Source organism: Virgibacillus sp. 7505 (assembly GCF_002272135.1).
GTDB lineage: Bacteria > Bacillota > Bacilli > Bacillales > Amphibacillaceae > Terribacillus.
Genome location: NZ_NPBF01000028.1, coordinates 115,343 through 227,944, shown reverse-complemented (window position 1 = coordinate 227,944; position 112,602 = coordinate 115,343). Strand labels below are relative to the sequence as shown.

128 protein-coding genes, 1 pseudogene and 4 riboswitches (1 of these 133 running past the window's edge) are annotated in these 112,602 nt (G+C 44.9%); of the genes and pseudogenes, 36 read left to right on the top strand and 93 right to left on the bottom strand.

Annotation, left to right across the window (positions count from 1 at the left end; translation table 11 throughout):
• Window positions 1-165: 165 nt before the first annotated feature.
• Entirely contained in the window at window positions 166-642 is a 477-nt protein-coding gene (locus CHH91_RS14035) for a SprT family protein (RefSeq protein WP_095224074.1), read from the bottom strand.
• Between the two features lie 88 nt (window positions 643-730).
• Here CHH91_RS14035 and cmpA point away from each other — a divergent pair, with 88 nt between their 5' ends.
• Window positions 731-853, top strand: coding sequence for a cortex morphogenetic protein CmpA (gene cmpA / locus CHH91_RS14030; RefSeq protein ID WP_095224073.1), 123 nt, complete (start codon window positions 731-733; stop codon window positions 851-853).
• Window positions 854-897: 44 nt separating this feature from the next.
• On the opposite strand, the gene CHH91_RS14025 is transcribed toward cmpA, so the two are convergent.
• The 15 genes from CHH91_RS14025 to acpS form a co-directional block, all read right to left on the bottom strand.
• Entirely contained in the window at window positions 898-3,060 is a 2,163-nt protein-coding gene (locus tag CHH91_RS14025; protein WP_095224072.1) for a Tex family protein, read from the bottom strand.
• Window positions 3,061-3,149: 89 nt separating this feature from the next.
• A complete protein-coding gene (locus CHH91_RS14020) occupies window positions 3,150-3,746 on the bottom strand; it encodes a SpoIIE family protein phosphatase (RefSeq protein WP_286160787.1) in 597 nt (198 codons plus the stop codon).
• Window positions 3,739-4,530, bottom strand: coding sequence for an RNA polymerase sigma factor SigB (gene sigB / locus CHH91_RS14015; protein WP_095224070.1), 792 nt, complete (start codon window positions 4,528-4,530; stop codon window positions 3,739-3,741). The genes CHH91_RS14020 and sigB overlap by 8 nt, the downstream gene beginning before the upstream one ends.
• Window positions 4,502-4,978 (bottom strand): anti-sigma B factor RsbW, encoded by a 477-nt coding sequence (gene rsbW / locus CHH91_RS14010; protein WP_038558151.1) that lies wholly within the window; start codon window positions 4,976-4,978, stop codon window positions 4,502-4,504. Before rsbW ends, sigB begins: the two co-directional genes overlap by 29 nt.
• A gap of 2 nt (window positions 4,979-4,980) precedes the next feature.
• Entirely contained in the window at window positions 4,981-5,310 is a 330-nt protein-coding gene (locus CHH91_RS14005) for an STAS domain-containing protein (RefSeq protein WP_095224069.1), read from the bottom strand.
• 56 nt (window positions 5,311-5,366) lie between these two features.
• Window positions 5,367-6,377 carry a PP2C family protein-serine/threonine phosphatase gene (locus tag CHH91_RS14000; protein ID WP_095224068.1) on the bottom strand — a complete coding sequence of 337 codons (1,011 nt, stop codon included), beginning with the start codon at window positions 6,375-6,377 and terminating at the stop codon, window positions 5,367-5,369.
• 16 nt (window positions 6,378-6,393) lie between these two features.
• Window positions 6,394-6,795: an anti-sigma regulatory factor gene (locus CHH91_RS13995; RefSeq protein WP_038558144.1), complete on the bottom strand. Its 402-nt coding sequence runs from the start codon at window positions 6,793-6,795 to the stop codon at window positions 6,394-6,396.
• A gap of 2 nt (window positions 6,796-6,797) precedes the next feature.
• On the bottom strand, window positions 6,798-7,154 hold the full coding sequence (locus tag CHH91_RS13990) for an STAS domain-containing protein (RefSeq protein ID WP_038558142.1): 357 nt from the start codon (window positions 7,152-7,154) through the stop codon (window positions 6,798-6,800).
• Window positions 7,151-8,023: an RsbT co-antagonist protein RsbRA gene (locus CHH91_RS13985; RefSeq protein ID WP_095224067.1), complete on the bottom strand. Its 873-nt coding sequence runs from the start codon at window positions 8,021-8,023 to the stop codon at window positions 7,151-7,153. Before CHH91_RS13985 ends, CHH91_RS13990 begins: the two co-directional genes overlap by 4 nt.
• 210 nt (window positions 8,024-8,233) lie before the next feature.
• A complete protein-coding gene (locus CHH91_RS13980) occupies window positions 8,234-8,584 on the bottom strand; it encodes a type II toxin-antitoxin system PemK/MazF family toxin (protein ID WP_038558138.1) in 351 nt (116 codons plus the stop codon).
• 4 nt (window positions 8,585-8,588) lie between these two features.
• Complete coding sequence (locus CHH91_RS13975) at window positions 8,589-8,864, bottom strand: hypothetical protein (RefSeq protein ID WP_038558136.1); 276 nt, start codon at window positions 8,862-8,864, stop codon at window positions 8,589-8,591.
• A gap of 156 nt (window positions 8,865-9,020) precedes the next feature.
• The gene (gene alr / locus CHH91_RS13970) at window positions 9,021-10,193 is read right to left on the bottom strand and encodes an alanine racemase (RefSeq protein WP_095224066.1); all 1,173 of its coding nucleotides are present in this window, start codon (window positions 10,191-10,193) and stop codon (window positions 9,021-9,023) included.
• Between the two features lie 86 nt (window positions 10,194-10,279).
• Complete coding sequence (locus CHH91_RS13965; RefSeq protein WP_095224065.1) at window positions 10,280-11,296, bottom strand: LolA family protein; 1,017 nt, start codon at window positions 11,294-11,296, stop codon at window positions 10,280-10,282.
• 50 nt (window positions 11,297-11,346) lie between these two features.
• Entirely contained in the window at window positions 11,347-12,858 is a 1,512-nt protein-coding gene (locus CHH91_RS13960; RefSeq protein WP_095224064.1) for an NAD(P)H-hydrate dehydratase, read from the bottom strand.
• A gap of 61 nt (window positions 12,859-12,919) precedes the next feature.
• The gene (gene acpS, locus CHH91_RS13955; RefSeq protein WP_095224063.1) at window positions 12,920-13,285 is read right to left on the bottom strand and encodes a holo-ACP synthase; all 366 of its coding nucleotides are present in this window, start codon (window positions 13,283-13,285) and stop codon (window positions 12,920-12,922) included.
• Between the two features lie 155 nt (window positions 13,286-13,440).
• Between acpS and CHH91_RS13950 the strand changes: the two genes are divergently transcribed.
• On the top strand, window positions 13,441-14,211 hold the full coding sequence (locus CHH91_RS13950; protein ID WP_095224062.1) for a rhomboid family intramembrane serine protease: 771 nt from the start codon (window positions 13,441-13,443) through the stop codon (window positions 14,209-14,211).
• Between the two features lie 26 nt (window positions 14,212-14,237).
• On the opposite strand, the gene CHH91_RS13945 is transcribed toward CHH91_RS13950, so the two are convergent.
• The 7 genes from CHH91_RS13945 to CHH91_RS13920 form a co-directional block, all read right to left on the bottom strand.
• Window positions 14,238-15,680 (bottom strand): PH domain-containing protein, encoded by a 1,443-nt coding sequence (locus CHH91_RS13945; RefSeq protein WP_095224061.1) that lies wholly within the window; start codon window positions 15,678-15,680, stop codon window positions 14,238-14,240.
• Window positions 15,673-16,152 (bottom strand): PH domain-containing protein, encoded by a 480-nt coding sequence (locus CHH91_RS13940; protein ID WP_095224060.1) that lies wholly within the window; start codon window positions 16,150-16,152, stop codon window positions 15,673-15,675. The genes CHH91_RS13945 and CHH91_RS13940 overlap by 8 nt, the downstream gene beginning before the upstream one ends.
• Window positions 16,133-16,255, bottom strand: a complete 123-nt coding sequence (locus tag CHH91_RS21260; protein WP_286160786.1) for a hypothetical protein — start codon at window positions 16,253-16,255, stop codon at window positions 16,133-16,135. Before CHH91_RS21260 ends, CHH91_RS13940 begins: the two co-directional genes overlap by 20 nt.
• A 34-nt stretch (window positions 16,256-16,289) precedes the next feature.
• A complete protein-coding gene (gene cshA, locus CHH91_RS13935) occupies window positions 16,290-17,792 on the bottom strand; it encodes a degradosome RNA helicase CshA (protein WP_095224059.1) in 1,503 nt (500 codons plus the stop codon).
• A gap of 328 nt (window positions 17,793-18,120) precedes the next feature.
• Window positions 18,121-18,813: an alpha/beta hydrolase gene (locus tag CHH91_RS13930; RefSeq protein ID WP_095224058.1), complete on the bottom strand. Its 693-nt coding sequence runs from the start codon at window positions 18,811-18,813 to the stop codon at window positions 18,121-18,123.
• A gap of 26 nt (window positions 18,814-18,839) precedes the next feature.
• Entirely contained in the window at window positions 18,840-19,364 is a 525-nt protein-coding gene (locus CHH91_RS13925) for a YppG family protein (protein ID WP_095224057.1), read from the bottom strand.
• Window positions 19,365-19,473: 109 nt separating this feature from the next.
• The gene (locus CHH91_RS13920; RefSeq protein WP_176465798.1) at window positions 19,474-19,749 is read right to left on the bottom strand and encodes a glutaredoxin family protein; all 276 of its coding nucleotides are present in this window, start codon (window positions 19,747-19,749) and stop codon (window positions 19,474-19,476) included.
• 189 nt (window positions 19,750-19,938) lie between these two features.
• Here CHH91_RS13920 and CHH91_RS13915 point away from each other — a divergent pair, with 189 nt between their 5' ends.
• A complete protein-coding gene (locus CHH91_RS13915) occupies window positions 19,939-20,826 on the top strand; it encodes an SDR family oxidoreductase (protein ID WP_286160785.1) in 888 nt (295 codons plus the stop codon).
• A gap of 30 nt (window positions 20,827-20,856) precedes the next feature.
• On the opposite strand, the gene abc-f is transcribed toward CHH91_RS13915, so the two are convergent.
• The 6 genes from abc-f to CHH91_RS13890 all read right to left on the bottom strand — a co-directional run bounded on the left by abc-f (window position 20,857) and on the right by CHH91_RS13890 (window position 26,787).
• Entirely contained in the window at window positions 20,857-22,479 is a 1,623-nt protein-coding gene (abc-f, locus tag CHH91_RS13910) for a ribosomal protection-like ABC-F family protein (RefSeq protein WP_176465797.1), read from the bottom strand.
• A gap of 162 nt (window positions 22,480-22,641) precedes the next feature.
• A complete protein-coding gene (locus CHH91_RS21480; protein ID WP_353615327.1) occupies window positions 22,642-22,749 on the bottom strand; it encodes an RAxF-45 family protein in 108 nt (35 codons plus the stop codon).
• 63 nt (window positions 22,750-22,812) lie between these two features.
• On the bottom strand, window positions 22,813-23,706 hold the full coding sequence (locus CHH91_RS13905) for a YegS/Rv2252/BmrU family lipid kinase (protein WP_095224054.1): 894 nt from the start codon (window positions 23,704-23,706) through the stop codon (window positions 22,813-22,815).
• A gap of 87 nt (window positions 23,707-23,793) precedes the next feature.
• A complete protein-coding gene (locus CHH91_RS13900; RefSeq protein ID WP_095224053.1) occupies window positions 23,794-25,134 on the bottom strand; it encodes an Nramp family divalent metal transporter in 1,341 nt (446 codons plus the stop codon).
• Window positions 25,135-25,261: 127 nt separating this feature from the next.
• Entirely contained in the window at window positions 25,262-25,582 is a 321-nt protein-coding gene (locus CHH91_RS13895) for a thioredoxin family protein (RefSeq protein WP_095224052.1), read from the bottom strand.
• Window positions 25,583-25,647: 65 nt separating this feature from the next.
• Entirely contained in the window at window positions 25,648-26,787 is a 1,140-nt protein-coding gene (locus CHH91_RS13890; protein ID WP_095224051.1) for a CapA family protein, read from the bottom strand.
• A gap of 133 nt (window positions 26,788-26,920) precedes the next feature.
• Between CHH91_RS13890 and CHH91_RS13885 the strand changes: the two genes are divergently transcribed.
• Entirely contained in the window at window positions 26,921-27,385 is a 465-nt protein-coding gene (locus CHH91_RS13885; RefSeq protein WP_095224050.1) for a cupin domain-containing protein, read from the top strand.
• Here the strand turns inward: CHH91_RS13885 and argS are convergent, their stop codons facing one another.
• Window positions 27,386-29,068, bottom strand: coding sequence for an arginine--tRNA ligase (gene argS / locus CHH91_RS13880; protein WP_176465796.1), 1,683 nt, complete (start codon window positions 29,066-29,068; stop codon window positions 27,386-27,388).
• A 365-nt stretch (window positions 29,069-29,433) separates the two neighbouring features.
• Here argS and CHH91_RS13875 point away from each other — a divergent pair, with 365 nt between their 5' ends.
• The 6 genes from CHH91_RS13875 to CHH91_RS13850 all read left to right on the top strand — a co-directional run bounded on the left by CHH91_RS13875 (window position 29,434) and on the right by CHH91_RS13850 (window position 35,739).
• Window positions 29,434-29,568: a YfhE family protein gene (locus CHH91_RS13875; RefSeq protein ID WP_095224049.1), complete on the top strand. Its 135-nt coding sequence runs from the start codon at window positions 29,434-29,436 to the stop codon at window positions 29,566-29,568.
• Between the two features lie 107 nt (window positions 29,569-29,675).
• A complete protein-coding gene (locus tag CHH91_RS13870) occupies window positions 29,676-30,374 on the top strand; it encodes an ABC transporter ATP-binding protein (protein WP_095224048.1) in 699 nt (232 codons plus the stop codon).
• Window positions 30,371-31,687, top strand: coding sequence for an ABC transporter permease (locus CHH91_RS13865; protein ID WP_095224047.1), 1,317 nt, complete (start codon window positions 30,371-30,373; stop codon window positions 31,685-31,687). Before CHH91_RS13870 ends, CHH91_RS13865 begins: the two co-directional genes overlap by 4 nt.
• A gap of 46 nt (window positions 31,688-31,733) precedes the next feature.
• Window positions 31,734-32,735 carry a LacI family DNA-binding transcriptional regulator gene (locus tag CHH91_RS13860; protein WP_353615326.1) on the top strand — a complete coding sequence of 334 codons (1,002 nt, stop codon included), beginning with the start codon at window positions 31,734-31,736 and terminating at the stop codon, window positions 32,733-32,735.
• 118 nt (window positions 32,736-32,853) lie between these two features.
• Window positions 32,854-34,320: a glycoside hydrolase family 32 protein gene (locus CHH91_RS13855; protein ID WP_095224046.1), complete on the top strand. Its 1,467-nt coding sequence runs from the start codon at window positions 32,854-32,856 to the stop codon at window positions 34,318-34,320.
• A 27-nt stretch (window positions 34,321-34,347) separates the two neighbouring features.
• Window positions 34,348-35,739, top strand: coding sequence for a sucrose-specific PTS transporter subunit IIBC (locus CHH91_RS13850; protein WP_095224045.1), 1,392 nt, complete (start codon window positions 34,348-34,350; stop codon window positions 35,737-35,739).
• A gap of 68 nt (window positions 35,740-35,807) precedes the next feature.
• Here CHH91_RS13850 and CHH91_RS13845 read toward each other — a convergent pair whose 3' ends face one another.
• The 4 genes from CHH91_RS13845 to CHH91_RS13830 form a co-directional block, all read right to left on the bottom strand.
• Window positions 35,808-36,113, bottom strand: coding sequence for a YkvA family protein (locus CHH91_RS13845; protein WP_095224044.1), 306 nt, complete (start codon window positions 36,111-36,113; stop codon window positions 35,808-35,810).
• Between the two features lie 107 nt (window positions 36,114-36,220).
• Complete coding sequence (gene typA, locus CHH91_RS13840; RefSeq protein WP_095224043.1) at window positions 36,221-38,047, bottom strand: translational GTPase TypA; 1,827 nt, start codon at window positions 38,045-38,047, stop codon at window positions 36,221-36,223.
• Between the two features lie 100 nt (window positions 38,048-38,147).
• Window positions 38,148-39,464, bottom strand: coding sequence for a sensor histidine kinase (locus CHH91_RS13835; RefSeq protein ID WP_095224042.1), 1,317 nt, complete (start codon window positions 39,462-39,464; stop codon window positions 38,148-38,150).
• The gene (locus CHH91_RS13830; RefSeq protein WP_095224041.1) at window positions 39,461-40,153 is read right to left on the bottom strand and encodes a response regulator transcription factor; all 693 of its coding nucleotides are present in this window, start codon (window positions 40,151-40,153) and stop codon (window positions 39,461-39,463) included. The genes CHH91_RS13835 and CHH91_RS13830 overlap by 4 nt, the downstream gene beginning before the upstream one ends.
• 179 nt (window positions 40,154-40,332) lie before the next feature.
• On the opposite strand from CHH91_RS13830, the gene CHH91_RS13825 reads away from it, so the two are divergent.
• The 4 genes from CHH91_RS13825 (at window position 40,333) to CHH91_RS13815 (ending at window position 43,940) form a co-directional block, all read left to right on the top strand.
• The gene (locus tag CHH91_RS13825; RefSeq protein WP_095224040.1) at window positions 40,333-41,721 is read left to right on the top strand and encodes a S1C family serine protease; all 1,389 of its coding nucleotides are present in this window, start codon (window positions 40,333-40,335) and stop codon (window positions 41,719-41,721) included.
• Between the two features lie 181 nt (window positions 41,722-41,902).
• A complete protein-coding gene (locus CHH91_RS13820; RefSeq protein WP_095224039.1) occupies window positions 41,903-42,349 on the top strand; it encodes an NUDIX hydrolase in 447 nt (148 codons plus the stop codon).
• Between the two features lie 40 nt (window positions 42,350-42,389).
• Window positions 42,390-42,707, top strand: coding sequence for a hypothetical protein (locus tag CHH91_RS21475; protein ID WP_353615325.1), 318 nt, complete (start codon window positions 42,390-42,392; stop codon window positions 42,705-42,707).
• A gap of 42 nt (window positions 42,708-42,749) precedes the next feature.
• Complete coding sequence (locus CHH91_RS13815; RefSeq protein WP_353615324.1) at window positions 42,750-43,940, top strand: glycosyltransferase; 1,191 nt, start codon at window positions 42,750-42,752, stop codon at window positions 43,938-43,940.
• Here CHH91_RS13815 and CHH91_RS13810 read toward each other — a convergent pair.
• Window positions 43,906-44,574, bottom strand: coding sequence for a class I SAM-dependent methyltransferase (locus CHH91_RS13810; RefSeq protein WP_095224038.1), 669 nt, complete (start codon window positions 44,572-44,574; stop codon window positions 43,906-43,908). The genes CHH91_RS13815 and CHH91_RS13810 overlap by 35 nt on opposite strands.
• A gap of 115 nt (window positions 44,575-44,689) precedes the next feature.
• Window positions 44,690-45,403: a TraR/DksA C4-type zinc finger protein gene (locus tag CHH91_RS13805; protein WP_095224037.1), complete on the bottom strand. Its 714-nt coding sequence runs from the start codon at window positions 45,401-45,403 to the stop codon at window positions 44,690-44,692.
• Between the two features lie 106 nt (window positions 45,404-45,509).
• Here CHH91_RS13805 and CHH91_RS13800 point away from each other — a divergent pair, with 106 nt between their 5' ends.
• Window positions 45,510-46,175, top strand: a complete 666-nt coding sequence (locus CHH91_RS13800; protein WP_095224036.1) for a Type 1 glutamine amidotransferase-like domain-containing protein — start codon at window positions 45,510-45,512, stop codon at window positions 46,173-46,175.
• Window positions 46,176-46,193: 18 nt separating this feature from the next.
• On the opposite strand, the gene CHH91_RS13795 is transcribed toward CHH91_RS13800, so the two are convergent.
• The gene (locus CHH91_RS13795; RefSeq protein ID WP_483372405.1) at window positions 46,194-48,401 is read right to left on the bottom strand and encodes a ribonucleoside-diphosphate reductase subunit alpha; all 2,208 of its coding nucleotides are present in this window, start codon (window positions 48,399-48,401) and stop codon (window positions 46,194-46,196) included.
• A gap of 489 nt (window positions 48,402-48,890) precedes the next feature.
• Here CHH91_RS13795 and CHH91_RS13790 point away from each other — a divergent pair, with 489 nt between their 5' ends.
• Window positions 48,891-49,769, top strand: a complete 879-nt coding sequence (locus CHH91_RS13790) for an NAD(P)-dependent oxidoreductase (RefSeq protein WP_095224034.1) — start codon at window positions 48,891-48,893, stop codon at window positions 49,767-49,769.
• Window positions 49,770-49,795: 26 nt separating this feature from the next.
• Here CHH91_RS13790 and CHH91_RS13785 read toward each other — a convergent pair whose 3' ends face one another.
• The 4 genes from CHH91_RS13785 to CHH91_RS13770 form a co-directional block, all read right to left on the bottom strand.
• Entirely contained in the window at window positions 49,796-50,698 is a 903-nt protein-coding gene (locus CHH91_RS13785) for an AEC family transporter (protein WP_095224033.1), read from the bottom strand.
• 19 nt (window positions 50,699-50,717) lie between these two features.
• Window positions 50,718-51,293, bottom strand: coding sequence for a xanthine phosphoribosyltransferase (locus CHH91_RS13780; protein ID WP_095224032.1), 576 nt, complete (start codon window positions 51,291-51,293; stop codon window positions 50,718-50,720).
• On the bottom strand, window positions 51,294-51,599 hold the full coding sequence (locus CHH91_RS13775) for a hypothetical protein (RefSeq protein WP_095224031.1): 306 nt from the start codon (window positions 51,597-51,599) through the stop codon (window positions 51,294-51,296).
• Between the two features lie 81 nt (window positions 51,600-51,680).
• Complete coding sequence (locus CHH91_RS13770; RefSeq protein ID WP_038558067.1) at window positions 51,681-51,878, bottom strand: cold shock domain-containing protein; 198 nt, start codon at window positions 51,876-51,878, stop codon at window positions 51,681-51,683.
• A gap of 462 nt (window positions 51,879-52,340) precedes the next feature.
• On the opposite strand from CHH91_RS13770, the gene corA reads away from it, so the two are divergent.
• Both corA and trhO read left to right on the top strand, forming a co-directional pair.
• Window positions 52,341-53,309, top strand: a complete 969-nt coding sequence (corA, locus tag CHH91_RS13765; protein WP_095224030.1) for a magnesium/cobalt transporter CorA — start codon at window positions 52,341-52,343, stop codon at window positions 53,307-53,309.
• A 113-nt stretch (window positions 53,310-53,422) separates the two neighbouring features.
• Window positions 53,423-54,385 carry an oxygen-dependent tRNA uridine(34) hydroxylase TrhO gene (gene trhO / locus CHH91_RS13760; RefSeq protein ID WP_095224084.1) on the top strand — a complete coding sequence of 321 codons (963 nt, stop codon included), beginning with the start codon at window positions 53,423-53,425 and terminating at the stop codon, window positions 54,383-54,385.
• A gap of 25 nt (window positions 54,386-54,410) precedes the next feature.
• Here the strand turns inward: trhO and CHH91_RS13755 are convergent, their stop codons facing one another.
• The gene (locus tag CHH91_RS13755) at window positions 54,411-54,779 is read right to left on the bottom strand and encodes a VOC family protein (RefSeq protein ID WP_095224029.1); all 369 of its coding nucleotides are present in this window, start codon (window positions 54,777-54,779) and stop codon (window positions 54,411-54,413) included.
• Window positions 54,780-54,884: 105 nt separating this feature from the next.
• Here CHH91_RS13755 and CHH91_RS13750 point away from each other — a divergent pair, with 105 nt between their 5' ends.
• Window positions 54,885-55,373 (top strand): glutathione peroxidase, encoded by a 489-nt coding sequence (locus tag CHH91_RS13750; protein WP_095224028.1) that lies wholly within the window; start codon window positions 54,885-54,887, stop codon window positions 55,371-55,373.
• 59 nt (window positions 55,374-55,432) lie between these two features.
• On the opposite strand, the gene CHH91_RS13745 is transcribed toward CHH91_RS13750, so the two are convergent.
• The gene (locus CHH91_RS13745; RefSeq protein ID WP_095224027.1) at window positions 55,433-55,636 is read right to left on the bottom strand and encodes a hypothetical protein; all 204 of its coding nucleotides are present in this window, start codon (window positions 55,634-55,636) and stop codon (window positions 55,433-55,435) included.
• Window positions 55,637-55,809: 173 nt separating this feature from the next.
• On the opposite strand from CHH91_RS13745, the gene CHH91_RS13740 reads away from it, so the two are divergent.
• Window positions 55,810-56,580, top strand: a complete 771-nt coding sequence (locus CHH91_RS13740) for an SDR family NAD(P)-dependent oxidoreductase (RefSeq protein WP_095224026.1) — start codon at window positions 55,810-55,812, stop codon at window positions 56,578-56,580.
• Window positions 56,581-56,611: 31 nt separating this feature from the next.
• Here the strand turns inward: CHH91_RS13740 and CHH91_RS13735 are convergent, their stop codons facing one another.
• From CHH91_RS13735 to ribE, 7 genes are all read right to left on the bottom strand, one after another.
• Window positions 56,612-57,238 (bottom strand): hypothetical protein, encoded by a 627-nt coding sequence (locus CHH91_RS13735; RefSeq protein WP_095224025.1) that lies wholly within the window; start codon window positions 57,236-57,238, stop codon window positions 56,612-56,614.
• Complete coding sequence (locus CHH91_RS13730; protein ID WP_095224024.1) at window positions 57,235-57,684, bottom strand: permease prefix domain 1-containing protein; 450 nt, start codon at window positions 57,682-57,684, stop codon at window positions 57,235-57,237. The genes CHH91_RS13735 and CHH91_RS13730 overlap by 4 nt, the downstream gene beginning before the upstream one ends.
• Window positions 57,684-57,980 carry a PadR family transcriptional regulator gene (locus CHH91_RS13725; RefSeq protein ID WP_255212179.1) on the bottom strand — a complete coding sequence of 99 codons (297 nt, stop codon included), beginning with the start codon at window positions 57,978-57,980 and terminating at the stop codon, window positions 57,684-57,686. Before CHH91_RS13725 ends, CHH91_RS13730 begins: the two co-directional genes overlap by 1 nt.
• A 150-nt stretch (window positions 57,981-58,130) precedes the next feature.
• Complete coding sequence (locus CHH91_RS13720; RefSeq protein ID WP_095224023.1) at window positions 58,131-58,697, bottom strand: P-loop NTPase family protein; 567 nt, start codon at window positions 58,695-58,697, stop codon at window positions 58,131-58,133.
• Window positions 58,698-58,780: 83 nt separating this feature from the next.
• Entirely contained in the window at window positions 58,781-59,245 is a 465-nt protein-coding gene (ribH, locus tag CHH91_RS13715) for a 6,7-dimethyl-8-ribityllumazine synthase (protein WP_095224022.1), read from the bottom strand.
• A gap of 94 nt (window positions 59,246-59,339) precedes the next feature.
• Window positions 59,340-59,960, bottom strand: coding sequence for a 3,4-dihydroxy-2-butanone-4-phosphate synthase (ribB, locus tag CHH91_RS13710; RefSeq protein WP_095224021.1), 621 nt, complete (start codon window positions 59,958-59,960; stop codon window positions 59,340-59,342).
• An 11-nt stretch (window positions 59,961-59,971) separates the two neighbouring features.
• Complete coding sequence (ribE, locus tag CHH91_RS13705) at window positions 59,972-60,619, bottom strand: riboflavin synthase (RefSeq protein WP_095224020.1); 648 nt, start codon at window positions 60,617-60,619, stop codon at window positions 59,972-59,974.
• A gap of 335 nt (window positions 60,620-60,954) precedes the next feature.
• Window positions 60,955-61,095: riboswitch (FMN riboswitch) on the bottom strand.
• Window positions 61,096-61,250: 155 nt separating this feature from the next.
• Here ribE and CHH91_RS13700 point away from each other — a divergent pair.
• Window positions 61,251-61,871, top strand: coding sequence for an ArsR/SmtB family transcription factor (locus tag CHH91_RS13700; RefSeq protein WP_095224019.1), 621 nt, complete (start codon window positions 61,251-61,253; stop codon window positions 61,869-61,871).
• Window positions 61,872-61,873: 2 nt separating this feature from the next.
• Window positions 61,874-63,142 carry an MFS transporter gene (locus tag CHH91_RS13695; protein ID WP_095224018.1) on the top strand — a complete coding sequence of 423 codons (1,269 nt, stop codon included), beginning with the start codon at window positions 61,874-61,876 and terminating at the stop codon, window positions 63,140-63,142.
• On the opposite strand, the gene CHH91_RS13690 is transcribed toward CHH91_RS13695, so the two are convergent.
• From CHH91_RS13690 to ddlA, 10 genes are all read right to left on the bottom strand, one after another.
• Window positions 63,143-63,715, bottom strand: coding sequence for a VanZ family protein (locus tag CHH91_RS13690; protein WP_095224017.1), 573 nt, complete (start codon window positions 63,713-63,715; stop codon window positions 63,143-63,145).
• A gap of 149 nt (window positions 63,716-63,864) precedes the next feature.
• A complete protein-coding gene (gene argF / locus CHH91_RS13685) occupies window positions 63,865-64,815 on the bottom strand; it encodes an ornithine carbamoyltransferase (RefSeq protein WP_095224016.1) in 951 nt (316 codons plus the stop codon).
• Entirely contained in the window at window positions 64,812-68,015 is a 3,204-nt protein-coding gene (gene carB, locus CHH91_RS13680) for a carbamoyl-phosphate synthase (glutamine-hydrolyzing) large subunit (RefSeq protein ID WP_095224015.1), read from the bottom strand. Before carB ends, argF begins: the two co-directional genes overlap by 4 nt.
• Window positions 68,008-69,093 (bottom strand): carbamoyl phosphate synthase small subunit, encoded by a 1,086-nt coding sequence (locus tag CHH91_RS13675; RefSeq protein WP_095224014.1) that lies wholly within the window; start codon window positions 69,091-69,093, stop codon window positions 68,008-68,010. The genes carB and CHH91_RS13675 overlap by 8 nt, the downstream gene beginning before the upstream one ends.
• A gap of 89 nt (window positions 69,094-69,182) precedes the next feature.
• Window positions 69,183-70,598, bottom strand: coding sequence for an argininosuccinate lyase (gene argH / locus CHH91_RS13670; RefSeq protein WP_095224013.1), 1,416 nt, complete (start codon window positions 70,596-70,598; stop codon window positions 69,183-69,185).
• Window positions 70,595-71,854, bottom strand: a complete 1,260-nt coding sequence (locus tag CHH91_RS13665; protein ID WP_095224012.1) for an argininosuccinate synthase — start codon at window positions 71,852-71,854, stop codon at window positions 70,595-70,597. Before CHH91_RS13665 ends, argH begins: the two co-directional genes overlap by 4 nt.
• A gap of 188 nt (window positions 71,855-72,042) precedes the next feature.
• Window positions 72,043-72,774 carry a 7-carboxy-7-deazaguanine synthase QueE gene (gene queE, locus CHH91_RS13660; RefSeq protein ID WP_095224011.1) on the bottom strand — a complete coding sequence of 244 codons (732 nt, stop codon included), beginning with the start codon at window positions 72,772-72,774 and terminating at the stop codon, window positions 72,043-72,045.
• Window positions 72,764-73,201 carry a 6-carboxytetrahydropterin synthase QueD gene (queD, locus tag CHH91_RS13655; RefSeq protein WP_095224010.1) on the bottom strand — a complete coding sequence of 146 codons (438 nt, stop codon included), beginning with the start codon at window positions 73,199-73,201 and terminating at the stop codon, window positions 72,764-72,766. Before queD ends, queE begins: the two co-directional genes overlap by 11 nt.
• Window positions 73,198-73,857 (bottom strand): 7-cyano-7-deazaguanine synthase QueC, encoded by a 660-nt coding sequence (gene queC / locus CHH91_RS13650; RefSeq protein WP_095224009.1) that lies wholly within the window; start codon window positions 73,855-73,857, stop codon window positions 73,198-73,200. Before queC ends, queD begins: the two co-directional genes overlap by 4 nt.
• A gap of 105 nt (window positions 73,858-73,962) precedes the next feature.
• A riboswitch (PreQ1 riboswitch) is annotated at window positions 73,963-74,007 on the bottom strand.
• Between the two features lie 97 nt (window positions 74,008-74,104).
• Window positions 74,105-75,211, bottom strand: coding sequence for a D-alanine--D-alanine ligase (gene ddlA / locus CHH91_RS13645; protein WP_095224008.1), 1,107 nt, complete (start codon window positions 75,209-75,211; stop codon window positions 74,105-74,107).
• A 144-nt stretch (window positions 75,212-75,355) separates the two neighbouring features.
• Here ddlA and CHH91_RS13640 point away from each other — a divergent pair, with 144 nt between their 5' ends.
• Genes CHH91_RS13640 through CHH91_RS13630 form a run of 3 tightly spaced genes read left to right on the top strand, consistent with a single transcriptional unit; the run spans window position 75,356 to window position 77,640 of the window.
• Entirely contained in the window at window positions 75,356-75,811 is a 456-nt protein-coding gene (locus tag CHH91_RS13640; protein WP_483372404.1) for a DUF4385 domain-containing protein, read from the top strand.
• Window positions 75,812-75,869: 58 nt separating this feature from the next.
• Entirely contained in the window at window positions 75,870-76,496 is a 627-nt protein-coding gene (locus CHH91_RS13635) for a metal-dependent hydrolase (protein ID WP_095224006.1), read from the top strand.
• A 13-nt stretch (window positions 76,497-76,509) separates the two neighbouring features.
• Window positions 76,510-77,640 carry an MBL fold metallo-hydrolase gene (locus CHH91_RS13630; RefSeq protein WP_095224005.1) on the top strand — a complete coding sequence of 377 codons (1,131 nt, stop codon included), beginning with the start codon at window positions 76,510-76,512 and terminating at the stop codon, window positions 77,638-77,640.
• Between the two features lie 40 nt (window positions 77,641-77,680).
• Here the strand turns inward: CHH91_RS13630 and CHH91_RS13625 are convergent, their stop codons facing one another.
• Complete coding sequence (locus CHH91_RS13625) at window positions 77,681-78,859, bottom strand: pyridoxal phosphate-dependent aminotransferase (RefSeq protein ID WP_095224004.1); 1,179 nt, start codon at window positions 78,857-78,859, stop codon at window positions 77,681-77,683.
• 106 nt (window positions 78,860-78,965) lie between these two features.
• A riboswitch (SAM riboswitch) is annotated at window positions 78,966-79,068 on the top strand.
• A gap of 76 nt (window positions 79,069-79,144) precedes the next feature.
• Between CHH91_RS13625 and CHH91_RS13620 the strand changes: the two genes are divergently transcribed.
• From CHH91_RS13620 to CHH91_RS13610, 3 genes are all read left to right on the top strand, one after another.
• Window positions 79,145-80,239: an iron-containing alcohol dehydrogenase family protein gene (locus CHH91_RS13620; RefSeq protein ID WP_095224003.1), complete on the top strand. Its 1,095-nt coding sequence runs from the start codon at window positions 79,145-79,147 to the stop codon at window positions 80,237-80,239.
• A complete protein-coding gene (locus CHH91_RS13615; protein ID WP_095224002.1) occupies window positions 80,236-81,018 on the top strand; it encodes a carbon-nitrogen family hydrolase in 783 nt (260 codons plus the stop codon). The genes CHH91_RS13620 and CHH91_RS13615 overlap by 4 nt, the downstream gene beginning before the upstream one ends.
• Window positions 81,019-81,112: 94 nt before the next feature.
• Window positions 81,113-81,406 carry a DUF3817 domain-containing protein gene (locus tag CHH91_RS13610; protein ID WP_095224001.1) on the top strand — a complete coding sequence of 98 codons (294 nt, stop codon included), beginning with the start codon at window positions 81,113-81,115 and terminating at the stop codon, window positions 81,404-81,406.
• Window positions 81,407-81,435: 29 nt separating this feature from the next.
• On the opposite strand, the gene CHH91_RS13605 is transcribed toward CHH91_RS13610, so the two are convergent.
• The 4 genes and pseudogenes from CHH91_RS13605 to CHH91_RS13590 form a co-directional block, all read right to left on the bottom strand.
• Window positions 81,436-81,924 carry a DUF456 domain-containing protein gene (locus CHH91_RS13605; protein ID WP_286160784.1) on the bottom strand — a complete coding sequence of 163 codons (489 nt, stop codon included), beginning with the start codon at window positions 81,922-81,924 and terminating at the stop codon, window positions 81,436-81,438.
• Window positions 81,925-81,987: 63 nt separating this feature from the next.
• Window positions 81,988-83,064 (bottom strand): annotated as a pseudogene (locus CHH91_RS13600) (tetratricopeptide repeat-containing glycosyltransferase family 2 protein).
• A gap of 65 nt (window positions 83,065-83,129) precedes the next feature.
• On the bottom strand, window positions 83,130-83,492 hold the full coding sequence (locus CHH91_RS13595) for a DoxX family protein (RefSeq protein WP_095223999.1): 363 nt from the start codon (window positions 83,490-83,492) through the stop codon (window positions 83,130-83,132).
• 23 nt (window positions 83,493-83,515) lie between these two features.
• Window positions 83,516-84,025, bottom strand: coding sequence for an NUDIX hydrolase (locus tag CHH91_RS13590; protein WP_095223998.1), 510 nt, complete (start codon window positions 84,023-84,025; stop codon window positions 83,516-83,518).
• Window positions 84,026-84,099: 74 nt separating this feature from the next.
• Here CHH91_RS13590 and CHH91_RS13585 point away from each other — a divergent pair, with 74 nt between their 5' ends.
• Together CHH91_RS13585 and CHH91_RS13580 are read left to right on the top strand one after the other, a co-directional pair.
• Window positions 84,100-85,143 (top strand): ArsR/SmtB family transcription factor, encoded by a 1,044-nt coding sequence (locus CHH91_RS13585; protein WP_095223997.1) that lies wholly within the window; start codon window positions 84,100-84,102, stop codon window positions 85,141-85,143.
• 4 nt (window positions 85,144-85,147) lie between these two features.
• Entirely contained in the window at window positions 85,148-86,344 is a 1,197-nt protein-coding gene (locus tag CHH91_RS13580) for an MFS transporter (protein WP_176465794.1), read from the top strand.
• A 46-nt stretch (window positions 86,345-86,390) separates the two neighbouring features.
• Here the strand turns inward: CHH91_RS13580 and CHH91_RS13575 are convergent, their stop codons facing one another.
• The 4 genes from CHH91_RS13575 to thiE all read right to left on the bottom strand — a co-directional run bounded on the left by CHH91_RS13575 (window position 86,391) and on the right by thiE (window position 90,281).
• Entirely contained in the window at window positions 86,391-87,653 is a 1,263-nt protein-coding gene (locus tag CHH91_RS13575; protein ID WP_095223995.1) for a S8 family peptidase, read from the bottom strand.
• Window positions 87,654-87,896: 243 nt separating this feature from the next.
• Window positions 87,897-88,967, bottom strand: a complete 1,071-nt coding sequence (locus CHH91_RS13570) for a copper resistance D family protein (protein WP_095223994.1) — start codon at window positions 88,965-88,967, stop codon at window positions 87,897-87,899.
• A gap of 6 nt (window positions 88,968-88,973) precedes the next feature.
• Window positions 88,974-89,525 (bottom strand): copper resistance CopC family protein, encoded by a 552-nt coding sequence (locus CHH91_RS13565; protein ID WP_095223993.1) that lies wholly within the window; start codon window positions 89,523-89,525, stop codon window positions 88,974-88,976.
• Between the two features lie 117 nt (window positions 89,526-89,642).
• Window positions 89,643-90,281 carry a thiamine phosphate synthase gene (thiE, locus tag CHH91_RS13560; RefSeq protein WP_095223992.1) on the bottom strand — a complete coding sequence of 213 codons (639 nt, stop codon included), beginning with the start codon at window positions 90,279-90,281 and terminating at the stop codon, window positions 89,643-89,645.
• A 175-nt stretch (window positions 90,282-90,456) separates the two neighbouring features.
• On the opposite strand from thiE, the gene CHH91_RS13555 reads away from it, so the two are divergent.
• Window positions 90,457-90,780, top strand: a complete 324-nt coding sequence (locus CHH91_RS13555; RefSeq protein WP_176465793.1) for a YckD family protein — start codon at window positions 90,457-90,459, stop codon at window positions 90,778-90,780.
• Window positions 90,781-90,819: 39 nt separating this feature from the next.
• On the opposite strand, the gene thiM is transcribed toward CHH91_RS13555, so the two are convergent.
• The 10 genes from thiM to CHH91_RS13505 all read right to left on the bottom strand — a co-directional run bounded on the left by thiM (window position 90,820) and on the right by CHH91_RS13505 (window position 99,100).
• Complete coding sequence (gene thiM, locus CHH91_RS13550; protein WP_095223990.1) at window positions 90,820-91,617, bottom strand: hydroxyethylthiazole kinase; 798 nt, start codon at window positions 91,615-91,617, stop codon at window positions 90,820-90,822.
• The gene (gene thiD / locus CHH91_RS13545; protein WP_095223989.1) at window positions 91,604-92,440 is read right to left on the bottom strand and encodes a bifunctional hydroxymethylpyrimidine kinase/phosphomethylpyrimidine kinase; all 837 of its coding nucleotides are present in this window, start codon (window positions 92,438-92,440) and stop codon (window positions 91,604-91,606) included. Before thiD ends, thiM begins: the two co-directional genes overlap by 14 nt.
• Complete coding sequence (tenA, locus tag CHH91_RS13540; protein WP_095223988.1) at window positions 92,433-93,131, bottom strand: thiaminase II; 699 nt, start codon at window positions 93,129-93,131, stop codon at window positions 92,433-92,435. The genes thiD and tenA overlap by 8 nt, the downstream gene beginning before the upstream one ends.
• Before the next feature lie 115 nt (window positions 93,132-93,246).
• A riboswitch (TPP riboswitch) is annotated at window positions 93,247-93,347 on the bottom strand.
• Between the two features lie 60 nt (window positions 93,348-93,407).
• On the bottom strand, window positions 93,408-94,436 hold the full coding sequence (splB, locus tag CHH91_RS13535) for a spore photoproduct lyase (RefSeq protein WP_095223987.1): 1,029 nt from the start codon (window positions 94,434-94,436) through the stop codon (window positions 93,408-93,410).
• A complete protein-coding gene (locus CHH91_RS13530) occupies window positions 94,429-94,674 on the bottom strand; it encodes a transcriptional regulator SplA domain-containing protein (RefSeq protein WP_038557971.1) in 246 nt (81 codons plus the stop codon). Before CHH91_RS13530 ends, splB begins: the two co-directional genes overlap by 8 nt.
• A 188-nt stretch (window positions 94,675-94,862) precedes the next feature.
• Entirely contained in the window at window positions 94,863-96,575 is a 1,713-nt protein-coding gene (locus CHH91_RS13525) for a methyl-accepting chemotaxis protein (RefSeq protein WP_095223986.1), read from the bottom strand.
• Window positions 96,576-96,777: 202 nt separating this feature from the next.
• Window positions 96,778-97,809 (bottom strand): EAL domain-containing protein, encoded by a 1,032-nt coding sequence (locus CHH91_RS13520; RefSeq protein WP_286160783.1) that lies wholly within the window; start codon window positions 97,807-97,809, stop codon window positions 96,778-96,780.
• Entirely contained in the window at window positions 97,809-98,222 is a 414-nt protein-coding gene (locus CHH91_RS13515; protein ID WP_095223985.1) for a secondary thiamine-phosphate synthase enzyme YjbQ, read from the bottom strand. Before CHH91_RS13515 ends, CHH91_RS13520 begins: the two co-directional genes overlap by 1 nt.
• A gap of 131 nt (window positions 98,223-98,353) precedes the next feature.
• The gene (locus CHH91_RS13510) at window positions 98,354-98,818 is read right to left on the bottom strand and encodes a flavodoxin (protein WP_095224082.1); all 465 of its coding nucleotides are present in this window, start codon (window positions 98,816-98,818) and stop codon (window positions 98,354-98,356) included.
• Between the two features lie 78 nt (window positions 98,819-98,896).
• The gene (locus CHH91_RS13505; RefSeq protein WP_095223984.1) at window positions 98,897-99,100 is read right to left on the bottom strand and encodes a hypothetical protein; all 204 of its coding nucleotides are present in this window, start codon (window positions 99,098-99,100) and stop codon (window positions 98,897-98,899) included.
• A gap of 98 nt (window positions 99,101-99,198) precedes the next feature.
• On the opposite strand from CHH91_RS13505, the gene crcB reads away from it, so the two are divergent.
• Both crcB and CHH91_RS13495 read left to right on the top strand, forming a co-directional pair.
• Complete coding sequence (gene crcB, locus CHH91_RS13500) at window positions 99,199-99,591, top strand: fluoride efflux transporter CrcB (protein ID WP_217973738.1); 393 nt, start codon at window positions 99,199-99,201, stop codon at window positions 99,589-99,591.
• The gene (locus CHH91_RS13495) at window positions 99,588-99,932 is read left to right on the top strand and encodes a fluoride efflux transporter FluC (protein ID WP_095223983.1); all 345 of its coding nucleotides are present in this window, start codon (window positions 99,588-99,590) and stop codon (window positions 99,930-99,932) included. Before crcB ends, CHH91_RS13495 begins: the two co-directional genes overlap by 4 nt.
• Window positions 99,933-99,969: 37 nt before the next feature.
• Here the strand turns inward: CHH91_RS13495 and CHH91_RS13490 are convergent, their stop codons facing one another.
• The 7 genes from CHH91_RS13490 to CHH91_RS13460 form a co-directional block, all read right to left on the bottom strand.
• A complete protein-coding gene (locus CHH91_RS13490) occupies window positions 99,970-100,395 on the bottom strand; it encodes a DUF4064 domain-containing protein (RefSeq protein ID WP_176465792.1) in 426 nt (141 codons plus the stop codon).
• A gap of 23 nt (window positions 100,396-100,418) precedes the next feature.
• Window positions 100,419-100,829: a DUF4064 domain-containing protein gene (locus CHH91_RS13485; protein WP_095223981.1), complete on the bottom strand. Its 411-nt coding sequence runs from the start codon at window positions 100,827-100,829 to the stop codon at window positions 100,419-100,421.
• A 26-nt stretch (window positions 100,830-100,855) separates the two neighbouring features.
• The gene (locus CHH91_RS13480) at window positions 100,856-101,278 is read right to left on the bottom strand and encodes a DUF4064 domain-containing protein (protein WP_095223980.1); all 423 of its coding nucleotides are present in this window, start codon (window positions 101,276-101,278) and stop codon (window positions 100,856-100,858) included.
• A gap of 20 nt (window positions 101,279-101,298) precedes the next feature.
• Window positions 101,299-102,228, bottom strand: coding sequence for an ABC transporter permease (locus CHH91_RS13475; protein ID WP_286160782.1), 930 nt, complete (start codon window positions 102,226-102,228; stop codon window positions 101,299-101,301).
• Window positions 102,215-103,141, bottom strand: coding sequence for an ABC transporter ATP-binding protein (locus CHH91_RS13470; RefSeq protein WP_095223978.1), 927 nt, complete (start codon window positions 103,139-103,141; stop codon window positions 102,215-102,217). The genes CHH91_RS13475 and CHH91_RS13470 overlap by 14 nt, the downstream gene beginning before the upstream one ends.
• Window positions 103,142-103,267: 126 nt before the next feature.
• Entirely contained in the window at window positions 103,268-104,632 is a 1,365-nt protein-coding gene (locus CHH91_RS13465) for a processed acidic surface protein (protein WP_095223977.1), read from the bottom strand.
• A gap of 153 nt (window positions 104,633-104,785) precedes the next feature.
• Window positions 104,786-105,292: a GNAT family N-acetyltransferase gene (locus tag CHH91_RS13460; RefSeq protein ID WP_095223976.1), complete on the bottom strand. Its 507-nt coding sequence runs from the start codon at window positions 105,290-105,292 to the stop codon at window positions 104,786-104,788.
• A gap of 160 nt (window positions 105,293-105,452) precedes the next feature.
• On the opposite strand from CHH91_RS13460, the gene CHH91_RS13455 reads away from it, so the two are divergent.
• On the top strand, window positions 105,453-105,830 hold the full coding sequence (locus CHH91_RS13455; protein ID WP_095223975.1) for a hypothetical protein: 378 nt from the start codon (window positions 105,453-105,455) through the stop codon (window positions 105,828-105,830).
• Complete coding sequence (gene yidC, locus CHH91_RS13450; RefSeq protein WP_095223974.1) at window positions 105,779-106,561, top strand: membrane protein insertase YidC; 783 nt, start codon at window positions 105,779-105,781, stop codon at window positions 106,559-106,561. The genes CHH91_RS13455 and yidC overlap by 52 nt, the downstream gene beginning before the upstream one ends.
• A 45-nt stretch (window positions 106,562-106,606) precedes the next feature.
• Here yidC and CHH91_RS13445 read toward each other — a convergent pair whose 3' ends face one another.
• From CHH91_RS13445 to CHH91_RS13415, 7 genes are all read right to left on the bottom strand, one after another.
• Window positions 106,607-107,023, bottom strand: a complete 417-nt coding sequence (locus tag CHH91_RS13445) for an organic hydroperoxide resistance protein (protein WP_095223973.1) — start codon at window positions 107,021-107,023, stop codon at window positions 106,607-106,609.
• Window positions 107,024-107,122: 99 nt separating this feature from the next.
• On the bottom strand, window positions 107,123-108,067 hold the full coding sequence (locus CHH91_RS13440; RefSeq protein ID WP_095223972.1) for an ABC transporter permease: 945 nt from the start codon (window positions 108,065-108,067) through the stop codon (window positions 107,123-107,125).
• Window positions 108,060-108,980, bottom strand: a complete 921-nt coding sequence (locus CHH91_RS13435) for an ABC transporter ATP-binding protein (RefSeq protein WP_095224080.1) — start codon at window positions 108,978-108,980, stop codon at window positions 108,060-108,062. The genes CHH91_RS13440 and CHH91_RS13435 overlap by 8 nt, the downstream gene beginning before the upstream one ends.
• Before the next feature lie 43 nt (window positions 108,981-109,023).
• Window positions 109,024-109,713, bottom strand: coding sequence for an ABC transporter ATP-binding protein (locus CHH91_RS13430; RefSeq protein ID WP_095223971.1), 690 nt, complete (start codon window positions 109,711-109,713; stop codon window positions 109,024-109,026).
• Window positions 109,706-110,083, bottom strand: a complete 378-nt coding sequence (locus CHH91_RS13425) for a GntR family transcriptional regulator (RefSeq protein ID WP_095223970.1) — start codon at window positions 110,081-110,083, stop codon at window positions 109,706-109,708. Before CHH91_RS13425 ends, CHH91_RS13430 begins: the two co-directional genes overlap by 8 nt.
• Before the next feature lie 3 nt (window positions 110,084-110,086).
• Complete coding sequence (locus tag CHH91_RS13420) at window positions 110,087-110,872, bottom strand: hypothetical protein (RefSeq protein ID WP_095223969.1); 786 nt, start codon at window positions 110,870-110,872, stop codon at window positions 110,087-110,089.
• A 125-nt stretch (window positions 110,873-110,997) separates the two neighbouring features.
• Window positions 110,998-112,107: a glycerol dehydrogenase gene (locus tag CHH91_RS13415; RefSeq protein WP_095223968.1), complete on the bottom strand. Its 1,110-nt coding sequence runs from the start codon at window positions 112,105-112,107 to the stop codon at window positions 110,998-111,000.
• Window positions 112,108-112,262: 155 nt separating this feature from the next.
• Between CHH91_RS13415 and CHH91_RS13410 the strand changes: the two genes are divergently transcribed.
• A protein-coding gene (locus CHH91_RS13410) for an SDR family oxidoreductase (protein ID WP_095223967.1) crosses the window boundary here: on the top strand, window positions 112,263-112,602 show its beginning. 563 nt of this gene lie beyond the right edge of the window; the window shows 340 of its 903 coding nt (coding positions 1-340); its start codon is at window positions 112,263-112,265; its stop codon lies off the right edge, out of view.

Sequence of the window (112,602 nt, the reverse complement as noted above, 5' to 3'; positions counted from 1 at the left end):
TTTTAATCACTTTGTTAGCGACCTTATGTATCTTACAACATCTTTCGCTGTGTGTCAACCACTTTCGTGATTTTTTCTTGCACCGTTCGTCGACGGCTTAATAAATTTATCATGGATTACGGAACACGTCAACACTTTTCTTGAAAGTTTTTGTCCTTTCTTGTTTTATTTCTCCAGTAACTCAGTATTCTCTAGCTTTTTCAGCGTCCCTCCGCATTTACCGCAACCATATTTACGCGTATTCACTGTCTTTCTTCGCTTATACACATGCTTGCATTTCGTACATCTGTAATATAAAAGCTTCTTTTCCTTAACAGACGGAAGCATATTACAAAAGCGTGGTGACTTCGTCTGCCGCAGGAGTTCGCGGAATTCTGGATCCCTATGACCGTACCCCTTCCCTTCTATATGAAGATGGTAATGACATAGTTCGTGTTTGATAATTCCAATTGTCTCTTCCTGCCCAAGCTCCTGCAAATACTTCGGATTAATCTCGATTATCCGTTTACCCGGCAGGTACCTGCCTCCAGTCGTTCGCAGCCTATTGTTATACCTTGCTGTATCGACAAATGGCCGATTGAACCATGCGACGGAAATCTCTTCGACGATTTGCTGCAGATTATCCATTGTTATTTCTCTCATTAACGCAGGCACCTCCAGTTTCTGTTATGCATATGATACTGCAGACATTCATTTTTTCCGACATCCATAGGCTGCAGGAGGTAAAAGAATGCCTAATTGGTTGAAAAATCAACTTTCACAAGCTTTCCTCACTAAAAACGTAAACCAATTGAAGGTTTTGAATCAATGCTGGTTCTTTTATAAACGGAAACAGCAGTCCAACGGCGGCTAAAGCCCCTGTCCCACGAGGGGAGAGGGGCTTTTTCGCTGTTATTGTTACTTCACCATTGTAAGTGCAATTCGCTGTTTGTCAATATCTACTCTATCTACCCAAACAGTGACTACATCTCCTACCGATGCAATATCCATCGGATGCTTCACAAACTTATTAGACATTTTGGATATATGGACAAGTCCATCTTGCTTAACCCCTATGTCGACGAACACACCAAAATCAACGACATTTCGGACAGTTCCTTGCAGTTCCATCCCTTCTTTAAGATCTTCCATTGCCAATACATCCTGCTTCAATAATGGTTGATCAAAATCATCACGCGGATCTCTCCCTGGTTGATTAAGGGCTTGTACGATATCCCGGAGAGTAAGATCACCGATGCCCAATTCTGCAGCAATCACGGCTATATCAAGATCTGCAAGCTTCTCTCGCAGTTTATCAGTCCCTATATCCACTACATCCGCACCAAGCCGCTTCAGAAGCTGCTTGGTGGCAGCATAACTCTCTGGATGGATCGGCGTTCTATCAAGCGGCTCCTCGCCGTCCAGGACACGCAGAAATCCGATACTCTGTTCATATGTCTTGCTGCCGAGCCTAGGAATAGACTTAAGCTGCTTACGCGAAGAAAACTTACCAATCTCATTCCGCTGCTTCACGACATTCGCTGCCACCGTCTTACTAAATCCAGATACATACTGCAGCAAGGATTCAGAAGCTGTGTTTACATTGACACCTACTTGGTTTACCGCAGTCTCCACAACAAAACCTAGGGAATCATTCAATCTTTTTTGTCCCACATCATGCTGGTACTGTCCAACACCAATCGATTTTGGATCGATTTTGACTAGTTCTGCTAATGGATCCTGAACTCTGCGACCGATGGAAATAGCACTTCGTTCTTCTACTTGCAGTTCCGGAAATTCTTTTCTCGCTAATTCTGATGCAGAATACACACTTGCACCCGCCTCATTTACGATTATATAAGCGACGTTGCTTTCCGTCTGTTTTATTACATCTGCAATGAATTGTTCTGTTTCCCGTGATGCAGTTCCGTTACCAATTGCAATTAGTTCTACATCATACTTATTCAATAAAGCCTCAACGACTTTACCAGCTCCTTTGATATCATGACGCGGTGCAGTAGGATAGATGACATTTTTTTCGAGCAATTTTCCCGTCTCATCTATTACTGCCAGCTTACAGCCCGTGCGAAAAGCCGGATCCACACCTAATACAACCCGGCCCTTCAATGGCGGCTGAAGAAGAAGGTTTTTCAAGTTCTCCGAGAAGATTTTAATTGCTTGCTCTTCCGCTTTCTCTGACAGCATGGAGCGAATTTCCCGTTCGACGGATGGCTGGATGAGACGCTTATAGCTGTCCTCTATAACTGTCTGCAAGACAGATGCCACATCAGCAGCAGTTCTTTGCTTGATGACTTTCCGTTTAAGATAACCTAGAATGACATCTGCAGGAGGCTCAACAGTTACCCGCAGTATGCCTTCTTTCTCACCGCGGTTGACAGCTAATGTCCGATGGGACGCCATCTGACGAATTGGCTCCTGATACTCATAATACATTTCATATACGCCTTTTTCATCGTCTTCTGCCTTTTTTACTTTCGTTAACAGCATACCTTGCTTCTCTGTCTTTTCTCGGATATAGTCCCGGAAAGCAGCTTGCTCACTGATCCATTCGGCTACTATGTCACTTGCACCTTGCAGCACTTCTTCAACCGTCTGCAGTTCTTTCTCAGGGTCGATATACGCTTTGGCTTCTTTTTCAAGGTGCTGGATTGTTTGCTCATACAACCCCTTGGCTAGGGGCTCCAAGCCTTTTTCTTTAGCGATTGTAGCTTTTGTGCGCCGCTTTTGCTTATAGGGGCGATACAAGTCTTCGATACGCTGCAGCTGCATGGCTGCCAGAATATCACGCTTCAGTTCTTCTGTCAGTTTGCCTTGTTCTTCAATCAAGCGGATTACTTCTGTCTTCCGCTGATGGAGCTGCTGTGCATACTCCCATTTATCTTGAATCGCTTTGATTTCAACTTCATCAAGAGCGCCAGTCTGCTCTTTCCGGTAACGCGCAATAAACGGTACTGTATTGCCCTCTTCCAGCAAATAGATGACCTGCTTAATTGATGATTGCTTAATTGATGTTTCTTTTTCGACCCATTGGATGAGTCTGGCTTGAATGGTTGGTTCCAATTTTGTTCCTCCTGACTGCTTCTATATCCATTGTAGCAGAATTGGCGGACAGATAAAAAAAGGATCAGCACCTGAGTCAGGCACCGATCCTATTCCGTGTATTTCATAGCTATCATAGTAATATCATCTTTATGCGGCTTTTGTTTGGAAAGAGCGAACATATCCCGTATCTTGCGTACGTCCTTTTCTTTGAAAAGGTCTTGTGTAAGCTCGTTATCAGACACCCCATCAGAAAACATGACGAATATCATGTCATCCTGTAGAATCCCTCGGGAAATTTTATATTTCCGCGGATACCCTGCAAGAAAACCCTGGCTTGGTATACAGCGTTCCCTTTTGCCGCTCGTAATCGTCATGATTCCGATATTCCCAATGCTAGTGAAGGAATACGTACCTGCCCGATAATCCACCTTTAGGATACCGAGTACAACTCCGCGTTTCCCTACCAGCACTTCGTTTGATCTCCTGATCAATTCATCGATTCCGCTGTGTACATGGTCTTGAATCACATCTACTACAACCTGTGATGACTCTTTAGCAAATTCTCCGCTTCCAAGACCATCCGCCAGGACACAGATGAATTCATGTTCCGATTCGTGATAGAAATAACTATCTCCGCAATAATAGTTGCCCTTTTTAGGCTCCTGAAACGCCGACACATCCATATGGAGATAAGTATCACTCAAAGCTGTCAGCACCTTCAGCTTGTAAGGCTTCCCGTAATTTGCGCAGGGCTCTGCGCTGCAGACGCGATACATGCATCTGAGAAATACCGAGTCTTTCTCCTGTGTCTTTTTGACTCATATTCTCAAAATAAGTGCAGCGAAGAATTTCCTGCTCCCGCTCACTAAGAATCGGCAGCACCTTTTCCAGCAGCATTCTGCGGTCAATATCTTCGTAGCCATTATCCGTCGAACCTACCAAATCAAGGATCGCTACAGTACTGCCATCTGAATCAGCTTCAATCTTTCTGTCAACAGACAATGCCTTGTAGCTTTTGCCCATTTCCATTGTCTCTAAAATGTCCTCCTCGGACACTTCCAGAAAAGCAGCGATTTCCGCCACAGTCGGGGACTTCTGATTATCAGTAGTCAGCTCGTCGATTGCTTTACGAATTTTCGGACCCAGTTCTTTGATCCGCCGCGGCACATGGACACTCCATGTCTTATCACGAATAAAACGTTTGATTTCTCCGATGATGGTCGGAATAGCAAATGATTCGAATGACTTGCCGAATTCCGGATTATACCGACGGATCGCTGCAAGCAAGCCGAGCATTCCAACTTGAACCAAATCTTCATGGATGGAACTGTTCTTAGAGTATTTCCTCGCTATGGATGTGACAAGATCTTTGTATGTGAGTACGATTTTTTCTTGGATTTCTTCATCTGTGGGATACTTTTGCAGATGATCTATCCATTTATAAACCTCATCCTCACGGTTATTGTGTGGTTGAGATTTGGTCGTCATCTAGTCCCACCCCATTTTCATGAAGGTATTTCGTCATGAGGACGATCACTCCGGAATCGCTATTGATTTCCACTTTGTCCATCAACGCGTCAATCAGGAATAAACCGAAACCGCCCTCCCTCAGCTGTTCAATTGGTTCTGCAGCTTCATATGGTCCAATATTCCGTTTCACTTGATCCAAGTTGAAACTGCCGCCGTGATCTGCGACCATGACTTCGAGCCGATTTTCATAAACACCGAAACCAATTGTAACTTCGCCATCTTCATCTTTCTCATATGCATGGTTCACAGTGTTTGTTACCGCCTCGGAAATTGCAACCTTCAAATCCTCGATATCCTCGTAGGAAAAGCCCATCCGGTTTGCAACACCTGAGCTGGTCAGTCGAATTACCCCAACGTATTCTGGTTTAGCCGGTACTTTAATCTCGATAAAATCGAACGATTCCATAATTAATAGCCACCTTGTACTGTTTTGTCAACATCGATCACATCGATCAAACCTGTAATCTCGAACAAACGGTATACACGGTCCTGCAGCTGTACGAGCTTCAATTCACTGTTGTTTTCTTTTGTCGATTTCAACCCGCTAACGAATACGCCTAATCCGGTACTGTCCATATAATTAACATGCTCCAGATTAACCTCCACTTTACTGCCCTCTTTTTCGGTAAGGGATAAAAGTGTCTCTTTCAGTTTAGGAGCTGTATACGCATCTATTTCACCAGCTAATAAAACTACTGATTTTCCTTCTTTTTCTTGTACGTCAACAGTTAAGTTCATCATGTACCTCCTAAGGGCTAGTTACCATTCCTATGTAATACCCGTTTGTTCTTTTTTTAAACATCTTTTTTGATAATTATCAATGTAAAATCATCTCGCAGGTGAAAATCCTGGAGTCTTTCAAAATGCTTATACACGTTTTCCACCAACTCCTGCGCTGAAAGATGGGAAAAACTCTTGATAACCTCAAGCACTTCCTCACTCTCGATGAAGCGATCTCCTTGACGGCATTCCGTCACACCGTCGGTAAGCAGGATAACCATATCACCAGCATGGATCTCCCTTTCATACTGGCGGTACTGGGCCATATCTGTCACGCCAAGAACGACACCTTTTGCCCGAATCTCTTCAAAGGTATCGTCAGCAGCATGATAATAGAAGCCTGGCTCATGTCCCGCTGATGAATAGGATATTGTGCTGGCTGCCGGATTGAAAAGTGCATAAAACATTGTAATGAACATACTTGGATCGACATTCCGTTCCACTACCCGATTAAGGCTTTCCAGTATTTCACTCGGGTTTTTATGCTCAGACGGAAAGCTTTCCATTGCGTATTTGATCATCGACATGCATAATGCTGCCGGGATACCTTTGCCGATCACATCAGCCACCGTTATACCTACAGTACCATCTTCATGATGGATGAAGTGGTGATAGTCACCATTCATTTGATTTGCAGGTACACTGACAACTCCGATATCGAAACCTTCTACATCCGGCTTCACTGTTGACAGCAATGTATTTTGCATTCTGGCCGCTACGGAAATTTCCGATTTTATCTCCAGCTGTGTTTCACGAAGATCCTGGAATTCCTGCAATGCCAGCCCGTAAGAAATCATTACTTCCAACAGAAAGCTCATCGAGTGCTGAATGTTCTCCGGAAGATCAGGATAAATATCTTCCAGCGCATTGATATGCGTGTTGATGATCTCCTCCAGCGAGATATTATGCTGTATGGAGCGTTTACTTATCTGCTCTGCCTCGTATAAGGCAGACTCGTCTTGTGTATTGATGTATTGTTTGAGCAGTTCACGATAGTGTGACAGATCTAGCTTAAGCGCATCCACCTGGCATCAACCTCCTCTAACGAACCCATTTAACGACGCGGATTTCCGTTCCTTCGCCTGTCTTTGAAGTTATATCGAATTCATCCATCAAGCGTTTTACACCAGGAAGACCTGCGCCAAGACCTCCAGATGTGGAGAAACCATCTTCCATTACCTGACTGATATCTTTTATACCGGGACCTGTATCAATGGCAACAATGCAAATTCCGCGTGAACCGACGTTCTCCACCTCATCGAAGCAGATCTTACCGCTTCCTGCATACAGGTAGATATTGCGTGCAAGCTCTGATATAGCAGTTGCTATACGGGCCTGGTCAACAATCCCGAAGCCAAGCTTCTTCGAAAAGTCGCGGCCGAATTGTCTGGCACCGACAATGTCCCATTCTTTCTGTATATTTACACAGGTTCTGAAGTCCATTTTCACTCCTCCAGTTCCTGGCGCAATTTAATCAATCCTTGTTCTAGATCTAATGCCGTAGTTACCTCATTCAAATGAATGCCCAAATCAATTAGTGTTACTGCAACGGCTGGCTGAATGCCGGTCAGCACGACTTTTGCTCCCATCAAGTCTGACATCGTCACCACATCACCTAGTACCTTGGCGATAAAGGAATCGATAATGTCAACAGACGTCAGGTCGATAACTACCCCTGTTGCTCCGCTTTGATGAATTTTGTTGAGCAGGTCTTCCTGGAATTGAATGGCAGTCTGATCATCAAGATCAATCTGGATACTGATCAGCAAGTAATTATGCAGCTTCAATATTGGAATTCTCACGATTGTTCACTCCTATCAAGCGAATCGATCAGCTCTTCTATAGTCTGTTCTTCGCTGTTTGTTTGTACGATCATTTGATTCGTCATTTCAAGAGCCGTTGTAAATCCTTTGCGCAGAGAGCTTTTCGTCGGGAACTTACTAAGATCTATCCCAAGATTCACTATCGTCTGAGCTATCTCGGGTCTAATGCCAACAAGGATACAAGTAGAACCGATCAGTCTCACTGCTTCTGCCGCCTGGATGATGTGATGCGCAACCATCGTGTCCACAACTGGCACCCCGGTGATATCGATCAGCACAACCTCGGCATGGTGTTTGATTACTCCATCGAGTAAGTTCTCCATTATGAATTTTGCACGCTCGGTATCAATGGTACCGATAAGAGGCATGACCGTAATATTGTCCATAACCGGAATCAACGGTGCAGAAAGCTCTTGCAATGCGACACGCTGGAGTGAAACTGTATTTTCCCAGCTGCCGGAATACTCATTCACAAGCTGGTTGATCACTGGATTGACAAGCTCGTCCACATGACGCAGAACCTTTGGTACAGGTACATCCAATTCTTCATGTTCAATGAGAAACTCAATTGCGACACGCTTAAAAAGCTGCAGACCATCCGTTAGATAGCTGAGCGGCCAACCCAAGTTAATTACGCGTTCAGTAAAACTGTCCAGATCGGAAGTCAAACTCTCCTTTTCGACACTGCCGAAAATGATATTGACGAATTCCCGATTGGTGTTTTCGAAAAGATCCTGTGAAATTGTAGAATTTGCTACTTCCTTCTGCTTCTCTGCGACTTCCTCAAGCCACATATGAACCAGATCATTACTATTTCCAACCAGAATCTCCTTCAGATTTTTTGCCATCATGAAACCCCCGTATTGTAACGTTCACCTTGTCAAAGGCTGACTTGCTGCAGTCATATGTTCAAGGTCACTATTATCTACTCTTAATCTAACACCAATACGCCCGCCTTGCCAATAAGGCGACTTCTTCTTAGTATATACCAAATTCCAATAGGACTGAAATCAAAATAAAAAGCCCTCACGTTTATATACGCAAGGACTATTCCATATCTAGAACTCTGTAAGCCCTAGACTTATTTCAAGTGCTCGATTTATATTCTCCATCATTGGAGGGTCCAGCTGTGTGATTTTATCAGTCAGCCGCTGCTTGTCGATTGTTCGGATCTGTTCCAGAAGAATGACGGAATCCCGTTCAAATCCATACTTCTTGGCATCGATCTCCACGTGGGTCGGCAGCTTGGCTTTTTGGATTTGTGCCGTTATCGCTGCTATGATGACGGTCGGACTGAATCGGTTTCCGATATCATTCTGCAGGACCAATACCGGGCGCACGCCCCCCTGTTCTGATCCCACCACCGGGGACAGGTCGGCGAAATAGACTTCGCCTCTTTTAACGATCAAAGGCCTACACCCCGCTTACAAGGCGCTCTAACGTTACTTCTGCCTCCTCTTCAGCTTGAAAAGCTTCTGAAGCGATATTTAGATTGATACGTGCCATTTCCATGTACCCTTTTTGCATGGTCTCACGAATATTCTTTCTTTCCTGCACGTATGACTTAGCCGCTTGATAGAAGAAATGATCGAGACTATTGTTATTGTTCTGCATCAAACCATCCACCTCATTCAGGAGTTTCTTAGGCAGCTTTACAACGATTTCTTGTAAGCCTTCGGACACAACCATACACCTCCACCAATTCGCTCGGGTCGTTTCTGTAAAAATCCACTTTCATCATACCATCCGAGCCATGTGTTTGCAAAGGACCCTCCGGAACTTTTTGATAAAAAAAGCCTTTTTCAAACAAAAAGCTTGGGAGAAAGGCTGACTTTCTGCCGAAAATTATAAGCTTTCGCCAGGAGAAAGTGCATTGGCGATTTCGACAATCTGACCAGAGCGTTTATAGACGCGCGGCATTCGAGCGCCAATAAGGCAAGGAATCTCATAATTGATAGTGTCTACCCAGTCTGCCACTTCATCCATGCTGATAAAAGCATCCAGCTGTGAACCGATGAGAACAACTTCCGTACCGGTTGGATAGGCTTTATCAAGCTTCACCATGCATTGATCCATGCAGACCCTGCCTACAATCGGCATTCTCTTGCCATCTATAAGTACCTCGAATCCTTGCATTTTGCGGATCCATCCATCTGCATATCCGATAGGCATTGTCCCGATCCATTCCGGTTTATCTGTTTCATAGGTTGCGCCATAACTCACCGCTTCATGTGCTTCAAGCTGTTTGACGTGCACTAGTTTACTGTGCAGGGAAAACGCTTGACGGAGTGCTATCGGATGCTCTTCTTTGACGGTCTTTGACGGATAAAGTCCATACATGCCGATGCCGAAACGGACAAAATCCGACTCATCCGCAGCAAAACGCATGCTGGCTGCACTATTGTCTGTGTGGACGATGACTGGGTGGTGCCATTCCTCCCGCAGAGACTTGAATAACTCGTCAAATTTGCTTCGCTGTCCTTCAAAATACGCCAAATCAGACTCATCTGCTGTTGCAAAATGTGTATAGACACCTTCCAGGGTTAAAGACGGCGCATCAAGCATTGGCAATACAGAGTGAATTTCTTCCGCTGTCCGGAAGCCTAATCTCCCCATTCCCGTATCCAGCTTCATATGCAGCTGAAGGGGCTTGCGGAAGTGTTGGGCACGCACTGCCTCCAGCCAATCCTTACGGTAAAAGGTAAGCGAAATATCATGCTCTGCAGCAATTGCCGCATCCTCAGCACGAGTTGCTCCGAGCACAAGGATCGCCGCCTGTATGCCGGCTTTTCGCAAATGAATCGCCTCATCCAGAAAAGCGACCGCCAGTGCTGATGCTCCGGCGTTCAGCGCAGCCTGCGCGACTTGGGCATATCCATGTCCATATGCATTCGCTTTGACAACCGCATAAATCCCTTTGTCTTCTCCGATATGTGCTGCCAGTTGCTTTATATTATATTCAACATGATCGAGATTTATTTCCACCCAAGAATCCCGATAAAAATGGTCGACCTTCATTTTGTATTCATCTCCTACAATTTTTACCTCCGTCTATTATAGCAGGAAAACAAAAAAAGCAGACTGGGTTCGTCTGCTTCTGCTCATTATTTCATAGCCTGGCCATTGATGGATGCCGCTACTTCCTGGATTTCTTCCCGCGTCAATTCCTCACTGGCAAGCATATAATCGACGCCGTTGTTTGTCCATGTCAGACTGGAGGAGGTAATGGCTCCTACGGTGAAACCGAGGCTGATTGGTTCGCCGCTAGCCGGTATCGCTGCGGCTGCAGCAGTCTCGGATACATCCGCTTGTTCCTGAATCAATGTAAAACTCTTCTCGCCTTCATATGTCAGGATTACCCGTTCCTTCCCGTCAGCATTGACTTCCTTCTCCTCAGCAAGTGCAGCCCCCGCCGTCTCTGTCGGATATAACACAGTCAATCCTTGCTGTTCATCCGGTACTGCAGAAGCTGGTACCCCGGATAGAGATCCAGTCATATTGTTCTCTAGTTCAAAGTCCTTTTCACCGAACTTCGGATCAAGTTTGAATGCGGAGAAGGCTACTTCGACCATCGGCTTTTTATCTTTATCCAATACTTTTACCAGCTCAGGTGTATATGTTTTTTTGTTGAAATAGATTTCCTGGTAAGGCAGCGTTGTATTGTTCTGATATGTCGTTTTCGTCTGGAACACATAATGCTCTTCTGTAGATTCGAAGGTCGCAGTATTGTCCTTCAGAACATCCTGCACGAGCGATTGGAACAAATACGGCTGACTGCTGTTATAAGGCCACTCGCTCTGGAATTTGAAGCTCTTCTTCAAAGCAGGCGTGAGAACGAATACGCCATCTTTATTGCGCAGAATCACCTGACTGCCCTGCTCATCGGTATCATTTTTCAACAAGACCCGGTAATGGTCGTCTTTCTGATACCACACGTCAATACCGTAGGCTTGCTGTTCTTCTCCTGTGTTCAGCTTCATAGTGGCTTCGGCCTTGTAGCCTTGCAGCTCAGCTGATGTCTCTTCCAGCTTCTTTACTACATCTTCCTGAGAGGCTTCACTGCAGCCGGCTAATAAGAATAAAAAGGCAGCAAAGACAATCAAACCAGCAAATTTTTTCATGGTCACACTCCTTTGTCAGCTATAAAGCGAACAAAGAGAACATGCCCCCGTCAATCGGAAATGGTACGAAAAACCTTGGCCAGCCCCTTCATAAGATCAGTTGCCAATAAGTCCTGCTGGGAATGCGAATCTTCGACCAATACATCGGCTGCTTTTCCGTGGATGTAAACTCCGTTTGCAACTGCCTCCATCGGATCCTCGTGCTGCATGAGCATTGTAAGGAGGATACCGGAAAGTACATCTCCGCTTCCGCCCTTACTTAAACCAGGGTTGCCAGTCGTATTGACAACCTGACTGCCATCTGGGGCGGTGATGATGGTGTATGCCCCTTTCAGCACGAGATGTACCTGATGCATTATCGCAAATTTCCGAGCCAGCTCGAATGGTCTTTCCAGCAGTTCTGGCACTTTCATATCCAGCAGCATGGCCATTTCTCCAGGATGCGGCGTCAAAACTGTCGGAGCTTGTCTATTCCGAAGGATCTCCAGGTCGGATTTGATATGATAAAGACCATCAGCATCTAAAAGGACAGGAACTTCCGCTTCTTCAAGCACCCGTTTCGTCAAGGCAGCTGTTGCTTCGCTCCGTCCCATTCCCATGCCGACGACAATTGCATCATAAGGACTTACATCCAAGTCTTCCGTATCGGCTATCACGCCATTCTCCTCATTCAAAGAAGTGAATGTCGCTTCTGCCAAGTGGGATAATACAGATGGAATGACCTGGCGCAAGGTTCCGACAGTCAGAAGACCTGCTCCTGCCCTAAGAGAAGCCATGCTGGACATCGTAACTGATCCTGGCATTTCAATTCCTCCCCCGATGAGGAATCCTTTGCCATTTGTCCCTTTATGAGAAAAAGGCTGCCGGATCGGAAATGACCGCTTCACGTCCTTTTCAGTCCATGTTCTGGCACCGGCTTGTCTGCCTAGATAGGCAGCCGGCAGGCCGATGGATACTGTATCCCATTTTCCGTAGTAAGGTGCTGTTTTCTGGATGAAGGCGCTAGGTTTCGGCGCTTCGATGATGAAGGTATAATCGGCTTCGATCGCTTCTTCAAATTCCGAGGCATCATCCGCCGGTACACCGGAAGGCAAATCAATGGCATAAACACGTGCATCACTGTCATTGACAGCCTGTACGGTTTCCGTATAGGGGCTTCGCAGCTTGCCACGAACACCCAAGCCCAGCATCGCATCCACAATGATATCCGCTTTAGCCAATGCTGGCTGGAAAGCGTCTGCTTCCACATCCATCACTTCACCGCCAAGCCGGTCGTAAACCTGCTGATGCATCGCTGCATCGGCTGTCAGGTTGCGCCCTACTTGGACAGCAGCCACATCATATCCTTCATTCAGCAGCGTCCTGGCTACTACATATCCATCGCCGCCATTATTGCCGGAGCCACATAGGACTAATATTCTGTCCGTGGTTCCGATCAGCGGTTTCATCCTTTCAGCAATGGCACGGCCGGCAGATTCCATTAAGATGCTGCCGCTGATCCCTATTTCCTCCATTGCATAACGATCCACTTCGTACATTTCCTTTGCGGTGACAATATACACGCTGTTCCCTCCTACCCGCACTACAATTTATGAGACAGGCCCACATAATATGCAAACAAGTCTATTTATCCTGCGTAATGATCACTTGCGCAGCAGCATATGCATCCGAATGGGTAATCGACAGGAAAACCTGCTCCCCCTCTGCCTGGTCGCTGGCTTTGAGGACTGGCGCTCCTGCTTCATTCGGCATTATTTCAATATCATGAAGACCCAATTTGCCTAAACCGGTGCCTCTTGCTTTTGCGTAGGCTTCCTTTGCAGCAAATCGTCCAGCAGCAAATTCTACTTTCCGTTTATCTGAAGATAGTGAATGATAATGTGTTTGTTCTGATTTTGTCAGAATCCTAGTCAGGATCCTCTCGCTTTGCACAATCGCTTTTTCGATACGTGCCAATTCTGTAATATCTAATCCGATACCCTTAATCATGATCGCACAACCCACCTTCCAACTGAATTCTCTACCGAGTATTGTACCCTATATGTATAAAAGCAGGGGGGAAAGTTATAAGATGTTATGACAAGCAATTTTCATTGGATTACGCTATGCTGTTAGCTAAAAGAAGGTATGAAGGAGGGATTGGATTGTTCCGCAGAACTGAAAGCTTTAAAGAATATTTATATGCTTATCCTGTCATCAGCTTGATCGTAGCAGTTAATCTGCTGCTTTGGATTATAACAGGCCTGCTGCCAACTGAATTCGGAAGCAGCCTCTATCAATTAGGAGCAGGTGTGAATCTCTTCATCTCTGGCGGAGAATACTGGAGGCTCGTAACACCTATCTTCCTGCACGCACCCGGAAGCATCTCCCATGTGCTTTTCAACTGTTTCTCCCTGGTTATATTCGGACCAGCTCTCGAGCAAATGCTAGGGAAACTGAAGTTCATCCTGTTTTACTTGCTGACCGGAATTGTTGGAAATGCTGTGACTTATGTACTCGATCCTTACAGCTTTGTCAGTCATATAGGGGCTTCCGGTGCAATCTATGGATTGTTTGGAATTTACCTGTTTATGGTTTATTTCCGCAAGCATTTGATAGATCCCGGAAATGCGCAATTGATCGTCATCATCTTCCTTGTCGGTATCGTAATGTCATTGTTTTCCGCAAATATAAACCTCACAGCACATCTAGCTGGAGCTGTGGCAGGATTTGTACTAGCTCCACTCTTCCTTATAAAAGCAAAGCCTTTCTCCATTTATCGAAACAAACGTCCTCGCCAGCGTGATGACGATGCAGGCTTTGACGCCGACCGCTGGAAAAAACGTCCGTATGGGAAACGAACCAATAAGAAGGTTATCATGTGGATTGTTATCGTAGCTTTAGTGCTTATCGGTATCTACGATTATATGAATTGAACCGCACAAATGTTGTGCGGTTCTTTTTAACTGCGGAAGGAATACCAGTCAGAGGCATCCTTTGTATCCTTTTCCTCCAGATGCTTCACCTTGAATCTGCTTCCCATTGTCCCTCCTGATGCAACAGCAATCTTCAATGTACCAAGCTGTTTTTTTGATTGGAAGTAATGCTGCGATCCATAGAAAGCCTGTACCTTTTTACGATTCACATGGACAGTCACTCGTGTCAGCTCCCGGTACCGCATCGTAAGCATATCTGTCTCCCAGGACACACCAGCGTCCCGATGGCTTAGGATACCGAAGATAATGGTAAGTATGACGAGCAGAAGAGCCAGCAGCCCGTACCCGCCAAAGAAGTAGACTAGCACCCCGGTTGCTAGAACAGTAATGAGCGATGGGAGAAATAGATATCGAAGCAATGCACGCTTCGGCGGCTTCCTAAAGCTCGGCTCCACTACAAATTCAGGTAACAGCTCATTCAGAAAACTAGCGAGCTCAGATTTTTTCAGCAGCGGGAAAAGGACAGTGGAAAAACTATTTTTATCAGCATCACTTGCTCCACCTGCAATTTCTGCGCTCACCGCAAGTAATCCGAAAGGCTGGCGAAAGATATTTTCTTCTATTTTCAGTGCTTGAATTCGATGCAACGGTATGGTCATTTCCCTTTTTTCAAGCAGACCTCTTCGTATGGAAAGCTCATTCCCTTGCTTGGTTATGTCAAAGAAGCAATATTTTAATATCGTTCCGACCATGGCTACCATCCATGTCAACGCCAAGCTGCCGATGACAAAAATGATAGATAGAAGCAAGCTCTGCTGCGATAGCCAATCATAAGCAAAAGAATAGATATTTATATTAACTACCTCATCTGCTTGCTGTGTAATTGCAAAAAGGAACCCGAAAATGACACCCGTGCCGCCCGAGGTAGCAGCAGCGACTAGCAAGCGGCGGAAACTGAGCCGATAGCTGTTCCGCTCCTCTTGCATCGGTGCATCCTCCGTATTCTCCTGTAGTACGATATTCTCTTTCCTTTTTACAAACTGCTGTATCGCCGCAGCTTCCAACTGGGAAAGGGCCGGAATCATCCCTTCCGCCTCTTTTCCTCCACCTGCTGTCTGTACCTCCAGCTTGACCAGACTAAAAAGTCTGTGAAGGATATTTGCACTTGTATTCACGGAATGGATACGATGTCGGGATATATAACGCTTTTTCTTTATAAAAACCCCAGATTCAATTCGGAGTTCATCATCTTCCATCCGATATGTGAATCGGTACCAATATAAAAATCCAAACAGACCGCTTAGCAGTAAGATAACCCCGATAAGTGCGAAAGGACTCCACCAAAACAACTTGGTCATATCTCTCAGTAATGCGATAAATGCAATAGCAAGTGGAACAATGGCGTCTTTGATGAGCTTCAGCATCCGGAGGACGATACTGATTGGATGCATCCTTTTCGGTTCAGACATCTTCTTCCTCCACACGAGCAAGTATTCCGATACGATCACGCAGCTCCAAAGCTTCCTCCAAAGCCAAAGCTGGTATATTGTGTGTCGTTGCAGCTGTTGAGACAGATACCGTGGCCAAACCGAATTTCTTCAGCACCGGTCCTTGCTCGGTATCGACATGCTGCACCCGGATCATCGGCACAATCGTTTGCGTAACAATGAAGATGCCGCTTTGTATGTATATTTCCTGCTCAAACACTTCGTAACGCCACCTTCTCCATCGCAGTGCTGGAAGCAGCCAGATAAAGAAAATCAAGCCAGCGGCGATAATAGCCCAAGCAATATAAATGATAGCATCCGGAATGGACCAGGTATTCCAGAAAAACGTAAGAACCCCTGCTGCAATGACTGGCAGCAGCATATACAGGCTGGCATTGATGCGCCAAACCTTCTTTGCATTCACTGCAATTTTGTTACGTGGCTGTGACTTCATCTTCTTCCCCCTCTTCGGTTTTACCATACGTTTCGACTGGAAATTTGTTTCGTTTTTGAATGAAAAAAGAGCCTTGGAAATAATACTCCAAGACTCTTGCCATAAAAAAAGACACCCTTTCAGGTGTCTTTTTTTAATTAGTTATCGTTGTTGCGTTTGCCGCGGTAGCCGCCGCCTCCGCTGCCATTGCGTTTGCCTTGTCCTTGGTAGTTACGGCCACGCGAATTGCTGTTACGGCCATAGCCGCCACGTCGGTCGCCATTACCGCCACGGGAACCGCCGCCACGGTATTTCTTTTTGTCCTTGAAGTTGCCTTTTACGCTGATTGGAGCAATGGAAGTAATACGAACCGGTGTATTACGACGCTCTTTTGTCAGCATTTTCAAAGCAGCTGCAACAACTGTTTCAGCACCGAACTGGTTGATCAGCTCGTTTGCTTTTTCGTTGTATGCTTTTAGATCTTTATTTTCGATCGTACGCATCATTTTATCGATAGCGATCTGCTGCTGTCCTTGTGCAGCTTCGTCGTTAGTCGGAGCATCTTTGCGTGCAATTTTGCTCTTTGTTGTTTTTTCGATCAAATGCAGGTGAGAAATCTCTCTTGGCGTGATAAAGGAGACAGCTTGTCCAGCTTTACCAGCACGTCCTGTACGACCGATGCGGTGCACATAGCTTTCCGGATCCTGCGGGATATCGAAGTTATATACATGCGTTACGTTAGAGATATCAAGACCACGTGCAGCAACGTCAGTCGCCACCAAAATTTCTACACGGCCATTTTTAAATTTGTTCAACACGGACATACGCTTGCCTTGTGTAAGATCGCCATGAATACCTTCTGCGCGGAAACCGCGAGCCTGCAAGCCTTCTGTCACTTCATCAACACGTTTTTTCGTTCTGCCGAATATAATTGCCAATGTTGGCTCATCGATATCAAGCAAGTTGGAAAGTGTATCGAATTTCTGTCTTTCCTGAACTTCGATGTAAGTCTGATCGATGTTCGTTACAGTCATTTCTTTTGCTTTTACTTTAACTTCTGTAGGGTCTTTCATCAATCTCGTACCGATATCACGGATTTCTTTCGGCATTGTCGCACTGAATAGCAATGTTTGACGCTCTTCAGGGATAGAGGAAAGAATTTCGCGAATATCGTCGATGAAGCCCATGTTTAGCATTTCGTCAGCTTCATCCAATACAGCAGTGTGAACATTGCTGATATTGATCGTTTTGCGGCGGATATGGTCAAGCAGTCGGCCAGGTGTCGCAACGACGATATGCGGGCCTTCTTTTAGTGAACGGATCTGACGGTCCATATGCTGACCACCGTATACTGGAAGTGTACGGATTCCTTTGAATTGACCAAGACGGTGAAGCTCTTCTCCTACCTGGATAGCAAGCTCACGAGTCGGTGCAATAACCAAACCTTGGATTTGGCGTTTAGAGCGATCGATTTTGCTGATCATCGGGATACCGAAGGCAGCAGTTTTACCAGTACCAGTCTGCGCTTGACCTAGTACGTCTTTTCCTTCCAGGGCGAATGGAATTGTCTCGGCTTGGATCGGTGTAGCCTCTTCAAATCCCATTTTATCTAATGCTTTTAAAATTGGTTCCGAAATACCTAATGAACTAAATGTTGTCAATTTCTTATTACTCCTTTATATAAAAAAAGTCTCACTGATGAAGCACGGCAGTTATACACAATAAAAAAGCCTTCCTCCACGCTTGGGAAGAGGCCTTAAGCAAGCATTCATTGGATTTAATTATAGTAACACACTATTTATCCGAATTCTACCTATATCTATGATTACACGTACATATACGTGTAATATTTATCATTAAAGCCCTTCCAAATGTCTAACAGATCTTTGGAAATCGTTATATTATTTTCAAGCAGCAGTCCTACCGGCTTTCACAGCTTTGTTTCTATTTTCTCCTTTAGGATGGATCTTAAACACTCACCGGCAAATATTAAGCCTCAAGCAGAAATTCCTCCACTTGCGTACAGATTTGGTCGATATCCGGACCAAGGCATAGAAGATGTCTCGATTCGTCAAAGAGAACCATTTTCTGCTTCTGGGAGCCAAGATGTTTGTGCAAATAGTTTACAGTACGATGCGGCACCATGCTGTCTTGAATTCCCTGCACAATGAATACGGGACAGGAAACTGCAGGTAATGCTTTTTTTGTATAATCTACACATTTCTTGAATTCCCAGAATGCACGAAACGGAATTTTCCCTTTTTTCTCTTCCCGCAGTTTGGTCAAGTCGTCCAAAATATCGCCGCTCAGCTGCTTTTTCATGTTTTGCCAGGCCTCAATCGTCAGCAGCTTCCAGTTAAGGTATTTACCCGATGCTGATAACAGGACAAGCTTGTCAGCACCGTATTTGGCGGCTAAATGGGAAGCAATCATTCCGCCCATCGAAAATCCTATTACATAGACCTGGGTACATTCTTGTGCAAGACGCTCATATGCTTCCTCACAAGCCTTGATCCATTCTCTATGACCGACTCCGCGGAGGGACAGCTCATCTGCCTTCCCATGACCAGGCAGAGCGACCATTTCCACTTTCCATTCCGTATGATTCATTAAATGCTCAGTTAAGGGCTCCACCTCGTACGTACCACCGGTGAAGCCGTGGATACATAATATTCCTGTCATTCGATCATCTTCGCTTTCCTTATTGTTTATCTCAGTATCTTCAAAAAAGAACCGAGTGATTTGACGATTGGAGAAACCTGCTGAACCGTCGATGCCATCTGTCCGACGGTCGACATCATCTTATTAATATCCATTTGGCCATTCTTATCTTGAAAGTAAGTTGCCAGCCCTTTTGTCAGCTGCGCTTGCTGCTTTGGCTGCTGGATATTTGTCGGCTGGGCATATGCATGCCAATACGGCGCAAGAGGTGGTTTTTTGAAATACTCATACGGCGTTACCTGCTGCGGCGGCTGTGTTTGCTGCGCTTGCTGCCAGCCTCCCCACTGACTGAAATACTCAGGAGGATATGGATTGTAGGCATAAGGCTCGGTCTGTCTGTTAGTATCACCAACATTTACATTTGCTTGCATCCATGTATGAGTATTCATCGTATCATTAAATTGCTCTCTAGGCTCGGTTTGATAAACAGGTTCGTAATAATAACGCTGCCGTCCATCGCTCATCTGCTGCTGTACATGGGAGCGTGGCTCTGTCGTATTGTAATAATGCATCTCCACACACCTTTCCTATTTCTCCTTTATCGTATGTTAGGCGAAGGAAGGGCGTTATTCTTAGCATTAAAAAGAAAGCAAAAACCATCGCAGATACGTTGATTTTTGCTCAATAGCTGAACTGTGTCCGTGTGGACTGCATTCTGTTGATAAGCCCAAGCATTTGCTGAAGCTTGTTTTTTTGGAACCCTAGAACCTTTTCACCATCGATCAGGACAAGCGGAGTGCTGTAAACGGAATGTGCTTGCATTTCCTTCAATACAGCGGGCGCATTTGTGATATTTTTGACACTGTAAGAAATATTCCACTTATCAAGCTGCTCCATCACTTGCTCGCATTGCTTACAATGATCACTGATGTATACTTCTACATTGCGATGTCTCATCTGCATTCTCCTTTTGTCTCCTGCCAATGCATTCTACCAAATATTACCCCCGCACCTAGTACTTAAAACCTATTTTCAGCAAAGTTCCGCTTTTTTTCATGCAACCCATTACATTTCGAATATGCAGTTTGATTTAAATGAAACGTGGTATCAATAGCATATATACGAAACGAAAAGGAGCTGTCTTAATTGCCAAAAGATCCAAAAACACAATATTACCATGATACGTATCCGAAACAATATCAGGATCCGCCCGGTCTGCAGAAGGATATGGATCCAAAGCCTGATTGCGGAGAAGATAGCTATAAAGGATCCGGAAAACTGACAGGACGAAAAGCACTGGTTACTGGTGGTGACTCCGGTATCGGCCGTGCCGCTGCTATTGCTTACGCAAGAGAAGGTGCCGATGTAGCTATCAACTACCTACCAGAAGAGCAGCCAGATGCCGAAGAAGTAAAAGAACTAATTGAGGCAGAAGGGAGAAAGGCCGTACTTATACCCGGAGACCTTCGAAACGAGAGATTCAACTATAAGCTTGTAGAGGAAGCAGTCGAACAATTAGGCGGTCTTGATATCCTTGCACTTGTCGCTGGTAAGCAGCAAGCTGTAGAGGACATTGCAGATTTGACAACCGAGCAGCTGAAAGCGACATTTGAAACAAATGTATATCCGCTTTATTGGCTGACAAAAGCTGCCCTTCCGCATTTGCCAGCGGGGTCTTCGATCATTACGACGACATCTGTGGAAGGCTTCAATCCTTCTCCAATGTTGCTGGATTATGCAGCTACGAAAAGCACAATCATCGGTTTCACAAAAGGTCTGGCAAAACAGATTGCCGATAAAGGAATCCGCGTGAACTCTGTTGCACCGGGGCCAATTTGGACACCATTGCAAATTTCCGGCGGACAGCTGCAGGAAAACATCCCTGAATTCGGCTCCAACACACCGCCAACACCTGCCGGACGTGCAGGACAGCCGGTTGAGCTTGCCAGCGTGTATGTATTCCTTGCGTCTGAAGAATCAAGCTATGTAAGTGCACAGGTATACAGCATCACTGGCGGAATTCCGACAGCATAAAGAAAAGCTGCGAGCAATGCTCGCAGCTTTTTATTGTTTAACTATCTTCCATTGGTCTTTTGTCTCTTCATAATTACCCGGATAACGATGAAGCACCCCATTTTCCAGGTAAGCTGTCTGATCAAAACAGGTATTCAGCAGATGTCGATCATGGCTGATACCAAGCACCGTTCCATCAAAACGCCCCAGAGCCTCCTCCAGAACCTCCCTTGATTCCAAGTCCAGATGGTTCGTCGGTTCATCCAAGATGAGCAAATTGATACCTTGATGCATAAAAATGGCAAGTTTCAGCCGCATTCTTTCTCCTCCGCTCAAGCGCCCAATCGGCTGGAACACTGCGTACCCATAGAACATGAATGCTGCCAGCATATGTCTTGCTTCTGCTTCCGCCACAGAAATCACCGTTCGGAAATAATCAATCATCCGCATGGCGGGATCCGCTTCCTCCAATGGATGCTGCGGCAGATAACCCACCTGCACTGCACTCCCGATCTTAACGATTCCGCTGTCAGCACGTAAACTGCCAAGGACAATTTTGATTAATGTCGACTTGCCGCTGCCGTTATCCCCTACAATAGCTACCCTTTCTTTATAACGCAAATGCAGCATGATATCCCGCAGCACTTCTCGTTCACCGAAGGACTTTCTGATTGATTCCATACGGATGACATCTTCTCCGCTGCGCTGGTCTGCAGCAAGTTTAAGCCTCATCTTTGCCGGATCAATATTAGGCCTGGACAGCTTCTCCATCCGCTCCAATGCGCGTTCCATATTACGCGCACGCTTATGCAATCCTTCATTCGGCGGATTTGCCTGATTCGCCCACAGCTTCAGCCTCTTGATTGTTTCCTTCATTTTCTTGATCTTTTTCTGCTGTTCCTTATATGCTTCGAATTCCTGCAGGAGCTTCGCTTCCTTTTGTTTCAGATAAGAGGTGAAGTTGCCGGTATAAACAGTCACCTCCCCATCCTCTAAATCAGCAATCCGGGATACAGTTGCATCCAGGAAATACTGATCATGTGAGATGACGCATACAGCTCCAGCGTAATTTGCCAGAAAGTTTTCAAGCCATTCAATAGCTGACAGATCGAGATGGTTTGTCGGCTCATCCAACAGCAGCAAATCTGGCTGCTGCAGGAGTACATACGCCAAGCCCACCTTTGTTACCTCTCCTCCACTCAGTTTGGCAAAAGGTTCTTCCAGCAGCTGTCCAATGTGCAACCCATTTGCTGTCCGAGTAATGTTTGCATCCATTTCATAGCCGCCTGCTTCTGCAAATGCAGTTTGCACCTCTCCATAAGCAGCCAATGCTTTCTCCATTTTTCCCGGATCCAGCATTTGCTCCTCTAATTTCCGCATTCTTTCCTGCAGGGCAGCAAGTTCATCGAATGCACCCATCAAGTACTGCTTCACAGTACCAGCATGCCCAACTGGAATTTGCTCTAAATAACCTATTTTTGCTTGCTTGCGTATAAACACTTGCCCTCCATCACATATCTCCGTCCCGATGATCAATTTAAAGATCGTTGATTTACCACTGCCGTTTCGACCGACCAAACCAAGCTTTTCTCCCGGCTTCAGCTCCAGGTTCAGCTTTTCGAACAATATATTACCGCCCATGATTTTCTTGACGTCCTTCAATGTAATTAACATGTTATCCGCTCCTTTTCTATAAAAAAAAGCCAGACAGCAAGACTGTCTGACTCTGACAAATTCTAAAAAAGGGTACAAAAAAACCACACGCAGGGTGTGGTTCTCTCTGAAACGCCTTTTCTTTCTGCTGTAGAGAAATAGATCCTGCACATTATCCATTATTTAGTTGGTAAAAAAGGGCATACGTATCCCGTTACCAACAAAACCATGAATAATCGCGCGGCGATGCAATAGATTTTGATCGGCTTCACGCGAAAGTGTGTGCAACATCTGATTCCCCTCCTTTTCCTTGTAAGTATTTCCAGTATAGAGGTTATGGAACGAATTGTCAAACTATTCTCCAATTATCATTTCAAGGTGTCCAGGCAGGATCTTTACCTCACCAGATGTTTCCTGATAAACTTCTCCATCCATATCAATTGGTTTACCCGCAGGAGACAAGAAGCGAATTTTTTCAGCTTCCTGAATTTCTACCTCAGTCAGATCAGATAGAACTGTTTTATTTTGTTTAATCTGGAGAAGCTCTTTAAAGCTAGTCAAATTGGAATTTTTCACAAATATTACATGCAGCTTACCATCATCCGGCCTTATATTTGGCCCTGCAAACTCTCTTGTACCGATAAACCGGCCGTTCATTACCAGAATCATAACTGCTTCTCCCTCTACATTTTCACCATCGATTTCCATTTGATATGAAAATGGTTCAGCCTGGTTGACCGTTCTTAAGGTACTGATAAAATACGATAGTACGCCTAAGCGGGCTTTCTGATCTTCATCGATGTTATTCGATGCATCCGCAATCAGCCCCACTCCCCAGAAATTCAAGAAGTACGATTCCTCATACTGGCCAATGTCTATCGAGGCAGTCTTCCCGTCAGCGATTGCTGCAGCTGCCTTCCCTAAATTCTGCGGCAACCCTAACATGCGGCTGAAATCATTGCAAGTACCTCCCGGAATGATTGCAACTGTCGGACGCTTCGGTAAAGGTGCAATAGCATTGATCACTTGATGGATGGTACCGTCACCACCGTGTATGATCAATAGATCAATGTCTCCTGCAACCTCCCTGCTGTATTTCACCAATTCCCCCAGATCTTTCGTTTGCATGACCTCTAGCTGTTTGACCGATGACACAAGCTTTGGCAATGTTTGTCCCAGTTCCCGTTCCATGAGGTCATCGTCCATATTTCCATTCACTAGATATACAGCGTGTTCGAATGTTTGCATCGTTCTCCTCTCCTTCCCTATTAATGTTCCCTGCGCATTGGATCGGTTAAACTTTGGCAAATAAAAAAAGCCGGCTGGAAACCGGCTTTATAAGGCATGCCCTGTCACGATCATATATCCGAGCATGAATGCATTCAACGAGACTATTAATCCTGTGGCTGTCCACGCCAGCACTTTAATATAAGGCTTGTTCACGAAGGAACCCATCTTTTTCTTGCTGCTTGTAAACAGTACAAGCGGGATGACTGCAAAGGATAACTGCAGGCTAAGAATTACTTGACTCCAAACAAGCAAATCACCTGTGCTGGAAGGGCCGTAAATCCCCACGACTATCAGCGCAGGAATGATGGCAATGATTCTTGTAACAAGCCGTCTGACCCAGGGTTTTATGCGGAACTGAATGAATCCTTCCATGACGATCTGTCCGGTCAATGTACCTGTAATAGTCGAAGACTGACCAGATAGAAGCAGTGCAAACCCGAAAAGGAAGCTGGCAGCGCCCGCACCAATAGCAGGACTTAACAGCTTGTATGCATCCTCAATTCCTTCCACATGCTGCCCAATAGTATGGAAAGCAGCTGCACCAAGGATCAGAATCGCTGAATTGACGAAGAAAGCAACTCCGAGTGAGAAGGTTGAGTCTATATATGCGAATTTCACTGCTTCCTTCTTGCCCTTTTCTGTATCCCGATAATTCCTTGTTTGCACGATAGAGGAATGCAGATACAGATTATGCGGCATAACAGTTGCACCGAGAATACCAAGCGCCAGGAATAAGACCGATGGGTCGGTCACAATTTCCGGCGAAGGGATGTAGCCTTTCAATGCTTCCGAAAGAGCGGGATGCGAAAAAATCAACTCGAAAAGAAAGCAGCCCGCGATGGTGATCATCAGTACGGTAATGATCGCTTCCATCCAGCGAAATCCTTTTTTCTGCAATAGAAGCAGCAAAAGGACGTCCAGCGCTGTAATGATTATGCCCACCATGATCGGTATGTGAAATAGCAAATTAAGTGCTATGGCAGAACCCAAAACCTCAGCCAAATCTGTTGCTATAATGGCCAGCTCTGTCAGCATCCACAGTACCACGACCACTTTCGGATGGAAGGCATCCCTTGTCGCCTGCGCTAAATCACGGCCAGTTGCGATTCCGAGCTTGGCGGCCAGCCCCTGCATCAGCATGGCAATTAAGTTGGAAAGCAGGACGACAGCAAGCAGCATATAGCCAAAGGAAGAACCAGCTGAAATGGACGTCTCCCAGTTACCCGGATCAATGAAACCAACTGCCACAAGTACACCTGGACCCATAAAAGCGAATAGCTTTTTGAAGAAGCTCCCATTCTCCGGAATAGCCACACTATGGTTCGACTCTTCCAGACTTGCATCCCCAGCTCTGCTAAGCCAACCCTTATCTCGTTCTTTATCCATAAAGATCGCTTCTTTCTTATTGTTATTAGCGCAAGTTTACCAAAGGAAACATTTTTAGTCAAAGAAAAGATACTGCTATAAAAAAAGCTTTCCTGCTGGACAGGAAAGCTTTTCGGTTTACAAATAGTTACCCAAGCTGCTGTTGGAGGAATGCGATAACCTCTTCGGGAGATTTCGCATTTGCACTATGCAAGTGCGCCAGCTTCTCACCGTTTTGGAATAGGAGAATACTTGGAATTCCCATTACATCCTGCTCAGCTGCAACATCGGGTACTTCATCATTATTAAGCTCATACCATTTATAATTGCCATATTCCGCAAGCACCTGATCGATAAACATATTCATACGTGTGCAGTCCGGACACCAGTCTGCGAAGAACTTAACGATGACCGGCTCTTCACTCACGATAACTTCATCGAACTTTTCTCTTGTATTGATTTGCTCCATTGTTTGTTTCCCCCTTCTGCTTTTCCTTCTTAAGATACGGTACACACAAGGCGGAAATCAAGCAGTTAGCTCGATGTATCTTTTTCAATGAAGGAAAGATCTGGTGCAAGCTTTGTCATATGCTTCTTCTTCGCTTCATAAGTACTTTTCATTTCCGGCAATTGATACATCGGCTGAACTCGGTAATGCTGCCAGTCCGAAAAAGATAAATACGTCAGCAGTATTCTTGGATCCTTCGCAGTCACGGTCTTTCCATCTTTTTCAATATCAAATTGAAAAGCCGCACCTATACGCCGATCCGTTTCCTCCTGGGCAGCAATGAAATTCCCGAGAGAATAAATGACTAGCGTTTTATTCCCCTCTTTTCCTCTCAGCCATTCAACTGGCTGCAGCACATGCGGGTGACAACCTAAAACTGCTGTTGCTCCCTGGTCAGCAACGAATTGCGCAAGATCCTTTTGCTCCTCGTTAGGATCATCTTCATATTCTACACCGAAATGCAAACTTACAATAACAGCATCTGCTTGCTGTTTTGCTCGGCTGATGTCCTCTTTTATCTTCTGCTTATCAATCAGATTGACCAGATAGTCCTTGCCCTTGGGTACCGCAATTCCGTTTGTTCCATACGTATAGCTAAGAAACGCGACCGAAATACCTTCTGCTGTTTTTTCTATCGTTAGCTTTTCGCTATCTTCCTTGTTCGCATACGCTCCAGTATATGCCATTTCAATCTTCTCGTACTGAGCAGTAGCATGCTTCACGCCAGCTTCTCCTTGATCCAATGTATGGTTATTGGCCATCGTGACTACATCGACTCCCACATCCTTCAAGGTATCGCCAATTTCATCAGGACTGTTGAAGTTCGGGTAAGTGGATACGCCTAGCGCTTCCCCGCCCATAATGGATTCCTGGTTGGCAACAGTGAGCGTCGTACTATCTAAATAGGGTTTAACATCTTGAAACATCGGATCAAAATCATAGCCTGTCTTTGTACTTGCATCATGATAAATGGAGCTATGCAGGAGCACATCCCCGATAGCAGTAACGGAAATTGACCGACTATCAGGCACCTCTTTTGGTTCCAGCTCCACTATTTTTTGCTGCACTGCCTGAACCGCTTCTGTTTGCTGTTTCGGAACTCCTCCACTACACGACGTAAGAATGACAAGACCCGACAATGCGACAAAAAATGCTTTTATTTTCATGCGTAACCGCCTGACTGTGAGTTATTTATCCGTATTATAAACGCAGACTCGTATGAAAAATAGTACATTTTGTATAAAAAGGAATTCAATTGATGAACAGTCGGGTAAATAACAAAGAAAAAGGAGGCACAACATGCAAAAATTCCATTTTCATGATGATGGCATCTATCCAAATAATAAGCTTCCTGTTCTTTATTATAAGAATGCTTTCGAACATACTGATACGATGCAGGAGGTTTTCAAATCCAATCACTGGAGAAACAGCTGGGTCAATGGCATTTTCGCGTATCATCACTATCACAGTACTGTCCATGAAGTACTGGGTGTTTTGAGCGGCCATGCAACTGTTCAGCTAGGCGGGCCGGATGGAGAACAGCTGGAAATCTCCCATGGTGATGTCCTTGTGCTGCCTGCCGGTACAGCCCACAAACGGATGCAGCAATCTAATGATTTTCAAGTACTTGGTGCTTATCCGGATGGTATGTCCTTTGACACGAAAACGGGCAAGTCAGGCGAATACAAACAAGCGCTGCAGCAAATTCCGAAAGTCCCAATTCCGAAGCTGGATCCTGTTACCGGTAATTCGATCTGGAGCTAATCACATTTGTCTCGGTGCGCGAATCCCCAAGAGTCGAAGACCCTCCTCCAAAACGGATGCAACAGCTTCGACAATTGCCAATCGTGCACCGAGTTTTTCATCTTTTTCGAGGATACGCACTTTTCCATAATAGCTGTTGAACGCTTGGGCAAGATCAATTACATATTTGGCGATTCTTGAAGGATCGTAGTTGGTTCCGGCATTGGCGATTGCTTCCGGGAACTGCAGCAGCAGGGATAGAATCGGCCAAGCAGCCACTGCTGTCTCTTCATCGACTTCCGAACCGTCCTGGAATTCTCCTCCCTTAGCCAGCAACGTACTAGCTCGAGCATGCGTATATTGCACATATGGCCCTGTCTCTCCTTCCACACGAAGCATATCTTCCAACGAGAACTCTATATCGTGGATACGTTCATGCTTCAAGTCATGGAATAAGACAGCACCAACGCCGACTTGTCTTGCGACTTCTTCCTTATTAGCCAGCCCTGGATTTTTTTCAGTTATATTAGCATCTGCCAAATGGATTGCCTGTTCCAGCACTTTATCCAGCAGTACTAGCTTTCCTTTCCTGGTCGACATTTTTTTGCCATCCTGCAGTACCATGCCGAATGGGATGTGGGTGATTCCTTCAGCCCATCCATAGCCCATTTTCTCTAGCACTAGTTTCAGCTGCTGAAAATGTAAACTCTGTTCATGTCCGACAACATACAGACTTTTGGAGAATTTGTATGTTTCCTTGCGATAGATAGCTGCAGCAAGATCACGCGTTGCATATAGTGTAGCGCCATCTTTTTTCTTGATCAGACTAGGCGGAAGTTCAAATTCATCCAGCCGTACTACCTGGGCACCTTCCGACAGACTAAGCAGTTCTTTTTGCTCCAACTCCTCTACAACACGTTCCATCTTGTCATTGTAGAAAGCTTCTCCTGCGTCCGAATCAAAGCGTACGCCCATCAGTTTATAAACACGATCGAACTCTTCCATTGATACGTCACGGAACCAGCTCCAGAGCTTATTTGCATACGCATCTCCTTGCTCGAGCTTTCGGAACCAGTCCCTCCCTTCTTGTTCCAGCTGTTCATTGTGCGCTGCTTCTTCATGGAAACGGACATACAGCTTCAGTAGCTCCGGAATCGTGTTGGCACGCACCTTTCCTTCCTCACCCCATTTTTCATAAGCGCAAATCAGCTTGCCAAATTGTGTACCCCAATCACCTACATGGTTGATCCTTACAACGTCATAGCCTTGCTTTTCCAGCAAAAGACTAATGCTGTTCCCAATTACGGTCGAGCGCAGATGCCCCATTGAAAATGGCTTTGCAATATTAGGAGAAGACAGATCAATAGTAACTGTCTGCCCTTGTCCGATAGTTGTACTTCCGTACGCTGCGCGCTGCTGAAGAATATCCTTCAGCACGCTGCTGCCGGCAAGCTTTTTATGGAGTGTGAAATTAACATACCCACCAACTGCCGTGATAGAAGAAAACACTTCATGTGTTAAACCTGTTGCTAGTTCTGCCGCAATATTTTGCGGTGACTGCCTCTTTTCCTTCGCCAACGAAAAGCAAGGAAAAGCATAGTCTCCATGCTGCAGCTGTTTCGGTCTTTCGATTTGATGGGTCATTTCCTCTGCCGGCTTGTTCAACGCTTTTGCTACTAATTCTGCTGCAATTGATTTGTACACATTATTTCCTCCTTCAAATATAAAAAAACCGTCTCTTCCACTTGGAAGAGACGGTTTTAATCCGCGGTGCCACTCTAATTGTCCTGTTCGGACCTGCTCAATTGAATAACGGGAATGATGTTTCCCGGCAGCCCCTACTTGACGTTCGTTCAGGGATGCAGCCAAGAAAGTCCGGTTCCTGCCGCTTTCCACGTCCCGCTTCCACCGTCCGGGACTCGCTATAGTTTCCAGCTGCAGTACTCTCTTTCTTATCGGCTCAATATATTGTCCTTTATTATAGCGATTCTTTTAGAAGATGCAACCCCTGTTTAGATTATAAATGCCATGGGCACACTTTTGATAACCTGTAAAAAGGAGATGATCGCATGGCTAAGCAACACGGCAACTATCAGCCTGTACGCATGAATGGCGTCAGTTTATCTGATGCCCGTGAAGTAACATTCCGCAAAGAGTTCAAACGCGCAGATATCGCCGGCGGTTTCCGCCAAAAGAAGAAATAAATAAGCACCGGGATCCTGCTGTCCGATAAGACAGCAGGATTTTTTTGTATACTTTTCCTTCTTGCTGCCGTCGTTATTAATAGCAGGCTAAAACAGGGGGAGAAACAATGATAACACTCAAACAAGTTTCTCATCACTATACGATGGGAAAGAAAGCGAAAGAAACGATAGTACCCGTATTACACGGGATTGATTTGCGCGTAGAAAAAGGAGAAATTGTAAGCCTCGTCGGCAAAAGCGGTTCTGGCAAGTCGACCTTACTGCATATTATTGGCGGCTTTATCCAGCCAACAAGTGGGCAAGTAGAAATTAATGGGACGCCGATCACCGGCTGGAACGAAGGACAATTAGCAGACTTCCGTTTACAGCATATCGGTTATATTTTTCAAAACTTCCAGCTGATACCGAGTATGACCGCAGCTCAAAATATCGAATTGCCGCTCATTTTGAACGGAACACCGAAACAAAGACGCAAACAAAAAGTAGCGGACATACTACAGCAAGTCGAGCTGGGAGCATTTCCGGATCATTATCCATCCGAACTATCAGGCGGGCAGCAGCAGCGCGTTGCGATAGCCAGAGCGCTGATACTTGATCCGCCGCTGATACTGGCTGATGAACCGACTGGAAGCTTGGATAGCGATACCGAAGCAGAACTTCTTTCTCTCATTCACAAGCTGAATAAACAAGCAGGCATTACCTTCCTTATCATCACACATGACCATGAAGTTGCAGCAATTGCGGACAGACAGCTGGAGATCAGGGACGGTCAGATGCAAAAAGTGAAAGGTGTGATGCCGGTATGACATTCAAAGATAAATGGCGTTTTGTCCAGCAGAATATGAAGAAGAATAGAGTTCGTGTGTTCATGACCATACTTGCAGCTGCTATGGGGAGCTGCTTCCTGATTGTACTAGCGTCTGTCGGGTTTGGTCTGCATGACTCCTTAATCAAAGACGAGCTGGAAAGCAGGGCTGTTACAAAAATTGATATTTACGGTACTGATGATGAAGAACAGCTAGGTTTTACGGCTGAAAATATCACTGAATTGAAGCAAATTGAGAATGTAGATGCTGTACGGCAAATTCAAAGTCTTGGTGAAACTAACTTTCATTTAGATGGTTACACGAACGAGATGCCTTCCGCTATTGCTGTTGATTTTGAAAGCGAAAAACAGGCAGGAATCGAACTTGGCAACGGGAGGTTGCCGGAGAAAGAAAATGAGATCGTCATCAGCAGTGATTTTGCTGCATTCTTGGGGAAAGATGGCGTCGAAGAAAAGGACAAGTTTGCAGAGGATGGTACGATAAAGCCTGAATATCTATACGAGGAAGAGGTCCTCAACAAAGAAATCGAGCTCGAGGCATCCACTTTTCCGGAAGACGGGAGCGAGCCTCGCACAGCAACGGAAAAAGTCCAAATTGTCGGGATTGAAGCAGCACCGGCAAACGAATACATCTACACGAATTCCGTGAAGACCACTCCTGAACTGAAAAGAACGCTTGATGAAGCATTAGATGTAACAGACAGCTATACAGAGCAGGGAGATCCGCTGTACGACCAAGTAGAAGTTTATGCTTCCAATGCAGAAGCAGTTGAACCTATCCTGAACTCCTTGGATGAGAAAGGCTATTTAGCTTATTCGAATTTGGAGGAGCTGAAAAACATCAACATTCTGTTCAATGTTGCGAAAGCCGGGCTCATAATCGTAGGTACGATTGCAGTACTAATCGCCTCCATCGGGATTTACAATACCATGACGATGGCAGTGACCGAGCGCGCACCGGATATCGGCATCATGAAAGCAATTGGTGCAAACCCTAAAACAATAAAACAAATTTTTCTTATGGAAAGTACGTTCATCGGGCTAGCAGGCGCACTGATTGGTACAGCTGTTGCTTATTTAATCAGCTTCCTTGTGAATGCCGGAGTTCCAGTGATATTGGAGCAGATATTCGAAGAGGAAATACCAGCCACATTGCAGCTTTCATCTATTCCGTTTCTATTAGCTGCCATTAGTATTACCATTTGTCTGGTTGTTACGATCCTATCGGGATCCAGACCGGCAAAACAGGCTACGAATGTAGATGTACTGCGGGCATTGAGACGCGAAATCTAGTCTCTATGACAACTCCATCATTCTCATAGTATACTGAGGAAAATCAATGCTTTTTGAAAGGAACAAAGAGATGAAAACTATAGCGGATATTGCAGATCTGGCTGGAGTTTCAAAAAGTACGGTATCTCGCTATTTGAATGGCGGCTCTGTCAGTACAGCGACAAAGAAAAGGCTGGAACGTATTATAAACGAACAAAATTATGTACCAAATACATTTGCCCAAAGTCTGAAGGCTAAGAAAACTGCTATGGTCGGTATCATCGTACCTCGTCTGGATTCCTTTGCAGCCTCTCATACAATGATGGGGATAGATGAATCCTTACGCAGGCAGGGCTATCAATTACTGATTGCAAGTGCCAATCAAGAGGTCAGCCGGGAAATTGAAGCGATTCATAACTTTGCCAGACAGAAGGTCGCAGGCATCATCCTCATGTCTACACAAATTACCACGGAACACTTACAAGCTATAAAAGAAGCAAGTATACCAATTCTGCTGGTAGGTCAGCAGCACCCTTTACTCCCGAGCTTGATACATGACGATTATGAAGCAGGAAAGATGATGGGCGAATTTGTTGTAAAGCAAGGGCATCGTCAAATAATTTACCTCGGCGTAACAGAAAGTGATATTGCAGTGGGCATCGAACGGAAACGCGGTTTCCGCGAGGCACTGGAACATTATGACTGCCATGCTGATTATCTGGAAACAAGCTTCCGGATGCAAGATGCGATGGTGCTGGCACAAAGCTTCCTTTCCAAAACGGAAGCTACCTTGATTGTCGGAGCAACCGATAACATCGCCTTGGGTATAATCAAAGCAGCACATCAACTTAACCTTCGAATTCCTGTTGATATTTCAATTGCCGGATTTGGAGGTTATGATACAGCAGAGATTGTCACACCTGCTTTGACTACGGTTAAATACGATTACCTAGACGCTGGCAAAAAAGCAGGTGAAAAAATTGTAGAGCTTATCGAGGATGAATACTGCGAGAACCTCACCACCTACCCTGTGCAATTAATAAGACGTGAAAGCGTTGACATAATATAAGACACAGTATATGCTATTACCAAAGAAACCGGTTCCATTACTCACGGACCTAGATCTTTGGTTTTTTTTCACCTTGTTTGGAACCGGTTCCGAAAATCGTTGTGAAAGTGGTGATAACATGACAAATGCAGATAAATACCGCTTATTATCGGAGGCTGACCCTGATGAATTGGAAAAACTCGCGGAGAAGGTTAATGCCTCTCCTTGGAGACAGCATTATCATATTCAGCCTCCTACCGGATTATTGAACGATCCAAATGGATTTGGGTATTACAATGACCGATACCATCTCTTTTACCAGTGGCACCCATTTGGTCCCGTCCATGGAATGAAGTACTGGTATCATGTAACATCGACAGATTTGGTTCATTGGAAGGATATGGGGATTGGCATAGAGCCGGGAGGGCAGTATGATTCACATGGCGCATACTCGGGCAGTGCCTTGGCTGAGGGTGAAAAGCTCTACCTCTTTTACACCGGAAATACAAGGGATGAAGACTGGGTGAGGCATCCCTATCAATGTCTTGCAGTGATGGATCAAGAGGGGCATATCACAAAACAAGACGCCCCAATCATCGATGCTCCCCCTCAAGGCTACACCGCCCATTTCCGCGATCCTAAAGTGTGGAAAGCAGATGACCGCTACTATGCTGTTTTAGGAGCACAGCGGCTGAATAAGACGGGATGTGTGCTGATTTATAAATCAGATGATTTGCATACTTGGTCATTCATCGGGGAGCTGAAAACATCCCTTGCTGATTTCGGATATATGTGGGAATGCCCTGATTATTTTGAGTTAGGAGAAAAAGGTGTCCTTCTCTTTTGTCCACAAGGATTACCAGCAGAAGAGAATCGTTTTGAAAATATCCATCAGGCGGGTTTCTTGATAGGAGAACCCATCGATCCAGAAGTACCTAACTTTCAGCATGGCAGTTTCATGGAAATGGATAGAGGATTCGATTTTTACGCTTCGCAAACTACCCTTTCACCAGATGGGAAGCGCATCCTCATTGGCTGGATGGGACTTCCAGATACTGATTATCCAACAGATATGCATGGCTGGGCACATTGCCTTACGCTGCCGAGAGAACTTACCATCAAAGATGGCATACTGCTGCAGCGACCTGTCAAAGAAGTGGAACTGCTTCGAAAAGATAAAAACACTGCTTCACATACAGTACACAATACTAAAATCCGGCTCAAAGAAATACATGGATCTTCTTATGAATTGATTTGCGAACTGTGTATGGAAGGTGCGGCAAAAGCCGGAATTTCATTTCGAACTGGAGTTACGGAAGAAACGCTGCTTTATTATGACGCAGTTTCTAAGTATCTTGTCTTGGACCGAACACGGTCAGGTGCGGCGATGAAAAATAGCAATGGAAGCATTCGACGGTATGCATTAGATGCAACAAAAATAACACTCAGATTGTTTGTCGATCAATCCTCGGTTGAAATTTTCATCAATGACGGAGAAGCCGTCATGACCGCCAGGATATTCCCAGCAAAGGATAGTAACGGTGTTGCCTTCTTTACCGAAGGAGGAAATGCAACATTTAACGCAGTGCAGTGGCTATATAGATAAATTTTACTCTTGAAAGGGTGATATATAATGACTGATAACAGGAAAATTGCTGAGGAAGTCATCAACGCCATTGGAGGAAAAGAGAACATTTCCTCTATAGCTCATTGTGCAACTCGCCTTCGAATCGTTGTACATGATAAAGAGAGGATTGACAAGGAGAATGTCGAAAGTATAGATAAGGTTAAAGGTGCATTTTATAACTCTGGGCAATATCAAATCATTTTTGGAACCGGCACCGTAAACAAAATCTATGATGAGCTTCAGGCACTTGGTATTGACGGTGCATCTGTACAGGAAGTAAAGCAAGCTGGTAAAAAGGAAGGTTCTGCTTTCCAACGGGCAATCCGGACTTTCGGGGATGTCTTCGTACCGATTATCCCAGTCCTCGTAGCAACCGGCTTATTTATGGGGCTGCGCGGTCTGCTGACACAGGATCAAATTCTCCACCTATTCGGCTTGGCTCCAGCAGATATACCCGCAAATTTCCTTTTATTTACGCAAGTTCTGACTGATACTGCTTTTGCCTTTCTGCCCGCATTAGTCGCTTGGTCATCTTTTAAAGTATTTGGCGGAAGCCCTGTTTTAGGTATTGTATTAGGTCTGATGCTTGTGAATCCTGCCTTACCCAATGCCTATGAAGTAGCAAATGGATCCGCAGAAGCTATCACTCTATTTGGTTTTATACCTGTTGTAGGCTATCAAGGGTCTGTACTGCCGGCATTCTTCATTGGACTGATTGGTGCAAAATTAGAGAGAGCATTACGCCGTCGCATAACGGAAGCACTTGATTTGATTCTTACCCCCTTCCTTACATTGACTGTCATGATCACACTAGGACTGTTTGCAATTGGTCCAATCTTTCATTCTCTCGAGGATCTTGTCTTGACTGGGACATTGGCTGTATTGGATTTACCGTTCGGGATTGCGGGATTATTGATCGGTTCTCTCAATCAGCTCGTTGTAGTCACAGGTGTGCATCACATTTTCAATTTCCTGGAGATTCAGCTATTGGAGAATCGCGGAATGAATCCTTTCAATGCAATCATTACATGCGGTATGGCTGCGCAAGGTGCTGCTTGTCTTGCAGTTGGTCTAAAGACAAAGGATGCTAAATTGAAAGCGTTAGCATTGCCATCTTCTTTCTCAGCATTTCTTGGTATATCGGAACCCGCCATCTTTGGTATCAATTTAAGATTCATAAAGCCATTTATCATGGGATTGATTGGCGGAGGTGTTGGAGGTTTCCTTGCATCCCTGCTCGATTTAGCTGGAACAGGAATGAGTATCACTGTCATACCAGGCACCCTGCTCTATTTGAATAGTCAGCTTCCTTTTTATATCCTGATAAACTTGGTTGCTATGGCAGTGGCATTCACGCTTACTTGGATGTTTGGTTATAAAGATCCGAAGAGATTGTAAAGCAGGCATCCTATTTCTATGACACGAGCCGGCCCCCTGGAATAAAAAAAGGCGCCCTACTGGGCGCTTTATAATATATTTATAACCTTATTGTCGTTTCGGTCAGCATTAAACTTATCTTTCAAATGTGCTGGTGCCATTTTAATGATGAGCTGCAGGATGAATGTTGCTACTGCTAGGTCATCCACGATACCAATTCCGATTAGAAAATCAGGTATCAAGTCAAATGGGAAGACAAAGTACAGGACAATCAATGCAACGGCTGTCACTTTCTTGGCTGCTGCCACATCTTTAGCTGTGAAGAAAGCTTTCAGAAATGGAATCGATTTGCGGAAATTGAACAGAAAACGGAGCCTGCTCCATAGTCTGGTCATATCATCCTTCCTTTCTGCCCAAATAGAGCTATTCCCATTTTAAGGTATAGGTGACTTTTTCACAACTTATAAGCAAAAAAGCCCAGCAATTTATGCTGGGCTTTTTATTATGCTTTTTTCTTTTTCGTTGCTTTTTCACGTTCGTTCTTGTTAAGGATTTTCTTACGAAGACGGATGGATTCCGGTGTTACTTCGCAATACTCATCATCGTTCAAGTACTCGATCGCCTCTTCAAGAGACAAGTCGCGTGTTTTACGAATTGTGGAAGTTTGGTCTTTGTTTGCTGAACGTACGTTAGTCAGGTGTTTTTCCACAGTGATGTTAACTGTAAGGTCGTTATCACGGCTGTGCTCCCCAACGATCATACCTGCATATACATCTGTACCAGGAGCTACGAAGATGATACCGCGATCTTCAAGCTTCATGATACCGTAAGTAGATGCTTTACCTTGTTCAAGAGCTACAAGTACACCTTTTGCTCTTCCGCCAACCTGTCCAGCAATGACAGGCTCATACCCATCAAATGTATGGTTCAGGATACCGAATCCGCGTGTTTGGGACATGAACTCTGTAGAGTAACCGATCAATCCACGGGAAGGTACACGGAACTCAAGACGAACTTGACCGTTGCCTTGGTTGATCATGTCGACCATTTCACCTTTACGGGAACCTAAGGATTCCATAACTGCTCCTGTGTATTCTTCCGGAACGTCTGCTTGTACGCGTTCCACCGGTTCACACATTTTGCCGTCGATTTCCTTAAGGATTACCTGTGGTTTGGACAATTGGAGCTCATAGCCTTCACGGCGCATGTTCTCAATCAAGATGGAAAGGTGAAGCTCTCCACGTCCGGAAACTGTCCAAGCATCAGGAGAATCAGTTGGGTCTACGCGTAGACTCACATCTGTCTCAAGCTGGTTAAGCAGACGTTCTTCGATTTTACGGGAAGTGATGTATTTACCTTCTTTACCCGCAAACGGACTGTTGTTTACTAGGAATGTCATTTGCAATGTTGGTTCATCAATACGCGGAACCGGCAATGCTTCTTGAGCATTTACTGAGCAGACAGTCTCTCCAACGTTAATGTCCTCAAGACCAGCAACGGCAACGATGTCACCAGCTTTTGCTTCTGTGATTTCAATTCGTTTCAAACCGATGAAACCGAATAGTTTAGTAATACGGAAGTTCTTCACGGAACCGTCTTTCTTCATCAGGGCAACCTGATCGCCGACTTTAACGGAACCACGGAAGATACGACCAACACCAATACGGCCAAGGAAGTCGTTGTAATCCAAGATAGTAACCTGGAATTGCAAGCCTTCATCAGAGTTATCGATTGGAGCGGGGATGTTATCCATGATCGTTTTGAAGATGGCATCCATTGATTCCACTTGTCCATCTGGCTCTTCACCGGAAGTACCGTTCAATGCTGACGCATAGACAACTGGGAATTCAAGCTGGTCATCATCCGCACCAAGCTCGATGAATAGATCAAGTACTTCATCGATAACATGCTCAGGACGTGCACTCGGTTTGTCGATTTTGTTTACGACTACAACCGGAGTAAGCTTTTGCTCCAAAGCTTTTTTCAATACGAAACGAGTCTGGGGCATTGCGCCTTCATAAGCATCCACGACAAGTAAAACGCCGTCTACCATTTTCAGTACGCGCTCCACCTCACCACCGAAATCGGCGTGTCCTGGTGTATCCAATATGTTAATACGTGTATCGTTATAATTAATCGCAGTGTTTTTCGCTAAGATTGTGATTCCGCGCTCTTTTTCCAAGTCGTTGGAATCCATTGCGCGCTCATCCACGTGCTCATTATCACGGAAAGTACCAGAATATTTCAGCAACTGGTCAACCAAAGTCGTTTTCCCGTGGTCAACGTGGGCAATAATCGCGATATTGCGAATATCTTCTCTTAATTGCATGTATACATGTCTCCTCTTCTTCATGTAATCCTATCCGACTACAACCTGTTAATTATACCACAGTTCATGCGCGGCACAATAGGATAGGCAAACATTAACATTATAATATTATCGTAAAGCTTGCTCCGCCTAGGTCTGACTCCCCTGCCCGAATGATCCCATTATGCCGTTCAACGATCGCACGGGAGATCGCAAGGCCAAGTCCGGTTTCTCCGCCTTCACCTTTAACAAAACGCTGGAACATATTTGGCAGCAAGTCCTCCGAAATGCCCGGTCCATCATCATTAATGGTGATTTCGACTTGCCGGATAGTGCTTGGCTGAACAGAGATATGCACTTGACTGCCAGCATGGCGGATTGCATTGGACGTTATATTCATCATTGCCCGAAGAAGTTTCTCTTTATCCCCATTAATCACAATTGCAGGCAGTTTATTGTAGGTAAGTTGAATATTCTTGTCGCTTGCAATCGGCAAGGCACGGTCTATCGTCAAATTGACCAGCTCTTCTATTTCTATTTGCTCTTCTTTATAAATGCCTTCCTCGCTGTCGAGCTTAGCTAAAAGGATCATCTCATTGATCAGCTGTTTTAAACGCTTGATCTCGGAAACAACGACCTCAAGGCCATGTTCCTGATCCTTGCCTGTGAAGACGCCATCCTTAATTCCCTCTGCATAACCTTGAATTGTCATAAGCGGTGTTTTCAATTCATGGCTGGCATTTTGGAAGAATTGACGCTGAGACGTAATATAACGATTCAATTCCTTAGCCATCTCAATCGCGCTTTGCTCTACTTCTTTGATTTCACCACTTGCTTTTACAGATTCAATATTATCGAATTCGCGCCGCTGGATTTTTTTCAGCTGGTACTTCAATTCTGTCAAAGGTTTTACAAGTCGCTGTGTCAGGTAAGTGCTGATCAGAATAGCTATCATGACGCCGATTAGAAATACAAGGAAAATACGCTGGAAAAAGCTTTCTTGCACTTCTTCTAATTCACGAATCGGACGCAGGATGACCATATTCTGATTTTCACCAGTTGCTATGGATTTGACTACATAACTGTTTCGATTCTCCTGCCAGATGGTATTTTTTTTAGTTGGAGCAGTATCATATTTTTCAGCAAATCTTTCCGCGTCTAACCGAACAAGGTTGGTATAGGTGACTTCCTCTGCTTCTTCATCATAGAGGAACATTTTGAGATCTAGATTATTAAGCATATTGTCCAGTGATGCGGCAGGAATTGAATCTACACCACTGATTGCTGTGAGTAGAATTTGACCGCTTTCCTCTAATTGCCGTGTCTCATTGGTAACCAGCAAACCCTTCAGCTGCGAATACAGCGTAATAGCTGTGAATCCCATCACAATAATAAGCAAAGTCGTAAACGCAATGTTCAGCTGTGTTTTCAATCTCATGCTTCGCTCATTCTGAACCGGTATCCAAAGCCCCAAACCGTTTCAATCGGAATGCCGTCCATTTTCTTGCGGAGTCGTTTTACTAAATCATCCACAGCACGATCACTCCCGAAATAGTCTTCTCCCCACACTTGTGTAAGCAATTCATCACGTGAAAAGGCTCGGTTCGGATTCTGCACAAGGATGACTAACATTTCGAATTCTTTCGCTGTCACTTCTACTTCTGCTTCATGCCAGTAAACACGCCGTTCTCCTAATTGCAGCTGCAAGTCCCCCGCTTGGAGATCCATTTGTTTAGCCGGCTGTGGTTCCTGGTTTGCCTGGGGGTTCCATCTCTTAAATAAACGCTTCACGCGCGCAACCAATTCCCTTGGGCTGAAAGGTTTGGTCAGGTAATCATCTCCGCCAAGCTCCAAGCCGAGTATTCTATCGATTTCTTCATCCTTCGCCGAGATGATGATGATCGGCACTTCGCTCGTTTGACGGATTTTGTTGCAAAGTGCGTATCCATCCATTCCTGGAAGCATGATATCCATGATCCACATGTCCGGCGTTTCTTTATCCGCAATTTCTAGCGCAAGCTCTGCGGTTTCCGCCACGCTGATTTGATAGCCCTCCTTTTTCAGATAAGCTTCTACTATATTTCTTATATTTTGATCGTCTTCGACAACGATTATATGATGTGACATTTGATCGTACTCCTTTCCTCTCTACGGTTATTTTCCCACAAAATCGCAAAAAGAAAAGACTTTCCTGCTATTTGTCCATTCCACATATTTTACATAATTGCTCCGAAAAGATGCCAAATCCAGACAGTAGAATAAGTAGTATAGAACAACGAACACACAACACGAAAGAGGTGCCTTACATGAACAGAGACAATGACAAACCATACAATGAGTATCCAGTTGATCAGCACTCTTCTTCATATGAACAGGAAAACTCCTACCCGGATGAAACGAATAAACTTTCCGGGACTAAAGAAGAATCTCCGAAATACAGCCAAGCGATTCAAGTAGATGAACCAATCAATCAGCCGCAGCAGCCGAAACAAAAAGGCAAGGTATGGACAAGCTTCGTCAGCGGAATTGCAGGCGGGGTTTTAGTTCTTGCAATCGTTGCAGTGCTTGTATTCACAAATGTCATATCCTTTGGTTCCAATGCAGCAAGCCCCGCAACTATGGGAACGAACAATACATCAACAACAAAATCAAGTAACCAGGCATTGGCTACACAAACAAGTACGGAAAATCTGACCAATGCTATACAGGACGCTTCTGCGGCAGTAGTAGGAGTAGAGAATCTGCAGCAGGCGGATCTATTCTCCGAATCCGAGGAAGCTGGATCTGGATCAGGTGTCATCTATAAAAAAGAAGGTGGCAAAGCATACGTTGTGACCAACCATCACGTTGTCGACGGAGCATCCAGCTTGGAAGTAACCCTTTCCAACGGACAGAAGGAAAAAGCAACCTTGCTGGGATCTGATGAAATCAGCGACTTAGCTGTATTGGAAATTGACGGAACAAATGTAGATCAGGTAGCCACATTCGGTACTTCGGATGATCTGACAGTCGGACAGCAAGCGATTGCGATCGGTAACCCATTAGGTGCTGAATTTGCCGGCTCTGTGACGCAAGGTATCATCAGCGGATTGGATCGTTCTGTAGCGGTAGATTCCAATAATGATGGTACAGAGGACTGGGTAACAGAAGTATTGCAGACGGATGCTGCTATTAACCCTGGTAACAGCGGTGGTGCCTTGATAAATGCAAACGGTGAAATCATCGGTATCAACTCTATGAAGATTGCCCAAGAAGAAGTCGAGGGTATTGGTTTTGCTATTCCGATTGATGCAGCTAAACCACTCATCAATCAACTTGAATCTACAGGCAAAGTTGAACGTCCTTACATCGGTATCGGCGCAGTCAGCCTCGATCAAGTACCGCAAGTAAATGCGCAGCAAACGTTGAACCTTCCTGAAGACGTGACTCAAGGTGTTGTGCTTGCTCAGGTAGTGGAAAGCTCTCCGGCAGCTGATGCTGGTCTGCAGCAATACGATGTTGTTACGAAAATCGACGACCAGGACATTACGAGCATGGTCGACTTACGCTCTTACCTGTATTCCGATAAAAATATCGGCGACGAAGTAACTGTTACGTATTACCGTGACGGAAACAAAGAAACAACGAAACTTACATTAGCGAAGGAACAAACAACACAGTCAGATCAATCTACACAACAACAGCAGCAACAATAACAATAAGCGTTGCTTATTGATCAGATAGATGACGGCCGCACCCTTAACAAAAACATGATATCCCCAAAATGTCATTTTGCGGTCGACTACGCTCCCCCCAGAGCTTATACAAAAAAGCGATCACCCAACTGCACGGGTGACCGCTTTTTTTGTATATAATCATGAATGGAGGTGGAGTAATTTGGTTGATAAAGTTCTAGCTTACATCCTATCCAACCGTAATAATACCTATCACATGCTCATCCATGAACACATGGATTTCCCCGAGGCAGGGTTACAGATTCCAGGAGGTACAGTCGACCCCGGTGAAAACTTGTTAACCGCATTGCATAGGGAGATCTTCGAAGAGTCTGGATTGCGTGATTTGCCTGATGGTGAATTGGTCGCTAGTGCACCATTCCTCCATCCAGACAAGCACGAGCTCCAGCACCGGTATTTCTTTTTGATTCTAATAAAGCAGCAGCTACCTGACGCATGGGATCATCGTGTCTTTGGAAATGGAGCTGATAACGGATTGGTCTTCCGTTATCGGTGGTACGATATCCAGTCCGTTCCGCCGTTAGCAGCCTCACAGGATCAGTTCCTGCATGTGGTTAGAGAAACTATACAGGCACATCCACGCTCTTAAAAGATATATTATTAACAGACTACATAAAGGAGCATGGTGCATGCAAACCGTATTGATCGGCACAACCGTAAAACAAGACCCCGACATATTAGCTGCCTATTTGGATTCCCTCAACAGACTGCAAACAACAGAATCATCGATTTTCTACTGCTTCATCGATGATAATGATGATCCAAAATCGAGCACCTTACTTTCCGCTTTCGCTGCAGAACACGATGCTGTCATCCTCCCATCCGAAACCACTGATTCCTATCAGAAGGATGAACACACCCACTACTGGACAGAAGCTCTTATTCGGAAAGTGGCAGCTCTGAAGAATAAAATCATTTCCTATGCGGTCGAGCAGAAAATGGATTAGATCTTTTTTGTCGATTCCGATATTGTACTCCACCCGGCCACATTGGAAAAATTACTAGCCAGTCAAAAAGATATCATTTCCTGTATTTTCTGGACCCAATGGCAGCCTGGCACGCAGGCTCTTCCCCAAGTCTGGTTAAAGGATGAATATGAACAATTCACCCACCACCGCGGCGAAGCTTTATCGGATACAGAACGTGCAGCACGGCACCAGGAATTTCTGGAACAGATGCGGAAACCAGGAACATATGAAGTTGGGGGATTGGGCGCTTGTACACTTATCACCAGGGAAGCTTTAAATAAGGGAGTCCATTTCGGGGAAATACCTAATCTCTCCTTTTGGGGAGAAGATCGCCACTTTTGTATTCGTGCAGCAGCACTCGGCATCTCGCTTTTTGTCGATACACATTACCCTGCCTTTCACCTTTACCGCAAGACGGATCTTGCAAAGCTCCCTGCATTCAGATGGGAGCATAACTGGCCTGGGCATAACTATCGCATTACGAAGGATACCAGTAATACCCTCACTCTATCCATGATTGTCAAAAATGAATCCGGACGCTATCTAGAGCGTTCGCTGCGATCTTCTCTTCCCGCAGTTGATCAGGCTGTCATCATTGATGACCATAGTACAGATAATACAGCAGCCATTTGCCGGAAGCTTTGCAGGGAGTATGACGTTCCGCTGACATTAATCGAAAATCCCCAGTCCGGATTCAACAACGAAATAGAGCTGCGGAAACAGCAGTGGCAGGCAACAATTGCAGCGGAACCTGATTGGATTCTGAATCTCGATGCGGATGAAGTACTGGATGACGTTTTCCTCAAAGAAAAAGACCAGCTGCTGAATCAAGCTGATCTCGATCTTTATTCATTCCGCTTATTCGATTTCTGGGATGAAGAGCGTTACCGGGAGGATCAGTACTGGCAAGCACATCTATTTTTCCGTCCATTCCTGCTGCGCTATCAGCCCGTATTTCCATATGAATGGCGGGAAACACCTGTTCATTGCGGTCGCTTCCCGGAAAATATCTTTCAGCTGCCGAATGGCATCAGCAGCGTCCGTATCAAGCATTTTGGCTGGGCCAGAGCGGAGGATCGCATACGAAAATACGAACGCTATCGCCAGCAGGATCCAGAAGCAATCTATGGCCAGAAGGCTCAATATGAAAGCATTTTGGATCCTGATCCGAAGTTAATCAAGTGGAAGGAGGTTTCTTCTTTCGAAAGATAGCTCGGTAGCAATACAGTCGTCCCCACTGATCATTGAATAGCGCATCTGCAGGCATTTCCGATTCAACTCGTCCGGCATATTCAAAGCCCCCCAGCTCCGCCAATGTTTCCAGAATATTAATATCGACTGTTGGATAGTCGAATGTCATGATGACATAACCGTCCGGTTTCAAGATACGGCTGAATTGCTCCCAAGCACGTTTTTGCACGCTAACATCCAGGTGCTCCATCACCGAGATACAGAAGATTTTATCGAAAAATGCATCCTCATAGGGCAATGATGTCAGATTAGCTTCAGCACGATGGATATTCCGGAGCAGGTCTTCAGGTAAACGCGCCGTTTCCTCCGGACCAAAATCCTTGGTCACATCCTCCAGAATCGCCTGATCATCTGTAATCCTGCTATCTATATCACATGCATACACTGTCTTAGCTGAAGCTGCTAAATGAAACTTAAACGGATGGCTGATTCCTGATGCAGCATCCAGCACGATATCATCCGCTTCCACAAAAGAAGCCGCCCATCCATATTCACAGCTGCGGCTCCACCAAGCATCCGGTAATTTAAGCACAAAATCGCTTTCCTTACGATCATCGTGCTTGAAAAATCTTGAAGTCCATGCTTCTGTCAACATGCTTCAACCCCTTTATTAGAATACGTAGCTTGTAGTACAACGTATTCCGCCGGATAAGCATGTATGCAAGTTTCTCTGTACAGCAAAAGAGCTGGGCATGTGTGCCCAGCTCTTTTTACTCGTCATAGAGAATGGATTTAACGTCTGCATCCTCCAGATAATCTTCGTACTTCTCATGATCCTCGTTTACTCCATCAAACTTGCCATCCATGTCGGCAAGCAGGAAATTCTCGATATCCTGTGCTCCGCCCACCTCTTCATCGGAATTTACAGCCATATAATCATAATCTTTTTCTGTATTGACGAAATCGGAAGGCGTTTCGGATGAGCCATACGCTTGCAGATCCTGCAAGGCATCCTCTCCATCATAGAAATTATGCTCCGTGTCTTCTTCGTCATCTTTTCCTTCCAAATCTTCGAGACGGGGATGGATGACAGCTTCCTCAGCTGGGCGGTCATGCAGTGTCATTCTCTGCGGCTTGTACTCCACAAGCGTTTCTGCTGTCGGCATCGCCAGCAGACGTTCTTCCGGAATCGGTTTTCCTGATTTCATACAAATCCCAAAGGATCCATCTTCTATTCTTTTCAGGGCAGCCTGTACGTCCTTCATCTCCTGCTCCAGATGATCATTCAGCGCGATATCCTTCTCCCGCTCATATAGCTCCGTCGCTGTATCTCCAGGGTGATTATCATAGTTGCTCAGCTCACCCATAGCATCCTTTGTGTAGGACATCTCGACACCAAAATGGTCCTTCAGCGCCTGTTTCAATTCCTGCAAACGATTCTCAAGCATTTCTTTACAGGCATTCAATGTCTCTTGTCTGACCATGCACTTTCCTCCTGTTCATTTCCTGCTGTCAGTAGTATGTGACATAAAACCCATCTCTATTAAGACGGGACATATTGTATAATCAGGAAAATGGAGGCGATACTTTATGCAAACCAGAAGACTGTACCTGCTCGGAGGAAATACCTCGCAGGAAGAAGCGAATGTCCACTTTGCCAAAGCAGCAGGCGGGGAAAGCGCTCATATCGCATTATTGATTGTATATCGAAAAGGCTGGGAAGCATTCCTGTCCCGTTATACAAGTCACTGGATTGCCCAAGGGGTTCATGAGAGCAATGTATCCGTGATCGTACCGAATGAAAAAGGTGAATTGGATATAGCAAAATCGGCTGAGATTATCACAAGTGCTACAGGCATTTACATTGGAGGCGGTCATTCGGAAACATACTATAGCATCTACACCAAACAACCATTCAAGGGGCTGTTAATAGAAAAATATGCTGCAGGTACACCGCTGGCTGGCAATAGCGCGGGAGCATTGCTTATGCCTGAAACCGTCCTGCTGTCCCCGCACGATACGGACAATCACCGCGCTTGGAGCGGAGCTGGACTCGGCATTCTTTCTAATCAGCTAATCAGTGTCCATTTTTCTCAATGGCAGGATGAGCCGAATCTCCTTGCCGGTCTTCATCAACACGACATCCCTTTCGGGTATGGCATAGATGAGGATGCCTGTTTATATTTAGAGAATGAGAAGCCAGCAGCAGTCTTCGGAAATGAACAAGTCAAGCGCATAGAAAAAGGGACCCTGTAAAACAAGGTCCCTTTTGTATTAGTTGGATGTAGAACGCAAATAATAAGATGTCTTAATACCAGAATCCCAAACAGCAATATGCAAATCAAGCAATTCTTTTGCTTTGATGGAATTCGGAACATACATATTGAAAGAAATCGCCTGATCGATATGCTTTTGGCGTGCTGCATTTTGCTTCACGCTCCACTGCTGATCGATTTCATAAGCGGATTTATAGAAGCGATCTGTTTCTTCATTCAAATCAGGTGCAGTAACCGGAATTTTATAGTCCTTCTTCTCTTCAGAATAGAACTTACTGAAAATCGGATCTGTCGTAGCTGTGCTTCCTGCAATCAATGCAGTAGAAGAGTTCGGCGCTACTGCCATCAAGTACGCGTTACGCATACCATTTTCTTTCACCTGCTCCTGCAGGCCTTTCCAGTCTAGTTCGGAATCGCCGGTTGTGTAGCCTTTATTATCAAAATAGCTTCCATCTGCCCAGTCGGAACCTTCGAAAACAGGGTAAACACCTTTTTCCTTCGCAATTTCCATGCTGGATCGAATTGTCAGGTAAGCGATTTTCTCATAAAGTTCATCTGCATATGCTACAGCTTCATCACTTTCCCAATCGATTTGTTTCAATGCAAGCAAGTGATGCCATCCAAACGTTCCTAGTCCAATAGCACGGTATTTCTGGTTTGTGATCTGAGCTTGCAAAACAGGAATTGTATTCAAATCAATAACATTGTCCAGCATACGAACCTGAATCGGAATCAGGCGTTCCAGGACATCTTCTGTAACTGCCTTAGCCAAAGAGATGGAGGACAGGTTACACACAACGAAGTCACCCGGTTCTTTTGTGATGATGATTTTACCATCTTGAGTGACTTGTTCTGTCATGATAGTCGGGCTTTGGTTTTGCATGATTTCCGTACATAGGTTACTGGAATAAATCATACCAGCATGCTTATTGGCATTCTGACGGTTTACTTCATCCCGGTAGAACATGAACGGTCCGCCCGTTTCCAGCTGGCTGCGCAGGATACGTTTCATCACATTGATGGCTGGAATCTCTTCCTTATGCAGGTCTGGATTCTCTACACAAGCCCAATACTTCTCACGGAAGGAACCATCGCCTCTAGTCTCATCATAGAAATCTTCTAAAGAGAAGCCCATGACACGTCGAACTTCATGCGGATCGAATAGATACCAATTGCCGCGAGATTGCACTTGTTCCATGAAGATATCTGGCAGGCAGACACCAGTGAACAAATCATGTGTACGCTGACGCTCATCTCCATTATTCAGCTTCGCGTCAAGGAATGGGAAGATGTCTTTATGCCAAATATCAAGATATGTGGCAATCGCACCTTTACGCTGACCAAGCTGGTCCACACTAACTGCAGTATTGTTAAGCTGTTTCATCCAAGGAAGCACACCAGAAGATGCACCTTCGAACCCTTTGATCGCACTGCCTCGGCTGCGGATCTTACCTAGATAAACACCGATACCGCCTCCGTTTTTTGAAAGGTTGGCAATGTCTGTATTGCTGTCGAAAATTCCTTGCAGGCTGTCATCGACTGTATCAATGAAGCAGCTGGAAAGCTGGCCATAACTCTTACCTGAGTTAGACAATGTAGGTGTAGCGACTGTCATGTAAAGATTGCTTAATGCCCAGTAAGCTTCTGTTACAAGCTCTTTGCGCGTTTCCTTAGGCTCTTTGCTCATGACTGTCATTGCGATGATCATGAATCTCTCCTGCGGAAGCTCATATGTTCCGCCTTTATGGTCGGTCGCAAGATAACGATCCGCAAGCGTACGCAGACCGATGTATGTGAACAGTCCGTCTTTCTTGTAGTCGATCAAGCTATGGAAATGATTGATTTCCTCTTCACTGTATGTGTCGAGAAGGAATTTGTTATAGATACCGATCTCAGTCAATTGCTGAATCAAGCTGTAGAATGATCCATATTTCTCTTCGAAATTGTAACCTCGGTTTTGTGAAGCTTGGAAATAAAGCTGTTCAAGATACAAGCTGGCAGCGATATAAGTCCATTGCGGCTCTTCTTCATCCAGCTGTGACAAGCCCTCCAATATAAGTTGGTTCAACCACTCTTTATCTGATGACCAAGCCTTCTGCTCCATCAGGCGTTCACCATATTGAATCAGATGTTTTGCATCAGCTTCTGCAAAGCGTGATTCGAGCACGGCTGCCACATGCTCTTTCCAATTGACTGTTTGTGTCATATCTAACATGTTGAAACTTCCTCCTCCAAAATACAGGTGTAATTGTAAGTACTTCTTTCCCCTAAACGCACAAAGTGAGCAACTACCAGGAAACTGTCCCTTCTGTCTATCCTACAAGATACAGTAGTAACATAGATCAGAATCGACAAATAAAAAGTGTCTGAGAACACTGTCTATCAAGCAAATGAAGCGATTTCTTCATCTACTATCGATACCCGGCTTGCTCGCCTTCGAAACTATATATAGTGTTTAATTATGTCTTCACTAACAAGATGTTGTATAAATGACTTTACCATATATCCATAACTCTTTCAATCTCTATCTTTTTGAACTGCCTCATTTCACAATCTGTCGCAAAAAAGAAACTGCCGTCTTTCGAGGTTTTTCGCTGTCGAAAAATTGTTTGTGATTTTTCATGATTCTATCACCAGTACTCGACATTCCTGAAGCTTAAAGGTACGATAAAAGTGCATGCTAAGGAGGGATTATATGGGAACTATCAAGAAAGTAGGATTCATCGGTACAGGCGTTATGGGAAAAAGCATGAGTCGCAATTTGATGCAGGCAGGCTTTGAACTGGCGGTCTATACGCGAACGAAAGCGAAAGCAGAAGAATTGATTGATGCTGGAGCAGTTTGGCACGATACACCTGCAAGCCTCGCTGCCAGTGTGGATGCAGTAATTACGATGGTTGGCTACCCTAGCGATGTTAGGGAAGTCTACTTTGGGGAAAACGGCATTATTCATCACGCACGCCCGGGCACCTATGTAATTGATATGACGACCTCGAAGCCAGCTCTTGCAGAGGAAATCCATACTGAAGCAAAAGATAAAGGTATCTTCGCGTTGGATGCTCCTGTCTCAGGAGGAGATATTGGCGCGCAGAATGGAAAACTAGCCATCATGGTCGGCGGTGAAGCAGATGCGTTTCAAGCTGTCCTCCCAGTGTTCGAAGCAATGGGTGAAAACATCATCCTCCAAGGACCTGCCGGTTTCGGACAGCATACGAAGCTGATCAATCAGATAACCATTGCGAGCAATATGGTAGGCGTTTGCGAAGCTATCGCGTATGCAGAGCACGCAGGCATGGACCCATCCAAGGTGCTCCAGTCAATAACGACAGGCGCTGCCGGCAGCTTCAGCTTGAGCAACCTTGCTCCCCGGATGATCAAAGGAGACTATGACCCTGGTTTCTATGTGAAACATTTCATCAAGGACATGAAACTTGCTCTGGAAGCAGCTAAGGATATGGGGATGACAACACCTGGACTGGAACTAAGCCTCTCCTTATATGAACGTCTTGCCGAAAATGGCGATGAGGATCTCGGCACGCAAGCCCTAATAAAACTGTTTACAAAGAAAGCATAAGAAAAGAGGCCAGGAAACTGGCCTCTTTATATTAATACAAACAATAAAACAGGTAAGGTAATTAGACTGAGCAGCGTACTGATCAGTGTTGTACTCGATACATAAGCAGGTTTAGCACCAAATTCGAGTGCGTAAAGGGTCGTATTCGCCGCTGTCGGCATTGCGGCGACCAAAATCATGATTTGTTTGACCATGTCATCTACTGGCAGGATCAGTGTGAATAAATACGCGATCGCCGGTGAGACAAGCAGCTTCAGGACAAGCGCATAAGTAAGACGTTCATATTCAAAGGATTTCAATGAGATATTAGCAAGCTGCATACCAAGCACAATCATTACTGTAGGGATTGCCGCATCAGCCACAAGGTGGACAGCTTCAGTAATTGGACCGCTAAGCGGGACGGATAACAACTGGAACAATACACCAAGTATCGCTCCGTAGATAATTGGTATTTTCAAGACGGAAAGGAACGTAGCACGAGGCGACAGCACAGCCCCTCCACCTTTGGCAGCAATAAAGACACCGATCGTCACCATGACGAGCTGCTGCAGTACAAGCAGGATAACCGCATAATCGAAGCCCGCTGCACCGAACACGAATAAGACAAGCGGCGTTCCGTAGTTGCCGTTGTTCATAAACGAGGCGCCAAGCATCAAGCTATAAGTATCCTGGCGATCATATCCGCGCAAAAGACTGATTACATAGCAGATCAGCACCAGCGCCAGACAAATACCGACAACAAAAACAGCCAAATAAATATAGTCAGCACTTAGACGATTTTCATAGAACGTCTGGAAAGCCAATACAGGGGACAGCAGATAAACCGACATTTTCGAAATGCTTCGGATGTCGAATTTCAAAAGCTTCTGTCCAACAAAACCAAGAAGAAAAATACCGAAGATTGGCAATAAGGTCAATATGTAAGTCACAAACTATCATCCTATCAAGTTATGAGTTCAAAAATTCTATTTTCCCTTCACCTATGCGTGCAATACGGGCAAGGGATACTACTTCAATGCCTAGTTCCTCCAGGCGAGTTCTACCTCTTTGAAAGCTTTTCTCGATGACAATCCCGATACCAGCAACAGTGGCACCAGCTTGATTAAGAATACTGATTAAACCGGCTGCTGCTTCTCCGTTTGCAAGAAAGTCATCGATAATCAGCACGTGATCCTCCGGTGATAATCTATCCTTAGAGATCGTCACATCTGAATGCACTTGCTTTGTGAACGAATAGACAGATTCCACATAAACATCACCTCTCATTGTCAGTGACTTCTGTTTTTTTGCATACACTACCGGCACGTTGAAAGCAAGGCCAGCCATTAGCGCTGGAGCAATGCCGCCCGCTTCAATCGTCACGATTTTCGTCACAGACTTGTGCTGGAATCGGCGACGGAACTCCTTGCCGATTTGATATAAAAGGGCAGTGTCCATTTCATGATTCAAAAAGCTATCTACTTTAACGATTGCATCCCCGATAATCGTTCCTCTTTCTTGAATTGCTTTTTGGAGCAGTTCCATCTATCGATTCCCCTTTCTCTCTTCTGCTGCAGATGCGACAACAAATGCCAAGTCATCATTACCAAAGAACTGCAGAACTTCCATTACCATTTCGTCTGAAATATCAGAGGCTTCTTCCTTAGGCAGGACTTCTTCCAAAGCTTCTTTCAGCGCATCATTTTTACCTTGGTTCGGGTAGGCTTGTTCGTATAAGGTAACAGCATCCAGATCTTGATTTGTACACCATTGTGCGAAGATTCGGATCATCAACCGTTCATCTTCCTGGTATTTTTCAATGATCTTCCTCGATAGCTCATCTTGACTCATCGGCGCTCATCTCTCCTTAAAAATGATAAAAGACGCATCCTGGAAAATTCCAGAATGCGCCTCTGTCGTCATTGTATGAAATTACAGACGAGTTACGTTAGCAGCTTGTGGGCCGCGGTTGCCTTCAACGATTTCGAATTCAACTTCTTGACCTTCGTCAAGAGTTTTGAAACCTTCAGATTGGATAGCAGAGAAGTGTACGAATACGTCGTCTCCGTCCTCTCTTTCGATGAAACCAAAACCTTTGTCTGCGTTAAACCATTTTACTTTTCCAGTCATTTAAATGACCTCCTTACAATAGAAGTACAAAAGTACAGGTATTGAATCGTTATACCTTTACACCACTTATTGTGAAAGAGATCGTAAAGATTTATTCAACCGTACCGTTTCCTTTTGCTACTTAAGAGTACCTTTTTTTGAACAAGAATGCAAGTCAATTCCAACTTTTTCTCCAAATTAAGTTAATAATGAGCCCTACGAACTATAAGAACGCTTTCATATAGAGTATCACTAACAGAATCCGCTTACATAGCAACGCATATATACCTGTGACTATTGTCACGGTTTTTGCTCCAAAATTCGACAAACAAACGTATTCACTTCCAGTTTATCCACCATGGCCAGCTTCTATACCCTCTTCAAGAAAGATATATTCCTGTTGACAGTCCTTACCCCTTTTTTTATAGTGACTATAGCTTACGAACATTGTGAAAGAATAAACGTAACGAAAGGGGTGGCAATATGATTAAGACGTATCTTTATGATCATCATAATGACATGATGCATACAAATATTTCTTTGAAGGACAGTAATCGTCATTTGGAGGATCCTGACAATCTGCTGTGGATCGATGCCTATGATGTACAGTCTCACGAACTGCATGAACTTGCTGGGATATTCGATTTCCATCCGCTGGCAATTGAAGACTGCCTTCATGACAGCCCCCGCGCAAAGGTAGATGATTATGATGCATACAAATTTTTCGTCTTCCATGCCCTGCGTTACAACGAGGAAAGTGATAATGAAATCACGACGCTCGAACTGAATGTTTTCCTGGGGCCGAATTATGTCGTGACCATCCACAAGCATAAGCTTCGCTGGCTCGGCCAGATGGATGCTATCTGCTCCCGTTCTTCCCGATACATGAATCAAGGTTCTGACTTCCTTCTCTATGCACTCGCTGACGGCATCACGGATGAATACTTCCCTGTCCTGGACCGTATCGGAATCCGGATCGAGGAACTGGAAGATGAAATGTATAGTGAAGGCGTGAAAGAAGTAACGGAGGAATTCCTTGCCCTAAAACGGACGATCATCCTGATCAGAAGGGTGATTCTGCCGCAGCGGCGCATTTTCCTGAATGTGAATGGCAAATGGAAATTCGATATCAAAGAAGAAAATGTGCCCTTCTATACCGATCTTATTGATCACCTGGAACGTATTGTTGACTCTACCGAAACCTTCCGTGATTTGGTAAACAGTGCCCTGGATACGTATTATTCCATCATCAGTGCCAAATCGACGGAGAAGCTGAATGTCTTGACGATTATCTCGACAGTCATGCTTCCGCTTACGTTCGTTACTGGGTTCTTCGGGATGAATTTGCCGATACCCTTTGCAGACAGTCCCTGGACTACAGCTGGCGTGAGCGTACTACTTGTACTGATCACTTTCGGCATGTGGCATTATTTCAAGAACAAGCTATTTTAAAATTCCATTTGTACTGGACTTCTTTTCGTGTTAAAATATTTGATTGCAAGAGTATGAATAACGACATAACGCCTAATTTTGTATCTTGCAAATATAAATGACAGGTGGAAAAAATAATGAGTGATTATCGAGTATTACTGTATTACAACTATGTAGATATTGAAGATCCCGAAGCTTTCGCCAAAGAACATCTGAAGGAATGTAAGGAACTAGGCCTTAAAGGCCGCATCCTTGTAGCCAAAGAAGGTATCAACGGTACTTGCTCTGGAACGGTTGAACAAACACAAGCATATATGGATATGATGCACGCGAAACCAGGTTTTGAAGATATGGTCTTCAAAATCGACGAAGCGGATGGACATGCTTTCAAGAAAATGCATGTACGCCATCGCCCTGAATTGGTGACGCTGCGTCTTGAAGATGATATAGATCCTCGTGAGGTGACAGGTGATTACCTATCTCCTAAAGAATTTTACGAAGCGATGCAAGACGAGAACACTGTCGTTCTGGATGCACGGAATGATTATGAATATGATCTTGGTCACTTCCGCGGTGCAATCCGTCCTGATATTGAAACATTCCGCGACCTTCCAAACTGGGTCCGCGAAAACAAAGATATCTTAGAAGGCAAACGCGTTTTGACTTACTGCACAGGCGGTATCCGCTGTGAGAAGTTCTCCGGCTGGCTCGTGCGCGAAGGTTTTGAGGATGTCGGTCAGTTACATGGCGGTATTGCCACTTACGGAAAAGATCCTGAAGTACAAGGCAAGCTTTGGGACGGTCGCATGTACGTATTCGATACCCGCATTTCCGTGCCGATCAACCAAACTGAACACGTTATCGTTGCCAAAGATTATTTCGATGGACAGCCTTGTGAACGTTATGTTAATTGTGCAGATCCTTCCTGCAACCGCCAGATTATCTGCTCTGAAGAAAATGAGCACAAATATCTTCGCGGCTGCTCCGACAGCTGCCGCCGTTCTCCTCGTAATATGTACGTTGCAGAACACGGCTTGACTGAAGAAGAAGTGGAAGCTCGCCTGGCGAAATTAGAAAACGAAACAGTAGCAAACTAAAAAGAACCCCCTGGGGGTTCTTTTTTTAATGCCATTCCAAAAATTCCAATCTGTTTCCGAAAGGGTCATTCACATAAATTCGATCAGCACCTGGCAAGTCAGCATCATCGATAAAATCCACATGGTGTTCATCCAGATGACGTCTGAGAGACAGCAGCCCCTCTACTTCAAAAGCAGGATGGGCTTTTCGTGCTGGTGAAAAAGGTTCTTCTACGCCCATATGCACAATAATATCGTTGCAATTGAACCAAACACCGCCTCTTGCTCGCAAGTTAGCTGGTTTTTCAATTTCTTCAAACCCGAAGACATCCACAAAAAACTCCCTTGCTTGCTCTTCGCTGCCGCTTGGACAAGCAAGCTGGACATGATCAAATCGCTTTAGGAAAAACTCCATCGAAACAACCCCCTTTTTCTACATTCTATCATTAAGGAACTGATTGTTATCGGTTCTTTTCTGTTTATGCTACATTGGAAGTGCAGACAAGAGGAGGAGAACGACATGACAGTCCACGATTATTCTGCTGTTACGATAGATGGCAAAGAAGTCAGTTTAAAGGATTACGCTGGCAAGGTGCTTGCCATCGTGAATACAGCAAGCAAATGCGGTTTTGCACCTCAGTTGGAACAGCTTCAAGAATTATATAAAGATTATAAGGACAATGGTCTCGTGATATTAGGTTTCCCATGCAACCAATTTATGAACCAGGAACCCGGCAGCAGTGAAGAAATCGCAGCTGTTTGTCAGCGCAATTACGGCGTCAGCTTTCCGATGTTCGATAAAGTAAAGGTGAATGGACCAGATGCCCACCCACTTTATAAGCATTTGACCAGCCAGGCCGGCGGACTATTCTCCAAGAGTATCAAATGGAACTTCACAAAATTTCTCGTAGATGCTGATGGAAATGTCATCGAGCGATTTGCGCCGAAGACCAGTCCGATGGATATGAAGCCTGCAATCGAAAAACTGCTCGACCAGCCAAGCAGATGATGTCTACATGACGCATCTGCTTTTTTTATAAAAAAAACCCGCATCTAATGGATGCAGGTTCAGTCTTCCGGATCTGAATTGGAAGCTTGCTTTGTGCGGTGTTTGTGCCGATCATCCTCCAAATCTCGTTCTACTTCATCCACAGGTATATCGTCTACAAGCATATCCTGTTTATTTTCCAGCTGCTCCTCCCGATTCTCACTTTCCGCTTTGGAGAAGCCATGTTTATCTTTATCACCTTTAGCACCGTTTTTCTGGACCATCAGTTCCCCTCCTTTATCCTTTGTAAGCCCTTTCCCTTTCTTCTAAAGAGAGAAACCTCGCCAACCAGTTGGTAACCAAACGCCGCAAAGGGTATACTAAAAACAGATAGCGTTTTTTCCACCCGGCAACAGGGTACATATTTATAAAGATTGTCAAAATGAGGTGAAGCACAATGAAACCAACTGCTCTAATTACAGGAGCTTCCAGCGGAATCGGCTACCATATAGCTAAATGGTTCGCCAAGGCGGGCTATGATCTCATCATCGTAGCGCGTTCCAAGGACAAACTCCTCTCCCTGCAAACAGAACTGCAAGATTCGAATGTGACTGTCATTCCTCATGATTTGTCCGTACCTAACAGTGCATATGAACTGTACCAAAAGATTCGTGATGAAGGAAAAACGGTAGAAGTGCTTGTGAATAATGCCGGCTTTGGGCTTAGCGGCAAATTCGAGGATACGAGCTTTGAGACCCAGCAAAAACTGCTGCATCTGAATATGGTTTCATTGGCAAACCTGACTCGTCTGTTCATCGATGATATCATTCACTCTCCATTCAAGAATGTACCGAATGGCATTTTGAATATTTCCAGTATGGCTGCCTTCCTGCCTGGCCCATATATGGCTGCATATCATGCATCCAAAGCATTCGTTCAGCGGTATTCGGAAGCACTTGCCGAGGAATTGAAAGACAGTGGTGTAACAGTTACGGCACTTTGCCCTGGTCCTACGCAGACCGAATTCTTTAAACGTGCCGGCAATGACAAAATCATGTCTTCTTTTCGGGATGCACCCGAGGATGTGGCACGAGAGGGTTTCCTTGGTTTTATAAATGGCAAACGGGTCGTCTTCCCATCAGCGAACATTCACGCAGCCGTTTTGCTCATGAAGTTCATGCCAAGCAGTCTGCTCAGCAAAATAACCAAGAAAATGTATTCAAGATAAACAAAAGGACACCCGCGGAGGGTGTCCTTTTTTATCTGCTGAGGTGGCGGCGATAGCTGTAGAAATATGCTGCCAGCGGCCACCATGCTGCTGCGAAAATTGGGTAAATCGCCCAGATCACCGATGGAGAATAGGCTATATTCACAAACAGGAAGAACAAACTGAGTGCACCAAACCCCAATACACTGAAGAATAAACTAGAGCTGCGATGACCTATAATAGATAGCGGCCACCAGCTCATTGCGAAGATGATAAAACCGTACCAAGGTGTTTCATGACCAAAATACTGATGCAGACCGAAATAGTATACACAGACAGCCAAGCTGATAGCTAAGGCAATTCCCATTTTAGCAAGATGTCCCCGAAGCATAACAGCAGTTCCCCATAACGCCAAAGCACCTAATGTGTAGAGATACCATGGTGTAGAAGGCGAATCAGACATATTTTCGTTAACCAGTACGGCCCCTACAACGATTGCCGACAGCCACGTCACTACTGTCAGTTGATTCGGAAAAAGAATCTGCAGGGCAATGATGATACTAGCACCTAAACTGTACGTATACCAAATCTCCTGCGGCGTAGTCATCAAGTTGATATAAACGGAAAAACCGCCCAGGCTCAGCAGCATAAATGCAAGAAACAATCTCCATGGCTTCATCGCTGCATCACCTTCCTTTTCCTAGCCTTCATCCAGACGAAAGCCATACTCACCGGCCACCAAAGAATAGCGAACGTCGGGTAGACAAACCAAATCTCATATGGTGTATAGTACAAATTCACAAAAACGAGCAGTGCGATAATCAATAAACTTCCGCAAATAGAGAACCCGAGATTCAACGTGCTCATATCTTCTTTTTGCTTCTTCTTCTTATCTGGTGTTTTCTGCGGTGCATGCTGCAGCTGGAATTCCCTCTTTATTTCCGCCAAATTCCCGAAGTCGACAATTGCCTTATTGACTGCATCTTCTTCCGATTTCCCATCCAGCATGAAATCTGCAGCCTTCTCTTCCATCGAATCCTTTATTTCCTCTTTCAAGTTCACTACCTGTTCTGTCTCCGGCAAATCTGCAAATTGCTCTTCCACATACATATTGATCTTCTGCATCAAACACCCTCCATAAATACATCGATTAATTGTTTCGCTTCTTTCCACTCTTTCGCTGCTTCATGAAAGTAAGCCTTCCCAAGCGTCGTAATCGTATAATATTTCCGCTTGCCTCCATGTGACTTTTCTCCTTGATAAGACTCGATTAATTCTCGTCGTTCCAGTCGCTGAAAGACTGCATAAAGTGTTGCTTCCTTAATTTGAAAAGCTTCGTGCGTCCAAGCTGCTATGTCTTTCGATATCTGGTAACCATATTTATCCCCATCCATCAGCAAACGAAGGATAATGGAATCCAAATGCCCTCGAATTGTGTCACTCCGAATATGCTACCCCTTCTTTCTAAATTACTCTATCTGATAAAGTAATCATAAAACATATTACTCTGCGTGTCAAAGTAATTTCTGTATCATTTTTCCAAAAATAAAAAAACAGGCTATTAACCTGCTTCAGATTTGCTTTTTTAAAAAGGTCAAGTATTCTATCACATCCAATTTGTTCTCTACAATAATCATCTTGTGACCGTATGTAAGAAAACTCTCAAAGATAAATGGCTTAGTCGTACGCTCAAAATAACGATTCCATTTGAACATCTTTAGGAAGATATGAAAGGAAGGTGTGTAATTAGATGTCTCCAATTTCACTTTTTGACGCAGGAAACGTTTGATTATCCGCCTATTTCTTATCCGATATGCCGGATCCAGCAAGATAATCAATTCTGCTTTTACAAGGCTGTCTTCTATCCACTCCTCTGTATGGACACCCTCGATGATCCAGGCACGAGAATCAATGATACTTTTCAAGATCTCCCGCTTCTCCTTGTCAGAACGGCGTCTGTCTCCTGCCGAGGATCGCTTCCAAACAACGTTATCCAGTTCGTGATGGTCAGCACTCAGGATATTCGACAACTCCTTAGCTAGAGTCGTCTTCCCGCTGCCGACAGAACCAATGATATGTATTTTACAAGGTAATTTGGTTTCGTTCCCATCACCTCTTAATTCATAGTGTGTTTTCATGTAAGTAAGCACCCCCAAAATGAATATACATTATTTTCTAAATACAAAAAAGAAGCAGAGGTTAATCCCCCTGCTTCCCTTGCTTAGATCTGTTTTAGTAAATTCGCCATCTCTATTGCAGAAACAGCTGCTTCTGCGCCTTTATTGCCTGCTTTCGTACCTGCACGCTCAATGGCTTGTTCGATTGTATTAGTTGTCAGTACACCAAAGATAATGGGGATACCAGCCTTACTGGAAGCACTTGCTACTCCTTTTGCCACTTCATTGCTCACATAATCGAAATGCGGTGTAGAGCCTTTGATAACTGTGCCTAATGTAATCACAGCATCGTATTTTTTGCTTTCAGCAAGTTTGTCAGCTACAAGGGGGATTTCAAATGCTCCAGGTACCCACGCAACATCCACTTTTGCTTCATCGACACCGTGACGCTTTAACGTATCAATTGCGCCGCTCAACAGTTTGCTCGTAATGAACTCATTAAATCTTCCCACAACAATTCCAATTTTCAAATCTGATCCTACTACATTTCCTTCTAGTACGTTAACCATATGATTACTCCTTTATATACGGGACAGTATGTCCTCATCTTTTTTGTATTCGATAATGTTTTATGCTTGCTGCACTTTCACAAATCTTTACTGTTTATTTCTCCACTTTAGCTTCTTGAAGTTCTCGATATGCAATTAAATCAGCGATTGTGATAATTGGCAACTGGTGCAATTCAGCTAATTTCTCAAGTTCCGGCATGCGCGCCATTGTACCGTCTTCATTCATGATTTCGCATATATAGCCAGCTTCTGCTGTCCCGGCCAACCTAGCCAAGTCGACAGCAGCTTCTGTATGTCCAGGTCGCTCCAGTACACCATTTTGTTGGGCAATCAGCGGAAAAATATGTCCCGGACGATGAAAATCAGTTGGCTTGCTAACAGCATCTGCCAGCTTCGCAATCGTATGGGACCGTTCGAATGCACTGATACCAGTAGTAGAATCAATATGATCAATACTAACGGTGAAGGCTGTCCCATGCGGATCTGTATTATCAGCTACCATCGGCGGCAAATCCAATCTTTCGGCAATTTCCCGGGAAATAGGCGCACAGATCAGACCTTTTCCGACAGAAGCCATAAAATTAACTGTTTCTGGGCTTGCATACGCTGCTAAAGCCAGCAAATCTCCTTCGTTCTCTCTTGCTTCATCGTCTGTAACGATGATCGGTTTGCCGCTTTTCAAGTATTCTATTGCGATGTCTATTGTCGTTTTCATACATTTCCCTCCTAATCCATGAATCCGTACTGCGCTAACGTCTCTTCCGTAATGCCTGCAGACTCTGGACTTTTTCGATGCTCCAGCAACCGTTCCATGTATTTAGCAAGCTGGTCGAATTCGAGATTGACTAGATCGCCAGCTTTCTTTTCGCCTAAGATTGTCGCTTTCCTTGTCTCCGGGATAAGCGAAATAGTAAATGTATCTTCCCGGACTTCGAACACCGTCAATGACACACCATCAACTGAAATTGAACCTTTGGACATCAAATACTGCAGCCCTTTTGTTACAGCAATGTCAATGTAACGAGCATTTGACTCATCTCGAATGGATAGGATAGATCCTGTTGTATCTACATGACCACTCACAAAATGGCCTCCCAGTCTTCCATTAGGCTGCAAAGCAGGTTCCAGATTCACTTGATCGGAACTTTGCAAATTGGACAAAGAACTGTAATGGAACGTTTCCGGCATCACATCTGCCTGAAAAGAAGACGGGGTGAAACTAGTAACTGTAAGACAGACACCGTTAACGGAAATACTGTCCCCAACGTGCATATCTGTTGTCAGTTTTTCACTGGCAATTGTGAGCTGCATCGCCTTATCCTGTCTTTTCACATCAATAATGCTGCCTACTTCCTGAATGATTCCAGTAAACACTTTTCTCCTCCTTTTCTTCTGATAGCTTCTCAAGGAAACAAAAAGTTATTTTCACTTGCTGTGATGCTTACGAATGGGAATATTACCGTCTCGGGGCTGTGTGACGGTTAGTTGGGGTTATAACAATACCATATATCTTTACCAAGATTCTTGTAAATGAATCACTCGAATAAGGTGCAAGCTGGCCGCTTCTGCCAATTTGCTCCTAACTAGCACTAACTTTCATATAAAAAGCCCCAGAATAATGGATTCTGGGGCTTTGGCTTTAAAAGTATAGCGAAACAAGCTATCGTCAATCAACGAATTAGCTGCTGGTGGCGTGTGGATAGCACGCCGTTTCCTCTTTCCCATCCAGACTGTACTGTCGGCTTTGGAATCTCACCAAATCCACCGTTATAATAACGGGTCACGGACTGAAGACAGCTATGCTGCCTATCACCGCCGGTCGGGAATTTCACCCTGCCCCAAGAGAAAACCTATTCGATTGCCTCTACTTTAACATATTTTTTATGTCGTTGTACAGCAGGAAAAAAGTCTGAAAATTTAATTGACAATATGTGGAACCATGACTAAACTAAATCTGTAAAATAAATTTGACCGATCAAGAAATGTTTACAAGAGGAGGAGAACAATGAAACAAGCAATGGCATTAACAACCTTTGAACAGTTAAAAGCAATCAGTGACCCGCTGCGTGCAGAGATGATCATGAAGTTAGTTGAAACATCTTATACCGGACAGCAGCTTGCTGTCCTGCTGGAAACGAGCAGACCGAAGATCCATTATCATTTGAAAGAGTTGGAGAAAAACGGCTTGATCGAAGTGATTCGTACCGAGGAGAAAAATGGCATTGTCCAGAAATTCTATCGAGCTGCTGCAAGAGGCTTCTTTCCGTCAGAGGATTTGCTTCCCTACGCAGAAGAATTAAGCGAATCGACAAGGCAGTTATATGTACAAATGGCCAATAAAACAAAGTCAGCCATCCTTACAGCACCAGAGTCGTCCTTCGCCAAAGCAGCCGGTTCTACCGATCCGAAAGACTGGGATAAAGTCGGAAGTATATGGGAAATCAGCGCCACTGAAGCAGATTTTCAGGAGTTTATTCAGGGTTTATTCGGGTTGATGGAGAAGCTGCGAGAAAAAAGTGAGGCAGCTGAATATGATTCCAAGGGTAAGCTGTATCATTTTTCTGCTTATGGTTTTGAAATCGACACACCATCATTTGATCAAGTAGAGATGGAAGAGGAGGATTAAGGATGTTCGCTATACTGAAACAGCGTAACTATGGCTTGCTTTTCTCGGGGCGAATTATAAGCAATATTGGAGACAGCATTTATTTCATAGCGGCCATGTGGCTCGTTTATGATCTGAGCGACAGCACATTTTATTCAGGTCTGGCAGGGGCCTTGACACAAATCCCGAACCTACTGCAATTCCTGATTGGGCCACTGGTTGATCGATGGAAAATTCGCAGCACGCTGATGTGGACACAAGCACTGCAAGCTGTGCTTATACTGCTGATTCCACTTGCAGCTTGGCAGGACTTTCTTTCTGTTACACTGCTGCTTGTCATCATGCCGATTCTGACCTTTATTAACGCATTTGCATATCCGACAGAAACAAAAGTATTGCCAATCGTTCTGAAAAAAGAAGAACTCCCTGCTGGTAATGCACTATTCTCCTTTGCTTACCAAGGTGTCGATCTCATCTTTAATGCCATCGCAGGCGTAATGATTGCTGTCTTTGGAGCGACACTACTATTCATCATCGATTCTTTTGCCTTCTGTATTGCTTTCCTTTTATTCAGCTTCCTTAGAATCCCACACCATAGAGCGCAAACCAGTGAAGCCGATAGTACGCGTTCTGTCTTCAGCACTTACATCACTGAACTTAAAGAAGGACTTAAGATTCTTTTTACAACGATCTTAGCTGCTGCACTCTTTGGAGCAGTACTATGCAATCTGGCAATTGGTGCCGCCATGGCGGTCATGCCTGCTTTTGCAGATGAGCGACAGGGTGCTGCCGTATATGGTTTATATTTGGCCGCTATGTCTTGCGGGGCTTTAATAGGCGCGCTATTAGCTTCTGCCTTCAGCAAATTACCCATTGGTAAAGCAATAATATGTTCCATGTTTCTGGCTTCTGGAATCTGGGCAGCAGCTGCCTTCGTTCCATGGACTTGGTTGAGTGTGATTCTTTATGGACTCGCTTGGATACCAGTGGGCTGTATCAACGTCACTTTCGCAATATTGTTACAAACTTTGGTTCCAGTTTCCATGATCGGCAGGGTGACAAGCGCAAGTGCAAGTTTCGTTACAATTGCAATGCCGATCGGTTCATTGGCAGGCGGATATGCAGCCACGGTTATTCCTTTGTCTTGGGTCTTCTGCACTGCGGGCAGCGGCCTTGCCTTGCTTTCTGTAACGTGGCTTCTATATCCAAGATTGCGCAAATTGGGGCCCCTCGCCTCCTTGTCACCGGAACTGCTTGGATTCAAGGATTATACCCAGCAGGAAACAAGCTGATTACAGCTTGCCCCTTTTTAATAACGGACGCAGAGCAATCCAATAAAATGCATATCCAAGCATAGCTCCCAATACATTCAAGATAATGTCATCGATATCGACAGAGCGATAATTATAGCCTACAAAATAATTCAGCAATCCTTGTGTCGACTCAATTGCTGTACTGAATACTAGCCCGCACAGAACAACGATAAAGAAAGACCTGGTTCTGCGAATGAGCAAAGGCAAATAAAAGCCGAGCGGCACAAATAAGAGGATATTGCCCCCTAGATTTTTAAGGGCCAGTCCATATCCGAAGCCATCGATTTGCGTTGTATGCCAGATTTGCATAATGGACGTTAGCGGCGATGTATTCCAGCGGTAGCTTGTTTCCAGCTGCTGATTTTCTTCAATAAGATTCTGATCCACAGGCAATGGGAAGAATGTCAGACAAATGACAGCGATCACATAGATAGCGAAGGATGCCATCAATAAATGTTGTTTCTTGGTAATACCAACCGTCTGGTGAAACGGAATAATAGACAGTAAATAGACAAACGCCAGGAATATTGCCGGCGCTACGTAAGTTAACATAGTAATTATTCTCTCCTGTATCCTAGAAGTCCCTTACGTAGAGTAAGTGGACATATACTCTTTAGTCTACATGATTTTCCCATTCTTGTGAACGCATAGACACAGAAAAGAAACCGCCTTTTTTTCAGGCGGTTTCTTTTCTGTATTCTTTATTTCCCCATAACAGCAAGCATAAGCGCTTTTTGGGCATGCAGACGATTTTCAGCTTCTTGGAATACCGCTGATTGTGGACCATCAATGACAGCTGCGGTCACTTCTTCGCCCCGATGTGCTGGCAGACAGTGCAGGAAGATAGCATCTGATGCCGCAGAATCCATGAGTACCTCATTCACTTGGAATCCCTGGAATGCTTTCAGTCTAGCAGTTGTCTCTTCCTCTTGCCCCATACTCGTCCAGACATCTGTATAAAGTACATCTGCACCTGCGGCAGCTTCTTCCGGACTCTCCGTAATAAGGAGAAAATCTGGATCACCGCTGATCTTTTTCGCCTTTTCAACGATTTCAGGGAGCGGCTGATAGCCCGCTGGAGATGCAATTCGAATTTGCATTCCAGTTTTCGCTGCTGCAATCATTAAACTATTAGCTACATTGTTAGCGTCACCGATATAAGCTAGCTTCACGCCTTCCAATGCTCCTTTATATTCCAAGATTGTCTGCAAATCAGCCAGAGCCTGACATGGATGGAATAAATCAGTCAAGCCATTGATTACCGGGATAGTAGCATGTGCTGCCAGCTCCTCCACCATCTTATGCGAATTGGCACGTATCATGATGGCATCGAGATACCCGGACAGAACTTTTGCAGTGTCAGCAACTGGTTCGCCGCGGCCAAGCTGCAAGTCCTTTGAGTTCAAATAAAGCCCCATACCGCCAAGCTGATAAATACCTGTTTCAAAAGAAACACGCGTCCGTGTGGAGGATTTTTCAAAAATCATCCCTAAGGTTTTCCCTGCCAGCGGCTGACTGAGTTCACCTTTTTGATGCTGACTTTTTAGCTCGGCAGCCAAATCCAGCACATAGAGAATTTCTTCCTTTGTCAAATCCTGCAGTGATAGCAGGCTTTTGCCTGCCATCGATTGCTGTTCTATCGTCTGTTTCATTGCACATGCTCCTTTTCCGCTTGCTCCAAATAATCTGACATCGACAAGCTGTCAGCCAGTTTATCCTGACTAGCCAGCCAGTAGCTTTGCATTGTCGACAAACTTGTCATACACGGTGTCTCTGTTTTCCATGCCGATTCACGAATACCTTGGAACCCTTTTCTCGTACTGCATACAGCTGTCATCTTTTGGTCTTCAATCAAAAGAATTGCTTCTTCATAGGAAACGACTTCGAATGAATCACTGTCGGGCAAAATAGCTGCAGTCTGCTCTGTCAGTACAACCTTTGCTTGCAACTTTCCAAGTAATTCTTCCAGCCCGATCAAATCGGCGGATTCTACATCTATAAGGATTTGAGCCTCGTCTGTCAAAGACCGGAGTGTCTTCTCCTTCCAGCCAAACGCCTTATTCAATGCCTCGGTCTCCGTCTTGCCCAATCCAATTGCCTCTCCCGTCGATTGCATATCCGGCCCAAGCAGCGGATCGACACCTGCCAATTTTGTGGTGGAAAAGACAGGCAACTTAACAGCATAAAATGGTATTTCTTTTTGCAGTCCAAGTGGATAACCTGAATCCTGCAATGCTTCTCCCATCTGCACTCTGGTAGCTAAGTCCACCAATGGGATGCCCGTCACCTTACTGGAAATAGGCACTGTACGGGATGCACGCGGGTTGACCTCCAGGACATACAAGATATTACGGTCTTCGCTAAAGACAAACTGAATGTTCATGATACCTTTCACATTAAGAGATTCCGAGATTCTGCTTGCATAGCTGACAATCATATCTTTCTCTGATTCACTTAAGCTAGGTGCAGGGAAAATAGCTGTACTGTCTCCGCTGTGAATTCCAGCAGGCTCGATATGTTCATAGATACCTGGGATAAGGATGTCTTTGCCATCACAAACAACATCTACTTCTACCTCCATGCCCGGGACATATTTATCAAGAAGCAGCGGGAATAAGCGGGAAGTGTGTATCTGCTGCTTGAGCTCATCCAAATAAGATTCCAGCATATCTTCCGAATGCAGGATGACCATCCCTTGACCACCTATCACATAAGAAGGACGAATCAGAATCGGATAACCGATTCGGCGGGCTTCGGCATGCAATGAAGCGGTATCCATCACAGTCGTGCCCGGAATATGCGGGATGTTCAGCGTATGCAGCAAGTCATAGAAGGCTTCCCTATTCTCCACGCGATCTATTGAAGCTGTGCTCGTTCCGGCAATTGTTACGCCAGATTCCTCGAGATCTGCTGCTAAATTAATTGCTGTCTGCCCTCCGAACTGGACAAGCACCTCGTCTGCTTGCTCTTTTTCAATGATGTGCAGCACATCTTCTTTTGTAAGAGGTTCGAAATACAGATGGTCAGCCGTATTGAAATCAGTACTGACAGTTTCCGGATTATTATTGATGACAATTGATCGTATGCCTTGTTCTCGCAAAGATAAAGCAGATTGTACAGAGCAGAAATCAAATTCCACCCCTTGCCCAATCCGGATAGGACCAGAACCCAGCACCACTACCTTCTTATCAGCTGCAGGTAAAGGTTCAACCTCATCTTCTTCTTGCCAGCTCGAGTAGAAATACGGGGTTTGCGCAGAAAATTCGGCTGCACATGTATCGACCATCTTGTAAGAAGGCTTGATTTCCTGCTCCTTGATTAATCCTTCCACTGCTGCCAATGGCTGATCGAGGACTCTCGCTAGGGCAACATTGCTGAAACCAAGTGTCTTAGCTTTTCGGAGAAGTGCCTCTTCAGGCTGCCAGCCGCTTTCTTTTAATTCTTGCTCGATATCGATGATCCGCTTCATCTCATGAAGGAAGAATGTCGTAATCTCCGTCCACTCATGAAGCGTCTCGATAGATACTCCCCTACGCAGTGCTTCAGCAAGCAGAAACAGTCTGCGGTCATCTGCATCTATAAGCCCTTGTTCCAGCTCAGCATCTGTCAGTGCTTCAGCGGACGGCAACCGGAATTCCTCCAAGCCGATTTCCAGGGAACGAATGGCTTTATGCAGACCAGCAGGAAGGTTACGGGATAGCGCCATTACTTCACCTGTGGCTTTCATTTGTGTTCCAAGCAGACGATCCGCCTGCGTGAACTTATCAAATGGCCAGCGCGGTATTTTCACAGCTACATAGTCGATGGCAGGCTCGAAGCTTGCAAATGTATCTCCTGTAATCGGATTCGGCACCTCATGCAGATGATAGCCAAGTGCTAGCTTTGCAGCAATCCGGGCGATCGGATAACCTGTTGCCTTGGATGCTAATGCACTGGAACGGCTTACCCGCGGGTTCACCTCGATGATGACGTACTCATCACTATCTGGATTAAGCGCGAACTGTATATTGCATCCTCCAACGACACCCAGCTCACGGATAACTTTACATGATACGGTCCGAAGCATTTGATACTGCCGGTCTGTCAATGTCTGGGAAGGTGCGACAACGATACTGTCTCCTGTATGTATTCCAACAGGGTCGATATTTTCCATATTACAGACGATGATGCAAGTGTCATTTGCATCCCGCATCACCTCGTACTCGAGTTCCTTCCAGCCCTTCACACTCTGCTCGATTAACACCTGATTGATCGGACTTGCCTGAATTCCACTCTTTACATACCGCATCAGTTCCGGCAGGTCGTTTGCGATTCCTCCTCCTGCTCCGCCTAAAGTATAGGCAGGACGGATGATGATCGGAAAACCTGTATTTTCCGCAAAATCCTTTGCTTCCTCGATTGTTGTGATTGGATGACTTTCCGGGACAGGCTCATTGATCTCCTGCATCATCTGCTTGAACAGCTCCCGATCCTCTCCGCGCTGGATTGCATCAAGCGGTGTACCTAGCAATGTAACGCTGTATTTCTCCAGTACACCTGCCTGATCCAGGCTTACCGCCAGATTAAGGCCGGTCTGGCCGCCTAAAGTAGGCAGCAGGCCATCCGGTCTTTCTTTTTCGATGATATTCGTCAAGGATTCACAGGTGAGCGGCTCCAAATACACCTGGTCGGCAAATGCCTGATCTGTCATGATTGTCGCAGGGTTATTATTGACGAGGATGACCTCTACCCCTTCCTCTTTTAAAGCAAGGCATGCTTGTGTGCCTGCATAATCGAATTCTGCTGCCTGCCCGATTACAATCGGACCAGAACCGATGACAAGGACTTTCTTGATGTGATCTTGCTTAGGCATATGCTGTCACTCCTCTGTTCCGTACCGAATTCAAAAATTGTTCGAACACATCATACGTATCACTTGGGCCAGGATGCGCCTCTGGATGGAATTGGACGCTCATGATCGGTTTGGAGCAGTGCTGCAGCCCTTCTACCGATCCATCATTTACATTGCTGTAAAGGATATTCCACAGGGACTCTGAAATAGAAGCTTCATCGACGACATATCCATGGTTTTGGGAAGTGATCGATACTTTTCCGCTAGGCAAATGCTGGACCGGGTGATTGCTCCCTCGATGTCCATAAGGCAGCCGCATTGTATTCCCGCCGAATGCAAGTGCCAAAAGCTGATGTCCGAGGCAGATCCCCAGTGTGGGATAATATTCTGCAATCCTTTTGATTTCGCCGGCTAAATACTGGAGAGACTTCGGATCGCCAGGGCCATTTGATAACAGGACACCATCCACTTTTGCTTCTTTCAGCTCTTCCAACGTCGTATCAAACGGAAAGACTGTGACGTCGCATTTATTTTCGAGCAGCATATCCCGAATCGAATGCTTATAGCCGTAATCGATGATAGCAACATGAGCTGCCGACTGACCCTTTGTCGGGTGGAACTGCGCCTTTTTCACCGATACACTTTCCACAATCTTTTCGGATACTTTTGCTTTTTCCGGAACAGCTCCTGGTGTTTTCGTCATTCTTCCATAGACATCCCCATGCTTACGGATGATCTTCGTCAATTTCCGTGTATCCACCTGCGCAAGGATCGGGAAGTTATGCTCATCGGCAATATCCTGCAATGTCTGGGTTGCCTGGTAATGAGCCGGCGTTTCACATGGTGTCGAAATGACAAGCCCATGAATAGATGGCGTATGGCTTTCCTTATCATTCGCGTTGAAGCCGTAATTTCCGATCAAAGGATATGTCATTGTGACAATCTGTCCAGCGTAGGATGGATCTGTCATCACTTCCTGATAGCCTGTCATCGCTGTGTTGAAAACCATTTCCCCATCTGATTCCGTTGTTTCACCCAGCCAGACACCTTCTAAAATATCTCCTGTACTGAGCATCAAATAACCCTTTGTCTCTTTCATTCATGCTGCTCCTTTCTGAAACGAACGTTATCTTTATTCCAAAAAACTAATAAATATGCATTTATAACAAAAGAAAGGTGAGCAGCTGCTCACCCCTCCAGTTTGGCAGCCTGCTCTTCTGTCCACTGTTTATTCGTTTCCAGCAAGGCTTCTATATCATCCACTTGCTCTTGAACCCGTACCTTTGCCGTTCCTCCAGGGATATTCCTAGCTGCAACGACCGTCTCCGGCGCAAGTGCCTCGTAGATATCTTCTTCTATCAGACTTGAAAACTGCTGCAGCTCTTCCAGACCGAGATCCAGCAAATATTTCCCCTGCTCGATACTGTACAGCACTGTCTGCCCAACAACAGCATGTGATTCCCGAAATGCCATCCCTTTTGCTACGAGATAGTCCGCTAAATCTGTTGCGTTCGAGAAATCGTTCCGAACAGCTTGATACATATTATCCTGCTTCACATGCATCGTCTCGATCATCGGTGCAAAAAGACCAAGTGCACCTTTCAATGTCTCCACTGTATCGAACATGCCTTCTTTGTCTTCCTGCATATCCTTATTATAAGCAAGCGGCAATCCTTTCAGAGTTGTCAGCATGCCCATCAAATGCCCGAAGACACGGCCGGATTTACCGCGGACAAGCTCCGCTACATCAGGGTTTTTCTTCTGCGGCATCATGCTGCTGCCGGTGGAAAACGCATCATCCAATTCTATGAAATTGAACTCCGCGCTAGACCATTGAACCAATTCCTCCGAAAGCCGTGAAAGATGCATACTGATTAGACTCGCAGCTGACAGGAACTCCACCACGAAATCACGGTCACTTACACTGTCCAGACTATTTTCGGTAATAGCATCAAAATGCAGCTGCTCTGCTACAAAATGACGATCGATCGGGAATGTCGTCCCAGCCAGGGCACCTGCTCCAAGCGGCATCTTGTTCACACGCTTCCAGCTATCCTGAAGCCGCTCCACATCACGCTGCAGCATATAAGCATATGCCATAAGATGATGGCCGAAGAGTACAGGCTGCGCCCGCTGCAAATGTGTATAACCCGGGAGGATCGTATCCAGATGCTGTTTCGCCTGTTCGGTCAGCGCTGTTTGCACAGCACCCAGCAACCCGATAATATCCACAATTGCTTCCCGCAAATACAGACGCATATCCAGTGCTACCTGATCATTACGGCTTCTGCCTGTATGCAGCTTACCGCCTACTGGACCGATCTCTTCAATCAATAATCGTTCCACATTCATATGAATATCTTCATCCGCCTGTGAGAGCGTTGCTTCCCCTGCCTGGATTTTTTGCAGTACAAGCTTTAATCCATCAGCAATTGTTTCAGCATCATCTTGTTCGATGATGCCGCATTTGCCAAGCATCGCTACATGCGCCAGACTGCCTTGAATATCGTATTTAGCCAGTTTTTGATCAAAGCCGATGGAGGAAGTGTAGGCGTCTACTAATTCATTGGTCGGCTTTGTGAATCTTCCTCCCCAGAGCTTCATTGTTTCACAGCTTCTTTTTTGTCAATTTTCAATAGTGATGGCGCCTCCGTTTGTACTGTTTGCTGACGGGCAACCTCTGCCTGAACTTTCGTCGGAAGTCCCCAAAGCTGGATGAATCCAAGTGCAGCATCATGATCGAATTTATCTTCTGGTTTGTATGTTGCCAGATCAAAGCTGTATAGGGATTCCGCGGATTCCCTGCCGACAACAAGTGCATGTCCTTTGTACAGCTTCACTTTCACATTTCCAGAGACTGTCTGCTGCGTTTCTTCGATGAATGCTTGCAACGCTTTAGTCAGCGGCGAATACCATAGTCCGTCATAGATTGTTTGCGCAAGCTTTTGCTCGACAATCGGTTTGAATTGGGAAATTTCACGTGTCATCGTCAAAGCTTCCAATTCCTGATGCGCAGCAATTAATGTCACTGCAGCCGGACATTCATAGATTTCACGAGATTTGATACCTACTAATCTATTTTCGACATGATCGATACGTCCGACACCATGTTTACCTGCGATTTCGTTCAATTTCAAGATAAGTGCATCCAGTGGATAGTCCTCTCCATCAAGTGCGACTGGTTTCCCTTTTTCGAATGTAATTGTTACAATCTGCGCTTCATCTGGCGCATTTTCAGGATCAACAGTCAATCCGAATGCGTCACTTGGCGGCTGCTCCCATGGATCTTCCAGAATACCGCACTCGTTGGAACGTCCCCATAGATTCTGATCGACACTGTACGGGCTCTCTTTCCCAACAGGAACTGGAATACCGTGCTTCTCTGCATATTCAATCTCTTCATCGCGGCTCATTGCCCATTCACGTACAGGAGCAACAATCTTCAAGTCTGGATTCAAAGCTGTGAAGCTTACATCAAAGCGCACTTGGTCATTTCCTTTACCAGTGCAGCCATGAGCTACAGCTACCGCTCCTTCTTCTTTCGCAATATCTACTAGCACTTTTGCGATCAAAGGACGGCTAAGTGCAGAAACTAGCGGATATTTTCCTTCATAAAGCAGATTTGCTTTCAAAGCTGGAAGTACATATTCCTCTGCATATGCAGCTTTTGCGTCCACTGTATAAGATTTAATAGCACCAACCTGCAATGCTTTCTCCTGTACGAAATCCAAATCCTTGCCTTCACCAACATCCAAACCAACTGCGATAACATCATAATTATATTTATCCTGCAGCCATTTGATTGCCACAGAAGTATCTAAACCACCAGAGTATGCGAGTACGATTTTATCCTTTGCCATTATGAATCTCCCTCTCCGTGCTGAATGCTCGATTTATTTATGTGAATTATTATGCATTAATACTAATATAAATTCAAGCATTTTTTATTAATTTAACGACTTGGTATCCTATTAATCTTTTGAATAGAAGGTGCCTGCCTACTTTTAAGTACAAAAAAAAGACGAGTTTCAAGAACTCGTCTTTCTGTTTATACACCGCGTTTATTTCCCCATACAAGCGTATGAAGCTGCGGCAGGACACGCACATGATTCAATTCATTGGAAGCTGATACCTGGTCGATCAGCCATTCATATTTGGACAGCAAAGCATCTTTCAATGCCGCATCATCCAACGTAGCTGTATCATGATTACCAACTTGTACATAAAAACTCACATCTGGATAACGTTTATGAACATTCGTTGCATAACGCAAGTCTTTTTCGTCGAATATAACAACTTTCAGGCTCACATGCATCAGACGTCCAGCTTCTCTCAAATTGTTGATTATCTCATCAAGACGATGAAAATCGGTCTTCATCAAGGAGCTCGGCGGTTTCGGAGATATAGTAAGGTCGTCGATCTCAAGGAACCACGGCTGATACCGGCTTCCCTGAGTCTCCAAAGCTACTTTCACTTCCTTCTGCTTCAAAAGCTGTGTGAACTCTCCTAGATTTTTAAATAGTGCAGGGTTCCCGCCGGAGATAGTCACGTGACGGAAACGATCTCCGCCTACTTCCTCCAAGCGATTCCATATTTCTTCGGCAGTCAGCTGCCGAATGTCATCCTTCGCTGATCCATCCCATGTAAAAGCAGAATCACACCAGCTGCAGCTATAGTCGCAGCCTGCTGTACGGACGAACATCGTCTTTTGTCCGACAACCATTCCTTCTCCTTGCACGGTAGGACCGAATACTTCTAAAACCGGAAATTTACTTGCCATTCTCTGTTCCTCGCTTTGGTCGGTATACGCAATAGCTGGTCGGTGTCTCACGCAAGAAGACTTGCAGGCACTTAGGCTGATGAGGCAGCTGATCCAGCTCTTGTTGAATCAATTCATAAATTTTACGCGCCATCACTTCTGTTGTCGGGAAATCGTCTTTTCCGAATACATCCGTGTGGTCATTCAATAAGGTATGGTCGAATTTCTTATGAATCAATGCTTTGATTGTAGAGAAATTGAATAAAAATCCACTGTCATCCAATTCATTTCCGGCAATCGTAACATTGGCGAAATACGTATGGCCATGCACCTGCTGGCATTTACCGGCATCCGGATGCTGGATGCTGTGTGCTGCAGCGAAATGCAGATCCTTATTCAGTTCATAGCTATAGTCATGCTGCACTTGCGGATAAATTTGCTGGATCATACTTGTTCCGCCTTTTTCGCTTCATATTGATCAAGACCGTTTTGGCGCAGCTTACAAGCCGGGCACTCTCCGCAGCCCTCAGCAATGATGCCGTTGTAGCAAGTAAGTGTTTTCTCTTTCACATAGTCAAGCTGGCCCAGCTGATCTGCCAATTCCCATGTTTCTGCTTTATCCAGCCACATAAGCGGTGTATGGATGACGAAATCTTTATCCATTGATAGATTAAGAGATACATTCAAAGATTTCACGAAGATATCCCGGCAGTCTGGGTAGCCGCTGAAGTCTGTTTCACAAACACCTGTTACAAGATGCTTTGCGCCCACTTGATGTGCCAGGATAGCTGCGAAGGATAGAAATACTAGATTACGTCCCGGTACGAATGTGGACGGCAGTTCCCCTTCTTGCTGTTCGATTTCGATATCATCTCTTGTCAATGCGTTTGGTGCAAGCTGATTCAATAGAGACATATCCAATACATGATGTCTGATACCTTGTTCTTTCGCTATTTGTTCGGCTACCTCGATTTCCAAACTGTGGCGCTGATTATAGTTGAACGTAACAGCCTCCACTTCCTCGAACTGTTCCATAGCCCAAAACAAGCAAGTTGTACTATCTTGACCGCCGCTGAATACGACGATGGCTTTACCCTTCTTCATTTCATTTCTCCTTTTTTCCAGACAATCCAATAAAAAAGCCTCTTCCAATAGGAAGAGGCTGCCAATTATCCATAAAAAAATAAAAAAGACTATACCCAAGGATATAGTTCCTTAGTTTTTTATAGAGGGTTGTGCTAGAACCTCTCCCAGGATGGCCTGGATTTTTTATTCTTTTCTGCATTTCATTGTATCATAGACAAACGTTTTTGCATATGGAAAAACCGTCCGGTATAAACCGGACGGTTTATTAAAACTGCTGGAATGCAGCGTTGCTTAGTTCGTTGTCTCGTTTATGCCGTTCGATAGCAAGCTGAATCAGACGGTCAATCAGGTCTGGATAGGAAATGCCAGTGATGTCCCAAAGCTTCGGATACATACTGATTTTCGTGAAACCTGGCAGTGTGTTCACTTCATTCACAACGAATTCGCCGTCTTCTGTCAGGAAGAAATCGACACGGGCAAGCCCTTCGACGTCAAGTGTCTGGAATACTTCGACTGCCAGCTTTCTAGCTTGTTCTGTAACAGACTCGGATAGCTGGGCCGGGATAGCAAGCTCCGCCCCTGATTCGTCGATATACTTGGATTCATAAGAATAAAATTCCGTCTTCGGCAGAATTTCTCCAGGCAATGATGCCATTGGTTCTTCATTGCCAAGTACCGCCACTTCGATTTCACGGCCGACGATTGCTTCCTCGACAAGAACTTTCGTATCATAGCGGAAAGCTTCTTCCAAGCCTTTGTAGAACTCCTCTTCCGTCTTCGCTTTACTAACGCCGACAGAGGAGCCTTGGTTTGCGGGCTTGATGAAGACTGTACTGCCCAGCACTTCAGCTACCTCTTCATAACGGATAGATCCCAGCTGGCGTTTTTTGAAGGTGAAGCCATTAGCGACTCTTATACCAGCTTCCTTCAGTAGACGCTTCGCGATATCTTTATCCATACATACAGCTGAACTTAGTACATTCGGGCCTACATACGGGAGATTGGCGATACGCAGCATCCCTTGCATGCTGCCATCCTCGCCGAGTGTACCGTGGAGGATGCTGAAGATAACATCTACTTGATCAAGAACAGCGCCTTGACTCGGATTGACGAGCTGCTTTTCCTTCAAACCAGGAACAACTGCAATACCTTGCCCGGAAGGCTTCAGTTCGATATTTTTCGGATCATGTGCATTCAACAGATAGTCTGCCTTGTCATTCAGCTGCCATTTTCCTTCTTTATCAATTCCAATCAGAACAACATCATATTTATTTTTATCAATTGCATCGGCAATATTTTTTGCGGATTGTAAGGATACTTCATGCTCAGCGGATTTTCCGCCGAAGACGATTCCTACTTTTGTTTTACCCACCTGTAATCATTCCTTTCTGACGTGAGACCATTACTTTCATTTTATCACAAACGTGTGCGGCTGCCTCCTATGTCCACAAGAAAAAATCGCGTTTCACATAGATCACATTCGGTAACTATATACATTAACAACAGAGACAGGGGGATGGGAATGGGCTATTACGATCATTTTGATGCCTCGACCGATTTTCGCAAACACCCGGATAAATACCGCGTTGGCCGCGGGGAACAAGGTGTGCTGATGGTGGAGCCGTATAAAAGTGAAATCCTGCCCCATTGGCGCTTCAAGACACCGGAAATCGCAGAAGAATCCTGCCAGAAGATTTCGGATATGTTCGAGGAATACCGTAGGCAGGATGACTTTGTCGGAATGGATATGGCCAGGAAATATATTCAGATGGGCTATACCCGTGCTCGCCGCTATGCCAACTACAAGGGCGGCAAGAAATATAAGGATGCCGATAAGACAGAAAAGCACGACCGGCAAATTGATGATGAAAAAGCAGCTTCTGCGCAAGTTTTCAAAAAAAAGTGGGACGAAATAAGAGAAGATGAAGATTACCTTTCCCGTAAGAAGGCGCATCAGAAACAATACGGATAGCCATGACATAAAGATTCTAGTATGCTTTTAAAGACTAACTTTTGGAGGCACAGCTAGAATGAAAGGAATTACACATCTATTAATCGGAGCTGGCGCAGGTTTCGCCAGTGCCACCGCCTTGAATGCCGAAGGCGCTGTCACCGTCACAATGACGTGCACAGCAGCAGTTGCAGCGCTTGTACCAGATTTGGATACAGGCGGTATCCTCTCTAACCGCATCACTTTTTCGCACAAAGCCATCCGCAATATTACAATTTTTATCGGATTATTGCTCATTCTATATAGTATGTGGAATTTATTTGGCCAAGATCGTTATATCGGGTTAGCAATCGGGGCAGGAATTATGGTTCTCTCCCGCGTAATCAATAAGAAGTTCATGCTGCTGATTACAGGCATCGCTGTACTGTTGACCGGATTGTATACTGGACATACATGGGTTGTCATGAGCGGATGTTATATCGGGGTTGCATCCTTCCTTGCCCACCGGTCCTACACCCACTCCTTGATCGGACTGATCTATTTCTACATATTGATGACATTCTTTGAACAAGAGACCGCCCTATTTGGGACCCAGCTTGCCGGCACTGCCGGTTATGCAAGCCACCTGCTCGCTGATAGCAGGATATTCCCTGTGAATAAGAAAGGAGTCAAGTTGCTCCTTCCTATAATTAAAAAAGATTTCTAAAGGAGACGATAGCATGAATCCATTGCACACAGCAGAACTGGCAGAAAAAATCAAAGCGAAAGATAGTGTTCATCTGCTTGATATCCGGCAAGAGTCAGACGTTCAGGACTGGGCGATTGATGCCGACAGCGTCAAACGATATGATATCCCGTTTGCTGCCATCAAAGCAGATCCGAATAAGGCTCGCGAAGAACTGCCAAAACATGATCCTGTCTATGTCATGTGCTATCGGGGCAAATCCGCCCAGACAGCCGTCTCCCTCTTACGAGCTGCTGGAATGGATAATATTGTCCATGTTGTTGGCGGGATGCAAGCTTGGGGAGAAACGATCAGTCCCCGTAAAGTCGGTGATCTCACTTATGGCGGAGAGATATATCAGTTCATGCGTATGGGGAAAGGCTGCCTATCTTATATGGTTGTCTCCAATGGAGAAGCTGCAGTAGTAGATCCAGCCAGGTTTACAGAAGTCTATACCTCCTTCGCATCAGAGAAAGGCTGGACGATCAAACATGTGCTTGATACCCATCTACATGCAGATCATTTGTCTGGCGGACGGAAGCTGGCAGAAGAAACGGGAGCAAATTATTGGTTCCCTGCATCCGATGGAAAAGAAGCGACATTCACATTCTCACCGCTGCAAGACGGTATTGCGATTCCATTCGGTAAATCCGAAGAAGGCATGCGCAGCGTTGCCTCACCAGGTCATACAGAAGGAAGCATCAGCTTTGTTGTTGATGACACATTCCTGCTTTCTGGAGATACGCTCTTTACCGAGTCCATTGGCCGTCCGGATTTAGCCGGTCAAGCAGAACAATGGGTACAGGATCTGCACGATACGTTATACGAAAAATATCCATTATTGTCGCTGGATCTGATAGTCCTTCCATCGCATTTTTCCGAGCTGTCAGAGATCGGAAGTGACGGCACAGTCCAAGCACGCATGGAAGACCTATACAGAAAGAACCCAAGACTGCAGCTTTCGAATGCGGGCGAATTTGCTTCCTCCGTTTTGGAAAGTATTCCTGACCAGCAGCCAAATAGTTATCAGCTGATACGAGAAGCCAATCAAGGGAAAGCGACGATAGGCAGCGCAGACGAAGCTGATATTGAATCAGGCCCAAATCGCTGCGCAGTGACCAGTTAATAGAAAAAAAGAGCCAGTTCCCACCGGGACTGGCTCTTTTTTATGCTTTAGAAAAGATACCGAGCTTTTCAATCCGCATCGCTGCTTCCAGCAATCTTTCTTCTGTATCCAATAAACCAGCGCGAACGTATCCTTCTCCATATTCCCCAAAGCCATTGCCCGGAGCGACCGCCACATGCGCCTTTTCCAGCAGCAGATCAGCGAATTCTTCAGACGTGTAACCATGCGGAACTGGCAGCCAAACGAAGAAGGTTCCTTTGGGCTCCGGAACGTCCCAGCCAATAGCACGTAAATGGCCAATGAAAGCATCCCTTCTGCTCTCATACGTGTGGACAAGCTCCTTCACGCATGTCTGATCCGCTGTCAGTGCATAAGCTGCCGCCTCTTGCATGCCGCCGAACAGACTCACGTAAACATGGTCCTGGATTAAATTGATACTTTCAATAACAGATGCATTACCAACTGCAAAGGCGATGCGCCAGCCTGCCATATTATATGTTTTGGATAGAGTGTACATTTCAATGCCAACTTCCTTGCTGCCTTCGGACTGCAAGAAGCTCTGCGGTTTTTTCCCATCAAACCCAAGTGCACCATAAGCGAAATCATGCAATACACAAATCTTATGTTCCTTCGCCAGTTCCACCGTTTTATCGAAGAACTTCTGATCTGCAGTAGCAGCAGTCGGATTGTTCGGATAGTTCAGGAACATCAGCTTTGCTTCTTCCAAATCACCTGCGGGAATAGCAGTATAATCAGGCAAAAATTCATTTTCTGCGGTTAATGGCATGAGTGATGTCCGCGCTTGGGCAAGTTCGATACCGGACAAATAATCCGGATATCCCGGATCTGGAAGCAGTGCCAAATCACCTGGATTCAATAGACATTGGCTGATTTCCACCAAACCTGTCTTAGAGCCGAACATGATGGCCACTTCTGTTGCGGGATCTAGTTTCACACCGTATTCCCGATCATAAAAGTCACAGACTGCCTGTTTTAGAAAATCAAAGCCTCTGAAAGGTGAATATTTATGATAAGCCGGATTATCGGAGGCTTCCTTCAATTTCTCAACGATATGCTGCGGCGTCGGCAGATCAGGGTTTCCCTGTCCGAGCTTGATGATATCGTGCCCCTCCTTCTCCAGCAACCCTACTTTATGTACTAAGCCGGCAAAAAACTGTTCCGGCAAACGTTTCAATGCATCCGAAAACGGAAAATCCATCTTACTCACTCTCCTGTTGTCTCCCACATTCTATTCTGACTATTACCAATCTTGACAGTCTTGGAAATAGAATGCGATAATGAACAAATCATACATGAATCACACACTCTTATCAAGAGAAGGCGGAGGGAATTGGCCCTATGAAGCCCGGCAACCGGTGCTATTTGCACACGGTGCTAATCCAACAGCTAGACGCTGAGGGATAAGGGGACGAGACACACGCCATTCCTCTTCCATATTCGTCTGGAAGAGTTTTTTTATGTAAAAAATCAAAGAGGTGACAACATGACCATCAACATAAAAGGCGCTCCGAATTATTACGCCTGCGAGGATAATATACTACAAAGCCTTCCAGCAAGACTTAAAGAATTGAACTGGACAAATGGATTGCTTATCCACGGAGATGCTTCCTGGAAAGCGGCTTCCCCATTTCTGGATCCAATCGATTTGCCAGTGAAACGAGTAGCCTATAACGGCCAGTGCACACATGCGGAAGCAGCCAGATTAGCAGATATCGCAAAGGACGAAGCTGCTCAATTCATAATCGGTGTCGGAGGCGGAAAAGTGTTGGATACTGCTAAAGCTGCTGCCAATGATGCAGGATTGCCGGTCATCCTGATTCCAACGATTGTCTCTAACTGCTCCCCATGGGCTTCACTTAGCGTTTTCTATGATGAAGCAGGTAATTTCGTCGAATATACAGTGTTTCCGCGCAGTGCATTTATGCTGCTAGTCGAGCCGAAGCTGCTGCTAACGACACCTGTACCCTATCTGATTGCCGGCATTGGCGATACATTGGCTAAATGGTACGAAGCGGATGCACTTACCGAACACATGTCGGATCAGCCGCTTGCAGTCCAAATATCCCGCAACGCAGCTAGGTTGTGCCGGGATATCCTTATAGGGGAGGGAGATGCTGCTATTTGTTCTTTGCAAAACAAGCATGCTGACAGTGCATTTCTCCGCGTTGCAGAAACGATCATCATGGCTGGCGGAATGGTTGGCGGTTTCGGTGATGAATATGGCCGTATTGCTGGTGCTCATTCCATTCACAACGGACTGACAAGACTTCCAGAAACGCACGAGCAGCTGCACGGCAATAAAGTCGCTTATGGTATTCTTGTTCAGCTTGCACTGGAAGAAAAATTCGAAGAAATCCGCACATTGCTCCCTATCTATCAAAAGCTCGGATTACCAACTGTACTTAAAGAGCTTGGCGTAATAGAAGATGTGGACAAAGCGATGAAAATTGCAGCAGACGGCGCTGTCGCTCCAGGGGAATCCATTCATTTCATGCATGTTTCCGATTCAGATCAGGTGGTGGACGCCATGCGAAGTGTCGAGAGATTCGTTGCGGCAAATAAGGGAGTGACACAATGAAACTTGCTTTAATTCAGCATGATATCGTTTTTGGTGACCCGGAAGCCAACTACAGCAAAGTGGAAGCATTAATAACAGAAGCACAGGAAAATGCGGATGTTCTCGTGCTGCCTGAGCTTTGGACAACTGGCTATGACCTGACAAGGCTTGATAACATTAGTGATGCAGAGGGAGAAACGACGAAACGCTTCATCAGCAGACTAGCTAAGACACATCAAAAATACATCGTCGCTGGTTCCATAGCCAAGCAGACCGAAGCAGGTGTCTTTAATACGATGCTTGTCTTCGGACCAGCTGGTGAGCTGCTACATGAATATGATAAAGCGCACTTATTCCGGTTGATGGATGAAGAGAAGTTTCTGACCCAAGGCGACAAATCCGCCTCCTTTTCCATAGGAAATAAGCGAGCAGCTGGTGTCATCTGCTATGACATCCGTTTTCCTGAATTCATCCGTACGCATATGATTCACGATCAGCAAGTGCTATTCGTCGTTGCAGAGTGGCCGAAGCCGCGACTCGATCACTGGCGGGCGCTTCTGCTCAGCAGAGCAATCGAGAACCAATGCTACGTCGTTGCTTGCAATCGTGCAGGAAGTGATCCAGCTAATGAATTTGCAGGACACAGCTTGATCATCGGGCCATGGGGCGAAATCATTGCTGAAGCTGGAGAGGAAGCAACCATTCTTTATGGTGAAGCAGATCTTGATCAAGTGGATGACGTGCGCAGCCGCATCCCTGTGTTTCAGGACAGACGTCCTTCCATCTATGATGTGAAATGATATTTTGACAATGTTATGACAAGTTCTCCCGAGGAGTGGTAAATAGGGGCAAGCTTGCTTATACTATTTATAAATAGTTTTTGGGAGGGCTTTCATGCAAGCGACATTGAAATGGTTCCGTATCATCGGATTTCTCGAAGGGACTTCCTTGCTTTTGTTATTGTTCATGGCAATGCCTTTAAAATACATGATGGATATACCGATCTTCGTCACCTACATAGGTGCCATCCACGGCGGTTTGTTCGTTCTGTATGTCGTATGGACCGGGTACACTACCCTGAAAGTCCGCTGGGGCTTGAAATGGGCAATTTTAGCCTTGCTAGCATCTGTCATTCCATTCGGATATTACATCTTCGATATGAGACTGCAAAAAACAGAATACGCATAAGAAAAAGCGAGCAGAATGCTCGCTTTTTCTTATACAAAGGCTGCTACAAAGAACCACACAATCATGATCAATTGAATGATAATCTTAGCAATCGAGCCGCCAAGGAAGCCCAGCAATGAACCGATAGAAGAGTAGATAGCTTCCTTCGGTGTTCTTTTTTGAACCAGCTCTGTCACAAGCACTGCTACAAACGGCACGACAATGATGCCAAAAGGCGGGATAATAAAGGAACCAACAATTACACCAATTGCTGCGATTCGCTCGCCCCACTTACTGCCGCCGAATTTTTTAACAAAATAACTGTTAGCAATAATATCCGAGATGATTAAAATCACCGTCAGGATAACCATCGCTATCCAGAAGATTACAGATAAATCCCCATCACTGAGCATAAATTGGAAAACTAAGAATCCAATCCATAACATTAACGGAGATGGGATGACAGGATAGACAATTCCCGCAAAACTTGCGATGAATGCCACCGCAATGATAATCCAAGCAATAATATCTAATGCCACAACCAATCCTCCATATCTTTCCTTGATAGTACGTATTATGACATAGGAAGCATCAAAAGGAAATCAAAGACTGAGCTTCTCAAAGAATGCAGTGTTATAACGGACACTCGGGAGATCCGGGTTATAGGACACAGCTTTTTCATGGGCTGATTTTGCCTGATCGAGCGAACCGATACGGGAGTAACAAAACGTCAGCTGCAAATACGGATACCAAGTCGTATACGCTGGTACACTGAAGCCTTGCAGCTCCTTTCCTTCATAGTCCAAAGCCTGCTCATACCAATACGCAGCTGCATGATAGTTACGATCTTCGGTCAGCAAATCACCGATTAGCCAGCAGAATTCAGGTCGCGGCCGATCATACTGAAAGGAACGGAACAAATGCGCACGATATGCCTCCATATCTCCTTCGGCCTTGCAGCAATCCGCCAAATATTGGCACGCTCGGATATTGTCCTCCACCCAGCCCTTCTCTGATTGAAGAAACTCCATATAATAAGATTTGGCACGCTCGAACTTTCCATGATCCTTCAGTTCATTTGCATAATAAAACATATCACGTGGTGTGAGTTCCCTGCCTGAAGCGACGTAGGACTCATAGATCCTTAAATTGCGGTCCGAAATCGTAAAGGTCTTATCGCCCTTCCGATGCGTGACGGCTATGTCCGAATCAACGATATTTCCGCCGAATTCCAGGTATTCATGCACAGCACCCTGCCAGCGGAAGTTCTTGCTCCGTTTCACAACTCGATTTCTTCTCTACAAGTATAACGGCCGGCCCGCACTATCAAGTGATGTATGATAATACATTGATACAACATCCACTTCATCGGTTAGATCGCTTCACAAAGTACGGAAAGCCTCCTGGTCTTTCGGCAAAAGAATATCATCCGCATCGAGCCACATGATATATTCTCCCGTTGCCTTACTGAAGCTGTAATTCCTAGCAGCGGAGAAATCGTCAATCCACTCGAAATCAAAGATTTGTGACGTGTACTCCGCCGCAATTTCCTTTGTCCGATCAGTAGATCCTGTATCTACAATTATTATTTCATTCACTAATCCCTGGACACTCTCCAAACAACCGGCCAGTACTTCTTCTTCATTTTTTACAATCATACACAAACTGATGGAACGCATAGGTCACCTCGGCATACATGATATTCCCAATATATGCGAAGCTCTTGAGGAATTGCAGAAGCAACTTATCTTGTAACCTTCCAAACCCACCAGATAAGTACCGGCTGTACAAGAAGACGAGCATAGAGGATTGCTTGATTTGTCTCCTCAAAGCCTGGCATCGGTATATCATACACGGCGCTGTATATGTTTGCCGGGAAGATTGCAATCAAGTAAATAACAGCGACGATAGCAGTTAACTTCCTGGTAGCGGGTGCAAGTAATCCAATAGCCAGGAGAATCTCTGCTATGCCAGTCAGATAAATCAATGTATAGCGCAGCGGTACATACGCTGGCAGCATGGCAACGAAACCATCATCCAATACAAAATGTGAGATACCAGCCGCAATAAACAACAAACTGAATGCATACAAACCTATTTTTCTCACCTAAGCTGCACCCTCTTTTTTCCTTATCTAATACCCTGATCTCCTTCCAGGAAACTCTCCTCTTTGATTTCCCACTCTGAATAGGTGATTGTTTCTAATGGCAATTCAGACGACAATAGCCATTTAACCGCCTGCATGACCAAAGGTGAGCTGTTCGTAATGGATAAATTAGGAATAGAGACCCATTCTGCCCTTCTCGCATCCTGCCCTGTAAACTGCTCCGGTATATGCAATTTGCCAGATGCCTCTGCTGTATATAAGACAGCTGTATGGTGTACATGGGTAAAGTCCTTCCACTGCCACGGAAGCTTGAAATCGATAACACCAATCTGCTTTTTCACCGCTGCAGTCATTCCAGTTTCTTCCTTCACTTCACGGATGACAGCCTCCAGCAATCCCTCCCTGCTTTCCAGACTTCCACCTGGCAAGTCGTAACGATTGATATAAGGGCCGCTTCCTTTATGGATAACAAGCAAATCTTTCTCTTTATGTATAACTGCATAAACACCAAATGCACGATGATAGTTTAGCATTTATTTTCCCCTTTATTCGAATTTTATTGAATATAACATTCTATTAATATAGAATTATTCTTGAGGTGATAGATATGCAGATAATTCAGACAGGCTTTAAAGCAAAATATGATTATACCATTTGTTTTGAAAAATCGTTACTATGGGAAGCTGCTTTAGGAATTGCCGCTGTCACGAATGCTTCTTTGGCCGGGACTCTCGAGCATGTGGAAAAGATGTGGAATGATCCTGAAAATGGCTTTTCGAATGAGCTACAGCACGAACTGCACGAAGTCCATCACTGCAACACCTGGAAGACGCTTCTTCAGCTGCTGCACTACTCAAACGCCAGAACCTTGGAGGAATGGACAGCTGAGGTTTCAAACATGCCTGACCAGACATTACGGGAACAAAGTCTTCCCTATATCGGCAGCGCATTCGAAAAGCACCGAATGCAGGCTGCTCAAGGTAGTGAAAGCTCACTGACCACTTTGCGAGAAGTTACTGCAGATAACCCTTTCTTTCCGAATTATATCGCTTTTATTGTCAATGCAGATATCCCTTCCCTGAAAGAACATTTGATTTCCGTTATGAAGAAATGGTTCGAAGAAGTGATCAAACCGCAGGATAGGCTTTTACTGGGTATGCTGGAGCGAGACGTCGCAAATAAAGAACAAAAGCTGCCCGCAATGGATAAACTGACCTTTATACGCTGGGTGGTAAATAGTACAAGCTACAAGCCAGATGATGCTATTGATACAATACTGTTTATTCCCCATTTCCACTACAGACCATGGACCATCAGTGCGGATCTGCCTGCTACAAAGGTTTTCTATTATCCCATCCATGCCAATAGCATCGATCCAGACAACAGGTATAATCCGGATACGATGCTTGTAAGAAAGTACAAGGCATTAGGTGATGCAACCAGACTTAACTTGCTGAAACGATTGATGGAAGGTGAACAAACACTGCAGCAATTAGCAGAGCAGCTTCCCGTCGCAAAATCAACACTGCACCATCACTTGAAGATGCTCAAATCCGCCGGACTTATCGAGTCAGATAAACAGGCTTACTACGCAAATAAGGAAAGTATTGCTTCCCTGGATCATGAACTGCGAACCTTTTTGGAAGAGTGATTACATGACTGTACAGAAAATCACGCTAACCCATCCGCTATCACGCCTGATGATGAGCACCACAATGGCTTCTATGGCTGGACAAGTATACAGCATCCTGCTGCCGCTGCTAGTACTTGAGGTTACCTCTTCCACTATCGCCGTTACGATTGCAATAGCTGCAGAGCGGGCGACGATGCTGCTGCAGCCTCTTATCGGTCCTTTTCTCGACCGTACAAACTGGAAGCATGTCCTTCTGATTGCTGACCTTGCCCGCTTTCTCTGTTTTCTGCTACTGAGTGTATTCGCTGTAACAAACCAGATAAGTCTCCTGCTTGTCTGTATCATATCCATATGCATCGGCTTCGCCAGTCAATTCTACCAGGGTGCTCAATTTACTGCCATTCCACATCTAGTTGCCGATCGGCAGCTTCATTATGCCAATAGTCTGGAAAGCGCTCTTTTTCAGCTTACCATTGTAATCGGACCGAGCATCGGTGGTGTCGCGCTTCTATTCTTCGGCATCCATTACAGCTTAGTAGCAGTAAGCGGACTTTCCCTGCTCGCCGTTTGGTTAGTGCTCCTGCTGCCATACGAACAGCAAACGACCAGCTCTAAGACATTCTCCATATCCCATTACATACACGAGCTGAAGGAAGGATTCATTTTCATTTATCAACAGAAAGAGATTTGGTACACTAACCTCATCTTACTGATTTCCAACTTCGGCATACAATTTCTCATTGTTTTGCTGGTCATCTATGTAAATCAACTCACAAACGACCCTTTGCTGCTTGGCATAGTATTATCTTCTGGCGGAATCGGAGCCATTCTGGGTACATCTCTGGGTTTCTTTGCTGATCGTTTCTCTACATACAAACAACTATTATTCGCAGCCAAAGTGATTGGCGGTTTATCCATCATCTTCGTCGGTCTGTCAGAAACTATCTGGCTGACAGCTTGCTTCAATATGGTTGGAACAGCAGCTGCTGGTGCCGTTAACCCGATCATCAAAACAATTCGGCAGCGCTATACTCCACGGCATTTACTAGGTCGCGTCCAATCCACATCCCGCTTCATTACGTTTACCTTACTTCCTGTTGCCTCTGTTTGCGCGGGTCTCTTATCAGAGTGGATCGGCGTTGGGCTAACAATTGTACTTGGCGGATGCATCGCTAGCATTTCTGGTCTTCTTGTATGGCAATTGCCTCAGAAGCTATAAAAAAGAAGGCTCCTCGTGAGGAGCCTTCTTCATTCATTTCTAAAGATTATTGAACACGCGGGAATCCGAAACCGGAGGCATAATCATCGCCTCTGGCAGCACCATAGCCGCCAAGGATATCGTTGGAACGCGCACGTGACTGCAATGTCTGTCTCACTTGGGAGCTGCTCAGGCTAGTGTTCTCGGACCAGATTTTTGCTGCCAGACCAGAGATATGCGGTGTTGCCATGGATGTACCCGTCAATGACGCGTATGTGTTCCCTGGATAAGTGGAAAGTATGGCTGATCCCGGAGCAGAAACTTCCACATCACCTGTCTGGATGACATAATCACCATCTGTACGACTGTAGCCTCGGGAGGAGGAATCAGCAACTCGGTATGTACCGTTTTGCTGACGGTTCTCCAGGTTGGCAACTGCAACAGCTTCCGGCAGTGCAGCAGGATAGCCGATGGAGCCTTCATACGGCCCAGAGTTACCAGATGCTGCGATGACTAATGCACCTCTGCTGTTTGCGTAACGAACTGCACTGGAAATGAGAGAATCCTGGCCGCCGCCGAGCGACATCGAAATGACAACTTTCTCGCCGCGGTTTGCTCCGTCATCGGCAGCTTTCCGGATTCCATTTGCGATGTCATCGGAATAACCGCGACCATCATCACCAAGTACCTTATATGCCCATAGATCTGCTTCCGGTGCTACACCATAGATGCCTGAACCATTTCCTCCGTTGGCAAGTGCAGAGCCAGATACGTGCGTACCATGCCCATCACGATCGACACAAGTCCCATTCACTTGTCCGCTGGATGCTTGGGTAAAGTCGACACACTGCTCCACATTGGCAGCAAGGTCAGGGTGATTGACAGAAGTACCTGTATCAAGTACAGCGATATTGATATTGTTTCCGCCGCTTGTACTAGTAATGGATGGATTATTATAAATTGCTTGAATTCCCCATGGTGTGCGGTCAGATACCGCTTGTGCTGACACATCCCGTTTCTCGGACACTTCCTGCTTCGTATATACACTTACTTCGGTTACTTCCAAAGCTTTATCAGCTTTTAGCTCCTTGAGCTCTTTTTCAGATACCTCAGTAGTAAACCCTTCCTTACCGAAGCTGTTGCGAACGCCATGCTCTTCCTTGACCTTGTCTGTAGCCTGGGTGGAAAACACACCGTCCTTCTGCTTTACGAGAACGCGGACTTCCTCATTCTTTGCCGTTTCATCAGGAGCAGCTGATGCTTGTAACGGCTGGAATACAGATAACCCTATCATTGCGACAGCAGCGACACTAACCAGTTTTCTTTTCATTCGATCACCTCGCTAGATTTTATAGTAACTGAAGTGGAGTCCGGTCATCTGTCCTTCTAGACTCTCAGAAACTATTACAGTAAATCTAGCATAGGCTAACTTGGAAATGTATTGGGAAAACAGTCGACAGCAGCGCACAAAAAAAGACATTATTCCAATTTCTATTTCCTTTTCGCTGCAGAATGTTTGCCTAGCGGAAACTTTCTGTGATCAAAGGTGGAATAATGCCGTTATATGAATCTATTAAAATTGCAAACTAGTCATTATGGCAGTGTACAAAAGTGCCGAAGCAGCAAATGCGGCCGCCAATGCGAAGCTTGCTGCAGCTCTTTTTTTGAAAAGATAGACGATACTAGTCAAAAATAGGCCAAATCCGATGAAGCAACTAATCCCAAACACACCCCAATGCCAGGTTGCGACACTTTCAGCTGTCACACTAGAGAAAATGCTGCCAAATATCGGAGCAGCACCCTCATTGCTTAAGGTCGCTGGAATATCGGCGGGTGTGGCAGAAGTGCCAACAATCGCTGTGCAAATGAATACAATCGTCAGCAGGATTGCTTCGGCTCGGATCCAATTAAGCGGACGAAATGCAGGATCACGGTGAGCTTTACGTGCAAGAATGCCATTAATGACAGCAAATACAAGTACTGGAATGAATACGATATGTTTCAAGAACAGCATTTGTCCATACGTCAGCATCAACGCATTTCCGTAGTTTCGAATATCCATTGCGAACAGCATGACGGTTATGCCGCTAGCCATTACCAGCATTACCAGCAAAATGGCGAAAGGCGTAAACCATTTCAGGAAACTTTCCCAACTGAATTGTTCTGATGCATAAAAACATACATGAATCAGTACACCGACCCAAAAAACAGCAGCACCCAAATGGATGAAATGAGCAAAAGCACCGATCAACCCACCCTCTGTTGCTGTATGGCTGCCATAGGCACTAAGAAAAAGCATACCTAGGAACAGGATGAGCGTGAGAAGCGGAAATTTGTTGAAATAAATCAGCAGCCAGACAAATATTGCCAGAACGAAGATGCCGATCCAGACTCTTCCAGCTGTAAATTGGAATAATACTTGGCTCAATGCATGCCCATATCCATTCTGTGCACCTATCAGAGAAACGAGATTGATAACAGGACCGCTCGTGACTAGCGCAGCAGAAGCAGCAGCGGCTAATACGTCACTTCGCGGTGTCCGGATTGCTGCTTCTTCCTTGCGTACAAACCGGAAAACAAGATGACCAGCGAGAAAAGAAAAAGCGATATACGACAGTAATTCTAACAATGGAACGAGAATCACGGTGAGTTAGTCCTTTTTACGATAAGTGAAGAACAAAACAGCGGCACAAAGTAAGACGATGATCACCAATCCCGTTATGATAAAACCTGAATCGGAATCTTCTTCTTCATGCGATTTCTCTGCAGCTGTTTGCTCCTGTTCGTTCACTTGTGTATTTTGTTCACTTTGATCTTCCGATTCCTGTTCGCTACTTTCCCCATTGGATGTCAGACCTTCTGCTGTAAAGGAAACTGTGTTACCGACTTCATGTCCATCAGCTGAAATCACCTTATAACTGAGCTCATAATCCCCATCAATCATTTCCTCTGTTAATGGGACGGTAACAGTCGTCCCATCGACGGCTGCAGAATCTGTGGCTAGTGCTTGTCCGTTGACTGTCACTGCCGTCTCTACTACATCCTCCACATCCGAGTTGAATGTCAGAGTGAAGGCATCCATACTCTCTGTCACTATATCACCTTGTCCTGGATCCGATGCCGTCAGTACTGCATGAGCGGACACAGTCTGCGGCAGCATATATAAGAACAATGCCAGCAAGACCAACATTGGCTTCTTCATATTTACCACTCCAATTTTCAAATGTCTCTTTCATCGTATAAGAGAATATAGATAGCGTATAGAACGAATTGTGACCAAATACTTACATTTTAATTCCACAAAATAAAAAAGATGCACTCACTTGTGCACCTTTTCCATCTTCAGCTCATTTACTGCCTGCTGGATATCAGCCGCTTTGGTTAGGACGGAAATGAAAGAAATACCATCCGCTCCGGCTTGCCGTACAGCCTCGGCGTTCTTCTGATTGATCCCCCCGATCGCGACCATCGGGAAGTCACCAATTTGTTTCCGAATCTCACGCAGTCCTGTCAGTCCAATCGGGAATTTGGCATCAATCTTCGTGCGAGTAGCGGCAATTGGCCCGACACCGATGTAGTGGGCTCCATCCTCAATTGCTTTTTTAGCTTCTTCGGCATTTTGAGCACTCACACCAATAATGAAATGCTCTGGACAGCGCGCCTTTACTTGCTGCATCGCTTCGTCCGTTTGTCCGATATGCACGCCATCTGCACCAATCGCAATCGCAAGATCCACATCGTCATTAACAATGAAAGGAACGCTATGTGCCCGACACCTTGCCTGAAGTCGTTCAGCCAGCTGTCTCTTCTCCTGTCCAGTCCTAGCCCCTTCCCCTTTTTCACGTAACTGGAACATGGTAATTCCAGCTTCAAGCGCCTGTTCCAGTATGTCCTCCGGGTCCTTATCCTGACAGTTTTGACTGCCCATGATGAAATATAGCTCCAATTCTTCTTTCATGTGTATAACTCCTTTTCCAATTAAGACATTCCACATCCCCATTATGTGTTGAACATGTTCCCATTCCTCAGGTCAAAAATTCCTTTCTCCTAAATTAGGAAAAAGTGTGGAAGATGGATAGCAATCCCAAAACTGCGTAAAGTAAGCCCAAGCTTTGAACAAGGAGATGATAAAATTGAAATGGATAAAAGCCGGGGCTGTAGTAATCGCTCTATGCTTCGGATTGGTCATATCCAATCCAGCTGCCGGTTTTGCGGCTGACAAAGCTGTCGCTGATGTACTGACAGAAGAGCAGAAGCAAGAAATAGCAGCTTTGCAAAAACAGGCATTAGAGCAGGAAAAACGAATCATTGAGAAGTACGTTGAATATGGTGTTTTCTCTGAAGAGAAAGCAGATCAAATCGAGAAGCATTTGGATCAAAGATTTAAACAATTAGAGCAGGATGGTTTCATTCCGAAACCGCACAGGCATGGCCCTCATCCTCATCCAGAAAAGTGATATCCAACAATCAGCAGGCATGCGCTGCTGATTGTTCCTTTATGTTTTCACTTCGAATTGCTCCACCTTCTCCGAATCAATCACCTGATCTCCTAACAAATAAAGCTGATCAAGAAAAGCAACCTGAAAGCTGCCTGGAGCGTTTACTGTCTTAGCCGCTTTCTCTGCTGCAATACCATAAAAGGCAAGAGCACCGATGCAAGCTTTCAGTACGTTGTCAGCTGCTCCTGCACATGCCGCTATAACGGCACCGAGCAAGCAGCCGGACCCTGTTATTTTACTTAGCATCTCATGCCCATTAGCTACACTATACGTATGGTTCCCATCTGAAAGGATATCTATTTTACCGGTTGCAATCACAATCGCATCCAATTCCCTGGCCAGCTGCTGCACAATACTTGGTGAAATACCATCATCGGATCCATCTACACCTTTCACTTTGACAGAAGTTCCGCCTAGGACGGATATTTCACCTGCATTACCGCGAATAACAGTGACATCCACCTCCGCCAATATGCGGCGGGCCGTCTCTGTTCTGTACGCCGTGGCACCTACTCCGACAGGATCGAAAATCACCGGTATCCCGAGCCTATTCGCTTCTTTTCCGGCTAGGATCATTGCTTCCACATCTGCTGCGGCAAGTGTGCCGATGTTCAATAGCAGCGCCTGTGCATGCTGGACCATCTGCGCGGCTTCTTCCTTTGCTGATGCCATCACAGGAGAGGCTCCGAGTGCGATCAAACCATTCGCCGTAAAGTTTATGACAACCTGATTGGTAATGCAGTGAATCAATGGATTCCTTTCCCGGACTTGCTTTATCACATCAGTATACTTCATTATGCTGTTCCTCCTGAACTGGAACACCTTGCAGACGATACCCCCAATGATTTGTCGGACCATTCCCTTTTCCAAGCTGAAGCGAATAACGTATTGCGTCTGTCACAAAATTTTTACCGATCCGGACTGCTTCTTGCAGAGATTTCCCTTTAGCCAGTTCTGCTGTTATCGCTGCAGAATACGTGCATCCCGTCCCGTGCGTATGCTTTGTCTGTATACGTTCTGCTGTGTAGGCTGTGAAGCTATTTCCGTCGTAGAGCCAGTCTGACGCAGATGCTCCTTCCATATGACCGCCTTTCATCAGGACAGCCTTAGCCCCATATTCCTGGACAATCATTTTCGCTGCGGTTTTTATGCTATTTTCATCTTCGATGCGAATACCCGTGAGTTCCTCTGCTTCCGGTATATTCGGTGTAATCAGGGCAGCGAGTGGAACAAGATGTTTCTTCAATGCATCTCTGGAATCCTCTCCCATGAGTGCATGTCCGCTTTTAGCATACATAACAGGATCCATAACATAGGCAGTCTTTGATTTAATTAAAACGGCAGCGACGCAGCGCATCATCTCTTCTGATGCAATCATCCCGGTTTTTACAGCAGATGGGGGGATATCAGAGAAGATTGATTCCAGCTGCTGTTCAAGAAATTCTCCTGGAACATGATGCACTGCCTGTACTCCTGTCGTATTTTGGGCAACAAGGGAGGTGACAACGCTCATACCGTAAACTTCAAGCTCCTGGAAAGTTTTCAAGTCAGCCTGAATTCCAGCCCCTCCCGAAGGGTCTGTTCCCGCAATTGTCAAAGCGCTCCTTATATCAGGCATGAATGGACGCCCCTTTCAATGGGATCATCCAGTCTTGCTGTGTGGCTGCCATCTCCCAAAAATTATACTCCAGCATACAGCTCTTAAGAAAAGCTTTCCGTGCACGTTCCTTTGCAGCCGCTCCTGCTGTCTCGGCCCACTTGTCCAGTCGCTTGCTAAGTTCTGACGTGACATCCGGCATACCGTCTTCCCTGCTGGCATAAAACTGAATCCACTCCAGGAATGGATTGGATTCATCCGGTGCCTTTGTTTGGATAATATGTGCCGCCAGCGCTTGATACGTCCATGGGCAAGGAAGCAGCGCCGCCATCAGCTCCCCTATATCTCCTTGTACGGCACTGTTCATCATGTGTGAAATATAATGGTCAGCAGCAGGCGGTGGTGTCATCCGCTGCAGATCCTCGTATTGCACACCAGCTACCTTGCAGAAGACGTTATGCGGATGAATCTCACTGTGCAGGACAAAATGAATTTGAGACTGATAAAATTCCATCTCTTCTCGGGTTTCGCATTTACTGACTGCCAAACCGTAAATACGGGCAAATGCTGTCAAATACTCATAGTCAGCTTTCACATAATGGATCAATGCCTCACGCGGCACATATCCATTCGCAACTCCTTCTACGAAAGGATGTGCATAAATTGCTTCGAATACCGGGTTTGCTTCTTCTCTCAATTGTGCAGAAAACATGTTTTTCTCCTCCTATTGGAGAAAGCCCCGTCGGAAGGGTGAATGGCGCCGGCCATATAAAAAAGCCGCTCCAGAAGTATGGAGCGACTCGTATAGTCAAGTGTGCAGAAAATACACGAATCCGGCTCCACTTCCCTACGCTGGTGTTAACCAGATCAGGTTCAAAGGGATAAAGATCACTCTTATCTCAGCCAAATGGCACCCCTAGTGGACTTCCTCGAAATTCAATTGTCCTCTTAACTATCACATGCACAGATGCGATTGTCAACCGATGAATCAAGTGAAATATTCAATCCTTGATTGCGGGAACATTTTATAGATTGTGCTTCCTATGACATCCTTTATTTCTTCTTGCTCCTCATTTTGGTAGACGTATTTTCCGATGCCATAGCGCCCCCATTTATATTTCCGTTTGCTTTCATCCAGCTCAAGCTTCGACATCGGATAATTTTTCTCGATAACGCGCTTTGCCGGCTTCGTGAATCGATGCTGGATCAATTCGAATGTCAGGTTCTTTTTGGCATGTTCAGGCAAAGCTGCTTCCAGATGCTCGAGCATTTCCGGATAGCCCTTCTGCCAGCCGTCATGCAAATAAATCGGAGCGACGATGAATCCAAGCGGATACCCGGCCTCGGCTACTTTCACCGCAGCTTCGATTCGATCCTTCAAACGGGAAGTCCCTGGCTCAAAATATTTGATCACATAATCATCATTGATGCTGAAGCGGAATCGCGTTCGTCCTTGATGGTCAGCGTCCAGCAAATGATCCACATGGGCGAATTTCGTTACAAATCGCAGTTGTCCGTGCTTGGATCGACCGAAATATTCAATTGCATGTTTCAGCGTATGCGTCAGATGGTCGATACCAACGATATCTGACGTACAGGAAGCCTCAAACCGTGTTTCTTCCGGGGCTCTTTCCTGCATGTACTGCTCTGCCGCATCAAATATTTCATCCGTATTCACATACGTACGTATATAAGGCTTGGATCCCATCGTCGTTTGCAGGTAACAATAATGGCAATGCCCCATGCAGCCTGTCGCAAATGGGATAGCGTATTCTGCTGATGGTTTCGATGTATCGAATTTCAGTGTTTTCCGAACGCCGACGACAAGCGTTGATTTGGCAGTACGGTACTTCTGGAAATCATTATCACCAGGCAGGTTCCGAACCTGATTATGGGAAGTTGTCTCGCGTATTTCTACACCCATGTCCCTGAATTTATTCCGCAGCTTCACGCCGAGCGGATACTCTAATGCCCTAGGCTCTATATACACAAGCTGCGGTACAAATGGCTTAACCATAATAGCCTCCATCGGCTAAACCAAAAGCGGATACATATGCTTCTTCCGCCTCTCCGAGATCCTGATAAACCGCCACCTCATCATTGAGCGGATAATAGGTTTCATACACAAACAGAGCCAGTTCCCCTGGCTTTTCCGGGTTATGGACGACCGCAGCCTCTTGTATATTGGCTACACCCTGTGCATGGGGGTTGCGGATAATTACATAGACGATTTCTCCTGCTTGAAAAGCATCCATTACATTGCCTCCTTTGTACATACTGCGACTAGTATGCGCAGTTCGGTTACAAACAATGTAAAAAAATGAACCCTTTTCCAGGAAGTATCCGTCTACTTCTTAGAGGAGGGTTCATATGAAATGGATGATATATGTTTTTCTATTATTGATCTTATCCTTTATCGGTTACTATCTGCTAACCAATTAACTTACACACGGAAACGAGCAATAGCGGTTTGAAGCTCCTCTGCCATAAATGCAAGAGAACTGGATGATGCCGCAATTTCCTGCATGGCAGCCAGCTGCTGTTCTGTGGCAGCTGACACACTTTCGGTCGAAGCTGCTCCTTCTTCTGCGACCTCGTTCACATCCCCAAGGGACATATTGACTGAATCTGTACCAGCAATCATACCTTCCAGAGCAACTCTCACCTCTTTGAATTCATCCACCAGACCTGCTACCGCAGTTTCAATCTGAAGGAAAGAACCGCCCGCTTGATCGACAACTCGTGTACCAGCTTGTACTTCATCCGCTGCATGCTGCATCAAATCTATTGTTTTAGTCGTATCCTGGTGGATAAAGTCAACCAAAGCAGCAATTTGTCCTGCTGCTCCCTTCGTTTCCTCAGCTAACTTGCGCACCTCATCCGCGACTACTGCAAATCCCTTTCCATGCTCTCCAGCCTGTGCTGCCTCGATAGTGGCATTCAGCGCAAGAAGATTGGTCTGTGCGGAGATATCCGTGATAACGCTCGTAATATCACTGATTTCCCGAGACCGTTTGTTCAAACTGTCGATCGATGCAGAAAGCTCCTGCACATGGGAAGTGATTGTTTCCATCTGTTCATTTACATCCTTGATTGCATGCCCACCCTGGATAGATAGTTCAGAAGTTTTTTGTACTGCCTCTTCAACATTCTGAGCGTTTGAAGCAAGCTTGCTCGTATGCTGCCCCATACTGCCCATTGTCCCTGTAGCAGTTGTAACTAGCTCAAGCTGCTGGACTGAACCTTCTGCCAGCTCTTGAATCGTTTTGGCTACATGTTCAGATGACGAACTGCTTTGTTCCGCACTTGCACTCAGTTCTTCTGCAGATGCAGCCACTTGCTGGGATGTATCATTCACAACTCGGATAATAGACCGCATACCATCTGCCATGGCATTATAAGAAGCCGTCAGTTCGCCGATCTCATCCTTGGATTGATGCGTGCCATCCGAACTGAAATCTCCATCTGCAGCCTTGCCCAATAAAATACGCATCTCTTTCACTGGAGAGACGATAAGCTTCGATATAATGATTCCTATTGTAATCAGCAGTATTAAGGCTACACCTATGACGCTAGATAAGACTATGGTAGCTAGTCTTACGTCCTCAGTTGCCTGCACATAAGTTTGTTCTGCTTCCTTCGTATTCTGGTCCTGCAGTTCTTGCAGAATATCATTTACTACTGTACGCTGCGGAATCTGTTCTTCTACAAAAAGATTGTATGCATCATCATTTTGATTTACCAATGCAAATTTCAGCACTCGGTTCCTAATGTCATTTAATTTATTGCGTTCTTTATTATAAGATTCTAAGATTTCTTTTCCTCTTGCTGACATACCGCTGTTTTCCAGTTTTTCTAGTTCTTCCTCTACTTGAGCACTGGACTGTGAAAGCATTTCACTTAACTCGTCATTTCTCGCAGAGTCCTTATTAAGCATCAGTTCCAATACATACGCATCGTTCGATCTATTATTCACTCGAATCTGACTTATCGACAAGTTAGGGAGAAGCTTCTCCTTGTACATCATTTCGGCATCCTTTGCCATATCTCTGGTATATATTATCCCAGATGTTCCTACAATTCCCAGTGCAATAGCTCCGACCAAGATTAAAATAAGCATTTTTGTCCTGATTTTTACATTTTTCAATAATTTCATTCCAGTATCCCCCTGATGATAGCTATTACACAGCTATTTCCCACCGTATAATGACTTTCAATATATCGGCCGGCTTTCCAGAACTTGAAGTTATTTTTAAAAAAATGTAAAATATTTCGATCGATTTTTCTAATAAAGTTTAAAAACCCCGCTATCAATCGTATACATTCCGATTGATAACGGGGTGGTTCGGACGAATCTATTATCTGGTAGGAAACAGCACATCTTCTGATACAGCTTCGGTACTCGGTTTCCCGATAAAGTAGCCTTGCGCTAAATCCATTCCAATTTGTTTACAGAAAGTAAGCTCCTCTTGCCTTTCAATTCCTTCTGCCAGCACCTGTGTGCCAAGGAGGCGGGCAACGTCCATTACTTTAAATAGAAATTCCTGTTTCTGCGTATCGCTGTCGCAGTAAGATATGTATGCTCTGTCAATCTTGACAAAATCGGGCTCCAATTCTTTAAGCAGTTCAAGCGTGGAATAGCCTGCTCCTACATCATCCAGTGCAACCTTCATTCCTTCTTGCTTGTACCGTTTAAAGATACGCTTCAAGCGAGCGACGTCATCCAATTTCTCTGTCTCAACTACTTCAAAAACAAGGTCTTTCGGATCCACTCCATATTGTTCGACTGTATGGAATGTCTGCCTTAGACAGAAGTCAGGATTATAAATGGTTGATGGCAGGAAATTGATGAAGCTTTTTACTCCATCGGGAATAGATTCCTGTGCCCTTTTTCTGACTGCAGTCTTTCTCGCTCGCTGGTCGAGCATAGAAGTAAGTCCTGCTTCTGCTGCGAAATTAAATAGTGCAGCTGGTGAGACTTCCCGTTTATCTGCCCGCAGCAAATGCTCGAACCCGAATATTTCCTCATTCTTCATGGAAACGATCGGCTGCAGGAAAGACTGGAATGCTCCCTTGTGAATAATGTCTGTGAAATGCGGAAATTGAACACGTTGGAGCAGCTCCTCGACAGATACCATTGGATAGCTATTAGTTACTTTCTTGGCGACGGTACACCTTACATCCGGTATACTTTGGCTGCGCAAGGACAGGAGCATCTGCTCTAATTGCTGTAAGCTGAAATATTGGAGAATCGTATATGTATCTTCTTGCCGAGGCGGATTTTCTGACGATAAATTCCTGAATGATTCTGGTGAACGCATCAGCAATTCACCCTTCTCCGGTATATCAAGGACCGTCCCGCACATGGCACATACAGAAAGCTGTTCCATCATACACCTTCCTTTCCGGATGATAGTACTTGGACTGCATATTTTCTTGTTCTCGGTCCATCAAACTCACAAAAGTAAATACCTTGCCATGTTCCTAATACGAGCTCACCCTCAGAGATTAGCACTGTCTGAGCATGTCCGACGGTACTTGTTTTCAAATGTGCTGCTGTATTTCCCTCCGCATGCAAATCCTGTTCTTGTTCCCAAGGATATATCTCCCTAAACCTGCGAAGAAAATCCCGCTTTACATCGGGATCAGCATTTTCATTAACGGTAATGCCCGCCGTCGTATGCAAAGAAGAGATGACTGCTATTCCTTCTTGGATGCCAATTGATTGGATATAGCGCTGAATAGAGTCAGTAATATCAATCATATCATCGTGGTGCTTTGTATGTATTTGAAATATGTCCATAGTCCTGCCTCCTATCCGTCTCTATACCCGAATTTATTCGACATTATTCTACATATCCCCTTTAAAATTTAAAAAGTTCGTAAACACATTTCTACAAAATAAAAAGCAGTCTGCTTGAAGCAGACTGCTTTTTATAAACTGCGTTCTTTCTCTATTACAGAAGCAAACGAAGCAGCGAATTCCTGACAGTTACGTATATCCTCGTCTTCTGGAGAGAGGTCGACTTTCAGAGTTTCAAGAGCGATTTCCGCTCCGCGCTCCTTGAATTTTTCCTGGAATGTATCAATTGCAGCACCGTAGCTAGCATAGATGGAATCACAGGATCCAAAAAGGGCCACTGGTTTTCCATCCAGTTCGATGTCATCCAGCTCATCGTAGAAATCCTCTATTTCATAGGGAATATCTCCATCTCCCCATGTATAGGTGCCCATTAAGATACCATCATAATCGGTCATCGTAAAAACGTCTAACTGATCTATATCAATTTGGAGCTTTGTCACTTCGACTCCTTTTTCTTCCAGCGTCTGTTCCATAATGTCAGCCATTTCCTCTGTATTGCCTGACATACTGGTGAATGCTATCAGTACACTTGCCACCTTCATTCACTTCCCTTCATCTGCTCCCATTTTAATTGATAACCATTCTCAATGTCAAATGGAGCATGTCAGGAAGCATCAGTTTCCTTTGACTGCTTGATAAGCAAGTTTGAAATTCTTTTTGGTGTCTTCGCCAAAGAGATTGATATCTCCTTCGAAAATCTGCTCAATTGTGAGGTGATAAGCTTCTTCTACAGAACAGCCGCGCGTATTCATCAGCAGGCGAAAGTAGGATAAGAAATATTCCTCACTTAAAATCGCCGCATTTTTCATCATAATCATACTACCTTTCCTTCTGAATCCGTCCTGCTAGCGTAACACAGATAATGGGGTATAATACAGGCATACAGCATTATATGCGGGCAAAGAAGGTTTTGTGTATGAAAATGTATCTCGCAATTGGCTGCGGCGGCAGTATTGGTGCCCTTCTCCGTTATCTTATTGGATCATTGGTACCGCAGACTGGTAATTTTCCAACAGGGACGCTTTGCATCAATATGATAGGATGTTTCGCCATGGGTTATATGACTAACTTTGTGAAAAGGCGCTACTTTGCAGATAAACCTGCTCTAGCCAAAGCATTGACAACAGGCATGATCGGAGCATTTACAACTTTTTCGACTGTCAGCCTGGAAACAGCCCTTCTCATCCAAGATGGCATGACACATATTGGCTTGGTGTATCTCGTTTGCAGTACAACAGGCGGAATAGCAGCACTGCTCATTGGTCTTCGACTTTCGCCGAGTCAAGTCATAAAGGAGCAGTCTTTATGAGTCTTATCATGGTACTTGCCGGCGGCTGGCTTGGAGCAATTTCTCGTTACGAAATAAGCAGACGAGTCGAAACATTTTGGAGGAACAACTTCCCTCTAGGTACCTTCCTGATTAACATTATGGGTTCCTTCCTAATCGGACTCGTGCTCCAAGCAGATTGGGGATCGGGCTGGCATAACTTCCTCGCCGTTGGATTTCTCGGCTCATTCACGACCTTCTCCACTTTTTTCTTGGAGATTGTTCAACTGGGCAGCAGAAGGAAAATAGCCATGGCTCTCGGTTACTTGCTATGCAGCTATATAAGCGGCATACTGCTAGCTTTCCTAGCATTATCCCTTTAAAAAGGAGCACTGCCAATGGCAGTGCCCCTTCATGGATTCAGTAACTCTCTATTGTATTTTCATTTGTATCAATGGGCTTGCGGACTATTGCCAAGATACCCGCAACCAGATAGAGAATCGCTGGTATAATTGCAACGAATAACGTCAAGAACGTTATCAAAACCGCAGCAACGATGAAGATCACGCCGGAAGCTATGGCACTGCTGTTACGGCGCAAAAGCAAGATACCTACCACACCAAGAATGGCTCCGATCACACAAACGATGACATAGAACCAACCTAAACCATCGACAAAATTGCTGGCTAATGCTGCATCTTCAGCAGTGATAGTCGGATCATTCTTTATCTCTTCATTGATGGAATTACCCGCTACACCCATGAACAAACCAACAAGAATAGCACCCAAGACATTAAATACTACTCCTATAATTCCTAAGACTAATTCCGCAGTACGTTTGATCAACCGTTTTCCCTCTTTCTCTCTTATTATCTGATTTCATCGGCTGGTCTTCTCGCCAGCACCATAACACCCGCAATAATATAAACCATTCCGCCGATAAAGCCCGATAGGAAAGTACCGATAGAACCTACTAATGCCACGATTATAAGCATGATACCAAGGCCAGTCTGTTTACGATCCGTCTTCAGCTTAACTGCTGCCACAATACCTAAGATGGCACTAATGACACTCACGATTATGACAAAGATTCCAATGGAGCCTGCGATATCGGCAATCATACCAGTATCAACTGTTTGATCAACTCCGCTTTCGAGTATCTGATCGCGAGCAGCCTCAGGATCGTATGTAGCTACCTGAACTGTTGTCATGACCGCAGTAATGAGGAAGACAATTGCACCAATGATGGCAAGTACCTTCTCCGCTGTTCGTTTCAACATGTCAAACCTCCTTCCTGCGTTACTTCTTAATACGTTTCTCCTCTATCATTATATTGCTCAACAGGCTTTCGCACAATCGCCATGATACCTGCGATCAAATAAAGGATGCCGCCAATGATGCCTGTAAAGACAGATAGGACCGTACCAAGTACTGCTGTAATAATAAGAAGAATACCTGCTCCTGTTGCTTTTTTATTTGGTTTCAGCATAGCTAAAGAAACAAAACCAAGAATAGCACATATTACATATAGGATAATGAACCAGATAGACATACCCGTCACTAGATCAGTAAACATAGATGCATCCTCTGCCGTTAAACCTTGGTTTACGAGTTCATTAGTTGTTGCTTCATCAGCACCTCCAAGACCTATAACTGACCAAACCGCAAAGACAAGAAACAAAACTGCTCCAATAATTACTAACACTTTTTCTGCTGTTCTTTTTACCATTTCAATTCCCCTCTCTTATTTTAATGACCTGCTACATCGCGTTTGGCGAACAATACCCATCCTACGACTAAAAAGATAAGATAATACACAATTATAGTCACAATCGCGAATGTAAGCGTTAAATCATCAATTAATTTCATACCCGTTGTAAACTGAGTCAAATCCAGATTCGAAAATAAGACATACTTCGCAAATGGCTTATCGTAAATGAATGGAATAACCGAGCTCCCGACAAACATTAGGAAGATGGCTGTTCCGATTGCCAGGGCTCCATTTCGGAATGCCGCGGAAATCATGAAGGCGAATGTTGCCCATACGACCAGCTTCACCAGCTGCAGGCCATAGTCCTGTGCTATTCGGGTCCACACAGAGATCTCAACGACTTCCCCATCTTTCACTTGCAGCATGGAACCGTCGCCCCCAAGACCAAAGAACAACATTCCGAATAACCAAGAGAAGACAAATAATACAATCAATGCAGTCAAAGCAAAAAGCAATACACTTGTATATTTAGCAAAGAAAATCTTCGTCCTTGTCGCCGGACGAATCAATAAGAGCTTAATTGTTCCCCAGCGGTATTCATTTGCTATTATTCCGCCAGCTACTATGATTGTCAGCAAGCTGAGCACACTGGTTAGGAAATTACCCTGGTAAAGGAATTCCCAAGCCGTCATGCCTTCAGGTTTCAAATCATTCTCTATCCGGTAGTTATTGATTAAGATATTTGAATCTGCCGGGTCGAATTCCGCAAGTGATTCGTTCTCTTCTTGCAATTGCTGCTTCCATGTCGCATCATCATAATCCGATACAAATCCATCTGCTGTCCGCATCAGAATAGCGAAGCCTAGTACTACCACTATAAGAATGCCAAGCATGATCCACGTCGACAGCTGGCTGTACAGCTTCGTTTGCTCGTTTCGAACAAGCTGGAAAAAGTTACTCAATGACATTCTCTCCAATCACATGTAAGAATTTATCCTCTAGTGTCTTCCGTTCCACTGCAAAACCATACAGCTCGATATCGGCGACAGCCAGTGCTCTGATGATGGATGGAATTTCTTCCCGCGTTATCGGAAATGCCAATTTCTCACCGCTCGCCATTGCAGTGATTCCGAATTCCTCCTGCAAGAGGCGCTGTGCTTTTTCGTGAAAGGCAGCCGGACAATCAATCTGCACGACTTCTGCTGGTGTGTTCTCTTCAATATTTTGGATTTGCTGGATGGAAATAAGTTCCCCATTCTTCAAAATGCCGATCCGGTCACACATAAGCTCCATTTCCGAAAGCAAATGACTGGAGACAATGACTGCAACATTCTCTTGTTCTGCTAATCTGCGGATATACTGACGGATTTCTCGGATACCTGACGGGTCCAAACCATTCGTCGGCTCATCCAATATCAAAATGGACGGATTATGTAATAATGCCTGTGCAATGCCAAGCCGCTGCCTCATACCTAAGGAATACCTCTTCACTTTCTGATGAATGCGCTTCTCCAATCCTACGAGTTTCACTACTTCATCAATGCGGTCCTTTGATATACCGGGAATCATCCTAGAAAATACAAGCAAATTCTTGTATCCGGACATGAACCCATATAATTCCGGATTCTCGACAATTGCTCCAACATGGCGGATTGCCTCTTTATAGTCCGTCTTGATGCTTTTTCCTTGTATCCGCACGTCGCCTTCTGATATACGAATCAAGCCTACCATCATCCGAATTGTCGTTGTTTTACCTGCTCCGTTTGGTCCGAGGAATCCGAATACCTCACCCGGCTGAATGTCGAAGTCCAAACCCTTCACAATCAGTTTCGAACCGATTTGCTTCTTCAGACCAATCAGCTGCATTGCCGGTTCTGTCATCTCGTTCACCCTTTCCCTGTAACAATTTTGTTATTTCCATAATATGTACGGAGCACCTTGTCAGATTGTTTCACTTTTTATATAGAAAAAGCACCGCGAATCAAATGATTCGTGGTGCTTACATTATTAATTACTATGTCTCTTCCGTCGGTTCCATGCGTATAATACTGCACCAGCAGCCATCAATACTGCACCGGCTACTAGAATATTGCCAACAGGAGAAGCTGTATCCGGAAGACGTTTGCCTTCTTCTTTCACTGTCTCCGTCGCAGTCTTCGTTGGTGTGACTGTTACTTTCTCTTTTAATACAGGGGCTTCGTGCTTATGTTCTGATTCAGAAGGTTTTTCTTGTACAGGTACTTCTACTGCTGGAGCACCTGTGAGCAAATCAGAACCAAACAATTCACCAGTTATAGTAAAGTTCAATAGGTGATTACCCTGTAAGTCAAACAAATCTACAAGCAAAATACGATTCTCGAGATCCGTAACTTTCAGTAGTTCTTCAAACGTCACAGGTGTTTTCGTATTTCCATCTACCAGATAGAATTCAGCTTTCATTTGGAAGATATTCATCAAATCATTCCAAATTGCGAGAAGCTCTTTACCTTGCTCTTCCGTTAATTCTGTGGAAGTTTCAAAGTCTCCCAATGCTTCTGCGCGAAGTGCAATATCTTCCAGACCAGAAATGAATGCTTCCGGATCGCTCAATACTACACTTTCCAGATGATCATAAGCCCGGAAAAACTCGTCCTGGCTTACTCCGATAAGATCAAGGAAAGAACTCAGCATTTCCCAATAATCCTCGCGGGAGAACTCATAATAACCCGATTCTTCATAAACGAAATCCATAAGCTCTTCATAGCTTGAGAAATCTTCCAGCTTCACACCGTTATCCGCAAGCAGCTGGTCAAATTCCTCCTGGCTCAATTCTACTTCCCGCAATAGGAAATACAATGATACCCCGTTTATATCGTTGTAAATCACTTCATTTAATTCTTCCATAGTTCCATAGCTGTATAAATCCAATCCATTCGCAGCAAACAAATCAGCCAATTCTTTTTCTGTTAGACCTACTTCTGCTGCAAGTTCCTGTAGATTTTGCGAAGTAGCAGGATAACCCATTACCCAGGACAAATCTTCATAAAGTAAAATATCTTCTGCAGTATAATCCGTCAAACCCATTTCTTTCAAACTTGCATTTATATCTTCAACTGTATAACCAGTCTCTTTCAAGAAAGACTGTAAATTTTCTTTTGTTACCGGCTCTCCAAGCCAATCACGCAATTCATCGATAGAACTTGGTTCAAAATCTTCAATTGTTCCCCACTCAAAATCTACCAGATAACGGTTCAAACCTTCCACATCTGTACCTAGCTCAGCCGCGTAGGCTTCAAGGTCTTTTTGTTTAATAGCAGCAGACGCCGTCTGTGGTGCTACTACTTGCAGGCAAAGCAAAACCATGATTATTCCAACCAATAGCTTCTTTGTCACGTATGTATCCTCCTGGAAATATATTTATGTAATTCCAGATTATTATAAATGGCATAAAAGAGCTTGGCTACATAATTTTTTACAAATTTTTAACTTTTTTACTTGACTTAGAAAAGCCCCTCTGTACGAGGGGTCAATTCGACAATTATATACTTATTTCAATGATATTCCCATTCGTTTTGAGCGTGTCTGCATGCCCATCTTGACGTAGAAATCTTCTGCACGGTTGTTAAAATTCCACACATTCAGCTCTATTTCTGATGCCCCTATCTTTTTCCCATGGCGCTTGATTTTTTCAAATAGATGTCCTCCGATTCCTTTGCCGCGCATATCGGAACGCACACAGAATTCTTCAATGAAAATATGTGCCTTGTGAGAGATTGTCTCGTTCGTCACCCGTATCGTAGCAAAAGCCATAACTTCCTTTGCTTTTTCCACTAAGAATACTTTCTTATTATCTAAGTATATATTGCTTTCAAAAACGTGCTGGTCAAGCGGTTCTGCCTTCTTGGCAAAATGCTCCGGCTGATTTGTATAATGCGTATTGTATAATTCCTTGTACAGAACAGCGACTTGGTCATAATCCGAGACCTTTGCTTCGCGTATCTTGAACATCGGTTTCACCTCTGCAGCTTGTAGTCTTGTTAACCAGTTTATCATGTTCGTCCCCCTCCGTCATAAAACTGTTCAAATAAACCGCTGTTAGCAGAGAAAACGCTTCTCTTAGCCATTTCTCCAAACGAAACGAAAATCCCTGCGCAGTTTTGACAAGTTTCTAGAACTATAGGAAAATAGAAGGGACGAAAGGAGGTGTATACAGATGCTGTATGCTTTTTGGAATATATTCGCGGATGATTTTACGTCGTTGGTCTTTTATATCGGGCTGACGATGACTTTTATCCTGGCACATAGAGCAACAACGAAAGTTACGAGTCGTTTTCGTACTAGTGATGCGATGCAATGGCAGCATGTCTGCACGTTAGACAGCTGGCAATCGCATACTCCTACTGCCGTTTCTTACAGCAGGCCGATCGTTCATTGGCTCGCCCGCACTACCATGCGGAAAGACGGTCCGGATGATGATGGCGAAGCAGCTTCTTGTTTGTATCCAGATAACCAATCGATACAACAAGGAGGAAAAACAAATTGCAACGCACATCTGTATCCACATTCTTTAAAAAGTACGGTATTATCTTAAGCTCCATAGGTCTGATAGTTTTGCTGGCAGGATGCCAAAGCAGCAGCGGAGGCACAACTAGTGAAGGATGGTTCAACCATTACTTCATCAGTCCTTTCTCTTACTTGATCAAATGGATTGCTGGCAATTTCAATGACGATTACGGAATCAGTGTCATCTTGATCACGTTGGCGGTACGACTCATCCTGATGCCTTTCATGCTGATGCAGCTTAAGAAGAGTTATGAAACACAGGAAAAAATGAAGCTATTCAAGCCAGAGCTTGATGCTTTGCAGGCAAAATATAAAAACAAAACCGATGTTGAGTCGAAACAGAAGCAGCAGCAGGAAATGATGGAGTTGTATCGTAAACACGGCATGAATCCATTTTCCGCGATGGGCTGTCTGCCGCTTTTGATTCAGATGCCTTTCCTGATCGGCTTCTATTCAGCTATTCGAAATACACCCGAAATCGCGACGCACGATTTCCTCTGGTTTAATCTTGGAACACCGGATATCGCCCTCATGGTTATTGCGATGGCAGTTTATTGGCTGCAATATCGTGTTTCCCAAATTGGCGTTGATCCAGCCAGAAGACAGCAAGCCCGTATGATCGGTATCATTTCTCCGCTCATGATTGGTTTTATCTCTTTCAGCTCACCAGCTGTACTTCCGCTGTACTGGGCGGTCGGCGGTCTGTTCGTCATCTGTCAGACATTGCTGGCAAAGTTTTTATTCCAACGCAAAAAATGAGCATAGAAAAACCACTTCCCAGATGGGAAGTGGTTTTTTTGCTTGTTATTCTACAACGTTCACTTTCAAATCTACATCGATGTTGCCGCGAGTCGCTTTGGAGTAAGGGCAGAACTGATGCGTCTTTTCTAATAGATCTTCCGCTTCTTCCTGAGAAACACCTTTAACATCTACAGTGATAGCAGCTGCGATTTTAAATCCATCGCCATCTTTCAGTAGGCTGACATCAACAGAAGTTTCCGTCTCAACGCGTTTGCGCTCAGCTCTTGCTACATGGTTGAATGCTCCATCGAAGCATGCAGAGTAACCAGCAGCGAATAGCTGCTCCGGATTGGAACCTATGCTATCCTTTTTGCTTCCTGGTTGGACAAGATCAAGATCGATCAAACCATCATCAGATTTTACATGTCCTTCACGACCGCCAGTTGCTTTTGCGTGAGATGTGAATAATACGTCACTCATGTTAATTCACTCCTATTTCGTTTGTTAGTTTTAAAAAGCTGCATACATTATTACTACTTCCTTTTTACCGTTATTTTAAACATAAAGCAACTGAAGTGCTTAAGCTGTAACGTCTCGTTTCATGAAACTGAACCAAGTTATGCAAGTGATGATGACAAAATAGATAGCCATTACCGCAACTGAAAAGCCCAGTGTCATGCCGTCCACGATTGGTGTGTTACCTGGGTTATATACTGTCAGATCCACGTTATTGAATAAGATATACTTCGACCATTCATATCTGGAAAGTATGAAACTGATGGTCGGGAAGAACATGGAAATGAAGATTGAAAATCCAATTGCCAAGGCTGTGTTACGGAAGATAGTAGATAGAGCAAATGCAATTGTCGCATAAATGAATGTTTGGATAAAGTTCAATCCGTAATCTCTCATGGTAGAAGCCAATATATTAGTTGCCACAGCTTCTCCATTATCAAAAATCACACTTTTCGCGTCAAATCCATTGAATCCGAAGAAGAGACCGCCGACAATAAAGGAAAATCCAATAAAGAATACAAAGAAGATAACTGTTGTGATGAACATACTTACATACTTGGAAGTTAACACACTGAAACGTGAAGGCGTTTTAGTAAGTAATAGTTTGATTGTCCCTGTACCGAATTCAGTGGAAACAAGTCCGCCTGCAATGATAGCGATGAACAGAATCAGAAACGGTGCACAGTAGTACATGACACTTTCCATATAAGCAGCAAGTGAATCACTTTGAACTGGTGCGATATCCTGATCCAGCTGGTATTGCATTGCAGCCATATCCTGTTGGGCAGCTGCTGCATCCACATCGCCATTTTCAACTTGCTTCTGCAGATCCTGTATCTGCTGCTCTGTATCTGCTCGCCAGTCTCCGCTGCTGTCCTCAGCGTAATACGCTGTAAAAGCTGCAATCGTAATCAGCAAGGCAGCCGCAATTCCCAGCATGATCCACGTTGATAGACGACGGAATGTTTTCATATGTTCATTTCGCACCAACCCGATGAATTTAGACAATTTCCTTCCCTCCAGTCAATTCCAGGAATGTATCTTCTAATGTCTTTGTTTCTGCTTGGATACCGTAAATACTGATTCCTTCCTTAGCAAGCTTTGCAGCAGCTGCTGGAATTTCATCACGCGTCAGCTCGACAAAGACTTGTTTATCCTTGATCTGCGGTTGCTTGCTGCCCATATCACGGAGGACAGCTCCAGCTTGTTCCAATGGTTCGACTTGGAAGCTGACCATTTGTGTCTGCTCACTCGACATCTCGTGAACTTGCTGCACTCCGAGCATTTTACCCTGCTGCAAGACTCCGATTCGATCACACATCAATTCCATCTCGCTCAGCAAATGGCTGGATACGATAACGGCAAGGCCTTCTTTTTCAGCAAGATTGCGGATATAATGACGCATCTCCCGAATCCCAGCCGGATCCAATCCATTCGTGGGTTCATCCAGGATAAGTACATCCGGACGATGCAGCAGGGCCTGTGCGATACCGAGACGTTGTCTCATCCCGAGGGAATATGTTTTCACCTTATCGTTGATCCGATTCTTCAAGCCTACAAGCTCGATAACCTCATCGATCCGATTCTTATCTACGCCATCGCTCATCCTCGCAAAATGCACAAGATTCAGATAACCGGAAAGATACTTATACATCTCGGGATTCTCGACGATGGCACCGATATGTTTCATAGCTGCGCCATGGGATGTCTTGATACTATTGCCTTTGATAAGAATGTCTCCATCCGTTATGCCCATTAGTCCGACAATCATCCGGATTGTCGTTGTTTTACCGGCCCCGTTCGGCCCTAGAAAGCCGAATACCTCACCGGGATAGATGGAAAAATTGATACGGTCGATGATTTTTCGGCCGCGAATCACTTTGGTAACCTGCTTTATTTCTACTGCTGGCTGTTTTTGCATGCTTTTTCGCTCCTTTGCTTGTAATAAGAGTTGAAGTGCTTCTTTACTCATAGATCGAGCTCATCCATTCCAATATGCCCTTCTGCTCATCGTAGCGCAGTTCTTCTACATTCCTGTGATCCACCAGCTCACCATCTTTGATTGCAATCACTTCATCAAGAATCATTTCAACTTCCATGATTTGATGCGTGGAAAGGAGAACAAGCTGCTTCTCCGTGTCTACAAATGTAATCAGACCTTTTACAATGGAGTCCCGCACAAGCGGATCCAACCCGGAAAGCGGCTCATCCATCAAGAGGATAGGCACTTCCCTGGACAATGTGAGAATAATTTTAAGCCTGCCGCGATTCCCCTTGGACAGATGTTTTACTTTTGTATTGGCATCAAGATTCATATATGCACGAATTTCCTCTGCCTTTTCTTTATTGAAATCAGGAAATTGCGTCGCAAAGAAATCAATTGTCTGCTGGACAGTATAGAAGGTATAATACTCATCCAGCTCAGACAGATAACTCACCTTCGACGCTATCCGGCGCGTCACTTTCTTACCTTCCAGTTCCACAGATCCCTTGGTCGGATTAATCAATCCGGCAATCAGCTTCATCGTTGTTGATTTACCTGCTCCGTTCAGCCCGACAAGACCTATGATCTTGCCTTTATCGAGCTTTAAATTCACGTCTCGCAATGCTGTTTTTGTCATATACCGTTTCGTCACATTCTTAAATTCAATCATTCACTGCTCCTCCTTCCAGATAGGTTTGCAGGCCTTTTGTGATCTCATCGTTCTCATAGCCCATATCATGCATGACTTGGATGAAATTCTGTATTTGTTCTTGCTTCAGCTTCTCACGTATAGAAAGGAGAATATCTTCATTTTCCGTAACGAATGTTCCTTGCCCTCTGCGTGATTCCACGATTCCCGATGCCTCCAGTTCGCGGTACGTCCGTTGTACCGTATTCGGATTTACTTTCGATGCAACTGCCGTTTCCCGTACGGAAGGCAGCTTGTCGCCAGGCTTCAGCTCGCCGCTGACAATTTGTCTATTCAGCCTATCTGCCAGCTGCAGATATATGGGCTGGGATGATTGAAATGTATCGGTCATACTCTACACCTCTACTTTTTTGTCTAATAACCAGGATGCGATGAAATAGATGATAAGAATGGTGATCAGTTCAATGACGTAGTTACCAGCATAGATGAAAGTGTCTTCACCTTGAAAATTGACTATTGCTTCCCTAATACTAATGTCGAATTGAAGTGAATTAGCGACAAAGCCTAAGTCGATTCTTCCCCATTCTGAAATAGCAGCATAAATTTTTGAATTCCCTATGAGACCGAAGAAAAGATAAGCGAATACCCACCATCCGATGAAAACCACTGTTCCGCTAAGGAATGCCGGCATGTATCTTTCCAATAACAGAAATACAACATATGCAAGAATGACATATACAGAAAAATCTATTGCGAACATAACTACATGCACGAAGGCAATCAAACCAATCTTGAACCACGTGCCCTCTGAGAACTCTACAAAGTGCAAACCTCCCACATATGCTGCAATACTTACGACAAGCAATGAAATGATCATGTAAACTGTGCCTGTTACTAACTTCGCTGCGAGAAGCCCCGAGGCATGCATCGGATTGTGAAGCCAGAGATGCAACCTTTTTCTCTCCACCGCGAGACTGTAAAGCATGTAGATTGCCAGGAAGAAAAAGTGTCCGCCGCCCCAGGCTAATCCGATGATTCCAACACCATCCCAAGCATACCCAAAGCGATAAGTACTGACGGTAACTATAACCAAGCCGACAATGAATAGTACGATTGCTAAAAGCAAAATTGGCAAACCGACACGAAATTCCTTCTTTACTAATGCTAGCCAAGCTTTCATGAAATAAACCCTCCTGATGTATTACTGTATTAATCACATAGTACACTAGTACAGAAACACACGTCAATGGGCAAAAGAAAAAAGCTGGAACTTTTTTTCCTGTTCCAGCTTTTTATCTCTGTTAATCAGGCTTCGTAGCCAATCAACTCTTTATAAGCTTTTGCGTATTGATCTGCTGCTTTAATGGCATCTACGACTTGATCTGCTGTAATGGTACCAGGCAGGTTATGAATCGATTCACCTTCCTGCACTGCAAGCTCGGCAACCTTCAGTAAGTCTTCATCCGAAACATCCTTAAGTTTGATGTCTTCCAGTGTTACTGGGAGACCGAGGGAAAGGTAGAAATCAATGTACGTGTTGATTTCATCAAGTGTACGATCCTCGAGCGCAAGCTGTGTCAGCGTACCAAACGCAACCTTTTCACCATGGGTAAGGCTATGAATCTCTCCGTGCAGCGCGGTGAAGCCATTATGGATGGCGTGTGCCGCACCTAGTCCGCCGCTCTCAAACCCAAGTCCGCTAAGCAGTGTATTTGCTTCGACAACCGCTTCCAAAGCAGGTGTAACGATTTGTCGTTTGTTGGCCTCATAAGCAAGCAATCCGTACTCGAAAAGAACTTCTTCCGCTTTTTCTGCAATCGCTTGTCCAGCAATCGTAGCCAGTCCGCCAGCCATGTTTTTGCCGCGTCCCTCGATAGAAGCACGTGCTTCCACCCACGTAGCCATTGCATCTGCAATTCCGGAAGCCAGGAAACGAGGTGGTGCCTGCGCGATGATCTTTGTGTCGACAAGGACAAGGTCCGGGTTTTTGTCGTAGAACTTATAGCTTTCGAATGTTCCTTCCTCAGAGTAGATAACACTCAATCCGCTCGTAGGAGCATCAGTTGATGCTGTTGTCGGCATGATGACAACACCAACTTGCAGCTCGTCTGCTACTGCTTTTGCAGTATCAAGTGTCTTTCCGCCTCCGATACCGATGACAACATTACTTTCCTTCCCATCAGCAGCAATACGCTTGATTTCTTCTGTTGATGCTTCTCCTCCGAATACGGTCTTCTTCGTTTGGATACCGCTCTGCTCCAGATTCTCAAGCACTGTATTTCCCGCCAAGTCCCAGACAAATTCATCTGCAAGGACAAGGGCATTGTCACCGATTTTTTTCACATACTCCCCAGCTTTCTGAAGTACACCCTTTCCTTGAACATACCGGCTTGGACTGATAAATACTTTTTCCATGAATAAGACCCCTTTCCAACTCGTATTAAATCACATTCTGAATCCTTTTCCCCTTCTGTTCTGTTTCCTAACGTAAAATTCCTCTTTTTTGGCAAATCAAGGGCATCTATTGCATATATTTCATTTGGAGCCACGAATGAAGAGGAGGACAAGAATTGACGCAGCAGCAATATAGCAAAAACCGGCCGGTCCAACCCGGCACGAACTTTTACTTTCCGCCTCAGCACCAAGACCAGCAGCCTGGAATAGAGGGGCTGATGCGGCCAAAGCCAATTATTGAGACAGACACGTATAAAGGTTCAGGAAAGCTGAAAGGAAAGACAGCAATCATCACTGGAGGGGACAGCGGAATTGGTGCAGCTGCTGCCATCGCTTTTGCCAAGGAAGGTGCCGATATTGTTATTGCCTACTATTATGAATACGAAAACGAAGATGCCAGACGGACAAAGAACCGGATAGAACAGCTTGGGCAGCGCTGCACACTGATTGTCGGTG

Excerpts from the sequence above, each read along its gene's own strand:
- CHH91_RS14035 (WP_095224074.1), bottom strand. The coding sequence starts at position 642 with ATGAGAGAAATAACAATGGATAATCTGCAGCAAATCGTCGAAGAGATT.
- cmpA (WP_095224073.1), top strand. The coding sequence starts at position 731 with ATGCCTAATTGGTTGAAAAATCAACTTTCACAAGCTTTCCTCACTAAA.
- sigB (WP_095224070.1), bottom strand. The coding sequence starts at position 4,530 with ATGACGACCAAATCTCAACCACACAATAACCGTGAGGATGAGGTTTAT.
- rsbW (WP_038558151.1), bottom strand. The coding sequence starts at position 4,978 with ATGGAATCGTTCGATTTTATCGAGATTAAAGTACCGGCTAAACCAGAA.
- CHH91_RS14005 (WP_095224069.1), bottom strand. The coding sequence starts at position 5,310 with ATGAACTTAACTGTTGACGTACAAGAAAAAGAAGGAAAATCAGTAGTT.
- CHH91_RS13995 (WP_038558144.1), bottom strand. The coding sequence starts at position 6,795 with ATGGACTTCAGAACCTGTGTAAATATACAGAAAGAATGGGACATTGTC.
- CHH91_RS13985 (WP_095224067.1), bottom strand. The coding sequence starts at position 8,023 with ATGGCAAAAAATCTGAAGGAGATTCTGGTTGGAAATAGTAATGATCTG.
- CHH91_RS13975 (WP_038558136.1), bottom strand. The coding sequence starts at position 8,864 with ATGGTTGTGTCCGAAGGCTTACAAGAAATCGTTGTAAAGCTGCCTAAG.
- alr (WP_095224066.1), bottom strand. The coding sequence starts at position 10,193 with ATGAAGGTCGACCATTTTTATCGGGATTCTTGGGTGGAAATAAATCTC.
- CHH91_RS13965 (WP_095224065.1), bottom strand. The coding sequence starts at position 11,296 with ATGAAAAAATTTGCTGGTTTGATTGTCTTTGCTGCCTTTTTATTCTTA.
- acpS (WP_095224063.1), bottom strand. The coding sequence starts at position 13,285 with ATGATTAAGGGTATCGGATTAGATATTACAGAATTGGCACGTATCGAA.
- CHH91_RS13945 (WP_095224061.1), bottom strand. The coding sequence starts at position 15,680 with ATGTCTGAACCGAAAAGGATGCATCCAATCAGTATCGTCCTCCGGATG.
- CHH91_RS13940 (WP_095224060.1), bottom strand. The coding sequence starts at position 16,152 with ATGAAGTCACAGCCACGTAACAAAATTGCAGTGAATGCAAAGAAGGTT.
- CHH91_RS21260 (WP_286160786.1), bottom strand. The coding sequence starts at position 16,255 with ATGGCAAGAGTCTTGGAGTATTATTTCCAAGGCTCTTTTTTCATTCAA.
- CHH91_RS13930 (WP_095224058.1), bottom strand. The coding sequence starts at position 18,813 with ATGACAGGAATATTATGTATCCACGGCTTCACCGGTGGTACGTACGAG.
- CHH91_RS13925 (WP_095224057.1), bottom strand. The coding sequence starts at position 19,364 with ATGCATTATTACAATACGACAGAGCCACGCTCCCATGTACAGCAGCAG.
- CHH91_RS13920 (WP_176465798.1), bottom strand. The coding sequence starts at position 19,749 with ATGAGACATCGCAATGTAGAAGTATACATCAGTGATCATTGTAAGCAA.
- abc-f (WP_176465797.1), bottom strand. The coding sequence starts at position 22,479 with ATGTTAATTACATTGAAGGACGTCAAGAAAATCATGGGCGGTAATATA.
- CHH91_RS21480 (WP_353615327.1), bottom strand. The coding sequence starts at position 22,749 with ATGTTGCACACACTTTCGCGTGAAGCCGATCAAAATCTATTGCATCGC.
- CHH91_RS13905 (WP_095224054.1), bottom strand. The coding sequence starts at position 23,706 with ATGCAAACATTCGAACACGCTGTATATCTAGTGAATGGAAATATGGAC.
- CHH91_RS13900 (WP_095224053.1), bottom strand. The coding sequence starts at position 25,134 with ATGGATAAAGAACGAGATAAGGGTTGGCTTAGCAGAGCTGGGGATGCA.
- CHH91_RS13895 (WP_095224052.1), bottom strand. The coding sequence starts at position 25,582 with ATGGAGCAAATCAATACAAGAGAAAAGTTCGATGAAGTTATCGTGAGT.
- CHH91_RS13890 (WP_095224051.1), bottom strand. The coding sequence starts at position 26,787 with ATGAAAATAAAAGCATTTTTTGTCGCATTGTCGGGTCTTGTCATTCTT.
- CHH91_RS13885 (WP_095224050.1), top strand. The coding sequence starts at position 26,921 with ATGCAAAAATTCCATTTTCATGATGATGGCATCTATCCAAATAATAAG.
- CHH91_RS13875 (WP_095224049.1), top strand. The coding sequence starts at position 29,434 with ATGGCTAAGCAACACGGCAACTATCAGCCTGTACGCATGAATGGCGTC.
- CHH91_RS13870 (WP_095224048.1), top strand. The coding sequence starts at position 29,676 with ATGATAACACTCAAACAAGTTTCTCATCACTATACGATGGGAAAGAAA.
- CHH91_RS13865 (WP_095224047.1), top strand. The coding sequence starts at position 30,371 with ATGACATTCAAAGATAAATGGCGTTTTGTCCAGCAGAATATGAAGAAG.
- CHH91_RS13860 (WP_353615326.1), top strand. The coding sequence starts at position 31,734 with ATGCTTTTTGAAAGGAACAAAGAGATGAAAACTATAGCGGATATTGCA.
- CHH91_RS13855 (WP_095224046.1), top strand. The coding sequence starts at position 32,854 with ATGACAAATGCAGATAAATACCGCTTATTATCGGAGGCTGACCCTGAT.
- CHH91_RS13850 (WP_095224045.1), top strand. The coding sequence starts at position 34,348 with ATGACTGATAACAGGAAAATTGCTGAGGAAGTCATCAACGCCATTGGA.
- CHH91_RS13845 (WP_095224044.1), bottom strand. The coding sequence starts at position 36,113 with ATGACCAGACTATGGAGCAGGCTCCGTTTTCTGTTCAATTTCCGCAAA.
- typA (WP_095224043.1), bottom strand. The coding sequence starts at position 38,047 with ATGCAATTAAGAGAAGATATTCGCAATATCGCGATTATTGCCCACGTT.
- CHH91_RS13835 (WP_095224042.1), bottom strand. The coding sequence starts at position 39,464 with ATGAGATTGAAAACACAGCTGAACATTGCGTTTACGACTTTGCTTATT.
- CHH91_RS13830 (WP_095224041.1), bottom strand. The coding sequence starts at position 40,153 with ATGTCACATCATATAATCGTTGTCGAAGACGATCAAAATATAAGAAAT.
- CHH91_RS13825 (WP_095224040.1), top strand. The coding sequence starts at position 40,333 with ATGAACAGAGACAATGACAAACCATACAATGAGTATCCAGTTGATCAG.
- CHH91_RS21475 (WP_353615325.1), top strand. The coding sequence starts at position 42,390 with ATGCAAACCGTATTGATCGGCACAACCGTAAAACAAGACCCCGACATA.
- CHH91_RS13810 (WP_095224038.1), bottom strand. The coding sequence starts at position 44,574 with ATGTTGACAGAAGCATGGACTTCAAGATTTTTCAAGCACGATGATCGT.
- CHH91_RS13805 (WP_095224037.1), bottom strand. The coding sequence starts at position 45,403 with ATGGTCAGACAAGAGACATTGAATGCCTGTAAAGAAATGCTTGAGAAT.
- CHH91_RS13800 (WP_095224036.1), top strand. The coding sequence starts at position 45,510 with ATGCAAACCAGAAGACTGTACCTGCTCGGAGGAAATACCTCGCAGGAA.
- CHH91_RS13795 (WP_483372405.1), bottom strand. The coding sequence starts at position 48,401 with ATGACACAAACAGTCAATTGGAAAGAGCATGTGGCAGCCGTGCTCGAA.
- CHH91_RS13790 (WP_095224034.1), top strand. The coding sequence starts at position 48,891 with ATGGGAACTATCAAGAAAGTAGGATTCATCGGTACAGGCGTTATGGGA.
- CHH91_RS13780 (WP_095224032.1), bottom strand. The coding sequence starts at position 51,293 with ATGGAACTGCTCCAAAAAGCAATTCAAGAAAGAGGAACGATTATCGGG.
- CHH91_RS13775 (WP_095224031.1), bottom strand. The coding sequence starts at position 51,599 with ATGAGTCAAGATGAGCTATCGAGGAAGATCATTGAAAAATACCAGGAA.
- CHH91_RS13770 (WP_038558067.1), bottom strand. The coding sequence starts at position 51,878 with ATGACTGGAAAAGTAAAATGGTTTAACGCAGACAAAGGTTTTGGTTTC.
- corA (WP_095224030.1), top strand. The coding sequence starts at position 52,341 with ATGATTAAGACGTATCTTTATGATCATCATAATGACATGATGCATACA.
- CHH91_RS13755 (WP_095224029.1), bottom strand. The coding sequence starts at position 54,779 with ATGGAGTTTTTCCTAAAGCGATTTGATCATGTCCAGCTTGCTTGTCCA.
- CHH91_RS13750 (WP_095224028.1), top strand. The coding sequence starts at position 54,885 with ATGACAGTCCACGATTATTCTGCTGTTACGATAGATGGCAAAGAAGTC.
- CHH91_RS13745 (WP_095224027.1), bottom strand. The coding sequence starts at position 55,636 with ATGGTCCAGAAAAACGGTGCTAAAGGTGATAAAGATAAACATGGCTTC.
- CHH91_RS13740 (WP_095224026.1), top strand. The coding sequence starts at position 55,810 with ATGAAACCAACTGCTCTAATTACAGGAGCTTCCAGCGGAATCGGCTAC.
- CHH91_RS13735 (WP_095224025.1), bottom strand. The coding sequence starts at position 57,238 with ATGAAGCCATGGAGATTGTTTCTTGCATTTATGCTGCTGAGCCTGGGC.
- CHH91_RS13730 (WP_095224024.1), bottom strand. The coding sequence starts at position 57,684 with ATGCAGAAGATCAATATGTATGTGGAAGAGCAATTTGCAGATTTGCCG.
- CHH91_RS13720 (WP_095224023.1), bottom strand. The coding sequence starts at position 58,697 with ATGAAAACACACTATGAATTAAGAGGTGATGGGAACGAAACCAAATTA.
- ribH (WP_095224022.1), bottom strand. The coding sequence starts at position 59,245 with ATGGTTAACGTACTAGAAGGAAATGTAGTAGGATCAGATTTGAAAATT.
- ribB (WP_095224021.1), bottom strand. The coding sequence starts at position 59,960 with ATGAAAACGACAATAGACATCGCAATAGAATACTTGAAAAGCGGCAAA.
- CHH91_RS13700 (WP_095224019.1), top strand. The coding sequence starts at position 61,251 with ATGAAACAAGCAATGGCATTAACAACCTTTGAACAGTTAAAAGCAATC.
- CHH91_RS13695 (WP_095224018.1), top strand. The coding sequence starts at position 61,874 with ATGTTCGCTATACTGAAACAGCGTAACTATGGCTTGCTTTTCTCGGGG.
- CHH91_RS13690 (WP_095224017.1), bottom strand. The coding sequence starts at position 63,715 with ATGTTAACTTACGTAGCGCCGGCAATATTCCTGGCGTTTGTCTATTTA.
- argF (WP_095224016.1), bottom strand. The coding sequence starts at position 64,815 with ATGAAACAGACGATAGAACAGCAATCGATGGCAGGCAAAAGCCTGCTA.
- carB (WP_095224015.1), bottom strand. The coding sequence starts at position 68,015 with ATGCCTAAGCAAGATCACATCAAGAAAGTCCTTGTCATCGGTTCTGGT.
- CHH91_RS13675 (WP_095224014.1), bottom strand. The coding sequence starts at position 69,093 with ATGAAAGAGACAAAGGGTTATTTGATGCTCAGTACAGGAGATATTTTA.
- argH (WP_095224013.1), bottom strand. The coding sequence starts at position 70,598 with ATGAAGCTCTGGGGAGGAAGATTCACAAAGCCGACCAATGAATTAGTA.
- CHH91_RS13665 (WP_095224012.1), bottom strand. The coding sequence starts at position 71,854 with ATGGCAAAGGATAAAATCGTACTCGCATACTCTGGTGGTTTAGATACT.
- queE (WP_095224011.1), bottom strand. The coding sequence starts at position 72,774 with ATGGCAAGTAAATTTCCGGTTTTAGAAGTATTCGGTCCTACCGTGCAA.
- queD (WP_095224010.1), bottom strand. The coding sequence starts at position 73,201 with ATGATCCAGCAAATTTATCCGCAAGTGCAGCATGACTATAGCTATGAA.
- queC (WP_095224009.1), bottom strand. The coding sequence starts at position 73,857 with ATGAAGAAGGGTAAAGCCATCGTCGTATTCAGCGGCGGTCAAGATAGT.
- CHH91_RS13640 (WP_483372404.1), top strand. The coding sequence starts at position 75,356 with ATGGGAATGGGCTATTACGATCATTTTGATGCCTCGACCGATTTTCGC.
- CHH91_RS13635 (WP_095224006.1), top strand. The coding sequence starts at position 75,870 with ATGAAAGGAATTACACATCTATTAATCGGAGCTGGCGCAGGTTTCGCC.
- CHH91_RS13630 (WP_095224005.1), top strand. The coding sequence starts at position 76,510 with ATGAATCCATTGCACACAGCAGAACTGGCAGAAAAAATCAAAGCGAAA.
- CHH91_RS13625 (WP_095224004.1), bottom strand. The coding sequence starts at position 78,859 with ATGGATTTTCCGTTTTCGGATGCATTGAAACGTTTGCCGGAACAGTTT.
- CHH91_RS13620 (WP_095224003.1), top strand. The coding sequence starts at position 79,145 with ATGACCATCAACATAAAAGGCGCTCCGAATTATTACGCCTGCGAGGAT.
- CHH91_RS13615 (WP_095224002.1), top strand. The coding sequence starts at position 80,236 with ATGAAACTTGCTTTAATTCAGCATGATATCGTTTTTGGTGACCCGGAA.
- CHH91_RS13610 (WP_095224001.1), top strand. The coding sequence starts at position 81,113 with ATGCAAGCGACATTGAAATGGTTCCGTATCATCGGATTTCTCGAAGGG.
- CHH91_RS13590 (WP_095223998.1), bottom strand. The coding sequence starts at position 84,025 with ATGCTAAACTATCATCGTGCATTTGGTGTTTATGCAGTTATACATAAA.
- CHH91_RS13585 (WP_095223997.1), top strand. The coding sequence starts at position 84,100 with ATGCAGATAATTCAGACAGGCTTTAAAGCAAAATATGATTATACCATT.
- CHH91_RS13580 (WP_176465794.1), top strand. The coding sequence starts at position 85,148 with ATGACTGTACAGAAAATCACGCTAACCCATCCGCTATCACGCCTGATG.
- CHH91_RS13575 (WP_095223995.1), bottom strand. The coding sequence starts at position 87,653 with ATGAAAAGAAAACTGGTTAGTGTCGCTGCTGTCGCAATGATAGGGTTA.
- CHH91_RS13565 (WP_095223993.1), bottom strand. The coding sequence starts at position 89,525 with ATGAAGAAGCCAATGTTGGTCTTGCTGGCATTGTTCTTATATATGCTG.
- thiE (WP_095223992.1), bottom strand. The coding sequence starts at position 90,281 with ATGAAAGAAGAATTGGAGCTATATTTCATCATGGGCAGTCAAAACTGT.
- thiM (WP_095223990.1), bottom strand. The coding sequence starts at position 91,617 with ATGAAGTATACTGATGTGATAAAGCAAGTCCGGGAAAGGAATCCATTG.
- thiD (WP_095223989.1), bottom strand. The coding sequence starts at position 92,440 with ATGCCTGATATAAGGAGCGCTTTGACAATTGCGGGAACAGACCCTTCG.
- tenA (WP_095223988.1), bottom strand. The coding sequence starts at position 93,131 with ATGTTTTCTGCACAATTGAGAGAAGAAGCAAACCCGGTATTCGAAGCA.
- splB (WP_095223987.1), bottom strand. The coding sequence starts at position 94,436 with ATGGTTAAGCCATTTGTACCGCAGCTTGTGTATATAGAGCCTAGGGCA.
- CHH91_RS13530 (WP_038557971.1), bottom strand. The coding sequence starts at position 94,674 with ATGGATGCTTTTCAAGCAGGAGAAATCGTCTATGTAATTATCCGCAAC.
- CHH91_RS13525 (WP_095223986.1), bottom strand. The coding sequence starts at position 96,575 with ATGAAATTATTGAAAAATGTAAAAATCAGGACAAAAATGCTTATTTTA.
- CHH91_RS13520 (WP_286160783.1), bottom strand. The coding sequence starts at position 97,809 with ATGGAACAGCTTTCTGTATGTGCCATGTGCGGGACGGTCCTTGATATA.
- CHH91_RS13515 (WP_095223985.1), bottom strand. The coding sequence starts at position 98,222 with ATGGACATATTTCAAATACATACAAAGCACCACGATGATATGATTGAT.
- CHH91_RS13505 (WP_095223984.1), bottom strand. The coding sequence starts at position 99,100 with ATGATTATGATGAAAAATGCGGCGATTTTAAGTGAGGAATATTTCTTA.
- crcB (WP_217973738.1), top strand. The coding sequence starts at position 99,199 with ATGAAAATGTATCTCGCAATTGGCTGCGGCGGCAGTATTGGTGCCCTT.
- CHH91_RS13495 (WP_095223983.1), top strand. The coding sequence starts at position 99,588 with ATGAGTCTTATCATGGTACTTGCCGGCGGCTGGCTTGGAGCAATTTCT.
- CHH91_RS13485 (WP_095223981.1), bottom strand. The coding sequence starts at position 100,829 with ATGTTGAAACGAACAGCGGAGAAGGTACTTGCCATCATTGGTGCAATT.
- CHH91_RS13480 (WP_095223980.1), bottom strand. The coding sequence starts at position 101,278 with ATGGTAAAAAGAACAGCAGAAAAAGTGTTAGTAATTATTGGAGCAGTT.
- CHH91_RS13475 (WP_286160782.1), bottom strand. The coding sequence starts at position 102,228 with ATGTCATTGAGTAACTTTTTCCAGCTTGTTCGAAACGAGCAAACGAAG.
- CHH91_RS13470 (WP_095223978.1), bottom strand. The coding sequence starts at position 103,141 with ATGACAGAACCGGCAATGCAGCTGATTGGTCTGAAGAAGCAAATCGGT.
- CHH91_RS13460 (WP_095223976.1), bottom strand. The coding sequence starts at position 105,292 with ATGATAAACTGGTTAACAAGACTACAAGCTGCAGAGGTGAAACCGATG.
- CHH91_RS13455 (WP_095223975.1), top strand. The coding sequence starts at position 105,453 with ATGCTGTATGCTTTTTGGAATATATTCGCGGATGATTTTACGTCGTTG.
- CHH91_RS13445 (WP_095223973.1), bottom strand. The coding sequence starts at position 107,023 with ATGAGTGACGTATTATTCACATCTCACGCAAAAGCAACTGGCGGTCGT.
- CHH91_RS13435 (WP_095224080.1), bottom strand. The coding sequence starts at position 108,980 with ATGCAAAAACAGCCAGCAGTAGAAATAAAGCAGGTTACCAAAGTGATT.
- CHH91_RS13430 (WP_095223971.1), bottom strand. The coding sequence starts at position 109,713 with ATGATTGAATTTAAGAATGTGACGAAACGGTATATGACAAAAACAGCA.
- CHH91_RS13425 (WP_095223970.1), bottom strand. The coding sequence starts at position 110,083 with ATGACCGATACATTTCAATCATCCCAGCCCATATATCTGCAGCTGGCA.
- CHH91_RS13420 (WP_095223969.1), bottom strand. The coding sequence starts at position 110,872 with ATGAAAGCTTGGCTAGCATTAGTAAAGAAGGAATTTCGTGTCGGTTTG.
- CHH91_RS13415 (WP_095223968.1), bottom strand. The coding sequence starts at position 112,107 with ATGGAAAAAGTATTTATCAGTCCAAGCCGGTATGTTCAAGGAAAGGGT.